The sequence below is a fragment of the Trueperaceae bacterium genome, assembly GCA_036381035.1.
In the GTDB taxonomy this organism is placed as follows: Bacteria; Deinococcota; Deinococci; order Deinococcales; family Trueperaceae; genus DASRWD01.
The window spans coordinates 1-113,713 of record DASVDQ010000024.1 but is presented as its reverse complement, the minus strand read 5'-3'; the positions used below and the strand labels follow the sequence as shown (position 1 = coordinate 113,713).

Annotated in this window: 108 protein-coding genes and 2 tRNA genes (1 of these 110 cut by a window edge); 55 read left to right on the top strand and 55 right to left on the bottom strand. The window is 74.4% G+C overall.

The genetic code is table 11. The features are described 5' to 3' along the window. From VF202_03745 to VF202_03720, 6 genes are all read right to left on the bottom strand, one after another. A protein-coding gene (locus VF202_03745; GenBank protein HEX7039210.1) for a DAK2 domain-containing protein crosses the window boundary here: on the bottom strand, positions 1-864 show its 5' portion. It extends 735 nt beyond the left edge of the window; the window shows 864 of its 1,599 coding nt (coding positions 1-864); its start codon is at positions 862-864; the stop codon falls past the left edge of the window. Between the two features lie 4 nt (positions 865-868). Continuing rightward, positions 869-1,339: an Asp23/Gls24 family envelope stress response protein gene (locus tag VF202_03740; protein ID HEX7039209.1), complete on the bottom strand. Its 471-nt coding sequence runs from the start codon at positions 1,337-1,339 to the stop codon at positions 869-871. A gap of 13 nt (positions 1,340-1,352) precedes the next feature. Further along, complete coding sequence (locus VF202_03735; GenBank protein ID HEX7039208.1) at positions 1,353-1,577, bottom strand: heavy-metal-associated domain-containing protein; 225 nt, start codon at positions 1,575-1,577, stop codon at positions 1,353-1,355. Beyond that, entirely contained in the window at positions 1,577-2,011 is a 435-nt protein-coding gene (locus VF202_03730; GenBank protein HEX7039207.1) for a DUF1999 family protein, read from the bottom strand. The genes VF202_03735 and VF202_03730 overlap by 1 nt, the downstream gene beginning before the upstream one ends. A gap of 109 nt (positions 2,012-2,120) precedes the next feature. After that, positions 2,121-2,921 (bottom strand): tRNA pseudouridine(38-40) synthase TruA, encoded by an 801-nt coding sequence (truA, locus tag VF202_03725; GenBank protein ID HEX7039206.1) that lies wholly within the window; start codon positions 2,919-2,921, stop codon positions 2,121-2,123. Further along, positions 2,918-3,802: a phosphatase PAP2 family protein gene (locus VF202_03720; protein HEX7039205.1), complete on the bottom strand. Its 885-nt coding sequence runs from the start codon at positions 3,800-3,802 to the stop codon at positions 2,918-2,920. The genes truA and VF202_03720 overlap by 4 nt, the downstream gene beginning before the upstream one ends. A gap of 75 nt (positions 3,803-3,877) precedes the next feature. On the opposite strand from VF202_03720, the gene mnmE reads away from it, so the two are divergent. Then, entirely contained in the window at positions 3,878-5,266 is a 1,389-nt protein-coding gene (gene mnmE / locus VF202_03715) for a tRNA uridine-5-carboxymethylaminomethyl(34) synthesis GTPase MnmE (GenBank protein ID HEX7039204.1), read from the top strand. Positions 5,267-5,295: 29 nt separating this feature from the next. Here mnmE and VF202_03710 read toward each other — a convergent pair whose 3' ends face one another. Then, a complete protein-coding gene (locus VF202_03710; GenBank protein ID HEX7039203.1) occupies positions 5,296-5,805 on the bottom strand; it encodes a DUF3809 family protein in 510 nt (169 codons plus the stop codon). Between the two features lie 2 nt (positions 5,806-5,807). Further along, positions 5,808-6,035 carry a DUF3248 domain-containing protein gene (locus VF202_03705; GenBank protein ID HEX7039202.1) on the bottom strand — a complete coding sequence of 76 codons (228 nt, stop codon included), beginning with the start codon at positions 6,033-6,035 and terminating at the stop codon, positions 5,808-5,810. Positions 6,036-6,147: 112 nt separating this feature from the next. Here VF202_03705 and VF202_03700 point away from each other — a divergent pair, with 112 nt between their 5' ends. From VF202_03700 to lepB, 3 genes are read left to right on the top strand one after another with little or no spacing between them, the layout of a single operon-like run. Continuing rightward, a complete protein-coding gene (locus tag VF202_03700; GenBank protein HEX7039201.1) occupies positions 6,148-7,443 on the top strand; it encodes a trypsin-like peptidase domain-containing protein in 1,296 nt (431 codons plus the stop codon). 58 nt (positions 7,444-7,501) lie between these two features. After that, the gene (locus VF202_03695) at positions 7,502-8,398 is read left to right on the top strand and encodes a patatin-like phospholipase family protein (GenBank protein HEX7039200.1); all 897 of its coding nucleotides are present in this window, start codon (positions 7,502-7,504) and stop codon (positions 8,396-8,398) included. Beyond that, the gene (lepB, locus tag VF202_03690; protein HEX7039199.1) at positions 8,395-8,967 is read left to right on the top strand and encodes a signal peptidase I; all 573 of its coding nucleotides are present in this window, start codon (positions 8,395-8,397) and stop codon (positions 8,965-8,967) included. Before VF202_03695 ends, lepB begins: the two co-directional genes overlap by 4 nt. On the opposite strand, the gene VF202_03685 is transcribed toward lepB, so the two are convergent. Beyond that, complete coding sequence (locus tag VF202_03685) at positions 8,964-9,563, bottom strand: HDIG domain-containing protein (protein ID HEX7039198.1); 600 nt, start codon at positions 9,561-9,563, stop codon at positions 8,964-8,966. The genes lepB and VF202_03685 overlap by 4 nt on opposite strands. 8 nt (positions 9,564-9,571) lie before the next feature. Beyond that, the gene (gene glgP, locus VF202_03680; GenBank protein HEX7039197.1) at positions 9,572-12,115 is read right to left on the bottom strand and encodes an alpha-glucan family phosphorylase; all 2,544 of its coding nucleotides are present in this window, start codon (positions 12,113-12,115) and stop codon (positions 9,572-9,574) included. A 38-nt stretch (positions 12,116-12,153) separates the two neighbouring features. On the opposite strand from glgP, the gene VF202_03675 reads away from it, so the two are divergent. Further along, complete coding sequence (locus VF202_03675) at positions 12,154-13,125, top strand: hypothetical protein (GenBank protein HEX7039196.1); 972 nt, start codon at positions 12,154-12,156, stop codon at positions 13,123-13,125. 57 nt (positions 13,126-13,182) lie between these two features. Here the strand turns inward: VF202_03675 and VF202_03670 are convergent, their stop codons facing one another. Next, positions 13,183-14,319: a PEGA domain-containing protein gene (locus VF202_03670; protein HEX7039195.1), complete on the bottom strand. Its 1,137-nt coding sequence runs from the start codon at positions 14,317-14,319 to the stop codon at positions 13,183-13,185. Between the two features lie 73 nt (positions 14,320-14,392). Between VF202_03670 and VF202_03665 the strand changes: the two genes are divergently transcribed. Next, on the top strand, positions 14,393-15,148 hold the full coding sequence (locus tag VF202_03665; protein ID HEX7039194.1) for a metallophosphoesterase family protein: 756 nt from the start codon (positions 14,393-14,395) through the stop codon (positions 15,146-15,148). Continuing rightward, the gene (locus VF202_03660) at positions 15,145-16,134 is read left to right on the top strand and encodes a hypothetical protein (protein HEX7039193.1); all 990 of its coding nucleotides are present in this window, start codon (positions 15,145-15,147) and stop codon (positions 16,132-16,134) included. The genes VF202_03665 and VF202_03660 overlap by 4 nt, the downstream gene beginning before the upstream one ends. A gap of 85 nt (positions 16,135-16,219) precedes the next feature. Here VF202_03660 and ricT read toward each other — a convergent pair whose 3' ends face one another. From ricT to VF202_03645, 3 genes are read right to left on the bottom strand one after another with little or no spacing between them, the layout of a single operon-like run. Then, the gene (gene ricT / locus VF202_03655) at positions 16,220-17,011 is read right to left on the bottom strand and encodes a regulatory iron-sulfur-containing complex subunit RicT (protein ID HEX7039192.1); all 792 of its coding nucleotides are present in this window, start codon (positions 17,009-17,011) and stop codon (positions 16,220-16,222) included. Between the two features lie 22 nt (positions 17,012-17,033). Next, positions 17,034-17,621, bottom strand: a complete 588-nt coding sequence (locus tag VF202_03650; GenBank protein ID HEX7039191.1) for a ribonuclease HII — start codon at positions 17,619-17,621, stop codon at positions 17,034-17,036. Positions 17,622-17,656: 35 nt separating this feature from the next. Beyond that, positions 17,657-18,862, bottom strand: a complete 1,206-nt coding sequence (locus tag VF202_03645; GenBank protein ID HEX7039190.1) for an ATP-binding protein — start codon at positions 18,860-18,862, stop codon at positions 17,657-17,659. Between the two features lie 41 nt (positions 18,863-18,903). Between VF202_03645 and VF202_03640 the strand changes: the two genes are divergently transcribed. Further along, complete coding sequence (locus VF202_03640) at positions 18,904-21,408, top strand: VWA domain-containing protein (protein ID HEX7039189.1); 2,505 nt, start codon at positions 18,904-18,906, stop codon at positions 21,406-21,408. Here the strand turns inward: VF202_03640 and VF202_03635 are convergent. From VF202_03635 to VF202_03615, 5 genes are all read right to left on the bottom strand, one after another. Next, positions 21,353-22,447: a tRNA pseudouridine(13) synthase TruD gene (locus tag VF202_03635; GenBank protein HEX7039188.1), complete on the bottom strand. Its 1,095-nt coding sequence runs from the start codon at positions 22,445-22,447 to the stop codon at positions 21,353-21,355. The genes VF202_03640 and VF202_03635 overlap by 56 nt on opposite strands. Then, positions 22,444-23,133, bottom strand: coding sequence for an LON peptidase substrate-binding domain-containing protein (locus VF202_03630; GenBank protein ID HEX7039187.1), 690 nt, complete (start codon positions 23,131-23,133; stop codon positions 22,444-22,446). The genes VF202_03635 and VF202_03630 overlap by 4 nt, the downstream gene beginning before the upstream one ends. A 183-nt stretch (positions 23,134-23,316) precedes the next feature. Then, positions 23,317-24,246: a UbiA-like polyprenyltransferase gene (locus VF202_03625; GenBank protein ID HEX7039186.1), complete on the bottom strand. Its 930-nt coding sequence runs from the start codon at positions 24,244-24,246 to the stop codon at positions 23,317-23,319. Then, positions 24,246-25,661, bottom strand: coding sequence for a DUF512 domain-containing protein (locus VF202_03620; protein HEX7039185.1), 1,416 nt, complete (start codon positions 25,659-25,661; stop codon positions 24,246-24,248). Before VF202_03620 ends, VF202_03625 begins: the two co-directional genes overlap by 1 nt. Before the next feature lie 100 nt (positions 25,662-25,761). Continuing rightward, positions 25,762-26,295, bottom strand: coding sequence for a hypothetical protein (locus VF202_03615; GenBank protein ID HEX7039184.1), 534 nt, complete (start codon positions 26,293-26,295; stop codon positions 25,762-25,764). Positions 26,296-26,423: 128 nt separating this feature from the next. On the opposite strand from VF202_03615, the gene VF202_03610 reads away from it, so the two are divergent. After that, entirely contained in the window at positions 26,424-27,125 is a 702-nt protein-coding gene (locus VF202_03610) for a C4-type zinc ribbon domain-containing protein (protein HEX7039183.1), read from the top strand. A 22-nt stretch (positions 27,126-27,147) separates the two neighbouring features. Here VF202_03610 and VF202_03605 read toward each other — a convergent pair whose 3' ends face one another. The 6 genes from VF202_03605 to prfB form a co-directional block, all read right to left on the bottom strand. Next, entirely contained in the window at positions 27,148-28,140 is a 993-nt protein-coding gene (locus VF202_03605) for a M23 family metallopeptidase (protein ID HEX7039182.1), read from the bottom strand. A 121-nt stretch (positions 28,141-28,261) separates the two neighbouring features. Next, complete coding sequence (locus VF202_03600) at positions 28,262-28,675, bottom strand: cobalamin B12-binding domain-containing protein (GenBank protein HEX7039181.1); 414 nt, start codon at positions 28,673-28,675, stop codon at positions 28,262-28,264. 48 nt (positions 28,676-28,723) lie between these two features. Then, positions 28,724-30,370: a methylmalonyl-CoA mutase family protein gene (locus VF202_03595; protein ID HEX7039180.1), complete on the bottom strand. Its 1,647-nt coding sequence runs from the start codon at positions 30,368-30,370 to the stop codon at positions 28,724-28,726. After that, positions 30,367-31,431, bottom strand: a complete 1,065-nt coding sequence (locus VF202_03590; protein HEX7039179.1) for a hypothetical protein — start codon at positions 31,429-31,431, stop codon at positions 30,367-30,369. Before VF202_03590 ends, VF202_03595 begins: the two co-directional genes overlap by 4 nt. Positions 31,432-31,447: 16 nt before the next feature. Next, on the bottom strand, positions 31,448-32,113 hold the full coding sequence (locus tag VF202_03585; protein HEX7039178.1) for a hypothetical protein: 666 nt from the start codon (positions 32,111-32,113) through the stop codon (positions 31,448-31,450). Then, a protein-coding gene (gene prfB / locus VF202_03580) for a peptide chain release factor 2 (protein ID HEX7039177.1) occupies positions 32,086-33,175 on the bottom strand; the annotation gives its coding sequence in 2 pieces (ribosomal slippage) (positions 32,086-33,126 and positions 33,128-33,175; 1,089 coding nt in all). The genes VF202_03585 and prfB overlap by 28 nt, the downstream gene beginning before the upstream one ends. Positions 33,176-33,563: 388 nt before the next feature. Between prfB and cdaA the strand changes: the two genes are divergently transcribed. From cdaA to der, 5 genes are all read left to right on the top strand, one after another. Next, positions 33,564-34,295 (top strand): diadenylate cyclase CdaA, encoded by a 732-nt coding sequence (gene cdaA, locus VF202_03575; GenBank protein HEX7039176.1) that lies wholly within the window; start codon positions 33,564-33,566, stop codon positions 34,293-34,295. 73 nt (positions 34,296-34,368) lie between these two features. Then, positions 34,369-35,298 (top strand): CdaR family protein, encoded by a 930-nt coding sequence (locus VF202_03570; protein ID HEX7039175.1) that lies wholly within the window; start codon positions 34,369-34,371, stop codon positions 35,296-35,298. A gap of 19 nt (positions 35,299-35,317) precedes the next feature. Beyond that, positions 35,318-36,061 (top strand): peptide deformylase, encoded by a 744-nt coding sequence (locus VF202_03565; protein HEX7039174.1) that lies wholly within the window; start codon positions 35,318-35,320, stop codon positions 36,059-36,061. A 2-nt stretch (positions 36,062-36,063) separates the two neighbouring features. Beyond that, positions 36,064-37,047 carry a methionyl-tRNA formyltransferase gene (fmt, locus tag VF202_03560; protein ID HEX7039173.1) on the top strand — a complete coding sequence of 328 codons (984 nt, stop codon included), beginning with the start codon at positions 36,064-36,066 and terminating at the stop codon, positions 37,045-37,047. Continuing rightward, positions 37,040-38,356: a ribosome biogenesis GTPase Der gene (der, locus tag VF202_03555; GenBank protein ID HEX7039172.1), complete on the top strand. Its 1,317-nt coding sequence runs from the start codon at positions 37,040-37,042 to the stop codon at positions 38,354-38,356. Before fmt ends, der begins: the two co-directional genes overlap by 8 nt. 72 nt (positions 38,357-38,428) lie before the next feature. Here der and VF202_03550 read toward each other — a convergent pair whose 3' ends face one another. Beyond that, positions 38,429-38,716, bottom strand: coding sequence for a S4 domain-containing protein (locus tag VF202_03550; GenBank protein HEX7039171.1), 288 nt, complete (start codon positions 38,714-38,716; stop codon positions 38,429-38,431). Between the two features lie 3 nt (positions 38,717-38,719). Beyond that, positions 38,720-39,349, bottom strand: coding sequence for a CBS and ACT domain-containing protein (locus tag VF202_03545; protein HEX7039170.1), 630 nt, complete (start codon positions 39,347-39,349; stop codon positions 38,720-38,722). 96 nt (positions 39,350-39,445) lie between these two features. Between VF202_03545 and dxr the strand changes: the two genes are divergently transcribed. The 4 genes from dxr (at position 39,446) to VF202_03525 (ending at position 43,563) form a co-directional block, all read left to right on the top strand. Beyond that, positions 39,446-40,594, top strand: a complete 1,149-nt coding sequence (gene dxr, locus VF202_03540) for a 1-deoxy-D-xylulose-5-phosphate reductoisomerase (protein HEX7039169.1) — start codon at positions 39,446-39,448, stop codon at positions 40,592-40,594. Beyond that, a complete protein-coding gene (locus VF202_03535) occupies positions 40,591-41,760 on the top strand; it encodes a site-2 protease family protein (GenBank protein ID HEX7039168.1) in 1,170 nt (389 codons plus the stop codon). Before dxr ends, VF202_03535 begins: the two co-directional genes overlap by 4 nt. 62 nt (positions 41,761-41,822) lie before the next feature. After that, positions 41,823-42,899, top strand: coding sequence for a M50 family metallopeptidase (locus tag VF202_03530; protein ID HEX7039167.1), 1,077 nt, complete (start codon positions 41,823-41,825; stop codon positions 42,897-42,899). A 7-nt stretch (positions 42,900-42,906) separates the two neighbouring features. Then, positions 42,907-43,563 carry a glycosyltransferase gene (locus tag VF202_03525; GenBank protein HEX7039166.1) on the top strand — a complete coding sequence of 219 codons (657 nt, stop codon included), beginning with the start codon at positions 42,907-42,909 and terminating at the stop codon, positions 43,561-43,563. Position 43,564: 1 nt separating this feature from the next. Here VF202_03525 and hisD read toward each other — a convergent pair whose 3' ends face one another. After that, positions 43,565-44,848 (bottom strand): histidinol dehydrogenase, encoded by a 1,284-nt coding sequence (gene hisD, locus VF202_03520; GenBank protein ID HEX7039165.1) that lies wholly within the window; start codon positions 44,846-44,848, stop codon positions 43,565-43,567. 161 nt (positions 44,849-45,009) lie between these two features. Between hisD and VF202_03515 the strand changes: the two genes are divergently transcribed. Beyond that, positions 45,010-45,987: an NAD(P)-dependent oxidoreductase gene (locus VF202_03515; protein HEX7039164.1), complete on the top strand. Its 978-nt coding sequence runs from the start codon at positions 45,010-45,012 to the stop codon at positions 45,985-45,987. Positions 45,988-46,125: 138 nt separating this feature from the next. On the opposite strand, the gene rplT is transcribed toward VF202_03515, so the two are convergent. The 3 genes from rplT to infC are packed head-to-tail and all read right to left on the bottom strand — an operon-like array spanning position 46,126 to position 47,261. Beyond that, complete coding sequence (rplT, locus tag VF202_03510) at positions 46,126-46,476, bottom strand: 50S ribosomal protein L20 (protein HEX7039163.1); 351 nt, start codon at positions 46,474-46,476, stop codon at positions 46,126-46,128. 11 nt (positions 46,477-46,487) lie between these two features. Beyond that, positions 46,488-46,685 (bottom strand): 50S ribosomal protein L35, encoded by a 198-nt coding sequence (rpmI, locus tag VF202_03505; protein HEX7039162.1) that lies wholly within the window; start codon positions 46,683-46,685, stop codon positions 46,488-46,490. Positions 46,686-46,730: 45 nt separating this feature from the next. Then, positions 46,731-47,261, bottom strand: a complete 531-nt coding sequence (gene infC / locus VF202_03500) for a translation initiation factor IF-3 (GenBank protein HEX7039161.1) — start codon at positions 47,259-47,261, stop codon at positions 46,731-46,733. A 176-nt stretch (positions 47,262-47,437) separates the two neighbouring features. On the opposite strand from infC, the gene VF202_03495 reads away from it, so the two are divergent. Both VF202_03495 and VF202_03490 read left to right on the top strand, forming a co-directional pair. Beyond that, on the top strand, positions 47,438-48,325 hold the full coding sequence (locus VF202_03495) for a 1,4-dihydroxy-6-naphthoate synthase (protein HEX7039160.1): 888 nt from the start codon (positions 47,438-47,440) through the stop codon (positions 48,323-48,325). An 8-nt stretch (positions 48,326-48,333) separates the two neighbouring features. Beyond that, a complete protein-coding gene (locus VF202_03490; protein HEX7039159.1) occupies positions 48,334-48,534 on the top strand; it encodes a hypothetical protein in 201 nt (66 codons plus the stop codon). 83 nt (positions 48,535-48,617) lie between these two features. On the opposite strand, the gene VF202_03485 is transcribed toward VF202_03490, so the two are convergent. From VF202_03485 to ubiE, 3 genes are read right to left on the bottom strand one after another with little or no spacing between them, the layout of a single operon-like run. Beyond that, positions 48,618-49,328, bottom strand: coding sequence for an FAD-dependent oxidoreductase (locus VF202_03485; protein HEX7039158.1), 711 nt, complete (start codon positions 49,326-49,328; stop codon positions 48,618-48,620). A 34-nt stretch (positions 49,329-49,362) separates the two neighbouring features. Further along, the gene (locus VF202_03480) at positions 49,363-49,971 is read right to left on the bottom strand and encodes a hypothetical protein (GenBank protein HEX7039157.1); all 609 of its coding nucleotides are present in this window, start codon (positions 49,969-49,971) and stop codon (positions 49,363-49,365) included. Then, entirely contained in the window at positions 49,968-50,720 is a 753-nt protein-coding gene (ubiE, locus tag VF202_03475; GenBank protein ID HEX7039156.1) for a bifunctional demethylmenaquinone methyltransferase/2-methoxy-6-polyprenyl-1,4-benzoquinol methylase UbiE, read from the bottom strand. Before ubiE ends, VF202_03480 begins: the two co-directional genes overlap by 4 nt. An 86-nt stretch (positions 50,721-50,806) precedes the next feature. Here ubiE and typA point away from each other — a divergent pair, with 86 nt between their 5' ends. After that, positions 50,807-52,609: a translational GTPase TypA gene (gene typA, locus VF202_03470; protein HEX7039155.1), complete on the top strand. Its 1,803-nt coding sequence runs from the start codon at positions 50,807-50,809 to the stop codon at positions 52,607-52,609. After that, on the top strand, positions 52,606-53,511 hold the full coding sequence (locus VF202_03465; GenBank protein HEX7039154.1) for a GNAT family N-acetyltransferase: 906 nt from the start codon (positions 52,606-52,608) through the stop codon (positions 53,509-53,511). Before typA ends, VF202_03465 begins: the two co-directional genes overlap by 4 nt. Here VF202_03465 and VF202_03460 read toward each other — a convergent pair. After that, positions 53,463-54,239: a hypothetical protein gene (locus tag VF202_03460; GenBank protein HEX7039153.1), complete on the bottom strand. Its 777-nt coding sequence runs from the start codon at positions 54,237-54,239 to the stop codon at positions 53,463-53,465. The genes VF202_03465 and VF202_03460 overlap by 49 nt on opposite strands. 85 nt (positions 54,240-54,324) lie before the next feature. On the opposite strand from VF202_03460, the gene VF202_03455 reads away from it, so the two are divergent. Beyond that, on the top strand, positions 54,325-56,151 hold the full coding sequence (locus tag VF202_03455; GenBank protein HEX7039152.1) for a PQQ-dependent sugar dehydrogenase: 1,827 nt from the start codon (positions 54,325-54,327) through the stop codon (positions 56,149-56,151). A gap of 141 nt (positions 56,152-56,292) precedes the next feature. On the opposite strand, the gene VF202_03450 is transcribed toward VF202_03455, so the two are convergent. Continuing rightward, the gene (locus VF202_03450; protein HEX7039151.1) at positions 56,293-56,919 is read right to left on the bottom strand and encodes a histidine phosphatase family protein; all 627 of its coding nucleotides are present in this window, start codon (positions 56,917-56,919) and stop codon (positions 56,293-56,295) included. Positions 56,920-56,955: 36 nt separating this feature from the next. On the opposite strand from VF202_03450, the gene VF202_03445 reads away from it, so the two are divergent. Both VF202_03445 and VF202_03440 read left to right on the top strand, forming a co-directional pair. Then, positions 56,956-57,690 (top strand): SDR family oxidoreductase, encoded by a 735-nt coding sequence (locus VF202_03445; GenBank protein HEX7039150.1) that lies wholly within the window; start codon positions 56,956-56,958, stop codon positions 57,688-57,690. Positions 57,691-57,694: 4 nt separating this feature from the next. Beyond that, positions 57,695-58,735: a quinone-dependent dihydroorotate dehydrogenase gene (locus VF202_03440; GenBank protein ID HEX7039149.1), complete on the top strand. Its 1,041-nt coding sequence runs from the start codon at positions 57,695-57,697 to the stop codon at positions 58,733-58,735. Between the two features lie 82 nt (positions 58,736-58,817). On the opposite strand, the gene VF202_03435 is transcribed toward VF202_03440, so the two are convergent. From VF202_03435 to VF202_03425, 3 genes are read right to left on the bottom strand one after another with little or no spacing between them, the layout of a single operon-like run. Further along, positions 58,818-59,390, bottom strand: a complete 573-nt coding sequence (locus VF202_03435; protein HEX7039148.1) for a cob(I)yrinic acid a,c-diamide adenosyltransferase — start codon at positions 59,388-59,390, stop codon at positions 58,818-58,820. Further along, positions 59,387-60,652: a flavodoxin-dependent (E)-4-hydroxy-3-methylbut-2-enyl-diphosphate synthase gene (ispG, locus tag VF202_03430; GenBank protein HEX7039147.1), complete on the bottom strand. Its 1,266-nt coding sequence runs from the start codon at positions 60,650-60,652 to the stop codon at positions 59,387-59,389. The genes VF202_03435 and ispG overlap by 4 nt, the downstream gene beginning before the upstream one ends. A gap of 5 nt (positions 60,653-60,657) precedes the next feature. Next, on the bottom strand, positions 60,658-61,446 hold the full coding sequence (locus tag VF202_03425; protein ID HEX7039146.1) for an inositol monophosphatase family protein: 789 nt from the start codon (positions 61,444-61,446) through the stop codon (positions 60,658-60,660). 23 nt (positions 61,447-61,469) lie between these two features. On the opposite strand from VF202_03425, the gene VF202_03420 reads away from it, so the two are divergent. Beyond that, complete coding sequence (locus VF202_03420) at positions 61,470-62,618, top strand: deoxyguanosinetriphosphate triphosphohydrolase (GenBank protein HEX7039145.1); 1,149 nt, start codon at positions 61,470-61,472, stop codon at positions 62,616-62,618. Positions 62,619-62,699: 81 nt separating this feature from the next. On the opposite strand, the gene VF202_03415 is transcribed toward VF202_03420, so the two are convergent. Then, positions 62,700-63,779, bottom strand: coding sequence for a protease complex subunit PrcB family protein (locus VF202_03415; protein HEX7039144.1), 1,080 nt, complete (start codon positions 63,777-63,779; stop codon positions 62,700-62,702). Between the two features lie 63 nt (positions 63,780-63,842). Here VF202_03415 and VF202_03410 point away from each other — a divergent pair, with 63 nt between their 5' ends. Then, positions 63,843-65,006, top strand: coding sequence for a glycosyltransferase (locus tag VF202_03410; protein HEX7039143.1), 1,164 nt, complete (start codon positions 63,843-63,845; stop codon positions 65,004-65,006). Next, positions 65,003-66,862, top strand: coding sequence for an FAD-dependent oxidoreductase (locus VF202_03405; protein ID HEX7039142.1), 1,860 nt, complete (start codon positions 65,003-65,005; stop codon positions 66,860-66,862). Before VF202_03410 ends, VF202_03405 begins: the two co-directional genes overlap by 4 nt. Before the next feature lie 67 nt (positions 66,863-66,929). On the opposite strand, the gene VF202_03400 is transcribed toward VF202_03405, so the two are convergent. Next, entirely contained in the window at positions 66,930-67,844 is a 915-nt protein-coding gene (locus tag VF202_03400) for a patatin-like phospholipase family protein (GenBank protein HEX7039141.1), read from the bottom strand. 130 nt (positions 67,845-67,974) lie between these two features. Between VF202_03400 and dnaX the strand changes: the two genes are divergently transcribed. From dnaX to VF202_03370, 6 genes are all read left to right on the top strand, one after another. Further along, positions 67,975-69,939, top strand: coding sequence for a DNA polymerase III subunit gamma/tau (dnaX, locus tag VF202_03395; GenBank protein HEX7039140.1), 1,965 nt, complete (start codon positions 67,975-67,977; stop codon positions 69,937-69,939). A 32-nt stretch (positions 69,940-69,971) separates the two neighbouring features. After that, positions 69,972-70,283: a YbaB/EbfC family nucleoid-associated protein gene (locus VF202_03390; GenBank protein ID HEX7039139.1), complete on the top strand. Its 312-nt coding sequence runs from the start codon at positions 69,972-69,974 to the stop codon at positions 70,281-70,283. A gap of 22 nt (positions 70,284-70,305) precedes the next feature. After that, the gene (gene recR / locus VF202_03385) at positions 70,306-70,902 is read left to right on the top strand and encodes a recombination mediator RecR (GenBank protein ID HEX7039138.1); all 597 of its coding nucleotides are present in this window, start codon (positions 70,306-70,308) and stop codon (positions 70,900-70,902) included. Between the two features lie 263 nt (positions 70,903-71,165). Continuing rightward, positions 71,166-73,919 carry a type I DNA topoisomerase gene (gene topA / locus VF202_03380; GenBank protein ID HEX7039137.1) on the top strand — a complete coding sequence of 918 codons (2,754 nt, stop codon included), beginning with the start codon at positions 71,166-71,168 and terminating at the stop codon, positions 73,917-73,919. A 121-nt stretch (positions 73,920-74,040) separates the two neighbouring features. Next, positions 74,041-74,814, top strand: coding sequence for a DNA repair protein RecO (gene recO / locus VF202_03375; protein HEX7039136.1), 774 nt, complete (start codon positions 74,041-74,043; stop codon positions 74,812-74,814). Further along, positions 74,811-75,434 carry a glycerol-3-phosphate acyltransferase gene (locus VF202_03370; GenBank protein HEX7039135.1) on the top strand — a complete coding sequence of 208 codons (624 nt, stop codon included), beginning with the start codon at positions 74,811-74,813 and terminating at the stop codon, positions 75,432-75,434. Before recO ends, VF202_03370 begins: the two co-directional genes overlap by 4 nt. A gap of 111 nt (positions 75,435-75,545) precedes the next feature. Here the strand turns inward: VF202_03370 and VF202_03365 are convergent, their stop codons facing one another. Both VF202_03365 and VF202_03360 read right to left on the bottom strand, forming a co-directional pair. Continuing rightward, a complete protein-coding gene (locus VF202_03365; protein HEX7039134.1) occupies positions 75,546-76,838 on the bottom strand; it encodes a folylpolyglutamate synthase/dihydrofolate synthase family protein in 1,293 nt (430 codons plus the stop codon). Continuing rightward, a complete protein-coding gene (locus tag VF202_03360) occupies positions 76,835-77,335 on the bottom strand; it encodes an HD domain-containing protein (GenBank protein HEX7039133.1) in 501 nt (166 codons plus the stop codon). Before VF202_03360 ends, VF202_03365 begins: the two co-directional genes overlap by 4 nt. A 95-nt stretch (positions 77,336-77,430) precedes the next feature. Here VF202_03360 and VF202_03355 point away from each other — a divergent pair, with 95 nt between their 5' ends. Continuing rightward, positions 77,431-78,669: a hypothetical protein gene (locus tag VF202_03355; GenBank protein HEX7039132.1), complete on the top strand. Its 1,239-nt coding sequence runs from the start codon at positions 77,431-77,433 to the stop codon at positions 78,667-78,669. A gap of 79 nt (positions 78,670-78,748) precedes the next feature. Here the strand turns inward: VF202_03355 and VF202_03350 are convergent, their stop codons facing one another. From VF202_03350 to VF202_03330, 5 genes are all read right to left on the bottom strand, one after another. Then, positions 78,749-79,555: a hypothetical protein gene (locus VF202_03350; protein HEX7039131.1), complete on the bottom strand. Its 807-nt coding sequence runs from the start codon at positions 79,553-79,555 to the stop codon at positions 78,749-78,751. A 68-nt stretch (positions 79,556-79,623) separates the two neighbouring features. Continuing rightward, the gene (trpS, locus tag VF202_03345) at positions 79,624-80,631 is read right to left on the bottom strand and encodes a tryptophan--tRNA ligase (GenBank protein HEX7039130.1); all 1,008 of its coding nucleotides are present in this window, start codon (positions 80,629-80,631) and stop codon (positions 79,624-79,626) included. A 54-nt stretch (positions 80,632-80,685) separates the two neighbouring features. Then, positions 80,686-81,858 carry a M23 family metallopeptidase gene (locus VF202_03340; GenBank protein ID HEX7039129.1) on the bottom strand — a complete coding sequence of 391 codons (1,173 nt, stop codon included), beginning with the start codon at positions 81,856-81,858 and terminating at the stop codon, positions 80,686-80,688. Further along, positions 81,851-82,393, bottom strand: a complete 543-nt coding sequence (gene hpt, locus VF202_03335) for a hypoxanthine phosphoribosyltransferase (protein HEX7039128.1) — start codon at positions 82,391-82,393, stop codon at positions 81,851-81,853. The genes VF202_03340 and hpt overlap by 8 nt, the downstream gene beginning before the upstream one ends. 50 nt (positions 82,394-82,443) lie before the next feature. Then, complete coding sequence (locus tag VF202_03330) at positions 82,444-83,154, bottom strand: pseudouridine synthase (GenBank protein HEX7039127.1); 711 nt, start codon at positions 83,152-83,154, stop codon at positions 82,444-82,446. Between the two features lie 32 nt (positions 83,155-83,186). On the opposite strand from VF202_03330, the gene VF202_03325 reads away from it, so the two are divergent. Further along, positions 83,187-84,302: an aminopeptidase gene (locus VF202_03325; GenBank protein ID HEX7039126.1), complete on the top strand. Its 1,116-nt coding sequence runs from the start codon at positions 83,187-83,189 to the stop codon at positions 84,300-84,302. Positions 84,303-84,373: 71 nt separating this feature from the next. Here VF202_03325 and VF202_03320 read toward each other — a convergent pair whose 3' ends face one another. Continuing rightward, positions 84,374-85,156 carry an SDR family oxidoreductase gene (locus tag VF202_03320; protein HEX7039125.1) on the bottom strand — a complete coding sequence of 261 codons (783 nt, stop codon included), beginning with the start codon at positions 85,154-85,156 and terminating at the stop codon, positions 84,374-84,376. 126 nt (positions 85,157-85,282) lie between these two features. On the opposite strand from VF202_03320, the gene VF202_03315 reads away from it, so the two are divergent. Then, a tRNA-Leu gene (locus VF202_03315) sits at positions 85,283-85,369 on the top strand. A 59-nt stretch (positions 85,370-85,428) separates the two neighbouring features. Here the strand turns inward: VF202_03315 and glyS are convergent. Then, on the bottom strand, positions 85,429-87,582 hold the full coding sequence (glyS, locus tag VF202_03310; protein ID HEX7039124.1) for a glycine--tRNA ligase subunit beta: 2,154 nt from the start codon (positions 87,580-87,582) through the stop codon (positions 85,429-85,431). 124 nt (positions 87,583-87,706) lie between these two features. After that, complete coding sequence (locus VF202_03305; protein ID HEX7039123.1) at positions 87,707-88,567, bottom strand: glycine--tRNA ligase subunit alpha; 861 nt, start codon at positions 88,565-88,567, stop codon at positions 87,707-87,709. A 184-nt stretch (positions 88,568-88,751) separates the two neighbouring features. On the opposite strand from VF202_03305, the gene VF202_03300 reads away from it, so the two are divergent. The 12 genes from VF202_03300 to VF202_03245 all read left to right on the top strand — a co-directional run bounded on the left by VF202_03300 (position 88,752) and on the right by VF202_03245 (position 103,292). Further along, complete coding sequence (locus VF202_03300) at positions 88,752-90,959, top strand: ATP-dependent Clp protease ATP-binding subunit (protein HEX7039122.1); 2,208 nt, start codon at positions 88,752-88,754, stop codon at positions 90,957-90,959. A gap of 132 nt (positions 90,960-91,091) precedes the next feature. Further along, positions 91,092-92,411 carry a DNA repair protein RadA gene (gene radA, locus VF202_03295; protein HEX7039121.1) on the top strand — a complete coding sequence of 440 codons (1,320 nt, stop codon included), beginning with the start codon at positions 91,092-91,094 and terminating at the stop codon, positions 92,409-92,411. 20 nt (positions 92,412-92,431) lie between these two features. After that, positions 92,432-93,565 carry a PIN domain-containing protein gene (locus VF202_03290; GenBank protein HEX7039120.1) on the top strand — a complete coding sequence of 378 codons (1,134 nt, stop codon included), beginning with the start codon at positions 92,432-92,434 and terminating at the stop codon, positions 93,563-93,565. Positions 93,566-93,735: 170 nt separating this feature from the next. Then, positions 93,736-93,811, top strand: a tRNA-Ala gene (locus VF202_03285). 285 nt (positions 93,812-94,096) lie between these two features. Further along, on the top strand, positions 94,097-94,759 hold the full coding sequence (locus VF202_03280) for a cytochrome c3 family protein (GenBank protein ID HEX7039119.1): 663 nt from the start codon (positions 94,097-94,099) through the stop codon (positions 94,757-94,759). Further along, complete coding sequence (locus tag VF202_03275; protein ID HEX7039118.1) at positions 94,738-97,743, top strand: TAT-variant-translocated molybdopterin oxidoreductase; 3,006 nt, start codon at positions 94,738-94,740, stop codon at positions 97,741-97,743. Before VF202_03280 ends, VF202_03275 begins: the two co-directional genes overlap by 22 nt. Next, positions 97,743-99,173, top strand: coding sequence for an NrfD/PsrC family molybdoenzyme membrane anchor subunit (gene nrfD / locus VF202_03270; GenBank protein ID HEX7039117.1), 1,431 nt, complete (start codon positions 97,743-97,745; stop codon positions 99,171-99,173). Before VF202_03275 ends, nrfD begins: the two co-directional genes overlap by 1 nt. Next, entirely contained in the window at positions 99,170-99,745 is a 576-nt protein-coding gene (locus VF202_03265) for a DUF3341 domain-containing protein (protein HEX7039116.1), read from the top strand. Before nrfD ends, VF202_03265 begins: the two co-directional genes overlap by 4 nt. Beyond that, positions 99,742-100,347 (top strand): cytochrome c, encoded by a 606-nt coding sequence (locus VF202_03260; protein HEX7039115.1) that lies wholly within the window; start codon positions 99,742-99,744, stop codon positions 100,345-100,347. The genes VF202_03265 and VF202_03260 overlap by 4 nt, the downstream gene beginning before the upstream one ends. Continuing rightward, positions 100,344-101,561, top strand: a complete 1,218-nt coding sequence (locus VF202_03255; protein HEX7039114.1) for a hypothetical protein — start codon at positions 100,344-100,346, stop codon at positions 101,559-101,561. Before VF202_03260 ends, VF202_03255 begins: the two co-directional genes overlap by 4 nt. After that, positions 101,554-102,330, top strand: coding sequence for a cytochrome c (locus tag VF202_03250; protein HEX7039113.1), 777 nt, complete (start codon positions 101,554-101,556; stop codon positions 102,328-102,330). The genes VF202_03255 and VF202_03250 overlap by 8 nt, the downstream gene beginning before the upstream one ends. Then, positions 102,327-103,292 carry a D-glycerate dehydrogenase gene (locus VF202_03245; GenBank protein HEX7039112.1) on the top strand — a complete coding sequence of 322 codons (966 nt, stop codon included), beginning with the start codon at positions 102,327-102,329 and terminating at the stop codon, positions 103,290-103,292. Before VF202_03250 ends, VF202_03245 begins: the two co-directional genes overlap by 4 nt. A gap of 77 nt (positions 103,293-103,369) precedes the next feature. Here VF202_03245 and VF202_03240 read toward each other — a convergent pair whose 3' ends face one another. Together VF202_03240 and VF202_03235 are read right to left on the bottom strand one after the other, a co-directional pair. Beyond that, on the bottom strand, positions 103,370-105,322 hold the full coding sequence (locus tag VF202_03240) for a DNA topoisomerase subunit B (protein ID HEX7039111.1): 1,953 nt from the start codon (positions 105,320-105,322) through the stop codon (positions 103,370-103,372). A 167-nt stretch (positions 105,323-105,489) separates the two neighbouring features. Continuing rightward, a complete protein-coding gene (locus VF202_03235; protein HEX7039110.1) occupies positions 105,490-106,737 on the bottom strand; it encodes a glutamate-5-semialdehyde dehydrogenase in 1,248 nt (415 codons plus the stop codon). A gap of 60 nt (positions 106,738-106,797) precedes the next feature. Between VF202_03235 and VF202_03230 the strand changes: the two genes are divergently transcribed. From VF202_03230 to pth, 3 genes are all read left to right on the top strand, one after another. Beyond that, on the top strand, positions 106,798-107,520 hold the full coding sequence (locus VF202_03230; GenBank protein ID HEX7039109.1) for an SDR family NAD(P)-dependent oxidoreductase: 723 nt from the start codon (positions 106,798-106,800) through the stop codon (positions 107,518-107,520). A 113-nt stretch (positions 107,521-107,633) separates the two neighbouring features. Continuing rightward, a complete protein-coding gene (locus VF202_03225; protein ID HEX7039108.1) occupies positions 107,634-108,269 on the top strand; it encodes a 50S ribosomal protein L25 in 636 nt (211 codons plus the stop codon). Between the two features lie 2 nt (positions 108,270-108,271). Continuing rightward, a complete protein-coding gene (gene pth, locus VF202_03220; GenBank protein HEX7039107.1) occupies positions 108,272-108,883 on the top strand; it encodes an aminoacyl-tRNA hydrolase in 612 nt (203 codons plus the stop codon). Between the two features lie 76 nt (positions 108,884-108,959). On the opposite strand, the gene VF202_03215 is transcribed toward pth, so the two are convergent. Both VF202_03215 and VF202_03210 read right to left on the bottom strand, forming a co-directional pair. Then, positions 108,960-110,195 carry a VWA domain-containing protein gene (locus tag VF202_03215; protein ID HEX7039106.1) on the bottom strand — a complete coding sequence of 412 codons (1,236 nt, stop codon included), beginning with the start codon at positions 110,193-110,195 and terminating at the stop codon, positions 108,960-108,962. An 8-nt stretch (positions 110,196-110,203) separates the two neighbouring features. Beyond that, positions 110,204-111,688, bottom strand: coding sequence for a sigma 54-interacting transcriptional regulator (locus tag VF202_03210; protein HEX7039105.1), 1,485 nt, complete (start codon positions 111,686-111,688; stop codon positions 110,204-110,206). Positions 111,689-111,989: 301 nt separating this feature from the next. Here VF202_03210 and VF202_03205 point away from each other — a divergent pair, with 301 nt between their 5' ends. Next, positions 111,990-113,447 (top strand): CinA family nicotinamide mononucleotide deamidase-related protein, encoded by a 1,458-nt coding sequence (locus VF202_03205; protein ID HEX7039104.1) that lies wholly within the window; start codon positions 111,990-111,992, stop codon positions 113,445-113,447. A gap of 92 nt (positions 113,448-113,539) precedes the next feature. Next, a partial coding sequence (locus VF202_03200) for a DNA recombination/repair protein RecA (GenBank protein ID HEX7039103.1) occupies positions 113,540-113,713 on the top strand: 174 nt, incomplete at its 3' end.

Sequence of the window (113,713 nt, the reverse complement as noted above, 5' to 3'; positions counted from 1 at the left end):
GCGCCCGTAGCGCCCGACGGCGGCCAGGAGGCGCTCCGGCTCCTGCGTGTGTATGTGGCCCTTCACGAAGCCCTCGGCCCCGACCACGAGCAGCGAGTCGCCGAAGGGCGCCACGAGCTCCTGTATCTCGGCCGTCGGCACCTTCACGTCGGCCAGCAGGAACTCGGTGCAGAAGCCGAACTCCTCCTCCTCGAACTGCTGCTGGGCGCGCCTCTCGACCTTGGGCGGGGGCGGCAGGTCGCGCTTCTCGAAGTAGGCGATCAGCCCCTCGAGCACCCGCAGCGCCCCGAGCCCGCCGGCGTCGACCACGCCGGCCTGCTTCAGGATCGGCAGCAGGTCCGGGGTGCGCGCCAACGCCTCCCGGCCGGCGTCGTGCGCGGCGCGCAGGACCTCGATCGCCGTGGCGCCGGCGGACGCCTCCGCGGCCGCGGCCGCCTCGCGCACGACCGTGAGGATCGTGCCCTCGACGGGCCGCATCACGGCGGCGTAGGCGCTGTCCGAGCCGGCCCGCAGGGCGCGGGCGACCTCCGCGCCGCCGAGCGTCCTGTGCTCCCTCACGGACTCGGCGAAGCCCTTGAGCACCTGCGAGAGGATCACGCCGGAGTTGCCGCGGGCGCCCAGCAGCGAGCCGTAGGCCAGGGCGTGGGCCACGGCGGGCATCGTCACGCTCCTCAGCTCCGAGAGCTGGCGGCGCACCGACTGCATCGTGAGGTGCATGTTCGTGCCGGTGTCGCCGTCGGGGACCGGGTAGACGTTGAGCGCGTTGACCTCGTCGACGAAGACGCCGAGCCACTGGGTGGCGTAGATGAAGGCGTGCGAGAGCTCGCGAGCGTCGACGCGGCCGCTCGTCGTCCGCTCCAGCACCGCCTCAGGCACGGCTGACCCCGGCGACGTGGACGCGCACCGCGCCCAGCTCCACGCCGGCGTAGGTGCCGGCGGCGTAGCGCACCCGCTCGCGGATCGAGTCGGCGACGGCGGGGATGTTCACGCCGTAGGCCACCACGACGTGGATGTCGACGTCGGCGGAGGACGGGTCCTCGTGCCTGGTGACGACGACGCCCTCGTCGACCTGCCGGGCGCCCAGGATGCGCCTGATGCCCTCGCCGAGGCTGGCCGGCGCCATGCCGACGACGCCGGGGACCTCGTGGGCCGAGAGCCCGACGATCTTCGCCAGCGCCCTGTCGGTGACGCGCACCCTGTCGGCGCCCCCGGCCGGCGTCCGCGGCGACCCGCCGCCCCCGCCCTTGGCCGGCGGCCTGGCCCTCTCCCCCGACCGGGCCGCGCGCCCGGCGGTCTGCCCCCGCCGGCCCGCGTCGTCCACCTCGTCCTCGCCCTCCAAGACGTCCTCCAGGTCACTCCATGCCGGCCAGGAACCCGATGCGCCGCAGCGCCCTTATCAGGTCCATGACCGTCGCCTCCGTGGGGTCGTAGTCGACGACCATCTTCGCGCCGTCGCCCTCCTGCACGTCCTTCACCCCGGGCACCGCGGCGAGCGCCGCCCTCACCCGCTGCCTCGCCTCCGGCGTGTCCATGCCCCTGACGCCGACGACGGCGCGGCTCGTCGGTGCCTCGCTCACTAGGCCCTCCCGGCGCCGGCGGAGCCGAGCCGGCGCGCGTAGCTGACGGTCTCCCGCGGCGTGAAGCCGGCGGCCTCGACCGCGGCGCGGCCCGTGGCGTCGCCGCGCGGCAGCTCCGCCACCAGCCTGTAGACCCCGGCGTCGTAGGCGCTCTTCACCACGGCGGCGGCGAGCGCGCCGGCCGCCGCGGGCGCGCCAACCAGGCGCTCGAGCCTCAGCGCCGCGTCGCCGCCCGCCCAGGTCGAGTGCGCGAGGGCGAAGCCCAGAGCGGCTCCCCCCTCCTCGGCCACGAACGAGTGGCCGCTGCGCCCGAAGTAGTGGAGGCTGCCGAGGTTCACGCAGGGCTCCAGGCCCAGCCGCGCCGCGTACTCGCCGTCGAGGGGCGCCAGCGCCGCGAGGTCGTCCGCCGTGACGGGCCTCACGCGCGGCGACAAGCGCTCTGCCTCCCCGGGACGGCGTCCCGCTCACGACCGGCGGCCATGCCCGAGTATACGTGTGGAACGGCGCCGGCCCGCGCCCCGTCCGAGCCTATGAGCGGACCGCCTACCCGAGCAGGGCGGCCACGCGCGCCTCCGACGCCTCCGGGTCCCAGGGACCGTAGCCGGCCTCGACGAAGTAGAGGCCCTGCGGGCCGACGTTGTGGCCGGCGCGCCGGCGGTCACGGCTCTCGAGCACGTCCCTGACGTCGTCGGGCCCGTACTTGCCCTTCCCCACCCACAGCAGCGTGCCGACGATCGTGCGCACCATGTTGCGCAGGAAGCCGTCGGCGGCGACGTGCAGGTGCAGCTCCGCGCCCGCCTCGCGCAGGTCGCAGAGCAGGAGCTCGCGCGTGGTCGTGCGCGTCTCCTGCGTCGCGAACGCCGCGAAGTCGTGACGGCCCAAGAGGTGGCGCGTCGCCTCCCTCATCGCCTCCACGTCGAGGCGCCGGAACACCGGCAGGACCCTGTGGCGGTCGATCGCCAGGCGGCGCGGGTCGTCGCGCACGACGCGCAGCCGGTAGAGGTAGCGGCGGTAGCGGCAGGAGAACTGCGCCTCGAAGCCCGGTTCCGCGGTCTCGAGCGCCAGCACGACGACGTCGCGCGGCAGGTGCGCGTTCAGCGCCATGCGCAGGCGCTCGTCGGGGAGGCCGGTGGTGGTGTCGACGTGCGCGACCATCGCCAGCGCGTGCACCCCGGCGTCGGTGCGTCCCGCCGCGATCACGGTGCCGTGCTCGCCGGGCAGCCTCGCGAACGCCTGCTCCACCGCGCCCTGCACGGTCCGCTCGCCCGTCGGCTGGCGCTGCCAGCCGGAGAAGCCGGTGCCGTCGTACTCGAGGAGCAGCCTGACGCGCCGGCCCTCGCTCAAGCCGCCGTCCCGCCCCGCGCCGCCGCGGCGAGAGGGGCCGGCGTCAGGCGCAGCGCGCGTCCGAGCCACGGCACCAGCACGGTGCCGACGCCGCCGATGACGAGGTACCTCGCGAACGACCCCAGCGCGCTGCGCTTCACCGCCTCGGGCAGCAGCGCCGAGCTGCCGAGCAGCGCGCCGAACGCCAGGGCGAGCGCCAGCGCGGCCAGCGCCGCCCTGCCGGCGACGGGCCCCGACGTGCGGTGCCTGACGAGCTCGGGGCCGACGGCGAACGCGGCGAACGAGCCGAGCAGCAGGCCGGAGTCCTCCGTGGGGGCGAGTAGGTGCAGCGCCAGCGGCGTTAGCAGGCCGAGGACGACCGTCGCGGCGCGGCCCGGCGCGACGCCCCGCCGCTGCAGGTAGAGGGAGACGCCGACGGTGGCCAGGCCGACGGCGAGCCCGCCGACCACGTCGACGGGCAGGTGCACGCCGAGGTAGAGGCGCGACAGCGAGACGAGGGCCACGACGGTCACGGCCAGCGCCGTGAACCAGCCGCGGCGCGCGTAGGCGGCGGCCAGCGCCCAGAAGGTCGCGGTGCCCTGGGCGTGGCCGGAGGGGAAGCCGCTGCCCGGCGCCGTCGCGACCGCGGCGGCGGAGCGGGCCACGCTCGGGTCGATCTGGAACGGCCGTTGGGTGAAGAAGGCGGCCTTGAGGAGCTGGTTCGCGTAGTAGCCGGCCAGCAGCGTGAGGGCGAGGCTGCGCCCGCGCTCGGCGTCGACGGCGACGAAGGCCACGACGAGCAGGACGACGTAGGCCTGCTCCGACCCGAGCTGGGTGATGCCGAGCATGATCGCGTCGAGCGCCGGCGAGGCCGCGCCCTGCAGCGCGTGGATGAGACCCATGAGGCAGATGATAGCCAGCGGAGCGGTCGCGCCCGGCGCCGGTCGGGGCGCCTCCCCGTGAGAGAATCTGAGGGCGTGGCGCTGCCACCCACCACCGACACGATCGCGGCCATCGCCACCGCGCCCGGCACCGGAGCCGTGGGCATCGTCAGGGTCTCCGGGCCCGACGCCTACGCCGTCGCCGACGCCGTGTTCCGGCCGGCCAGCGGCGCGCGCCCCAGCGGCCTCGGTCCGGGGCGCGTGGTGTTCGGCCGCGTGGCGAGGGACGGCGAGGTCGTCGACGAGGCGCTCCTGCTGACCTTCAGGGCGCCGGCGTCGTACACCGGCCAGGACGTGATCGAGCTGCAGACGCACGGCGGACCGGCGGTGCTGAGGCGCGTGCTCGCGCTCTGCCTCGAGGCCGGCGCTCGCGCCGCCGGGCCGGGCGAGTTCACCCTGCGCGCCTACCTGAACGGACGCCTCGACCTCGCCCAGGCCGAGGCCGTGCTCGACCTCGTCAACGCCTCCACCGAGGCCGCCAGGCGCAACGCCGCCGGCGGCCTCACGGGCGCGCTGAGCCGGCGCATCGGCGAGGTGCAGTCCGACGTCACCGCCGCCTACGCCGAGCTGCAGGCCGGCTTCGACTACCCGGACGAGGGCGTGCCGGAGGCCCGGCTGCAGGGCCCGCTGCGGCGGGCGCTCGAGCGCATCGACGAGCTGCTCGCCACCGCCGACGCGGGGCGCCTCACGCGGGAGGGCGCGCGCCTGGCGCTGCTCGGCCGTCCGAACGCCGGCAAGTCGAGCCTCCTCAACGCGCTGCTCGGCTACCAGCGCTCGCTCGTGAGCGACGTGCCCGGCACGACGCGCGACTACCTCGAGGCGCCGCTGGTGCTGTCCGGCGTCCCCGTCACGCTCGTCGACACGGCCGGCATACGCGCCGCCGCCGACGCGCTCGAGGCCAGCGGCGTGGTGCTGACCACCGAGGTCGCCGAGCGCGCCGACCTGAGGCTGCTCGTGCTCGACCGCTCGCGGGCCCTAGACGGCGAGGACCGGGAGCTCCTGCGCCGCTTCGCGCCCGGCGCCCCGGCCGAGCGCGGCGGCGGCCGCGCGCACACGGTCGTCGTGGCCAGCAAGGCCGACCTCCCGGCGGCCTGGGCTCCCGCCGACCTGGGGCTCCACGAGGGCGTGCCCGTCGTGACGGTCTCGGCGCTCACCGGGCAGGGACTGGAGGAGCTGCGCGCCGCCCTCGCCGACCAGCTCGTGGGCGACGCCGCCGGCGCCGAGCTGTGGGTGGGCAACGACCGCCACGTCGAGGCGCTGCGGCGCGCCAGGTCGTCGGTGGCGAGCGCCCTCGAGCACGACGAGGAGCTGGCGGCCCTCGACCTGCAGGACGCCCTGGCCGCCCTCGCCGCGATCACGGGGCGCGAGGGCGTGGTCGAGGAGACGCTGGCGAGCATCTTCTCCCGCTTCTGCGTCGGCAAGTAGCGCGGCGCCGCAGCCGGCGCCCGGTCCCCCTACGCCACGACGGTCGCGACGCCGGCGGCCCGCGCCACGGCGCGCTTGAGCTCGCCGGCGACCTGCGTCAGCACCGTGCGCGCGGTGTACTCGATCACGCGGGTCAGCGCTCGCTCGCCCCAGCGCTGGGCGCGGGGGAGCCGGAGGTGGACGGTGATGTCGAAGCCGTAGTCGATGCGCGAGCGCCCCGGGCCGGCGGGGCTCACGCGCGCCTCGCCGGAGACGAGCGCCCAGCCGGGCCCGTCCACCGACAGCGGGGTGCCCTCGAGGCGCGCGCCCGTGGGCGTGGGGACGAGCACGCTGCGGAACGGCAGCTCGCGCTGGCCGAACATCGCGGCGGACACCGGTATCGCGGCCGAGACCACGGGCGGGTCGCCCGCCACGACCTGCAGGTCGGCGAGGAAGTCGGCGTGCCTCAGCGTGCGCGCGACGTCGCGCGCGAAGTCCGTCGCCTCGGCGACGCTCATCGCGAGCGCGAGCGCGAAGCTCACCTCGTGCCGTATCTCCACGGCTAGCGCTCGCTCGGTCTGGGTCGGGGTCCCACCCACTCGACGCGCAGCGAGGAGTCGCGCAGCGCGGCCTCCACCTCGGCGTCGGTGGCGCTCCTCAGCCGCGGCAGCTCGTTGAACAGCGGAGCGCTCGTGGCGAGTCCGACCCGCACGGTCACGGGGCCGTCCTCCGACGCCCTGCCGATGCGCCATAGGAGGTGCGACGCGAGCTCGTCGAGCAGGTCAGGCACGCTACGAGCCTACCGCAGGCAGGCTCTCATCCTACTCATGAAAGGTTCCCGGCGGACTAACGCCGCGGGGCGAGACTCGAGAACGCGCGATAGCGAAGGGAAGTGATCGATTTTGTTCCGCATCAGGCCGATCGTCATAGCCATCGTCTTCGCCTCGGCACTAGGCGCCGTGGCCCTCTGGAGCACGGGCGCCGTGACCGCGCAGGGCGCGGTGCGGCCGCCTGACCCGGAGGCCGCCAGGCTCCAGGACGAGCAGAACACCATCGACGTCGTGAGGGCCATCGGTCCCAGCGTCGTCGCGATCACCGTCGAGGTCCGAGGCGAGGTCATCAACCCGTTCCAGAACCTGCCGTTCCTGCCCGAGCCGTTCAGGCAGCTCTTCCCGCCGCAGGGCATCCCCCGCGTGCAGCAGAGCAGCGGCTCCGGGTTCGTGATCGACGACGAGGGGCACATCGTCACGAACTACCACGTGGTGCGCGCCGCGCTGCAGGAGAACTCGATCGAGCCGCGCGACAGGGCCACGATCACGGTCTCCTTCCCCGACGGCGATGAGCCCGTGAGGGCGCGGGTCGTGGGCGCGAACCCCGACTACGACGTCGCCCTCCTCGAGCTCGAGGACCCCTCGGCCGTCCCCGCGGGCGTCGAGCCCATCGAGCTCGCCGACTCGGACGACGTCCAGGTGGGCCAGAAGGTCATCGCCATCGGCAACCCCTTCGGCCTGCAGTCGACGGTCACCCAAGGCATCGTCTCGGCCATCGGCCGCGAGCTCACGTCCATCGGCCAGGTCGACATCCCCATGATCCAGACGGACGCGGCGATCAACCCGGGCAACTCGGGCGGGCCGCTGCTCGACTCGTCGGGCAGGCTCGTCGGCATCAACACGATGATCGTGCCGGGCATGAGCGCCTCGGGGCAGGCGGCGAACATCGGCATCGGCTTCGCCGTGCCCAGCTCGCTGCTGGCCGAGACGCTGCCCGAGCTGCGCGAGGGCGGCCTCGTCGGCTTCTACGCCGCCTCCCAGACGATCCAGGACCGCGCGCGCCTGGGCATCCAGATCGTCCCGCTCTCCGACTACCCCGAGGAGGCCCGCGAGGCGCTGCGCCTGCCCGATGAGGGCGTGGTCGTGGTCGCGGTCGACCCCGGCGGGCCCGCGGACGAGGCCGGCATCGTCGGCGCGCAGTTCATGGCCGTGATCGGCCAGCAGCAGTTCCCCGCCGGCGGCGACGTGATCGTGGCCGCCGAGGGCGAGCCCGTCGACGAGGTCCAGGACCTGCAGGCCCTCGTGCTCGAGCGCGAGGAGGGCGACGTCGTCACGCTCACCGTCTGGCGGGACGGCCGCGAGCGCGAGGTCGAGGTCACGCTGCGGGTGGTGCCCTCGGGCGGCCAGCAGCAGGGCGAGCAGCAGTAGCGAAGGCCGGGCGCGGGCGACCGCGCGGTCGCCCGGGCCCGTGCTAGCTTCTGGCGCTATGGAGCGTCCCGGCCGAGCCTGCCGCCTGGGCCTCGTCCTCTCCGGGGGCGGGGCCCGGGCGTTCGCGCACATCGGCGTGCTGCGCGTCCTCGAGCGGGTGGGTGCCCGCTTCGACGTCGTGGCGGGCACCTCGATGGGCGCGATCATCGGCGCCCTTTACGCCGCCGGGCGCAGCGCCGACGAGATACACGAGATCGCCAAGGGCGTGAGCTGGCGCGACGTCGTCGACATCTCGCTGCAGGCCGGCCTCATCAAGGGCGACAAGCTCGAGTCGTTCCTCGCCGAGCTCCTGCCGCGGTCCTTCGACGACCTGCCGGTCCCGTTCGCGGTCACGACCACCGACATCGAGACGGGCGAGGCCGTCCTGCTCCAGGAGGGCGACCTCGTGCGGGCGATCAGGGCCTCGTCGAGCTTCCCCGGCGCGATCGAGCCGATCCAGTACGGCGGGCGCACGCTGGCCGACGGCGGCATCGTGAACAACCTGCCGGTCGCCGCCGCCACGTTCCTGGGCGCCACCCGCACCGTGGCGTCCGACGTGACGCCGGCCCGGCGCTCCGTCTACCGCACGCCCGACCAGGAGGGGAACTGGTGGGAGCGGATGGTGGCGACGGTGAAGCTCGAGCGGCGCAACCCCATGGTGCAGATGCTGCTGCGCTCGAGCGACATCATGCAGTCGATCCTCGCCGACGTCCACGCGAGCCTGAACCCGCCCGACCTGCGCGTGCGCATGGCCATGCCCCAGTACCGCGTCGAGTCGTTCAAGGACCTAGACCACATCGTGGCGATAGGCGAGGCAGCCGCCGCCGCGGCGATCGAGGAGCGCGGCGGCTGGGAGAGCTTCGTCGCCGCCGCCGGGGGCGCCGACGAGCCCGCCCTCGCGCGCGGCGGCGGTTGAAGGTCGCCGCCCCGACGCCGGCGCAGGAGGCGCCCGCCCCGCGCGACGCGCGCCGGGTCGCCGGGCGCGGCGGGCGCCCCTGGCTGTGGCTGGCCCTGGGCGTGGCCCTGGGGCTGCTGCTCGCCACGCAGGGGGCGACCCTGATGCGCGTCGAGGGGTCAAGCATGGCGCCCAGCTACCCGCCCGGCACCGTCGTGCTCGTGCTGCGCCCGCCCCTCCACGCGCTCACCCGCCCGGGGCGGGGCTACCGGCCGGGCGACGTCGTCGTGGTCGCGCCGCCGGGCGGCGGCCTGTCGCTGAAGCGCGTGGCGGCGGTGGGCCCCGCCACCGTGGCGATGGCGCGGGGCGAGCTGCTCGTCGACGGCGAGAGGTCCTCGGCGCCTGTCCCGGTCCGCGCGGGCGTCTCCGACGTGCCGCCGACCCGTCTGGGGCCGGGGGAGCTGTTCGTCCTCGGCGACGACAGGCGGCCCCTCGCCTCGCGCGACTCGCGCGACTACGGACCGCTGCCGCCCGCCGCGGTGCGCGGGCGGGTGGTCGCCGCGTGGCGCCCCGGCGGGGCGGGTCCCTAGGCGCCCGCCGGCGAGGCGAGGCGCCCGTCGAGGCCGAGCGCGGACGCGTTCGCCTTCATCGCGTCGAGGACGAACTGCACGTGCTCCCACAGGTCGACGCCGAGCTCCTCGGCGCCGCGCCTGACGTCGTCGCGGTTCACGCCCCTGGCGAAGGCCTTGTCCTTGAACTTCTTCCTCACGCTCGCGAGCTCGAGGTTCGCGATGTCCTTGTCGGGCCGCACCAGCACGGCGGCCGTGATCAGGCCCGTGATCTCGTCGCAGGCGTAGAGCACCTTGGCGAGGAAGCTCTCCCGCGGCACGCCGGAGAAGTCGGCGTGGCCGAGGATCGCGTCGAGGACCTCCTGCGGGTAGCCGAGCTCGCGCAGGTGGGCGACGCCCACGAAGGGGTGGCCCTCCTGACCCCCGTCGGCGATCGGGTAGCGCTCGTAGTCGAAGTCGTGGAGGAGCGCCGCGACGGACCACGTCTCCTCGTCGCCGCCGAGCTTGCGCGCGTACGCCGCCACGGCCGCCTCCACCGCCAGCATGTGCTTGCGGAGGCTCTCGCTCTGGGTCCACTCCTCCATGAGCGCGAGGGCCTCCTCCCTGGTAACGGCCATGCCAGACCTTAACCCGCCCACGTCACCGCGTGCGCGTCCTGCGGGTGCGCCAGCAGGTCGTTGACGGGGCGGACGCGCACGCCGTACGCCAGACGGCCCGACAGCTCCGGCACGAACTCGGCGCGGTACGGGATCGCCTCGCCCGCAGCGGGGCCGGCGAGCATCGGCACCGCGCGCAGGCCGTGCCGCAGCCCGTCGGCGGACCGGCTGTAGACGACCTCGACGGCCAGCTCCTCCTGCGACCAGCCCGGCGCCGTCACGGTCGCGGTGACCACCACCGGGTCTCCCGCCCGCGCGACCTCGGGCGACGCGAGCCCGGCCTCGACCGCGACCCCCTGCCAGGCGCGCTCGACGCGGGCGCGCCACTCGGCCAGGCGCCGCGAGGCGTCCCCGGCGGCGAGCCGCCGGCCGCGCGCGCTGGCCGGCAGGTAGAAGCGCCGCACGTACTCCTTGACCATGCGGCCGGCGTTGAACCGCGGCGCCACCGTGGCGATCGCCGCGGCGCTGCGCCGCAGCCACTCGGCGGGCGGGCCGGCGGCGTCGCGCTGGTAGTAGAGGGGGACGACCTCCTGCTCCAGGAGGGTGTAGAGCGAGTCGGCGTCGGCGGCGTCGCCCCGCTCCTCGTCGTGGTAGACCCTGCCGCCGCCCACGGCCCAGCCGTTGTCGCCGCGGTAGCCCTCCGGCCACCAGCCGTCGAGCACGGAGAGGTTCAGCACGCCGTTGACGGCGGCCTTCTGGCCGCTGGTGCCCGACGCCTCGAGGGGCCGGCGCGGGTTGTTCAGCCACACGTCGACGCCGCGGGTCAGGGCGCGGCCGACGGCCATGTCGTAGTCCTCGACGAAGAGGACGCGCCCGGCGAAGCGCGGGTCCTTGGAGAGCCCGTGGATGTGGGCGATCAGGCCCTGGCCCTGCTGGTCGGCCGGGTGGGCCTTGCCGGCGAACACGAGCTGCACCGGCCTGTCGGGGTCCGCGAGGAGCCTGTGCAGCCTGTCGAGGTCGCGGAACACCAGCGTGGCGCGCTTGTAGGCCGCGAAGCGGCGGGCGAAGCCGATCGTGAGACTGTCGGCGTCGAAGAGGGTCTCCGAGCCCCTGAGCGCGGCGGCGCTCGCCTCGTGCCGCACGAGCTGGCGCGCCAGGCGGCGCCTGAGGAAGCGCAGGCTCTGCCGCTTGAGCGCCCGCCTGACCTCCCACAGCCTGGCGGGGTCCACGCCGCGGAAGGGCTCCCACAGCGCCTCGTCGTCGGCGGCGTCGAGCCAGCCCTCGCCGAGCACCTCCGCGACGAGGTCCTGGACGGCCGGCGCCATCCACGTGCGCAGGTGCACGCCGTTCGTCACGTGGCCGATGGGCACCTCGTCCTCTGGCACGCCCGGCCACAGGTCGGCCCAGATGCGCCGGCTCGTCTCGCCGTGCAGCGCGGAGACGCCGTTGCGGCCGGAGGAGAAGCGCAGGGCCAGCGCCGTCATGCTGAACGCCTCGCCCCAGCCGTGGTCGGCCCTGGCGAGGTCCTCGAACTCCCGCGCGGTCAGCCCCAGCTCCTCCCAGTAGCCGTCGAAGCACTCCCGCGCCAGGTCGAAGGGGAACGCGTCGTTGCCGGCGGCCACGGGCGTGTGCACCGTGAACACGGTGCTGGCGGCGACGACCTCGCGCGCCTCGGCGAACGTGCGGCCCTCCTCCACGAGCTCGCGGCAGCGCTCGAGGGCCATGAAGGCGGAGTGGCCCTCGTTCATGTGCCAGCTCGTGGGGCTCAGGCCCAGGGCGCGCAGCAGCCGCACGCCGCCCACGCCCAGCACGACCTCCTGCCCGATGCGCGTGCGCTGGTCGCCGCCGTAGAGGCGGGCGAGGAGCCGCCTGGCCTCCTCGTCGTTGCCCGCGACGTCGGTGTCGAGCAGCAGCGCCTCCACGAGCCCGACGCGGCAGCGCCAGGCCTGCACCCTGACGTCGCGCCCGAACAGCCGCACGGTCACGAGGGCGCGCTCGCCCCCCGGACCTAGCACCGGGGTGAACGGCGTGTCCTCGGGCGGCACCCTGACGTAGACGGCCTCCTGGCTGCCGTCGTCGGCGACGCGCTGGTGGAAGTAGCCCTCCGGGTAGTAGAGCCCGACGGCGGTGAGCGGCACGCCGAGGTCGGAGGCGGCCTTCGTGTGGTCGCCCGCCAGCACGCCCAGCCCCCCGGAGTAGAGCGAGATCGACTCGTGCCAGCCGTACTCGGCGCAGAAGTAGGCGAAGCGCGGCGCCGGCACGCCCCCCTCCGCGGCGACGGTGCGGAACCAGGTGTCGCGCTCGCGGTAGGCGTCCCAGCGCGCGACGACGCGGTCGTAGAGCTCGAGGTAGGCCGGGTCCCGCGCCGCCGCCTCGAGCCGCGCCTGGTCCACCTCGCGGAGCACGACGACGGGGTCGTGGTTCGAGCGCTCCCACGCCTCGGGGTGGAGCTCGCGGAACAGCCTCCTGGCGTCGGGCTTCCACGTCCAGTAGAGGTCGTAGGAGAGGTCGCCGAGCCGGCCGATGCGCTCGGGCAGGCGCGGCTGGACGGTGAGGTGGCCCAGGACCTTCATGGCGAGCCATCCTAACGCGGCGGGTTACGCTCTCCCGGATGAGCCCCCTCCCCCGCGCGCTCCAGGGCCGCGTCGCCAAGCCGCGCCCCGCGCTCGCCGCCTGCCTGTGCCTGGCGCTCGGCGCCGCCTCCGCGCAGACCGTCGCGGCGACGGCGGCCGGCTGCGTCGCCGCGCCGCCCGCCACCTGCGGGGCGTCGCTGGGCGTGACCTGGCGCGGCGTGAGGGTCGGCGGCACCACCGTGGGCCTCGAACTCGCGACGAGCGGCCTGGGCCTGTCCCTGAGCGCGGCCGAGGCGTTCGGCCCCCTGGGGAACGTCGTCTTCGAGCTGGGCGGAGAGCTGCGCCAGGGACCCGTCGCCCGCGCCAGCCTGGGCGCGCGCGGGGTGATCGCCAGCGTCGCGGCCCGCCTGGCCGTGGCGGCGACGGGCGCCGACGCCGAGCGCTTCGACCCCCTGGCCGTGGCCGCCGAGGACCCGCTCCTCGGCGGTCCGCGCCTCTCGCTGGCGGCCGGCGGCACCTTCAGGCTGGACAGGCGCGTGGTCCTCGACGTCTCCCCCAGCCTCCACCTGGCGCCGGGGGGCGCGTCCGCCACCGGGGGCGCGACGCTGCGCGTCGTCAGGGCGCTCGGCGAGAACGAGCTGCAGGCGCGCCTGAGCTTCGCGCTGCTGCCGGGTCCCGGGGACCACGCGGCGCTCGGCGCCGCGCTGGTGCTGCCGCGCGGACGCGCGCCCGACTGGCGCTTCACGGCCTGGCTGGGCTACGGCGAGAACGGCCCCTCGCCCGGCGCGTCCCTGGAGGTCGACGAGTCGCTGGGCGAGCTCGGCGTGACGCTCAGCGCGTCGTTCGAGCCCTACCGGCGCGACGCTCGTCCGCTGCGCGGCGCGGCGTCGGTGGAGCTGCCTCTCGGCGGGCCCACGGCCCTCCTCGAGCTCGCTGCCGGCGCCCTGCACCCGACGGCCCCCGACGCGCTCGCCGGGCGCCTCAGCGTGGTGTGGCCGTTCGGCCGCTGAGGCCTCCCGACCGCGAACCGGAGGCGGGGCGCGCGGCGCCGCCCTCCGGGGGCGCCCTCAGCGCGCCGGCTCGAACGGCACGAGCTCGCCAGTGCCGAGGTCGAGGCGCAGGACGCCGGTCTGCGGCACGGCGCGCAGGTAGCGCCTGACCTCGCCGCCCCTCACGAGCTGGAACTCGCGCAGGCCGGGCGTGATCCCCTCGGCGTGGCCGCCCGGCATGAGGCGTCCGTCCACGTAGACGATGACCTCGCGCTGCTCGTCCCAGAAGACGACGAGCGGCGCGACGGGCGTCAGCGTCACCTCGACGCGGGTGACGCGGTAGTTGCGGACGTTGGCGTAGACGGTCTCGGGCAGGAAGCCGTCGCGCTCCAGCGTCACGGTGTGGATGCCGGGCAGCGCCGGCAGGGTCGCTGGCGTGCGCCCGGCCGCCTCGCCGTCCAGCGAGACGCGGGCCTGCGGCCGGCTCGTCACCTGCACGCTGCCGCCGGAGATCGCCGTCAGGATCACGTGGAGGAAGCTCGTGTCGCCCGCCCGCAGCTCGACCATGCGGACCTCCGGCAGGAACCCCTCCTTGCGGAGCTCCACCTGGTAGCGGCCAGGCCTCAGCATGGCCACGTCGAGCTGGCCGGTGTGCCCGATCGACACGCCGTCGACGAACACCTGGGCGTCGCCCGGCTCGCTGGAGACGAACAGGCCGGCGTCGCCCTGCGGCAGCTCGAGGACCGCCCTGGTGAACTCGGCTACGTCCGCGGCCAGGCCGGCGGCGGCAGGCCCCGGGTCGGCCGGGTCGAGCGGGGCGCTGATCACGTCGGTGGCGCGGTCGACCTGCGAGTCGACGACGATGAGGTTGACCGTGTACTCGGGCCCGAGGGCGTCGGCCACGCGGGCCACCTCGCCGCTGACGGCGTAGCGCGCGCCGTCGAGCTCGGCGATCAGCATCGTGAGCTCCGGGTCGAGGGCGCCGGCGATGCCCGGCGTGATCCGCTCTCCGGTGCGGACCTCGAGGCCGGTCGCGGCGCCCACGGCCGAGCGGAACGCGGCCATGAACGCGGTCAGGACCGTCTCGTCGACGTCGCCGCGCGTGCCGAACGTCGGCACCGAGACCTGCGCCTGCGCGGTGGATACGAGGAGGGCCGCCACCGCCAGCGCCGCGCGTAGCAGCCCGGCGTGGCGACTCTTCGCGGGCGGGCCCATCGGCGTCAGTATATCTACACCCCGGGCGACGCTCCGACCGGCCCCGCGGGGGCTGCTGATATCCTCTGCGCTGATGCGGTACCTCGTCCTGAGCGACGTCCACGCGAACCTGCCCGCTCTCGACGCGGTCCTCCTCCACGCCAAGCAGCGCGGCTACGACGAGGTGGCGTTCCTGGGCGACGCCGTGGGCTACTACCCGCATGCCGAGGAGGTCGTGCAGCGCCTGGCCGAGCTCTCCCCGCGCGTGAGGATCATGGGCAACCACGACGCGGCGCTGCTCGACATCGTCGACGGCGGCCGTGGGCGCGGCGACGCCAGCGTGGTGTTCGAGGTGCTGGAGCGCCACGCCGAGCAGCTCTCCCCCGCCAGCCTCGACTTCCTCAGGACCTTCCAGGCCCGCCACGTCGACCACACCTGGGAGGCCGCCCACGGCGCCCTGACGCGCCAGTGGGAGTACCTGGCCACGCTCTCCAGCGCCCAGGCCAACGTGGGGCTGATGAGCACGCGCCTGCTGTTCGTCGGCCACACGCACCACCCGCGCGTCTACGCGCAGGCGAAGCACGGGGCCCAGGAGCTGTGGCGCACGGTGACGTTCCGCGAGGAGCGCTCGACCTACCGCGTGCCGCCGCTGGCGCGCGTGATCGCGAACCCCGGCGCCGTGGGCCAGCCGCGCGACCAGGTGCCCATGGCCGCCTACGCGCTCTTCGACGTGCCGAGCATGACCATCGACTTCCACCGCGTGGAGTTCGACGTGATGGCGGTGCAGACGGCGGTCAGGGCCGCCGGCTACCCCGAGGTGCTGGCGGCCAGGCTGGCGGTGGGCCGTTGAGCGCGGCCGGGTCCCTTGGCGCCTGGGGCCAGGAGGAGTCGCTGCGCCGGCTCCTCGCGGGCGCGCCGCCGGGAGGAGCCCAGCGCACGCTCCTGTTCTCCGGTCCCGACGGCGTCGGTCGGCGACGCGCCGCGGCGTGGCTGTGCGCCTACCTGAACTGCCTCGCGCCCGAGGGCTCGCGTCCCTGCGGCGAGTGCGCCTCGTGCGTCGCCGTCGCCGCCGGCAGGTCGCTCGACCTCAAGGAGGTGTCGCCGAAGGCCACGGCCCGGTCGGGCCGGGCGAAGCTGCGGCCCGAGATCGCGATCGACCAGCTCGTGCGGAGGGACCTGCCGAACGCCGACCCCGAGCCGCTGGGCGAGTGGCTGGCCGCGCGGCCGCACGGGCGCTTCAGGGTCGGGGTCATAGACGGCGCACACGCGATGAACGCCCACGCCGCCAACGCCTTCCTGAAGACCCTGGAGGAGCCGCCCGGCCACGCCTACGTCGTGCTCGTGGCGCCAGGGCCGGAGGCGCTGCTGCCCACGGTCGCGTCGCGGGCGCTGAACGTCAGGTTCGGCGCCGTGAGGGCCTCGGCCCCCGACCTGCCGGACCACCCCGGCGTGCGGCTGGGTCAGCCGGGCCTCGTGGAGCGCGCGCGGGAGAGCCTCGCCGCCACGGAGGAGGCGAGGGAGGCGGCGGCGGAGTTCCTGGCCAGCGTCGAGGGCGACATGCTCCACGCCCTCGAGGGCGCCGAGGACCTCGCCAAGGCCGTCGCCGCCGCGCACGAGGCCGGCGCCGAGCCCGGCCCGACCGGCTGGCTGCGGGAGCTGCTCAGGGACCTGCCGCCCCGCCTCTACGCCGCCGCCCTCGACCTGGTCGGCGAGTACGAGGCGGCGCTGGAGGCCTACGCGAACGCGGGGCTGGCGAGCGCGTCCCTGGCGCTGCGCCTGCGGGAGCTGCTGCGGGAGAGGTCGAACGGACCGTCGGTGCGCGGCCTGGCCGGCTAGGCGCGTCCGGCACGCGAGGGGACGCCCACGGCGGACCGGCCGGTCACCGCGCGCCGGCGCCCGGGTGACGGCGAGGCGGGACGCCTCAGCCCGGCCTGGAGACCTCCGCCGCCGGGTACTCGTGGACGGTGCCCTCCTCGGTCTTGATCTCGACCGTGCCCTGGAGCGGGTTCAGCTTCACGATGCGCCCGCAGGTGCCGCTGGCGTCGTGGCAGCCGCGGCTGCCCTTGCGCGGCATGCCCTTGAGGAGCTCGCGGTACATCTCGTGCTCGTACTGCAGGCAGCACATCAGCCGGCCGCAGGGGCCAGAGATCTTCTCGGGGTTCAGCGGGAGCTGCTGGTCCCGCGCCATCCTTATGCTCACCGAGCTGAAGCTCTGCAGCCAGGTCGAGCTGCACGAGCCGTCGCCGCACACGCCCAGCGTCCCCAGCATGCGGGCCTGGTCGCGCGGGCCGACGTTGACGAACTCGACGCGGGCCGGCGTGCGGGCGGTGAGCTCCTGGGCGAGGACGCGCAGGGGCGGCTGGCCCTCGCTCGAGTAGCTGACGACGAGGAGGCTCTCGTCGATCGTGAACTCGAGGGCGACGACCTTGATGTTCGCGTCGACCTGCCGCGCGCGGGCCTTGAGGAGCCACTTGAGGTCCTCGGCCTTGGCCTGCAGCTCCCGGTAGCGCTCGACGTCGTCGGGCTGCGCCTCGCGCACGTAGTGGCCGGAGGCGCGCTCTACCTCGCGCACCGCGGTGCGCACCGTGCCGATCTCGAGCCCGCGACGCGTGGAGACGACGCACGTGGCGCCGACAGCCGGCGGCGTGGGCGGGGCTTCGACGTAGTGGATCTTGGGCCCGTTGTCGAAACGGACGCCTATGCACTCGGGCATGAGAGATGGTAACCGAGCCGTCTCAGCCGGCGGCTCCGAAGAGGCACACGGCCGCCACGGGCGCGAAGCTGTGGCGGTGGTGCGGGCAGGGCCCCAGCGCGCGCAGCGCCCTGAGGTGCTCGGGGACGCCGTAGCCGGCGTGGCGCGCGAAACCGTAGCCGGGGTACTCGTCGTCGAGGCGCGTGAGCCTCAGGTCCCGCTCGTGCTTGGCCAGCACGCTGGCGGCGGCGACCTGGTAGCTGGTCGCGTCGGCGCGCGCGGCCGCGACCTCGCGGTGGCCGGTGCCGAGCTCGAGGTAGTCGGTGACGAGGCCGTCGACCTGCTCGCCGAGCAGCGCCACGGCCCGGCGCGCGGCCAGGCGGGTGGCGCCGAGCACGTTGAGGGCGTCGACCTCGGCCGCCGAGGCGAAGGCGACGGCGCAGGCCACGGCCTCGCCGCGCAGCCGCGCCGCCAGCCGCGCGCGCTCGGCGCGCGTCAGCGTCTTCGAGTCGCGGTAGGGGTAGTCGCGCCCCGGCTGGAGCAGCACGGCGGCGGCGGCCACGGGACCGGCCAGCGCCCCGCGTCCCGCCTCGTCGACGCCGGCGACGGCGACGGCGCCGCGCGCCCACAGCCTGCGCTCGAGCTCCCAGCCGATGACGCCCGCGCTCAGGGGTTCCCCACCACCTCGCCCGGCTCGGCGTCCTCCGGCACCAGGTCGGGCAGCGTGAAGTAGAACGTGCTGCCGCGGCCGACCTTCGACTCGACCCAGATCTTGCCGCCGTGCTTCTCCACGGCCAGCTTGCAGAACGTCAGGCCCATGCCGGAGTCGTACCTGTCGTGCACGGTGTGACGCGACTGCTCGAAGGCGTTGAAGATGCGCTTCTGGTCGGCCTCGGGGATGCCCTCGCCGTCGTCGCGGACGCTGAGCACGAAGCCGTCGTCCTGGCGCCAGGCCCTGAAGTCGATGTAGCCGCCGCGCCTGGTGTGCTTGATCGCGTTCGCCATCAGGTTGGCGAGTACGCGCCGCAGGAGCTTGGGGTCGCCGTAGATGCGCTCCGCCTCGGGGCGGACGAGGAAGCCGAAGTTGCGGTCCTTCGGGCCGCCGACGACGTCGCCCAGGGCCTCCTTGGCCAGGTCGGTGAGGCTGGGGATCACCGTCGGCGCGTACGGCATCTGCCCCTCCTTCATGCGCCTGACGTCGAGGATGTTCGCCGCCAGGTTCAGGAGGTGCTGCGACTCGCTGCGCGCCAGGCTGAGGAGCTCGGCAACGCCGCTCTCGTCGCCGCCGCGCATCATCTCGATGCTGTGGTCGAGCAGGCCCATCACGCTCGAGATGGGGCTCTTCAGGTCGTGGACGAGCATGTGGATGAGGTCGTCCTTCATCCGCTCGCTCTCCTTGAGCGCCTGCTCGAAGCGCCGGGCGCGGTCGAGGGCCTCGCGCAGGTCGCGCTCGGCGCGTCGGCGGGTGAGGAGCTGCGCCACGTACGCCCTGACGACGGCGGGCTGCGTGGGGAGCGTCACGTAGGCGTCGGCCCCCGAGCCGATCACCTTGGCCTCGACCTCGGCGTCGAGCGGGCCCAGGTAGACGAGTGGCGCGTGGGCGAGGTGCTGGCGGCCGCGGAGGATGTGGACGATGTCGAGGCCCTCGGGCACCCGCGAGGCCAGCGAGTGCTCGAGGACGACGGCCTCGGGGACGCCGACCGGCGCGCCGTCGGCCGCCTGGGCCGCCGGGGCGCGGGTGACGTAGAGGAGCCTCTCGACGTCGTCGATGACCTGCCCCTGGACCCTCAGCCCCTCCAGAGCCCGTCCCAGGGCCTGGCCCCGCTCCTGGCTCCCGGAGGCGATGAGCACGAATGAGGCTGAGGCGGCCATCCGAGGGCATAGTACCAACCGCCGGCTGTTAGCATCCGAGCGTGACGGAAGCCGTCAGCGCCGCCCTCGGCGTCTCCCTCGCGCAGCCCTGGTGGCTGCTGGCCCTCGCTCTCTGCGCCGTGCCGCTGGCGCGGGGGCCGCGCGACGCCGGTTCCTGGCTGCGCGCGCTGGGCATCGCGCTGGCCGCGCTGGCCCTGGCCGGTCCCGTCGTGCCGGGGGGCCGCGAGTCCCTCGCCGTGGTCGTCGACGTCTCCGACAGCGTGGGCGGCGCGGGGCTGGCGCGGGCGGCCGAGCTGGTGGCCGGCCTGCCGGAGCCGGCCGCCGTGGTCCTGGCGGCCGCCGACGCCGTCCACGTGCCGACCCTGCCGGGCGAGGTGCCGGGCTTCGTGACGACCGACGGCACCGACCTGGCGCGCGCCCTGCAGGTCGCCGCCGCCGGCGGGGCCGGCCGCGTGCTGCTCGTCTCCGACGGCGTGGCGCCGGAGGGCCCGCTGCTCACGTCGCTGCCGCCCGTGCCCGTCGACGTCGCCCACGTGCCCAGCCGTCCCGGCACCGGTCTCGCCGAGCTGATCCTGCCCTCGCAGGCGGCGCCCGGCCAGGCAGTCGAGGCCGTCGCCGTCGTGCGCTCCGACGTCGCCACGACCGTCCGCCTCTCGGCGGAGGCGGGCGGCACGGCGCTGCCGGCGCGGGAGGTCGCGGTCGAGCCGGGCGACACGGCGGTGCCGTTCACGTTCACGGCCGGCGACGGGTCGGCCATGGAGGTCACCGTCTACCTCGAGGCCGACGAGCCGGCCGGCGCCACGACGCTGACGCGCGAGCTGGCCGTGCGCGCCAGGCCGCCCGTGCTCGTCGTCGGCGACCCGGCCATGGCCGAGGTGCTGCGCGCGCAAGGGCTCGAGGTCGTCGAGGGCACGCCCGCCGACGTCACCTCCCCCCTGGCCTACAGCGCCGTGGTGCTGCGCGGCGGCGCGCTCGAGTTCACGCCGGGGCAGCTCGACCTCCTCGCCAGCTTCGTGCAGACCGGCGGCGGCCTGCTGATGACGGGCGGTCCCGAGAGCTTCGGCTTCGGCGGCTGGTACAGGACGCCCGTCGAGGAGGTCCTGCCCGTCACCACCGACCTGCGCACCGAGGTGACGCTGCCCCTGGTCGCCCTGGTCATGGTGATCGACCGCTCGCAGTCGATGGCCACGGGCAACCCCTCGAAGATCGACCTGGCCAAGGAGGGGGCGATCCAGGTCGTCGAGCTCGCCTACCAGGAGGACCTCCTGGGCCTCGTCGCCTTCTCCGACGAGGCCAGCACGCGCTGGGTGTTCGAGCTGAGGCCCGCCACGGAGCGCGGCAAGCGCGAGATGCTCCAGGGCATCCTGGGCCTGGGCACTGGCGGCGGCACGGTCCTGGGCCCGGCGTACGAGATGGCCATAGAGGCCCTGCGCGACACGGACGCGGCCGTGAAGCACGTGATCGTGCTGTCCGACGGACGCCTCTACGACGGCAGCGGGCCCTTCGGGGCGCAGCAGGAGGCGCCTGACTTCCCGGCCATCGCCGCGGCGGCGCTCGAGGAGGGCATCACGACCTCGGCGATCGCGATCGGCGCCGAGGCCGACTTCGAGCGGCTCGAGGCCATCGCCGAGGCCGGGGGCGGTCGGTACTACGCCGCCCTCGACGTCGCCACGCTGCCGCGGATCTTCAGCAACGAGGCCCTCACGGCCACGCGGGCCCTGCTCGTCGACGAGCCGACGGTCCCGCGGGGCCGGCCGAACCAGCTCTACGACTTCCCCGAGGCGCTGCCGCCCGTCGACGCCTACGTCGCCACCAGCCTGCGGTCGGACGCGCAGGAGCTGCTGGGCGGACGCGAGGGCGAGCCGATCCTCGCCGTGCGACGCGCCGGGCTGGGGCGCACGGCCGCCCTGACCACGGACCTCAACGCCTGGGCCGGCGGGCTCGCCGACTGGCCGGGCCTGTCCGGCGCGCTGGGGACGCTCGGCCGCTGGCTGCAGGCGGTGCCGCCCGGCTACGACGCGACGGCGCGGCGGGACGGCAACGAGCTCGAGGTCGTGGTCGACGCCGTGCGCGGCGGCGAGTACGTGAACGGGGAGAGGCTCGTGGCCCGCTACGGCGGTCGCTCGGTCGTCCTCGAGCAGGTGGGTCCCGGACGCTACCTGGGCCGGCTGCCCTGGACGCCGGGCGGCGGCCAGGACGTGGTCGTCTCGCGCGGCTCCGAGCTGGTCGCCCGCGCCCCGGTGGCGGGGCCCGACCCCGAGTTCGCGCCGATCGACGGCGCCGAGGTGCTCGCCGCCGTGGCGCGGCGCACCGGCGGCAGCGTGGTCGTGGGCGACGACTACGCGCCCGACCTGGGCGGAGCGGGCCGCTCGCTGTGGCAGCCGCTGCTCGCGGCCGCCGTGGCCGCGTTCCTCGTCGAGCTGGCCTGGCGGCGTCTCTCGCCCGCGCGGGAGGCGGGCCGCGCCCCGGCGCGCGGGTTCGGCGGTCTCCTCAGGAGCCCTCTGGGTCTGCTGGCGTCGACGGCTCGTCGACGTCGACCTTCATGACCTCCCGCAGCACCGACGTCGCGTAGGAGCCCTTCGGCAGCGTGAACCGCAGCGTGACGGCGTCGCCGTCGGCGCTCACGGACGGGTCCTCGACCAGGATGCGCGTCAGGCGCCTGTCGCCGCGGCGCGACGTGAAGTCGGTCCACGCGAGCCCGAGCCGCGAGAGCGCAGCGGCCTCGATCTCGCCCGCGCGGGCGGGAGACGGCTTGACCTTGCGCCCGTAGAGCGGGACCGTGGCGCTGATCTCGAGCCCGGCCGCGCGCGGCGCCTCGGCGGCCGGGTCCTCGACCAGGAACGTGCCGCCGGTGTCGTGCTTCCTGGCCCAGTCGCCGGCGACGACCGTCTCGTAGAGCCCCAGAGCGATGCGAGCGGCGAGCACCTCGTTGAACAGCAGCGACTGCAGCGCGGAGACGAAGAAGCGGCGCAGCCTGTGCCCGCCCGGCACGTTCTCGCCGCGCAGCACGCGCCAGCCGTCGTAGGCGTTCGTGCCGAACCGGCCGAAGCGCTGCGGGCCGAACCAGTTGGGCGCGCCGCGCCTGGCGAGGGCCCCCAGGGCGTCCTCGGCGCGCGCCCGCGCCCCGTCCGCGACGCCCCTGACCGTGACGATGAACCTGTTGCCGCGCAGGTGCCCCAGGCCCAGCTTGTTGCGGTGGTAGGAGCGCTCGAGCACGCGCACGCCGGGCAGGTCCTCGAGCGCCGCGACGGCGCCCTCGTGGCGCTTGGGCAGGCTCAGCCACTGGGTCGTGAGCGCGTGCTTGTCCTTCAGGCCGGCCACGCCCACCGACGCCTCGTCGACCCCGGCGCCGACCAGGGCCATGACGAGGTCGCGCGTCGTGAGCCCGCGCTTCTCGACCCTGAGGTAGAGGTGTGAGCCGTCTCCCTGCGGCAGGTAGAGGGGCAGCTCCTCGACCACGAAGTCCTCGGGCGCGGACCTGATGCTGCCGCCGGTGCCGGGCACGTCGGCGGTGACGAAGGGGAGCCGCTCCCAGCTGAAGGTCAGGAGCTCGCGCCGGGCGGCGCTGCCCGCGTCCGCGGTCAAGCGCGCTGGCGACGGCCTCGCTGCTCGCGCTTGCGCAGGCGCTCGAGCATGAGGTGGCGGGCGAGGTCGAAGCGCTCGGTGAGCGTGGGGGCGTCGAGCAGGGGCTGCTTGTTCACCGCCGGGACCCTGATGTTGGCGCACACGAACGAGGCCTGGTAGAGCGGGTCCTCCGGCAGGTGGGTGTCGATGTCGGTGTCGCCCTTGTACATCGCCCCGGCGTAGGCCCTGAACGTGTCGATCGCGTCCCAGGCCGCCACGGCCTCGGCGTTCGGGTCGCCGCGCACGACCGGGGCGGGGCGGTACTCGGCGAAGTGCAGCGGCCTCGTCTCCCCCGCGCCGTCGGGCACGTCCTCGGTGCGCGAGACCTTCACCTCGCAGCGCTCCTGCCCGTGGAGCACGAGGTCGTAGCCCTCGTCGGTCTCCTCCACGCTGAGCAGGTGGGCGAGCGTCCCGTACCTCTCCAGGTGCTCGGGCATGTCGCGTATGGGGGCCGAGGGCGGAGCCAGGACCGTGATGACGCGCTTGGGCTCGCTCTCCTGGGCCAGCGCCAGACGCACCAGGCGCTTGTACCGCTCCTCCGTGGCCGTCACCGGCACGGTCATGCCGGGGAACACGACGACGTCGAGCGGGAGCACCGGGAGGACCTCCCCGCCGGCGCGTTCGTGGCTCTGGTCGAGGGGCGCCATGCACACACGGTACCAGGGACGCGTGGCGGCGGCGGGCGCCCCGAACACCCTGGCCTTCAGCGTCGCTTCAGGGTCGCGGCCAGCGCGGGGAGCGCCGCGTGGGGCGCGTTCCCCGGCCGCCGCGGACGTCCCCCGGGCGGCTCGGCGCCCGGCGCCCCCGACCCGCCGCCCGCGGCGCCGACCTCAGCGCCAGACGAGGCCGAGGACGGTGCCGAGGAGCACCAGCGGGCCGAGCGCGAGGTTGACGTTGAAGGCGTCGATCGCGCGGGCGTCGCGGTAGCGCAGCAGCGACCTCACCTGCTGGGCGAGGTAGGCGCCGACCAGGCCGGAGGTGACCGTGAAGGCCGGGCCGAGCGGCGCGTGCGGCCAGGCGGGGTCGACGGTCGTCGCGAGGCCGACGCCGAGCAGCGACAGCCAGGCCACGGCGTAGAGAGCGGCGACGAACCCGATCGCCCTGTCCACGCCGAAGCGGGCGGGGACGCTGTGCACGCCGTGGGCACGGTCGAACGCCACGTCGAGCAGGGCGTAGATGACGTCGAAGCCCGCCACCCAGGCGGCCACCGCCAGCCACAGCAGCACGGCGACCCACGAGAACGACCCCGTGACGGCGACGTGGCCGCCGGCCGCCGCGGCGCCGATCGTGACGCCGAGCCAGAGGTGGCAGGCCCAGGTGAAGCGCTTCGTGTAGGGGTAGGCGACGAGGAAGGCGAGGGCCACGGGCAGGAGCGCGAGCGTGAGGCGGTTCAGCGACGCGCCCGCGTAGACGAGCGCGGCGGTCCCGGCCGCGGCCACGGCGACCCCGTCCCAGCGCGTGAGCCTCCCGCTGGGTATCTCGCGCCCGGCGGTGCGGGGGTTCAGGGCGTCGAGGCGAGCGTCGACGACGCGGTTCACGGCCATCGCCGCCGTGCGCGCGCCGACCATCGCCAGCGTGACGAGCAGGAAGGTCCGCCAGCCGGGCCAGCCGTCGGCGGCGAGCAGCATGCCCACGTAGGCGTAGGGCAGCGCGAAGAGCGAGTGCTCGATCTTCACGAGCGAGAGGTACGTCGCCAGGTCGCGCCGCGGCCGGCCGCTCGCCGCCGCGCGCGCTGCCGCTCCGGCCTGCCTGCCCTCCATCAGTGCTGCTTCGCCGCCTCCTTGATCGCGTGCGTGGAGAAGCCGAACGACGGCAGGTAGGTGCCGGCGGGCCCCCGCAGCACGCTGCCGTAGAGCTCGCCCAGGTCGGTGCCGCCCACCGCGACGGGCATGCGCAGCTCGCGCTCGAGGTCGGCGAGCGTGCGGTCGTCGAGCATCGTCTGCGTGCCGTACTTGAGCATGTTCGGCGACAGCAGCAGCAGGTCGGCCTCGCCCGGCTCGACCCCCATGAGCACGTCGCGTCCGGCGAGCAGCCCGGCTACGGTCGTGACCTCGCCGAACGTGTGGTTGCGCAGCGCCCGCACCTCGACCTCGAGCCCGTCCACGGCGCGGAGCGGCGCGACGGCTTCCTCGAGCACCGGCGCGAACAGCCTGCCCGTGGCCAGGAGCACGCGGCGCGGCGACGGCAGGCGGCCTGGCAGCGCCGGGGTCTCCGCGCCGAGGAAGTCCCTCACCATGCCGACGCCGTTCTCGAGCATCGGGAAGCCCTCGTACTCCTCGGCGGCGGGCAGCTCGCGACCGGCGACGAGGTAGAGCTCGTCCGAGGCGAAGACGAAGCGCGTGCCGCGCTCGGCGAGCATGCGCCCCTGCCAGCGCTCGACGCGGCGCAGCACGTCGGCGGCGCCCTCCCTGTCGTACGGCTCGATCTTCGCGAGGTGCCCGCGGTGCGCGGTGAGGCCCACGGGCACGGCCGCGACGGAGAGGACGTTGGGCCGCGAGGCGAGGTACTCGAGGGTGGCGTCGAGCTCGTCGCCGTCGTTGCGGCCGGGCACGAGCACGAGCTGCGTGTAGAGGTCGATGTCGCGCAGGCGCTCGAACATCGCGCGGATGCTCGTCGCCTCGGGGTTCGGCGTCTTCGTGGGCCACCACTTCATCAGCTCGGCCCGCTTGCGCTCGTCGGCGGTGTGGACGGAGACGTAGAGGGGCGAGAGGCGCTCGTCCAGGATGCGCTCGACGTCGGACTCCGTGAGGTTCGTGAGCGTCACGAACGAACCGTAGAGGAAGCTCGTCCTGAAGTCGTCGTCCATGATGTAGAGGCTCTTGCGCATGCCCTTGGGCATCTGGTGGACGTAGCAGAAGTCGCAGTGGTTGGCGCACAGCCTGATGCCGTCGAAGATCACCTCGTCGAACTCGAGGCCGGGCTCCTCCCACTCGACGCCGAAGCTGACCTCGGCGCCGCTCTCGGGGTCGCGCACCGCTAGGGTGGCCACGCCCTTCGCGAGCTCCCGCCGGTAGGCGAGCACGTCGGGTATGGGCTCGCCGTTGACGGTCAGCAGCTCCCAGCCGGCCCTCACGCCCGCCGCGTCCGCGGGCGAGCCCGGCTCGACGGCGCTGACCCGCGCCGGCGTGACGCGGGGCGGCGGCGGCTCTGCGCGGCTGAGGACGACCTTCGGCACAGCGGGCCAGTCTAGCAGACGGGGTCGGGCGCGCGGCAGGCGGCAGGGCGCGGCCCGACGTCCCCGTCCCCGCAGGTCTAAGGATAGAACGGTCTATCCATCACCAGGCGGCGTCGTCCGACCCCTCGCGCCGGTGCACCGCGTAGCGCGCGCCGGACACGACGAAGCCGTGCACGGGCGCCTCGGACTCGAAGGCGACCAGGGAGCCGGGGCCCACGCCCGCGGGCAGCGCACCCTCCACCGCCACGACGAGCGGGACGCCGGCGTCCACGACGACGACCCGGCCCTCCCGCCGCACGGCGGTGCCGACGGCGGCGAGGCGGCTGAGGCCCCTGGTCTCCACCCGCGGGAGCTCGGCCGGGCCGGCGGGCACGAGGGCGGCGGTCGTGGGGTTCACGATCAGCTTCGCCGGCCCCGGGCGCGAGAGGTAGGGGCCGGTGCGCTCGAAGACCTGTATCACGGTCCCCCCGACCTCGCACTCGAGGAGCGGCACGCCCTCCGGACGCGGGAACAGCACGGCGTCGACGGCGTGCTCGCGCCAGCGCTCCACGAACGCCTCGGGCGACTCCTCGACCCCCTCGTCGAGCGGGGCTTCCGCCGACGACTCCCGGAGCTCTGCCGGCTCGAACGCCACGGGGCGAGTCTACCGCGTCACGGACCCCGTGCTAGACTTGCGTTCGTGACTCGACCGCCACTCGTAGGCGACGCTGAGACCCCCGCCCGCCCCGCGCCGGCCGGGGGTTTCTCGTCGATGGAGGCTTGATGCTGAAGAGACTGAGCGACGTGCAGGCGCTGGACCTGCAGATCGACGCCCTGGAGGGCGAGCGCGGGCAGGTGCCTCAGGAGCTCACCGACCTCGTCGCTCGCGTCGCCGACCTGGAGTCGCGGCTGGAGCGCAAGGCGCAGGAGGTCGCCGACCTGAGGCGGCGGGTGAACGCCAGCGAGCTGGAGCTCAAGACGCTGTCCGAGCGCCGCAAGGGCGCCGCCGACTCGGCGATGCGGGCCGCCAGCGCCAAGGAGGCGGCCCAGTTCCAGAACCAGGAGCTGCAGTTCGCCACGCGCGTGCAGGAGCTCGAGGAGGACACGCTGCCCCTCCTGGAGCAGCTCGAGCGCGTCACCGGCGAGCACGACGCGCTGAGGGCCGAGCTCGACGGCCTGCAGCCCACGCTGGCCGAGATGCGCGCCCGCGAGGACGAGCGCGTCGCGCAGGTCGACGCGCGCATCGCCGAGACGAGGGCGCAGCGCGACGAGCTGGCCGCCGGGGTCGACAGGCCGCTGCTGAGGCAGTACGAGCAGGTGCGCGCGGCCCGCCGCGGACTGGCGCTGGTGGAGATCGTCAACGGTCAGAGCTGCGGCGGCTGCAGCGTGCGGCTGCCCATCCACGTCGTCCAGAAGGTCAGGCGGGGCGAGGGCGTGACGCGCTGCCCGAGCTGCGGGCGCATCCTCTGGAGCGGCGAACGCTGAGCGCCCCCGGGCGCGGCTTCCCTCAGCGCAGCATCGACAGCGGGTCCACCGCGCGCCCGGCCTCGTAGAGCTCGAAGTGCACGTGCGGGCCGGTGGAGATGCCGGTCGAGCCGACGTAGCCGATCACCTGGCCCTGCTTCACGTACTGGCCCACCGACACCGCGAGCGAGCTGAAGTGCCCGTACCACGTCTCGTCGTGGCCGGCGTGCCTGAGCTTGATGAGGTTGCCGTAGCCCTGGTTCGACCAGCCCGCGAACGTGACGGTGCCGGAGCGGGCGGCGACGACGGGCGTGCCCCACGGCGCCGCGACGTCGATGCCGCGGTGGAAGCTCGAGGTGCCCATGCCGAGGTTGCGCGGGCCGAAGTAGGAGGTGAGGCGCCCGTGCACAGGCCACACGTAGCGGTTCTCCTCCTCGCGCACCTTCTCGAGGCGCGCCATCGCCTCCGTGGGGTGCACGTCGGGCAGGAACAGCATCATGCCGGGCACGACGTCGAAGGGGGAGCGCAGCTCGTTCGCCCTCACCAGGTCCTCCGGGGCCACGCCGTGGCGGTGGACGACGTCGAGCAGCGTCTCGCCGGGACGGAGCGTGACGACGAGGCCGAGCGCGGGCGGCACGAGCAGCTCGATGCCGGCCGGCAGCCTGTCGAGCGAGGAGATGTCCGGGTTCGCCCCCACCATCGCCTCGAGGCTGACCCCGTACGCGCTGGCTACGGTGCTCAGCGTCTCGCCCTCTCCCAGCACGTGCCAGCGGAAGCCTGGTGGCGGGGACGCGGTGGCCTCGGCTGGTCCGCCGACGGCGTCGACGTAGGGGACCTTCAGCACCTGGCCGGGGTGGATCGTGACGCTGGACAGGCCGTTGAAGACCATGAGGTCGTCGACGGAGAGCCCGTAGCGGTCGGCGATCAGGCCGAGAGACTCGCCCGGCGCGACCGTGCGCAGGGCGTAGGCCTCGGCGGCGGCGTAGGGTCCCACGGCACACAAGACGAACAGGACGACGATACGCTTCAGGTTCAAGGCGCTGTGCTCCGTAGGCCGCAGGGTGCGACGAGCAACCCTAACGCGCCCCGGATGAGCGCGTCATGAGGTTCCTCACCTTCGCCAGAGAACGGCTCGGCGTCCCCGAGCCGCCGCGCTCTCACGGTCCGCGGGCGACCTTGTCGGCCACGGCCTCGCGCAGGTAGGCGACGACCTCGTCGGTGCTGGCGCCCGGGCCGAACACGCGGCCGACGCCGAGGCGCTCGAGCTCGGGCAGGTCCTGGTCGGGGACGATGCCGCCCCCGAAGACGAGCACGTCCCCGGCGCCCCTCTCCTTCAGGCCCTCCACGACCTGCCTGAAGTAGTGCATGTGGGCGCCGGAGAGCACGGACAGCCCCACGGCGTCGACGTCCTCCTGCACCGCGGCCGAGACGATCATCTCCGCCGTCTGCCGGAGCCCCGTGTACACGACCTCCATGCCGGCGTCGCGCAACGCCCGCGCGATCACCTTCGCCCCGCGGTCGTGGCCGTCCAGGCCAGGCTTCGCGATGAGCACACGTATCCTGCGGTCCACTCGCCCTCCCGGATCGGCGCGCCGGCGGCGGGCCGGCGCGCCAGGCCGTCAGATCAGCACCGGCTCCTGGTAGACGCCGAACACCTTGCGCAGCACGTCCATCTGCTCGCCCAGCGTGCAGTAGGCGTGGGCGCAGGCCATGAACGCGGGCATCGTGTTCCGGCCCTCCTTGGCCGCCGCCTCCAGCTCGGCGAGCGCGGCCCGCGCCTCGGCCTGGTCGCGCTCGCGCCTGACGCGCGCCAGGCGCTCCTTCTGCACCTCGGCCACGGACGGGTCGACGAGCTGGATCGGCACCTCGGGGTGGTCCTGCACGTACTCGTTCACGCCCACGACGATGCGCCGCTTGTCGTCGACCTCGCGCTGGTAGTGCCAGCTCGCGTCGCCGATCTCGCGGGCGAAGAAGCCCTCCTCGATGGCCGCCTCGACGCCGCCCAGCTCGTCGATGCGCCGGAAGTACTCGAGGGCCCGGCGCTCCATCTCGTTCGTGAGGCTCTCGACGTAGTAGGAGCCGGCCAGCGGGTCGACGGTGTTCGTGACGCCGGTCTCGTGCGCGATCACCTGCTGCGTGCGCAGGGCCAGCGTGGCGGCCTCCTCCGTCGGCAGGGCCAGGGCCTCGTCGAAGGAGTCGGTGTGCAGGCTGTTCGTGCCGCCGAGGACCCCGGCCAGCGCCTGGATCGCGACGCGGGCCACGTTCACCAGCGGCTGCTGGGCCGTCAGCGAGACGCCGGCGGTCTGCGCGTGAGTCCTCAGCATCCACGAGCGCGGGTCCTTGGCGCCGAAGACGTCGCGCATCTGGCGCGCCCAGATCCGCCGGGCCGCCCTGAGCTTCGCGATCTCCTCGAAGAAGTCGTTGTGGACGTTGAAGAAGAAGCTGATGCGCGGCGCGAACTCGTCGATGTCGAGGCCCCGCTCCAGCGCCTTGCGCACGTAGTGCATGCCGTCGGCCAGCGTGAACGCCAGCTCCTGCACGGCCGTCGACCCGGCCTCGCGGATGTGGTAGCCGGAGACCGAGATGAAGTTGAACCTGGGCGCGTGCTTGGGGCCCCACTCGAACGTGTCGATGACCAGGTCCACGCTCGGCCGCGGCGGGAAGATGTACTCCTTCTGGGCGATGAACTCCTTGAGGATGTCGTTCTGGATCGTGCCGCCCACGTTCCGCAGGTCGGCGCCGCGCCTCTCGGCCATCGCCAGGTACATCGCCCAGATCGCGTTCGCCGGGCTGTTGATCGTCATCGAGGTCGTGACCCTCTCGGGGTCGATCCCGTCGAAGAGGACCTCCATGTCGGCCAGGCTCGACACCGCCACCCCGCACTTGCCGACCTCGCCCAGGGCCATCGGGTGGTCGCTGTCGTAGCCCATGAGGGTCGGCAGGTCGAAGGCGGTAGACAGACCCGTCTGTCCGGCGGCGAGCAGCTTCTTGAAGCGCTCGTTCGTCTGCTCGGCCGTGCCGAAGCCCGCGAACATGCGCATCGTCCACAGGCGTCCGCGGTACATGCTGGCGCGCACGCCGCGCGTGTAGGGGAAGGTGCCGGGGTAGCCGAGGTCGCGCTCCGGGTCGAAGCCCTCCAGGTCCTCAGGCGTGTACAGGGGCTCCACGGGGATGCCGGAGAGCGTCTCGAACGGGACGTCGCGCTCGGGCAGCGAGCGCGTCGCCTCGGCGTACTCCTCCGCCAGCCACCTGTCCTTGGGCTTCATGACGGCATTCTACGCACCGGCCCGACGACGACGACCGCGCCGGCGCCGCCGGCGGAAACGGCCGTGCCCTCCGTCAGGTCGTGGCGCAGCACCGCCAGCGCGCGCAGGCTCCCGTCGGGGAGGCGCGCGACCGTGCCGAGGCGGCCCACGACGCGTCCGCCGGCCTCCACGTCGCGCCCCGCCGGCTCGCCGGCGAGCTCGAGGGTGGCCAGGCCGCGCCGCACCGCGCCCCGCGCCGCCACGCGCGCCATGATCTCCTGGCCCAGGTAGCAGCCCTTGCGGAACGAGACGAAGCGCTCGAGGCCCGCCTCCTGCGGCAGGACGCCCTCGCCGCCCTCGCGGCCCGCGGACGAGACGCCCGCCGCCACGCGCGCCGCGTCCAGCCCCCCAGGACCGACCGGCACGGCGCCGGCCGACACCAGGGCGGCCTCGAGCGCGCTCGCGTCGCCCGGCCCCAGGGCGAGGGCGTCGAAGCCGCCCGCCGACGAGCGCCGCACGGCGTAGACGAGAGCCGCGGCGCCGGCCAGCTTCACAGACGCGAAGGCGCCTTCGCCCGGCGCGCCCGCGGCGCCGCGCGCGCCGGCGGCCGCCGCCAGGATGTCCGCGGCGGCGCTGCCCTGCAGGGTCACCGCGGCCGCCGGCACGCGGCGCAGCTCCACCTCGTCGAAGACCACGTGCCGCTCGAGGCTCTCGGCGACCTGCTCGACCCGATCGTCGTCGACGACCAGGACCAGCCTCCGCTCCTCGAGGCGCAGCACCTGCGCCTCGGCCAGGGCGTGGCCCTTGTGGTTGAGCAGCAGCGACCGGTTCGTGCCACCCGGGCGCAGGCCGGTGACGTCGTTGGCGAGCTGGCCGTGGAGGAACGCGGCGGCGTCGGGTCCGCTCACCTCCAGGGCCGCGCTGCCCCGCAGCCGGGCGAGGAACGGCGGACCGCCGGACGAGGCGGCGATGGCCTCCTGCTCCGCCGGCGGCCGGGCCGCGCCGGCCCGCCCCTGCCCGGCGATGTCGGTCGCGCCCCGCTCGGGAGCGGCGCGCGCTGGCTTCCCCTCGGCCCCACTCACGCCAGGATCATCCCCCTCACAGGTCGATGAGCGTGTAGCCGAAGGCGTTGACGACCCGCACCCCGTCCTCGGTGACGTGCTCCCGCGGCCCGCCGCCCTCCAGGTGCAGGTGGCCGTGCACGTGCACGAGGGGACGCCAGCGGCGGTGGAACGCGTTGAAGGCCGGCACGCCGCGGTGGGCGTGGTCGGGTCCCGCCGACGGGCCCACCGGCGGGGCGTGGGTGAGCAGCACGTCGACGGCGCGTCCCCTGCGCCGGCGCTCGTAGAGCAGGCGCGGCGTGAGGCGCGCGACCATGCAGGCGAACTCCCGCTCGCTGTACTGGAACGGCCCGTCGCGGTAGCGGGCGCTGCCCTCGAAGCCGAGCACGGTCACGCCGCCGACCTCCACGTACCTCAGGTGGACGTCGACGCAGCCGCCCGGGCGTCGGTGCGGGGCGGCGCCGCTCCTCTCGCGGAGCAGCTCCACCCCGTGGTTGCCGACGACGTAGAGGGGCGGGACCCTCGTCTTCGTGGCGATGAACTCGAGCACCTCGCCGGGCATGTCGCCGGCCGAGAGGACGAGGTCGAAGGGAGAGAGGTTGTCGGGGAAGCCGGGCGAGTGGATCACCGGCGACACCTCGTCGGCGACGGCCAGCAGCCTGACGCCCTTGGCGGCTACGCCGCTCCCTCCTTGGCGGACCACTCGAGGCCGGCCCAGATGAGGTCCTCGATGTCGCCGTCGAGGACGGCGTCGGGGTCGTGGCGCATCGCGCCGGTGCGGTGGTCCTTGACGTAGCGCTTGTCGAGCACGTAGCTGCGGATCTGCGACCCCCACTCGATGGCCTTCTGCTGGCCGCGGGCCCTCATCTGCTCCTCGCGCCGCCTCCTCTCCTCGCGCTCGTAGAGGCGGGAGCGCAGCACGGTCATCGCCTTCTCGCGGTTCTTGATCTGCGACTTGCCGTCCTGGCACGTCACGACGATCTCCTCCGGCGTGCCGGGCTTGTAGGTCACGCGCACGGCCGAGTCCGTCGTGTTCACCGACTGACCGCCGGGGCCGCTCGACCTGTAGACGTCGACGCGGACGTCCTTGGGGTCGATCTCGATCGCGATGGTGTCGTCGATCTCCGGCATGACCTCGACCGAGGCGAACGACGTGTGCCGGCGGCCCTGGGAGTCGAAGGGGCTGACGCGCACGAGGCGGTGCACGCCCCCCTCGACGCGGAGCCGGCCGAAGGCGCGGTCGCCGCGCACGATCATCTGCGCGTAGTCGACGCCGTGCGGCGCCTCGCTGTTCGGCACGACGTCGAGCAGCTCGACGTCGTAGCCCTCGCGCTCGGCGTAGCGCCGGTACATGCGCAGCAGCATGCCCGCCCAGTCCGACGACTCCGTGCCGCCGGCGCCGGGCTTGATCGTGATGATCGCCGCGCGGTCGTCGTGCGGCCCGTTGAACAGCGTCTCGCGGAACAGGCCCTCGAGCTCGCGCTCCACGCGCTCCCGCTCGGGCTCGAGCTCGGCCACGTCGTCGTCGGAGGCCAGCTCGTAGAGCTCGCCGAGGCCCGTGACGTCGTCCTCGATCGCGTCGAACTGCTGGATCACGCGGCGGAGGCGCGTGGCCTCCTGCGTCACCCGCTTGGCCCTGTCAGGGTCGTTCCACAGGCCCGGGTCGCTCAGCTGCGGCTCGAGCTCCTGCAGCCTGGCGCGCTTGGCGGCCAGGTCAAAGATACCCCCGTAGGCTGTCGATCCTCTGCTTCAGGTCGGAGACCATGCTCACACCTCTCTGCGGCGAGTGTATCGCGTCCGCACGCACCGACCCGGCCCGCGCCACACGGGCGCGGGGGCCCGGTCGCTGGGCCGGGGACTCGCCGCGCCGGTGCGCGGTGCGGGGGCCCGCGGGCGGCGCGGGGTGGTGCCGGGCGACCACCATGTTACGGACGGCCGTCCGGCCAGCCCGCGCGCGGTGCGGGGGCCCGCGCCGGAGGGCCGTCACGGCCGCGTGGCTGCGGCGGGGCCGATGTTATCCTCTTGGCGGACGTGGTCCACCCCACGATGGTGCGCGTGCGCCACGGGGCCGGCCGTCGGCGGCGGCCCCCGGGCTCGGCCTGAGCACCGCTACCGCTCCCGGGTAACCACCGCCGGAGGCGCTCGAGTTGTCTGTGTTCCAAGGGTTCCGGCTGCAGGACGCGCTGGACATCCTCATCATCTCGGTGATCCTCTACCAGGCGTACGCGCTCCTGGTGGGCTCGCGCGCGTGGAACGTCGTGAGGGGCTTCGCCGGCCTGGCCGTGCTGTGGGTGGTGGCCGAGCAGCTGAACATGGAGGCCACCGAGTGGCTCTTCGACGCCGTGGCGCCCGTGGGCTTCATCGCGCTCGTCGTCGTCTTCCAGCCCGAGCTGCGCGCCGTCCTCGAGCGCTTCGGCAGGGGACGCTTCCGCACCGCGGCGAAGGGCGACCCCGTCCAGGAGATCATGTCGGCGGTGAGGGAGCTGGCCACGCAGCGCAAGGGGGCGCTGATCGCGATCGAGCAGCGCACGCCCCTGAAGGAGTACAGCGAGACGGGCACGCCCATCGGCGCGCCGGTGACGGCCGCGCTGCTGCAGACGCTGTTCGCGTCGACGGGCCCCCTCCACGACGGCGGCGTCGTCATCAAGGAGGACCTCGTCACGCACGCCGGGGCGATCTTCCCCCTCTCCGACAAGCACGAGGGCTGGTCGGTGAAGCACGGCACCAGGCACAGGGCCGCGCTCGGCCTCTCCGAGCTCACCGACGCGATCGTGATCGTCGTCAGCGAGGAGCGCGGCACCGTCTCCGTCGCCCGCGGCGGCGAGCTGCGCTCCGACATCGCCCCGGCCGAGGTCCTGACGACGCTCCAGGAGGCGTACACGTGAGCGGGCGGACGGGCGCCGACGCAGGAGCGCGCACGGCCGGTCCCGCGTCCGCCCGCGCGGGCGGGTGGCGGCCTTGACGGGCTTCGCGGCCACCGTGCGCGCGCTGCTCCAGCGGCTCGCCCGCAACTGGCCGCCGAAGCTGGCCTCCGTCGTCATCGCCTTCCTGATCTGGCTGTTCGTGACCAGCTCGAGCGCGTCCCTCACCGAGCGCAGCCTCTTCCTGCCCCTGCAGGTCGACGGCGTCGCGGAGGGCTTCGTGCCCGTGGGGCTGCCGCAGACCGTGGCCGTGTCCGTGAGCGGGCCCAGCCTGCGCGTCGACCGGCTGACGCCCGAGATGCTCAGGGCCTCGCTCGACCTCACCGCCGTCAGCGGCGAGTTCACGCAGGAGGTCACGGTGCAGGCGCCGCAGGACATCAGGGTGCTGCGGGTCGAGCCGGCCGAGGTCATCGGGTTCCTCGAGACGATCACTTCGTCGACCGTGGCCGTCACCGTGGCGCTGACGGGCGACCCGCCCGCCGGGATGCTGGTGGAGGCCGAGGCCGAGCCGGCCGCCGTCACGCTCACGGGCCGCAGCCAGGTGCTCGACCGCGTCGCCCGCGTCCTGGCCCTCGCGCCGGCGGTGGGCGGCGGCGTCGCCAGGCTCGTCGCCGTGGACGCCGCCGGCGAGCCGGTGCCCGACGTGGAGTTCTCGCCCCCGACCGTGACCGTCAGCGTGGGCACGCGCCCGGCCCTCGTCACCCGCGAGGTCGAGGTCGACCTGCGTGCGCCGAGCGACCCCCAGATCGGCGCCGTCACCCTGAACGACCCCACGGTCACCGTCGCCGGACCGCCGGCGGCCCTCGCGGAGCTGACCAGCGTGGCCGGCACGGTAGACGCCCCTACCGGCCCCGTCGACCCCGGCCGGTATACTCTGCCCGTTCGCCTGGCGCTCCCGGAAGGCGTGGTCGCCATGCAGACCCCGACCGCCACACTGCAGTACGTGAGACAGCCGCTAGCGCCATAGGCGTCCGTACGGAGGAGCCTTGATCCACCCCATCGTGCTCTACGGCGACCCCATCCTGAGGCGCCGCGCCGGGCCCGTCACGCGCTTCGACGAGGAGCTCTCCCGCCTCGCCGCCGACATGGTCGAGACCATGTACGCGGCCGACGGCGTCGGCCTGGCGGCGCCGCAGATCGGCCGCCCGCTGCGCCTGTTCGTCGCGCTCGAGGTCGGCGAGGCCGAGGACGGCGACGAGGCGCGCGAGGGACAGGTGATGGGCGAGGCGCCCGCCGGCGCCGATGTCGGCGGCGCGCCCGCGGTCGACGCGGGCGGGTCGACCGCGGGCGCCGAGGTCGCGGACGACGAGGGCGAGGAGCTCACGCCGGAGCAGAAGCGCCGCGCCTGGGGCGTGGTGCGCGAGCACGTGCTGGTGAACCCCGAGGTCGTGGCGCTGGAGGGCAGGCAGTTCGGGCGCGACGGCTGCCTGTCGCTGCCCGGCCTCTCCGTCGAGGACGTCCCCCGCGCCCAGCGCGTCGTCATCGACTACCAGGACCTGCGGGGCGAGCGGCACCGGCTCGAGGCCGAGGGCTACTTCGCCCACGTGCTGCAGCACGAGTACGACCACCTCGAGGGCGTCCTCTTCTTCGACCACCTGCCCGCCGACAGGCGCGAGCGCTTCCTCGAGGAGAACCGCCAGCTGCTGGCCGAGTGGCAGCGCGAGGCCCGCGCCCGCGCCAAGGAGCGCGAGCGCGCGGAGCGGGGACGCCCTTCCGCGTCGCGGACGTAGGCGTGCGGCCCCTCCGCGTCGCGTTCTTCGGTTCGCCCGCGTTCGCGCTGCCCAGCCTGGAGGCGCTGCTGCGGCGCCACGACGTCGTCATCGTGGTCTCCCAGCCCGACAGGCCCTCGGGCCGCGGCCTGCGCCTGAGGGCGCCGCCCGTCGCCGCGCTGGCCCGCGAGCTGGGCCTCGAGCTGTGGCAGCCCACGAGGCTGCGCCGCGACGAGGCGTTCCTCTCGCGCCTGCGCGAGCTCGACCTCGACGTCGGCGTCACGGCCGCCTACGGGCGCATCCTCCCGCCGGCCGTCCTCGAGGCGCCGCGCCACGGCGTCCTCAACGTCCACGCCAGCCTCCTGCCCAGGCACAGGGGCGCCGCCCCGGTGCAGTGGGCCCTCATCGCCGGCGACGCGGAGACGGGCGTCACGATCATGCAGACGGAGGAGGGCCTCGACACGGGGCCCGTGAGGCTGCAGCGCCGCACGCCCGTGGGGCCGGACGAGGACGCCGCCGAGCTCACCGACAGGCTGGCGCGCCTGGGCGCCGAGGCGCTGACGGAGGCCCTCGACCTCCTGGCCGAGGGGACGCTGCCCAGCACCCCCCAGGACGACGCGCAGGCCACCTACGCGCCGCTCTTGAAGCCGGAGGACGGCCACGTGCGCTGGGGCGACCCGGCGCGCGCGGTGCGCGACCGCTTCCGGGGCGTGAGCGTCTGGCCGGGCACGTCGTTCGAGCACGCCGGCGAGCGCGTGAAGGTGACCGGACTGGGCGTCGCCGCCACCACCGACGACGAGCTGGACCGCCTCGCGGGCGGCGCGCGCGGGGTCTGGCGGGCGGCCGCCCCGGGCACCGTGCTCGCGGCGGGCGCCGAGGGCCTCGTCGTGCGCGCCGGCGAGGGCGCCGTGCGGCTGACGCGCGTGAAGCCGGCCGGCGGACGCGAGATGGGCGCGCGCGACTGGGCGCACGGGCGCGGCGTCGGGGAGGGCGCGCGCCTTGGCTAGGGTCGCGATCGTCGGGCGCCCCAACGTGGGCAAGTCGGCGCTGTTCAACAGGCTCGTCGGTTCCAAGGACGCGATCGTCGCCGACCAGCCCGGCGTGACACGCGACGTCAAGGAGGGCGTCGTCGCCACCGACTCGGGGCGCACCTTCACGGTGCTCGACACGGGCGGCCTCTGGTCGGGCGACAGGTGGGAGCGGCCCATCCAGCAGCGCGTCGCGTCCGCCGTGGAGGGCGCCGACCTGATCCTCTTCGCCGTCGACGGACGCGAGGGCGTGACCGCCGGCGACCAACAGGTCGCGCGGTGGCTCAGGCAGCTCGGGAAGCCCGTGCTGCTCGTCGCGACGAAGCTCGACGACCCGCGCCACGAGGAGCGCGCCGAGTTCTTCGAGCTATACTCCCTCGGCTTCGGCGACCCCTTCCCCACCGCCGCCGAGCACGCCCGCGGCACCCACGAGCTCGTGGACCGCATCGAGGAGCTCCTGCCCGCCGCGGAGGACGAGCCCGAGGAGCAGCCGGTGCGCGTGGCCGTGATCGGCCGCCCGAACGTGGGCAAGTCGAGCCTGGTCAACGCGCTGGTGGGCGACGAGCGCGTGATCGTGGCCGACGAGCCGGGCACGACGCGCGACGCCGTCGACGTGAGCTTCGCGTTCGCGGGGCGTCCGTTCGTGCTCGTCGACACCGCCGGGATGCGGCGCAAGGACGCGAGCGACCTCGAGTACTACGCGCGCATACGCTCGGAGGCCGCGCTGCGTCGCTCCGACGTGGGGGTGCTCGTCGTCGACCCCTTCGAGGTCGGCGACCACGAGCTGCGGCTCGCGAACCTCGCCCTCGACTGGGGCAAGCCGGTCGTCGTGGCCGTGAACAAGTGGGACCTCGTCACGGACGAGCAGCTGGAGCCGTTCACGCGGATGCTCGACGAGAAGCTGGCCCCCATCGCGTTCGCGCCGCGCGTCTACACCTCGGCGGTCACCGACTTCGGCCTCCACGAGCTGCTGGCCACGGCCATACGCCTCTACGACACCTCGCACAGGCGGGTCCCCACGGGCGAGCTGAACGCCTGGCTCGAGGCGTGGACGCTCAGGCAGGCCCCGCCGAACTTCAAGGGCCGGCCGCTGAAGCTCCTCTACGCCGCGCAGGTCGACGTCGCCCCGCCCACGTTCGTGTTCTCGATCAACCACGAGGAGTTCCTGACGCGGCCCTACGAGCAGTACCTGCGCAACAGGGTCCGCGAGGACCTCGGGTTCGCCGAGGTGCCGTTCCGCCTCGTGTTCAAGGAGCGGAGCGGCGGCGGCAAGCGGGTCAGGACCTAGCGACCGACCCGAAGCGCCCCGGACCGCCAGCCGAACGGCGGCGGGAGCGCGCCAGGCGAGACCAGCGAGGACCTAGCGTCCGCCCGGACGCACCGCCAAGGTGACCTTGAGGTTGTCGCTGCGCGTCGCGCCGTCGACGGTCACGAGCACGAAGCTGCCGAGGCCTATGGCCTCGACCTCCTGGCCGGGCTCGACGCTGGCGGACTTCCCCGCCGGCTCGCCGCCGACGAGCACGTTGCCGGCGGCCACGCCCCGGGCGAAGTAGGAGCGGGAGACCTTGAACGCCCTGGCGCCGAGCACGTCGACGCGCAGCGAGGGCACGACGGCGCTCACCACGCGCTCGGCGCCCGCGGGTGTCATGGCTCAGCGCTCGTCGACGACGTCGACGCCCGCGGACCGCAGGCGCTCCGCGAAGCCGTCGGCGCCCTCGCCCGTGGCGCGGAGCACGAGCCGGCGCCGGTGGCCGGGCTGGATGCCGGTCGTGACGGCCGCCACGATGTTCGACGGCGGGCCGGCCTGGGCGACGCGCGCCAGGACGCCCGGCTCGTCTGGCAGGTCGACGGTGACGCGGCGGCCGCCCTCGCGCAGGGCCAGGAAGGTCACGAGGGCGCGCATCAGGTCGGTGATCGTGAGGATGCCCACGAGGTCGCCCCCGTCGAGCACCGGCAGGCCAGACACCCTGTGCTCCTCCATGAGGAGGGCGGCCTGCTCGATCGTGTCCGAGCTGCGCACCGTGATCACGGGCGTGCGCATCACGTCCTTGACCTTGAGCTTCGAGAGCAGGTAGTTCAGCTCGTAGATGGAGAGCGTCGTGGCGCGCGAGGGGGTCGCCTCCTTGAGGTCGCGGTCCGTGACGATGCCCACGAGCACGCCGTCGCGCGTGACGGGCAGCCTGCGGTAGCCGCCCTCGCGGAGGTACTGCATGGCCTCCATGACGGGCGTGTCGGGCGAGACGGTCCTGGGGTCAGGCGTCATCCACTCGCTTACGAGCATCTTCCCCTCCTGATCGTGGCCCGATGCTACCACCGGCGCGACGGGCCTCCCGGGACCGGCGTCCTTCCCACGGCGGCCCGTGCCATGATTCCAGCGATGGGCACGATCGCCGTCCTGGGCTCGACGGGCTCGATCGGCACGCAGACCCTCGACGTCGCGCGCCACCTCGGCCTGCGCGTGCGCGGCCTGGCGGCCTGGCGCGACGTCGACGGGCTCCTGGCCCAGGCCTCCGAGCTGAGGCCCGAGCTCGTGAGCTGCGCCCCCGAGGTCGCCGACCTCGTGCGCCCCCACCTGCCGCCGGGCACGCGCCTGGCCGCGGGCGTGGAGGGCGCCGAGGAGGTCGCCGCCCTCGAGGTGGACACGGTCGTCGCCGCGATCACCGGCATGGCCGGCCTGCGGCCGACGGCCGCGGCCCTCGCGGCGGGGCGCCACGTCGCCCTGGCGAACAAGGAGGCGATGGTCGTCGCCGGACCGCTGATGCGGGAGCTGGCGGGCGCTCACGGCGGGCGGATCACCCCGGTCGACTCCGAGCACTCGGCGCTGTTCCAGTGCCTCGTCGGCGAGCCCCGCGACGCCGTCGCCGGCCTCGTGCTCACGGCCTCCGGGGGGCCGTTCCGGACGGGCCCGGCCGACCTCTCCACGGTCACGCCGCAGCAGGCGCTGAGCCACCCGAACTGGTCGATGGGCCCGAAGGTGACCGTCGACTCCGCCACCCTCCTCAACAAGGGCCTCGAGGTGCTGGAGGCCCACTTCCTGTTCGACGTGCCGCTCGGCGCGATCGAGGTCGTCGTGCACCCCGAGTCCCTCGTCCACGGCCTGGTCAGGTTCAGGGACGGCAGCCTCAAGGCCCAGGTCGGCCCGCACGACATGCGCCTGCCGATCATGTACGCCCTCGCCCCCGAGCGTCCGCCGTCGCTGCTCGAGCCCCTCCGCCTCGTCGGCACCTGGCGCTTCGAGCCGCCAGACGAGCGGCGCTTCCCCTGCCTGCGGCTGGCCTACGAGGCGGGGCGCCGCGGCGGCCTGGCGCCCGCCTACCTGAGCGCCGCCGACGAGGTCGCGGTCGACGCCTTCCTGGCGGGACGCCTGCCGTTCACGGGCGTGCCCGAGGTGATCGCCGGTACCCTCGCCGCCGCGCCGGAGGACCGGCTCTCCTGGGACGCCCTGCCGCAGGCCGACGCCCACGCCAGGGAGGTGGCGTCGGGGCTCGTCGCCCGCCTGACCGGCGCGCCCGCCGGGAGGGCGTGAGCGTGGACGCCGAGCCCGGACCCCGCCAGACGCGGCGCGGCGGGATCCTGCTGCCGTTCCGGCTCCTCGGCGTGCCGGTGCGCCTCGACGTCACGTTCCTGCTGGCACTGCCGCTGTTCGCCTACGTGATCGGTTCCCAGCTCCCCGAGTTCACGGCCCAGCTCAGGCAGGTCGCGCTGCTCCGCGACCCCGACCTGGCGCGTCGCCTCGTGCCGGGACAGTCCGAGTCGGTCGCCTGGCTGGTGGGCCTCGTCGCCGCCCTCGGCCTGTTCGCCAGCGTCCTCGTGCACGAGCTCGGACACGCCGTGGTCGCGCGCCTCTACGGCGTGCGGACGCTCGAGATACGCCTGTGGTTCCTCGGCGGCGTGGCCCAGTTCAAGGACCTGCCGCGCCGCCGCGGCGCCGAGGCGATCGTCGCGCTGGCCGGACCGGCGACGAGCCTGGCCCTCGGCGCGCTGCTGTGGCTGGCCCTCCCCTCCGTCCCGCTGGGCTCGACGGCCACCACGGTCGTCGCCTACCTGGGCATCACGAACGTCGGGCTCGCCCTCTTCAACCTCCTCCCGGCGATACCCCTCGACGGCGGGCGCGTGCTCCGCAGCCTCCTGGCGCTGGCGATGCCGAGGCTGCGCGCGACCAACGTCGCGGTCGCGATAAGCGCCGCGCTGGCCGCCCTCATGGGCTTCTACGGCGTGGTCAGCGGCCAGCTCTTCCTCGTGCTGCTGGCGTTCTTCGTCTACGAGGCCGGGCGCTCGGAGGCGCAGGCAGCCTACCTGGAGCACGCGCTGGCCGGCCTCACCGCCGAGGACCTCATGACCCCTCGCCCCCAGGCCGTCGACCCCGACATGGCGCTGGGCCAGTTCGTGCGCCTGCGCCACTTCGGCCGCCACGCCGGCTACCCCGTCGTGGACGCGGGCGGCAGGCTCCTCGGCTACGCCTTCCTGTCCGAGGCGATCGCCGCGCTGGAGGACGGTGAGGAGGGTCAGGGCGCCACGGTCGAGGACGTGATGCGCCCCGCCGACGTCGTGAGGCCGGGCCTCTCCGCCGTGGAGGTCCTGGCGGCGCTGGCGAGCAGCGAGCTCGGCCGCCTGTGCGTCGTGGACCCGACGGGGAGGCTCGTGGGCATCGTCGGCAAGACCGACGTGATCGCCGCCCTGCGGCGCGGCTGACGGGCCCCGCGCGGAGCGTCTGCCATACTGGCGCGGGGCCTCATGACGCCCCGAGAGGACTCATGCTCACAGCGGTCACCTTCGCACTGATCCTCACCAGCGCCGTGGTCGTCCACGAGCTGGCCCACTACCTGAACGCGCGCTCCGTGGGCGTGCCGGTCAGGGCGTTCAGCGTCGGCGTGGGTCCCGTGCTGCTCAGGCGCCGCTGGCGCGGCACCGAGTGGCGCCTGTCGCTGCTGCCCCTGGGCGGCTACGTCGACCTGCCGGGCATGGCGCCCAAGGTCGCGGAGGACGGTCGGCTCGAGCACCCCGACGAGGGCATGGCCGCGAAGGGCCTCGGCGCCAAGCTGTGGGTCCTGGTGGGCGGCGTGATCGCGAACTACCTGCTGGGCGCCGTGCTGCTGGCGTGGGCCATCGGCCTCGAGCCCACCTACCGCGAGGTCGTCACGGGCGCGCCAGTGGCGGCGCACGGCTCGGTGATCGAGGCGGTGACGGAGGGCTCGCCGGCCGAGTCCCTCGGCCTGCGGCGCGGGGACACGATCGTGGCCCTCAACGGCGTCGAGGGGCCGGGGCCCGACGTGGTCGTCGAGCAGGTGCGGACCGCCGACGAGCTGAGGCTCACCGTGCGCCGCGGCGATGAGACCCTCGAGCTCGCGACGCCCTGGCCCGTGGAGGGCGCCGGCGAGCCGCCCCTACTCGGCATCCAGATCACCGCGCTCGTCGAGCCTGTGGCGTTCCTCGACGCGCTGCCGCAGACGCTGGCGTTCGGCGTGCGCGTGATCCCGCGCATGGTCGGCGGCTTCCTGAGCGGCTTCGCGGCGGCCCTGACCGGCGCGGAGAACTCCGACGTCGCCGGACCCGTGGGCATGGTCGGCATGGTGAACCAGGCCACGAAGGTGGGCCTCGCCCCCGTCGTGCTCCTGGCCGCGGTCATCAACTTCTCCCTCGCCGTCTTCAACCTCCTGCCGATACCCGGCCTCGACGGCGGGCGGATGCTCCTCGCCACCGTGGTCGCGGCGCGCGGACGCCCGTTCCGCCCCGGCCAGGAGGAGGCGATCCACTTCATCGGCGTCATGGCCGTCCTGGCGCTGATCGTGCTGATCACCTTCCGTGAGATCGGGGCGCTCCTCGCCGGCTGAGGCCGCGGTGCCCGCGGCCGCCATGGCCGCGGCGTGCGTGGTGGTCCCCGCCTACAACGAGGCCGCCACCGTGGGCCGCGTCGCGCGCACGGCGCTGTCCGCCGGCGTGGGTGCGGTCGTCGTCGTCGACGACGGCTCCGTCGACGGCACCGCCGAGGCCGCTATGGCCGCCGGGGCCGACGTCGTGCGCCTCGGCCATAACCGCGGCAAGGGCGGTGCCCTGCAGGCCGGAGCGATGGCCGTCCGCGAGGAGGTGCTGGTGCTCCTGGACGCCGACCTCGTGGGCCTGCGCGCCGAGCACGTGCGCGCGCTGGCCGCTCCGGTGCTCTCCGGCGAGGTCGACATGACGCGCGGCATCTTCACGGGCGGGCGCTTCAGGACCAGCCTCGCCCAGCGCGTCACCCCGCAGCTCTCGGGCCAGCGGGCGCTGCGGCGCGAGGCGCTGCTCGCGGTGCCCGGCCTGGGCGACAGCCGCTACGGCGTCGAGGTCGCGATCACCAGGCACGCGATCCGCTGCGGCTGGCGCTTCGTCGACGTGCCGCTGCCCGGGGTCTCGCAGGTCATGAAGGAGGAGAAGCGCGGCCTGCTCAAGGGCCTCGGCTCGCGGGCGCGCATGTACGGCGACATCGTCGCCGCCCTGCTCAGGCCCCGCTGGCGGCGCTGACCTACTCCTCCTCGAGGCGGCTCTCGACGGCGCGCGCGTGGCCCTCGAGCCCCTCGGCGCGCGCCAGCGACGCGGCGTGACGGCCCACGCGCGCCAGCAGCTCGGGGCCGGCCTGCACGTACGGCAGGACCCGCTGGAAGTCGCGCACAGACACGAAGCTGAGGAACCGCGCCGTCGCGCCGGTGGGCATCACGTGGCTGGGGCCCGCGAGGTAGTCGCCGAGCGCCTCCATGCTGCGGTGGCCGACGAAGAGCCCTCCGGCGTGCCTCACCTCCCTGGCGACGGGCCAGGGGTCGTCGAGCAGCAGGCAGGCGTGCTCGGGCGCGAAGGCGTTCAGCACCGCGACCCCGCCCGCGAGGTCCTCGACGAGCACGCTCACGCCCCGCTCGCGCAGCGACTCGAGGGCCGCGGGCGCCGTCGGCAGCGCGGCCGCCAGCTCCTCGGCCAGCCGCGGCGCCTCGCGCCACAGGCGCTCGCTCGTCGTCACCAGCACCGGTTCGGCGCCGGCGTGCTCGGCCTGGGCCACGAGGTCCGCGGCCGCGTGCCGGGGGTCGGCGCTCCCGTCGGCCAGCACCAGCGTCTCCGTGGGGCCCGCCAGCGACTCGACGCCGACGAACCCGAAGAGCTGGCGCTTCGCCTCGGTCACGTAGGCGTTGCCCGGCCCCACGACCTTGTCCACGCGCGGCACACCGGCCCCGAACGACAGCGCGGCCACGGCCTGCGCGCCGCCGACGGCGGCCACCGCCGTCATCCCCAGCGCCAGCGCCACGTAGGCGACCTCGTCGGGGACCGACCCGTCGGGGCGCGGCGGCGTGGCCGCCACCAGCGTCCTCACGCCGGCGACCCTGGCGGGCACGGCGGTCATGTAGAGGCTCGAGAACAGGGGCGCCGTGCCGCCCGGCACGTAGCAGCCCACCGCGTCGAGCGGGACCGTCAGGGCGCCGAGGCGCGAGTCGCCGTCGACGACCTCGAACCCGCCCGTCGGCTGGGCGCGGTAGTACGCCTCGACCCTGGCCATCGCCTCGTCGATCGCCCGCCTCAGCCCGGCCGGCACGCGCGCGGCGCCGGCCTCGAGCTCGGCGGCGTCCACCAGGACCCTCTCGCGGGCCACGCCGTCGAACCGCTCCGTGAGCTCGAGCACCGCCGCCTCGCCGCCCGCGCGCACGCGCTCCAAGACGTCCGCCACCGCCGCGGCCACGGCGCCGCGGCTCGCCGCGCCCCACCGGCCCCGCAGCCTGCCCTCGCACCACTCCAGCGCCGCGCGCGTGCCCTCGACCAGCCTCATGGCGGCCAACGATACCGGGCGGGCGGCTAGCCGGGGCGACGCCCAGGCCGCCGGACCGCCGTGTGCGCGCGGGGCGCGGGGAGCGTCCGCCCCGCTCCCGGCCGCCCGGCGCGCCGTGAGGCGTGCGGCACGCGCGGCCGGGCGCGCGGTAGCATCCTCGGATGGCGCTGAAGGTGCTGTGGACGCACAGGCTGTCCGGCGAGGCGGCGCGCGACCTCGCGCCGCCGCCCGGCGTGGAGCTGAGGATCGAGACCGACCACGAGCGGGCGCTGGCGCTGCGCGACTGGCCGCAGGTGCTCGTCGACGGCGGGCCGCCCGAGGAGCTGCTCGACGGCGAGCGCCTCGAGCGGGTCGTCGTGCCCTACGCCGGCCTGGGCGCCAGGCTGCGCGGCTACCTGCTCTCCCGCCCGCACCTGCGGGCCCACAACTCCCACTTCAACGACGCCATGGTCGCCCAGCACGTCGTGGCGCTCCTGCTCGCCGTGGCGAACCGCGTGGTGTGGAACGACGCGGCGCTGCGCCGCGGCGACTGGGGGCCGCCCGAGCGCACGACCCCCGGCCGCGGCGTCTTCCTGCGCGGCAAGCGCGCGCTGCTCCTCGGCTACGGGTCCATCGCCAGGGCCGCGGCACCGGCCCTGAGGGCGCTGGGCCTCGAGCTCGTCGCGTTCCGGCGGCGGCCCGCACCAGGCGGCGAAGTCCCCCAGGTCGGCCGCGACGGCCTGCTCGAGGCGCTGGCGGGGGCCGACGTCGTGCTCTGCACGCTGCCCCTCACCGACGAGACGCGCGGGCTGATCGGGGAGCGGGAGCTGGCGGCGCTGAAGGAGACGGCGATCCTCGTGAACGTGGGCCGCGGCGCCGTCATCGACGAGGAGGCGCTGTACCGGACGCTGGCCGAGGGGCGGGTCTTCGGCGCGGGGCTGGACGTCTGGTGGGTCTACCCGCGCGGCGAGGAGGAGCGGTCGGCGACGCCGCCCTCGCGCTTCCCGTTCGCCGACCTGCCCAACGTGGTCATGACGCCCCACAGCGCCAACGACCTGATGGGCTGGCGCACGGCGGCCGCCCGCGACGTGCTCGACACGCTGGCGGCGCTGACGCGGGGCGAGGAGCGCAACCTCGTCGACGTGGCGGCGGGGTACTGACGGACGACCGGGGCCCGCGCCCGGGGCGCGCGGCCGACGGGCGCGAGGCGTCCCCCGGCGACGCGCGCCGGACGCCGGCGCGGCCACGGCGAAGCGCCCGGGTCGCCCCGGGCGCCGAGGTCTACGCGTGCGTGAGGCTCAGGCCGACTTGGCCTTCTCGACGAGCGCCTTGAAGGCCGCCGGTTCGCGCACGGCGAGGTCGGCTAAGACCTTGCGGTCGAGAGCGATGCCCGCCTTGCGCAGGCCGGCGACGAGGCGCGAGTACGTCACGCCCTCCTGCCTGGCCGCGGCGTTGATGCGCGCGATCCACAGGCGGCGGAACTCGGCCTTCCTGTCGCGGCGGTCGCGGTAGGCGTAGTCGGCGGCGTTGAGGAGCGTCTGGGTGGCGACGCGGACGGACTTCGACCGCAGCCCCCAGTAGCCCTTGGCGCGCTTGAGGACCTTCGCGTGGCGGCGGCGGCGGACGGTGCCGGTCTTGGCGCGTGGCATGGGCCGCTACCTCAGTCGTACGGAAGCAGCGCCTTGATGCGCTTGACTTCCGACTCGTCCACGACCAGGTCCGTGCGCCCCTGGCGGATGCGGGTACCCGACTTCTTGTAGTTCAGGTGCCGCTTGCCGGAGCGCATGGCCTTGACCTTACCTCGCCCAGTGATCTTGACACGGGCTTTGGTGCCCTTGTGGGTCTTCAGCTTAGGCATGCGTCTTCCTTCTCCTGTCGTCTTCCTACCGTCTCGAGGTGGTCTTCACGACTCGACCAAGGCTTCTGAACGGACCTTCTCCGGCGTCACCGTCGGGCGCAGGATCATGTTCATGTCCATGCCGGCGATCATCGGCGCCGAGTCGACGGCGGCGAGCTCGCTGACGTCGGCCGCGACGCGGTTCAGGATGCCCTGACCCAGCTCGGGGTGCGTGCGCTCGCGTCCGCGGAACATGATCGTGACCTTCACCTTGTGCCCGGCCTTGAGGAACCGGCGAATGTGGTTGACCTTCGTCTCGTAGTCGTGGTCGTCGATCTTCACGCGGAACTTGATCGACTTCATCTCCTGTTGGCGGGAGCGCTTGCGCGCCTCCTTGACCTGCTGCTGCTGCTCGAAGCGGTAGCGGCCGTAGTCGAGGAGCTTGGCGACGGGCGGCTGCGCCGTCTCGCCCACGAGCACGAGGTCGAGGTCCTCCTCCCGGGCACGCTTCAGCGCGTCCCTCGTGTCGACGATGCCGATCTGCTCACCGTCGGCGCCGATGAGACGCACCTGCCTGACCCGGATCTGTTCGTTCACCTTCAGTTCTCTCGCTATGAATCCACCTCCACGGGGACGTCCGCGCGGCGCCCCCGGCCCCTTCGGCCTGGTCGGCGCCAGCGCGAGCGCTCCACTCTAGCAGACGCGGGCGGGCCGGAGGAAGCGTGCCGCACGGCGCCCGCGGCCCCCGCCCCGCTGGTAGCTTGGGAGGCACGATGCGCCTGCGCCTCGGCTACTCGCCCTGCCCCAACGACACGTTCGTCTTCCACGCCCTGCAGGCCGGCCTGCTGGCGAACAGCGCCGCCCAGGCCGGCGAGCCGGGCGAGGAGCCCCTCGAGTTCGAGGTCGCGCTCATGGACATCGACGCGCTGAACCGAGCCGCGCTCGCCGGCGAGCTAGACGTGGCCAAGGTGAGCTACCACGCCTACGGACACCTCGCCGACGACTGGGTGCTGCTCCGCTCCGGCGGGGCGCTGGGGCGCGGCGTCGGACCGCTCGTCGTCGCCAGGGAGCCGGACCTGGACCTGGCCGGGAGCACCGTGGCGGTCCCGGGCGGCACCACCACGGCGCGGCTCCTCCTCGCCCTGTGGCGCGACGACCTGAGGACCGAGGTCGTGCGCTACGACGCGATCATGCCCGGCGTCGCCGCGGGCCGCTACGACGCCGGCCTGATCATCCACGAGAGCCGCTTCACCTACCCGCGCTACGGCCTGCACGCGCTGCGCGACCTCGGGGAGTGGTGGGAGCAGGAGGTGGGGCACCTCGTGCCGCTCGGTGGCATCGCCGTGAAGCGCTCGCTGGGCCCCCGGGTGATCGCCCGCCTCGGCGCGCTCGTCCGCGCCAGCCTCGAGCACGCGCTGGCCCGCCCGGGCGACTCCGCCGCCTACGTCGCCGCGCACGCGCAGGAGATGGACGATGACGTGCGCCGCCGCCACATCGAGCTGTACGTGAACGCCTACTCGCTGGACGTGGGGCCCGAGGGCGAGGCCGCCGCGCGGGAGCTGCTCGCGCGCGGCGCCGCCCGCGGGCTCTTCCCCGCCCCGCGGGGCGCCGTGCACGCCGCCGGCGGAACGTCCCTCGCCGCGCCGGCGGACCGGGGGTAACGTCGGGCATGGCGAGCTTCACCGTCGGCGAGGAGGTCCTGTTCGAGGGCGAGCGCTACGTGATCACGCTGCGGCAGCCGCAGCCCCCGTACCGCTACCGCCTGGTGAGGACCACGCCGCGCGGGCCGGAGGTCGCCTGGGCGCTCGGCGACGACCTCGAGAAGATCACGGCCTACACCGAGCCCCGCGCCGACACGCCGACGGCGTAGCGCCGCGCGCCGGTGCCGGCGGGCCGGAGCGGCCCCGGACGGACCGGCGACCAGTGGGCGGCCCCGGACGGCCCGCAGACCGCCTAGGTCCGCGCCAGAGCGACCCCCAGTCGCATGCCCTCGGCCACGCAGGCGCCGGCGTCGGGAGGACCGCCGCGCCGCGCGACGCAGGCGCCGGCGGCGTAGAGGTCGTCCACGCGCGTCAGGCGCAGCTCCGCCGCGGACCACTCCGCCGGGGCGAACGCCACGGTGCGCACGGCGTGCGGCAGCGACCCGGCGACGCCGGCGACCTCCAGCGCGAGCTCCTCGAACGCGAACCCGCGGGCCGCGAGGTCCTCGTAGAGGTCGTCGTAGGCCATCTCCGAGAGGCGGCCCTGCTGCTCGACGACCTCGCCCACGCTGAGGCGCGCGCGCAGGAACGTGCCGACGCACAGCGCCACCCTGTCGCCGCGGCGCGGCACCCCCTCCCAGGTCGCCACGCCGCGCGCCGCGCCCCCCTCGACGAGGAGAGCCGAGGCCGTCGACTGCAGCAGGTGGACGCCGGGCTGGGCCTCGAGGGCGTACTTGGCGCGCCGGTGGACGTCCCAGCGCGAGCGCGCGCCCGCTCCGAGCGCCGACGCGAGCAGGCTGCCCGGCGGCGCCTCCACCGCGGCGGGGTCCTCGTCGAGGGAGTAGACGGTGTCGAGGCTCGTGGTGACGAGCGTGACGTCGGCGCCGGCGCGCGAAGCGGCGTAGGCGGCCTCGCTGCCCGTGACGCCTGCGCCCACGACGACGACGCGTGGAGAGGGGCTCATAGGCGGTCGCGCCGCCCCACCGACGCGGGCGGGCTCAGCCCAGGACGTCGCCGCGGAGCAGCGGCGTGCGGCGTCCGCGGGCCCGCAGCAGCACGTGCTCGCCGCTCCTCGTGCGCTGGTAGACGAGCACGCCGCTGCGCGCCCCGAGCACCGGCACGACCTCGTCGGCGGCGAACGTCGCCCTCAGGTGCACCGGCACGTCGGCCTTGAGCACCCCGTACTCGTACTCGATGCCGCCCCTGGCCTTGTAGCCGAGGAAGACGTCCGTCTCGTCGTCTGTCGAGTAGACGCACACGAGGGACTGTGCCTCGTCGGCGCGGTAGTGCGCCACGGCCTCCCACACGACCGAGCGCGCCTCGGCCGCGTCGATGACCGCGACGTCCGGGCGGGCCGAGTCGCCGAAGAACGCCAGCGGGAAGCGCTTCGACTGGGCGTAGTAGCCGGAGCGGCCGACGCGCAGCGCGACCGACTCGTTGTCGTAGGCGCGCCCGCGCACCGCGTTCTTGAAGTGGCTTATCGCCAGCCCGAAGCGCTTGTCGTGCGCGTCGAAGAGGTCGCCCCCGCCGCCGAGGCCCAGCAGCTCGCCGTCGGTGTTGATCTCGATGCCGCCTGCCCCCATGAAGATGTCGTGCCTCTCTGTCATGCTCGTCCCACGCCTCCGTGCGGGCCTGAGGGTACCTCGCCGACGTGCACGGCCGACACCCCGAAGGTCTGCAGCCTGTATGACACTCCGGTGAAGCCCGCGGCCGCCATGCGATCTTTCAGTCCCTCGGGGTCGAGGAACGCCTTCACGGTCCGCGGCAGGTAGGCGTAGGCCGACCTGCTGCCCGAGACGACGCCGCCCACGAGAGGCAGCACGCGCTCGAAGTAGACCCTGAACGCGCGGCCCAGGGCACCAGCGGGCGGCGGCGGGAACTCGAGGACGACGAGCCGTCCGCCCGGCCCGAGCACGCGCCTGAACTCGCGCAGCCCCGCGTCGACGTCGGCGAAGTTCCGCAGCCCGTAGCCGATCGTGACGGCGTCGAACGACCCGCTCGGGAACGGCAGCGCCGTCCCGTCGGCCTCCCGGAAGCTCACCTCGAGGCCGCGCCGCGCGGCCGCCTCGCGCGCCAGCCGCAGCATCGGCGCGGCCAAGTCGACCCCCGTCACCGCGCACGCCGGGCAGGCCCTCTTGACCGCGAACGCCAGCTTGCCCGTGCCCGTCGCGACGTCCAGGACCCTCCTCGCGCCGCCGGCCACGGCCGCCGCGGCGGCCTCGCGCCGCCAGCGCTCGTCGAGCCCCAGGCTGAGCAGCGAGTTGAGGAGGTCGTAGGTGGGAGCGATGCGGGCGAACATGTCCCGCACGCTCTCGGCCCCGTCGCCTTCGACCGGACCGGCGGCCGCGCGCGGCATCGCGCCGACGTTACCACGGGCATGGCGGCCTTGCCGCTATACTCCTCCGTCGCGCCGGCGGCCTCAGCGCCGGCCACTGGGAGCCCATGGAACATCGCAACGTCGCCATCATCGCGCACGTCGACCACGGCAAGACCACGCTCGTCGACGGCATGCTGCGCCAGTCGAACGTCTTCCGCGCCAACCAGCAGGTGCCCGAGCGCGTGATGGACAACGTCGACATCGAGCGCGAGCGCGGCATCACGATCCTCGCCAAGAACACCGCCGTGCTATGGCACGGCTCGAAGATCAACATCGTCGACACGCCCGGCCACGCCGACTTCGGCGGCGAGGTCGAGCGGGCCCTGACGATGGTGGACGGCGCGCTGCTGCTCGTCGACGCCGCCGAGGGGCCCATGCCGCAGACCCGCTTCGTGCTCAAGAAGGCGCTGGCGCGCGGCCTGAGGCCCATCGTGGTCGTGAACAAGGTCGACCGTCAGGACGCCAGACCGGACGCGGTCGTGAACATGACCTTCGACCTCATGGTCGAGCTCGGCGCCGACGACGACCAGCTCGACTTCCCCATCCTCCACGCCGTCGCGCGCGAGGGCCGGGCGTGGCGCGACGGCGAGGAGCCCGCCGGCGACCTCGTGGCGCTCTTCGAGACGATCGTCGAGCGCGTGCCGCCCGCCTCGGGGGACGGGAACGCGCCGTTCCTCCTGCAGGTGGCGAACCTCGACTACTCCGACTACCTGGGGCGCCTGGCGCTCGGCCGCGTGCTGCGCGGCGGCGTGAGCGCCGGCGACCCCGTGGCGCTGACCGGCCGCGGCAAGGAGCTCACGCGCGCCCGCGTCACCAAGGTCTACACGCACCTGGGGCTCGACCGCGTCGAGACCGAGCGCGCGGAGCCCGGCGACATCGTCGTGATCTCCGGCCTCGAGGCCGTGAACATCGGCGACACCGTGTCGTCTCCCGACGCCGTCGAGACCCTGCCCACGCCGACCGTCGACGAGCCCACGGTGGCCGTGACGTTCAGCCCCAACACCAGCCCCTTCGCCGGCCGCGAGGGCGCCTACGTCACGAGCCGCCACCTCGCCGACCGCCTCGAGCGCGAGCTGCTGACCAACGTGGCCCTGCGCGTCGAGCCGCTGGGCGGGGAGCGCTACCGCGTCTCGGGCCGCGGGGAGCTGCACCTCTCGATCCTCATCGAGACCATGAGGCGCGAGGGCTACGAGTTCAGCGTCAGCCGGCCCGAGGTGATCATGCGGGAGGAGGGCGGCCGCCGCCTCGAGCCCTACGAGCGCGTCGTGGCCGACGTGCCCGTGTCGGCCATGGGGTCGGTGGTCCAGGCGCTGTCGGAGCGCAAGGGCGCCCTCACGGTCATGGACCCGGGCGAGACCCGTGCCCGCCTGGAGTTCCGCGTGCCCAGCCGCGGCCTGTTCGGCTTCCGCACGCTCTTCCTCTCGCTGACGCAGGGCGAGGGCCTGCTCTCGCACGTCTTCGACGGCTACGAGCCCTACGCCGGCGAGCTGCGCACGCGCAGCCACGGCTCGCTCGTGGCCATGGAGCCAGGCGAGGCCTTCGCCTACTCGCTCTACAAGCTCGAGGACCGCGGCACCTTCTTCATCACGCCGGGCACGGAGGTGTACGTGGGCATGATCGTGGGCGCCCACTCGCGGCAGGGCGACCTGAACGTGAACGTCACGAAGAACAAGAAGCTCACGAACGTGCGCGCCGCCGGCTCCGACGAGAACCTGATCCTCACCCCGGCGCGCCGGCTCACGCTGGAGGAGGCGCTCGAGTACCTCGCCGACGACGAGCTCCTCGAGGTCACGCCCCGGTCGCTGCGCCTGCGCAAGCGCGTCCTGGACCCGACGATGCGCAAGAAGGAGGCCAAGGCCGCGGCGTGACCACCGCGTGGTCACGACCCGCGCCGGCGGACGACGCCCTCGTGCGCCGGCTCGAGCGCGCCGCGCTCCGCGCCGTCCCGGCCGAGAGCGAGTGGGAGGTGCGCGGCTGGCTCTGCCGCTGGGGCGCGGGCGGGCTGGTGGGCCGCGTGGCGTCGGCCGCCGTGTCGCCGTACGCCGACCCCGCGGACCTGGCGCCCGCGTCGGAGGTCGCCGCCTCCTACGGCGCCCGCGGCCTGCCGCCGCTGCTGCGCGTCACGCCCCTGACGCCGCCGGACCTGCTCGGCGAGCCGGGGCTGCGGGAGACGCGGAGCCCCGTGCTCGTCATGGCCCGCGGCCTGGAGGGGCCGCACGGCGACGGGCCGCAGCGTCGGGCGGACGGTCTCGGGGCGTCCGTGGCGGAGAGCGCCACGGTCGCGGGCTCCGGCGCCGCTGACGCGGAGCCGTCGGGGAGCGCGTCCCAGCTCGAGGGGGGCGCCGCGGTGGCGCTGTCCGAGGACGTCCCCGACGCCTGGCGGGCCGCGTTCCTCGAGCACCACACCTCCGCCGAGGGACCGCCGCGCCTCGCCCTGGCGGCGGCGGCCCCGCTCCCGCGGCGCTTCGCCGTCGCCGCGCTGGACGGAGCGGTAGCGGGGCTGGGCCTCGGGGTCGTCGCCGACGGGACCCTGGGGGTCTTCGACGTGCTCACCGTGCCGCAGCGCCGCCGGCGCGGCGTCGCCACGGCCGTCGTGCGGGCGCTGCTCGCGTGGGGGCGAGTGGCGGGGGCCGACCTCGCCTACCTGCAGGTGGCCGCGGCGAACGCCTCCGCCGTGGCCCTCTACGAGCGCCTCGGCTTCCGGCGCGCCTACGCCTACTCCTACGCCACGGTCTCGTCGGCCGCCTCGCCGTCCCCGTCCCCGGCGTAGGCGACCTCGATGGGTCCGTACGGCTCGGCCTGCGTGGCCCTCACCCTGCCCTGCCTGACGAGCTCGAGCATCGCCGCGAAGGCCAGCGTGCGCGACCGCCAGTCCTCGGCGCCCAGCAGGGCGAAGAGCAGGCCACGCGCCGCGCGCTTCAGCCGCCTGGCCAGCTCGGCGGCGACGCTGGCTACGGTGGCGCCCGGCAGCGCGATCTCGAAGTAGCCGCCGAGGCGGTAGCGTCCGGCCAGCCGGGCCAGGTCGTCCTTCGAGGCCCGCAGGGGACGCGGCGGGCGGGCGTAGGGCGGACGCGGCGCGCGCGCCGGCAGCACGAGGCGCCGCTCCTCGCGGCGCCGCCTGAGGAAGTCGATCGCGTGCTCCAGCTCCTCGAGGAGCGCGACGGCCTCGAGCGCCTCCTCGAGCGCCAGCTCCTCCCCCTCCTCCGCGCCGGTCCCGGCCTGTCGCGGCAGCAGTAGTCGCAGCTTCAGCTCCACGACCTGCGCCACGCGGGGCAGCGCCTCGGTCGCCAGCTCGAGGTCGCGCGCCGCCGCCCGCTCGAAGAAGTCGAGGTAGCCGCGCACGAGACGGTAGAGGTCGACGTCGCCCGGGGCGAGGGCCCGCGAGCGCAGCGCGTGCGCCAGCTCGCCCACGGTGCCCGTGAAGCCCGGCAGGACCACCACGAACGGCCCCTCCAGCGCTCCGGGCGCCAGCTCCTCCCCCCTGGCCGCGACGACCACGGCGCGAGCGTACCACCGGCCCCCGAGCGCCAGCGTCGAGAGGCGCGCCCCGCGACCGGCCGCGGGGCCGTGCTACGGTCCGGGCGTGGCAGCAAGCCGACGCTCCCGGCGTCCCGCGCCGGCAGCCGCCATCTGGTTCGCGGCGTTGGCCCTGGCCGCCGCGACGTCCCCGAGCGCCGCTCGCGCGGCGGCAGGGAGCGACCCGCTGGCCCAGCTCGGCGTCGCGCGCGGCTACGCGCTGGAGGTGCACGCCAGCGGCCTGACGCTGCCCACCGCGATCGAGTTCATCCCCGACGCCGAGGACGACCCCGACGCGCCCTTCTACTTCGTGGCCGAGCTGAGGGGCGACATCAGGGTCGTCACGCGCTCCGGCGCGACGCAGCTCTTCGCCACCGTGCCCACCTACGGCGCCCAGGACGAGAGGCTCGACGGCGCCAGCCAGCAGGGCCTGGCGGGCCTCTGCCTCGCCCCCGAGCGCGGCTACCTGTTCGCGACCTTCACCGACCCGGACGAGGGCGGCATCGTCCGCAACCGCGTCGTCAGGTTCACGTTCGAGCGCCGCGGCCACGGGCTCGAGGCCACCGGCTCCGCCGAGCTCCTGCCGCTGCTGGCCGAGTTCCAGTCGGCGCCGGCGCACCAGGTCGGCGACTGCGTCGTCGTCGACGGACGCCTCTACGTCGGCGTCGGCGACGGCGGGGACCCCGACACGGCCTCGCGGCCGGACGTGCTGCTGGGCAAGGTCCTGTGCATGGACCTGGATGGCGGGCCCTGCCCCGAGCCGCCGTTCGGCTCTTCCGGACCTGAGGCGTACGTCTTCGCCAAGGGCTTCCGCAACCCCTTCGCGCTGGGCCACGACGGCGGGCGGCTAGTGGTGGCCGAGAGCGGCGTCGACCTCGACAGGTTCGTGCCCGTCACGCGCGGCCTCGACCACCTGTGGTCCGGGACCGACGACGGTCTGGCGGCCCACGCCGAGGTCGTGTTCTCCGAGCCGTTCTCGCCCGTGCAGCTCGCCTGGGTGCCGCCGCGGGCGCCCTTCATGCAGCCCGACTGGGGCGGACACTACGTCGCCGCGGGCTTCGGCTCCGCGGACGTGCCCGCGGGCGTCGCGTACTTCGGCGGCGCCACCGAGGCGGGCCTGGCGGCGACGCCGCCCCGTTACCTCGTGCAGCACCTCGGCGCGGCCAACACGCAGCACTTCGCGGGCGTGGCGGTCGGTCCGGACGGCCTCTACCTCACGCCGATGCTCCGGCTGGGCGACCTGGGCGGCGTCGTGCTGCGCCTCTACTACGACGAGGAGCGCGCGCACCCCGTGCCCGCGAAGCCCACGTGGGGCCTGACCGTCCGCGCCAGGCTCACCGTCCTCGACGACCTGGGCTGCACGGGCTGCCACGAGATCGCCGGCGTGGGCGGCGGCGTGGGGCCGACCCTCGACCAGTTCGGCTTCAACTACCGCATCACCGAGTACCTGAACTCGCGTCCGTACGAGGAGCGCCTGCGGGCCCTGATGGCGGACCCGCGCGACCCCTACGCCCGCACGAACGAGGCGCGGGCGCAGGTCCTGGCGGCGCACGGACGCCAGCGGACCTACGTGTGGCTGAAGAACATGCTGCTCGAGCCCCGTTTCGACGACCCGGGACGCCAGATGCCGGACCTCGGCCTCACGCCGGACCAGGCCGAGGCCGCCCGCGCCGAGCTGTTCGCCGTGCTGAGGGTGAACGTCGGCGGCGGGCCGCTCCTGGAGCGGGCCTGGGAGCTGCTGCTGGCGAACTGGCTGGAGCTGACGGTGGGCGCCCTGGTCGGCGCCAGCGGCGTCCTGGCGCTGCTCGGCGCTCTGGCGGCCGGGCGCGCGCCGCGGACCGGGCCGGCGGCCGCGCGCGCGGCCCGCGGCGAGGCCACCGCGCGGCGCGAGTAGCCCGCTCGGGGCCGGGGTCCCGCTCGCGCGCCGGTCGCTCCGCCGCGCGGGCCGGGTCCGCCGCGTCGCAGGAGAGGCGGTCCGTCGGTGGCCGGGGCGCCGCGCGACCCGCGTCTACGAGGGGCTGGGTCGCGCCAGGGGTCAGTCGAGGAAGGGGTCGCCGCCCTCGCGCGACAGGTGCCGCGTGTCGTTCACCCGCTCGACCAGGACCTCGTCGCCGCGGAAGAGGACCCGGCTCACGCTGGCGTGCCTGAGGTAGATGCGCTTGCGCCAGCGCACCCGCTCGACGCCGAGGACGTGCGCCAGGAGCATCTGGATCGTGCCTGAGTGCGTCACGGCCACGACGTGGGGCGCGCTCGAGGCCACGACCTCGTCCATCCAGGCGACGGCGCGCTCCCTCAAGAGCGCGTACGACTCGCCGCCCGGCGCCCTGCGGGAGTAGGGGTCGAGGCTCCACTCCGCCCAGCCGGGGTGGCGCTCGTTCTCGGCCTGCGTCTTGCCCTCGAACTCGCCGAAGTCGATCTCCTTGAGCCGCTCATCCAGGCGCAGCTCGCGTCCCGGGAAGGCGATCGTCGCGGTCTCCACCGCGCGCCTCAGTGGGCTCGCGTACACCACGGCGTCGGGCTCGAGGCGGGCGACGTAGGCGGCCAGGCGCCTCGCCTGCTCCCTGCCCTCGCGGTTCAGCTCCACGTCGGCGACGCCCTGGAAGCGCCCTGACGCGTTCCAGTCCGTGAGAGCGTGCCGGATCAGCGTCAGGCGCAGCAGCACGTGAGCGAGTGTAACAGGGCCGTGTTAGCCTTCGGCATGGCCCGCTCGAGCCAGGGGAACGACGTCCAGGAGGTCGCCCTCGTCACCGGCGCGAGCCGCGGCATCGGGCTCGCGATCGCCGAGGCGCTGCTGGCCGAGGGCATGGCCGTGGCCGTCAACGGGCGCGACGCCGGCCGCCTAGAGGGCGTCGCGGAGCGCCTGGGCCGCGAGCACCCCGGACGCGTGCTGGCCGTGCCGTTCGACGTCAGGGACCTCCCCGCCCAGCAGGCGGCGGTGGCGCGGGTCGAGCGCGAGCTCGGGCGGCTCGACCTGTTCGTGGCCAACGCCGGCATCGGCGTGTTCGCGCCGGTCGACGAGCTCGAGCCCGAGCAGTGGTCGCGGGTCATCGACACGAACCTCACGGGCGTCTTCTACGGGTTCAAGGCCGCCGTGCCCGCGCTGCTGCGCACGCGCGGCATGATCGTCACGATCGCCAGCCTCGCCGGCATCAACTTCTTCGCCGGCGGCGCCGCCTACAACGCCAGCAAGTTCGGCCTCGTGGGCTTCACGCAGGCGGCGATGCTCGACCTGCGCGAGCGCGGCGTGCGCGTCAGCACGGTCCTGCCCGGGTCGGTGGCCACGGGCTTCAACGACCGCCGGGTCACCGAGGCCGACGCCTGGAAGATCCAGCCGGAGGACATCGCCGCCACCGTGCTCTACCTCTACCACATGCCGCACAGGACGCTGCCCAGCAAGGTCGAGATCAGGCCCACGCAGCCGCGCCGCGGCTGAGGGCGTGGACCTCTACCGCCTGGCGCGTCCCGCGCTGTTCCGCCTGGGAGCGGAGCGCGCCCACGAGCTGACGATGCGGGGACTGGCCCTGGCCTCGCGCTCGCGCCTGGCCCTGCGCGCGCTGGGCTCGTTCGCCCGCGGCGCGGACGACCCGGCCCTGCAGACCCGCGCCTTCGGCCTCACCTTCCCCAACCCCGTGGGCCTGGCCGCCGGCCTCGACAAGGACGGCGTCGCGGTGCCGGCGCTGGCGGCGCTGGGCTTCGGCTCCGTCGAGGTCGGCACGGTCACGGCCCTCCCCCAGCCGGGCAACCCGCGCCCGCGCCTGTTCCGGCTCGTCGAGGACGAGGCGCTCATCAACCGCATGGGCTTCAACAACGGCGGCGCCGCCGCGCTGGCCCGGCACGTCCTGCGCGCGAAGGAGGCCCACGGCGACCGGCTGCCGCCCGTGGGCGTGAACGTCGGGAGGTCGCGTGCGGTGCCTGACGAGGAGGCGCCGGAGGACTACGCCAGGGCGCTACGCGCCGTGTGGGACGCCGCGGACTACCTGGTGCTCAACGTCTCGTCGCCGAACACGCCGGGCCTGCGGGACCTGCAGGCCGCTGGGCCACTCCGGTCCGTGCTGCGCGCGGCGCGCGCGGTCGCGAGCCAGCGCGGCGAGAAGCCGGTACTGGTGAAGCTGGCGCCCGACCTCCCGGACGAGGGGCTGGCCGCCGCCGCTCGCGCCGCCGAGGAGGAGGGCGCCGCCGGCATCGTGGCGACGAACACGACGACGTCGCGTCCGCCGCTGCGCTCGCCTCACGCCCCCGAGCAGGGCGGCCTCTCCGGCCGGCCGCTGGCGCCGCGGGCCCTGGCGGCGCTGCGGACGCTGGCCTCGGCGACGCGTCTGCCGCTCGTGTCGGTGGGCGGGGTGTGGGACGCGTCCGACGTGGCGGAGCGCCTGGCGGCCGGCGCGACGCTGGTGCAGGTCTACACGGCGTTCGTCTACGAGGGCCCCGCGCTCCCGGGGCGCCTGTGCCGCGGCCTCGCCGCGCGGCGCGGGGCCTAGGGCGTCGACGGACCGGCACGGTCCCCGGCGAACCCGCCGGAGCCGGCCCCACCGTCCCCGGGTCGCCCCCTGGCCCGGTCGCTCACCGACGCGGCGTCCACCTGACCTCCTCCACGCCGGCGCGCACGTTCGCGACCCTGGCCAGCGTGAAGAGCAGGTCGGAGAGGCGGTTCAGCACCACGAGGGCCCGCGGGTTCACCTCGTCGCGGCGGGACAGCGCCAGCGTGTCGCGCTCGGCCCGCCTCACCACCGACCGCGCCAGGTGCAGCGCGGCGGCGGCGGGCGTGCCGGCCGGCAGCACGAAGCTCCTCAGCGGCGGCAGCTCCTCGCTGTAGGTGTCGATGAGCCCCTCGAGGCGCTCGACGTCCGCCGCGTCGACCGGCGTGACGTGGGAGCGCGCCTTGGTGCCCAAGGGCGTGGCCAGGTCGGCGCCGAGGTCGAAGAGGAGCGCCTGCAGGGCCTGCAGGTCGTCGTCGAGGGCGCGCAGCGGGGAGCCCTCCGGCTCGGAGGCGAGCGACGCGCGCGCCAGCCCGAGAGCCGAGTTCGCCTCGTCGACGGACCCGTAGGCCGCGACCCGGAGGTCGTCCTTCGGCACGCGCCCCCCGCCGAACAGGGCCGTCGTGCCGTCGTCGCCGGTGCGCGTGTAGACCTTCACCGCGGCGCCTCGGCGGGCCGGGTCGCCGGCTCGACCCCCTGTCCGCGCGGCCCGAAGCGGCGCCTGACGTACTCCTCGAGCATCGCCGTGAAGCGCGGCACGATCTCCTCGCCCTGGAGCGTGGCCACGAGCCTGCCGTCCTGGTAGACCGGCGCGCGCGGCGACTCGCCCGTGCCCGGCAGGCTGATGCCGATGTCGGCGTGCTTCGACTCGCCCGGGCCGTTCACGACGCAGCCCATCACCGCGACGCGCAGGTCCTCGACGCCCGGGTAGCGCTCGCGCCACACGGGCATCTGCTCCTTGATGTACGCCTGGACGTCGCGCGCCAGCTCCTGGAACAGCGTGCTGGTGGTGCGGCCGCAGCCGGGGCAGGCCGTGACGCTGGGCGCGTAACGCCTCAGGTCGAGGGCCTGCAGCACCTCGCGCGCCACCTCGACCTCGCGCTCGCGCGGCGCGCCCGGGTCGGGCGTGAGCGACACGCGGATCGTGTCGCCGATGCCGTCGGCGAGGAGCGGCGTGAGGGCCGCGGCGCTGGCCACCGCGCCGCGCACGCCCATGCCGGCCTCGGTGAGGCCCAGGTGCAGCGGGTAGTCGCAGCGGGCTGCCAGCCGGCGGTAGACGTCCCACAGGTCGCGGACCCCCGAGACCTTGGCGGAGAGCACGATGCGGTCGTGCGGCAGGCCCCGCGCCTCGGCCAGCTCGGCGCTCGTGAGCGCGCTCCTGATCATCGCCTCGATGAGGACCTCGCGGGCCTCCCAGGGCTCCTCCCGGCGCGCGTTCTCGTCCATCATCGCCGTGAGGAGCTCCTGGTCGAGCGAGCCCCAGTTCACGCCGATGCGCAGCGGCTTGCCGTGCTGCATGGCGACGTCGACGATCGTCGCGAAGTTCTCGTCGTGGCGGCGCTTGGGGCCGACGTTGCCGGGGTTGACGCGGTACTTGTCGAGCGCCGCGGCCATGTCGGGGTGGTCGACGAGCAGCCTGTGGCCGTTGAAGTGGAAGTCGCCCACCAGGGGCACGTCGGCGCCCATGTCGTCGAGCCGCCGCCTGATCTCCGGCACGGCCCGCGCCGCGGCGTCGTTGTTCACCGTGACGCGCACGAGCTCGCTGCCGGCGCGCCACAGGTCGAAGACCTGGAGCGCCGTCGCCTCAGCGTCGGCCGTGTCGGTGTTCGTCATGCTCTGCACCACGACGGGGTGACCGCTGCCGATGGGCACGCGGCCCACCCAGGTCGTCGGCGTGCTGCGCCTGAGGGTCAGCTCCACGCGGCTCAGGATACCGCCGGGCTCCCCCCGCCGACGTCCAGCAGCGCGAGGACCTGCGGCAGCAGGCCGAGCGTGCACGACAGGCCGGCGCCGCCGTGGATGCCCTCGTTGCCCCGCAGGTCCCCGAAGTAGCCTCCGGCCTCGCGCAGGATCACGCCGAAGGGACCAGCGTCGTGCGGCGCCAGCACCGGGTCGATCATCACCTCGGCGCGGCCGGTGGCCACGCAGGCGTGCCCGTAGGCGTCGCCCCAGCCGGGCCGGTGGTAGGCGGCGGCCATCAGCCGGCGCCAGGCGTCGCCCAGGCCGGCGCGCTCGAACGCGTAGGCGTCGGTGAACGACACGAGCGCCTCCGCCAGGCTCGCCGTCTCCCTCACCCGCACCGGGCGCCCGTCGAGGTAGGCGCCGCCGCCCTTGACGGCGTAGACGGTCTCCCCCAGCGCGGGGAAGCCCGCCGCGCCGACGACGACCTCGCCCTCGACCTCCAGGGCGAGCAGCACGCCGTAGAGCGGCACGCCGCGCACGAAGGCCTTGGTGCCGTCGATGGGGTCCACGTACCAGCGCGCCGCGGCGCCCTCGTTCGTGACGCCGTGCTCCTCGCCCACGATCCCGTGGTCGGGGAAGGCCGCCTCGAGCCGCGCGCGGATCAGCTCCTCGGCCCTGACGTCGGCCTCGGTCACCGGCGAGCGGTCGTCCTTGAGGCGCGCCTCGAGAGCCCGGCCGAAGTACCCCAAGGTCAGACGACCCGCGTCGTGGACGGCCTCGAGGCACACGCCGAGGGCCCGGGAGAGGTCCATGCGGTGGTACCATACCAGCCGCCATGCTCGTGACCAGGGAGCAGCTCGAGCGGAACGAGAGGGCGACGCTGGCGCCCTACGCCACCCTCGCCGCCGAGTCCCGCGGTCGCATCCACCCCGAGGCGGAGAGCGCGTACCGCACGGCGTTCCAGAAGGACAGGGACCGGGTGCTGCACACCAGCGCGTTCCGGCGCCTCGAGTACAAGACCCAGGTCTTCGTCAACTACGAGGGCGACTACTACCGCACGCGCCTGACGCACACGCTCGAGGTCGCGCAGGTCGCGACGAGCATCGCCCGCGCCCTGGGTCTCAACGAGGACCTCGCCGAGACGATCGCGCTGGCGCACGACCTGGGGCACCCGCCGTTCGGCCACTCGGGCGAGAAGGCCCTGGACGACCTGATGAGGGACAGCGGCGGCTTCGACCACAACCGCCAGAGCCTGCGCATCGTCACGCAGCTCGAGCGGCGCTACCCCGGCTTCCCCGGCCTGAACCTGACCTGGGAGACGCTCGAGGGGATCATGAAGCACGAGACCGAGTACGACGTGCCCGACCCCGACTGGGAGCCGGACGCCCAGCCGTCGCTCGAGGCGCAGGTCGTCAACGTCGCCGACGAGGTCGCCTACAACGCCCACGACCTCGACGACGGCCTGCGCTCCGGCCACCTCACGCCGCAGCAGATCTACGAGGTGCCCCTGGTGGGCGAGCTCATGGCGCGCCTGGGCATGGACCCGGCGGGCTTCACCAAGTACGACAGGTACACGCTGCAGCGGGAGCTGCTCGGCGACGTGATAACGGACGTCGTCACCGCCACGCACGCGCGCCTGGAGGACGCGGGGGTGAGGACGCTGCAGGACGTCCGCTCCCACCCCGAGAAGCTGCTCGGGCCCTCCGAGGGCATGGCCGCCAGGCTCAGGGAGCTCAAGGGCTTCCTCTACCAGAACTTCTACTTCCACTACCGGCTGATACGCATGTCGCGCAAGGCGCGCCTGATCCTCGAGCGCCTCTTCGGCGCCTACCGCGAGACGTCGGCGATGCTGCCGCCGGAGGTGCAGCGCCAGGCCGAGCAGCACGGCATCGACCGCGCCCTGGCCGACTACCTCTCTGGCATGACGGACCGCTACGCGAACGACGAGTACCGCCGGCTGTTCATGCCGGCCGAGCTGACCTGAGGGGGCCGCGAGCGGCGCAGGTCGGGCGAGCGGCGGGCCGCCCTTCGGCGGCGCCGCGCTCCGGCCGTGGGCCCAGGGCGCTCACTCCGTACGCCGCGCCACCCCCACGAGCGTGCCGTCGGAGACGTCCCTGATCCACGCCACCGGGTAGCCGCTGCGCAGCACGCGCACCAGCGTCCACGGGCTCGTCACGGCCTGCGTGGTGGCGGCCCCGGGGGCCGGCTCGACGAACTCGACGTCGACGTAGAGCTCCCCCTGCTCCTCGGAGACGCGGCGCGCCTGCACGGAGTAGCCGCCGGTGGGCTGCCGGCCCTGGAAGATCGCCACGAGGGTCTCGCGCGAGAGGTCGGCGTCGGGGAGGGGCGGCGGCTGCAGCTGGCTGGCGTGCACGCGCGACCAGAACGAGACGAGCTGCTGCCGCGTCGCGATCAGCTCGAAGCGCGGCGCCTCCACGCCGGTCGCCTGCGTGCCGCTGGCGACGACCTCCCACGCGAGCTGCCGGGGCGAGGGGCGGAACGCCTCCTCGTCGGTGGCGATGCTCGACTGCACGTAGAGCCCGGTGCGGCGCTGCTCGGCCAGGCCGTCGATCGGGTGGGGGGGCAGCGTGGACTCGTCGAGCTCGACGAGCACGAACGGCCCGCGCTCCTCGAGCGCGGCGGCCAGCGCGTCGGCCTCCTCGTTCGTGAGCTGGCCCAGCCCGCGCAGCTCGTTGAGGCGCGGTCGCGGCACCACGCGCTGCGTCACGCCGGGCGAGCCGTCCTCCACCAGCGTCAGGTAGCTGCTGCCGTCGTAGTAGACGACCTCGCCCACGTCATGGTTCACGGTGAGCTGCATGTCGGTCGTGAGCGGGATGCGCACGGCGGCGGCAGGCGGCTCGTCGAGCGGCTCGAGCGGGGCGCTGAGGTAGGGCTCGCCGTCGACGAGCAGGGCGCTCCGCACGCTGACGTCGGCGGCGCGGCGCTCGTCGTCGGCCGGGGCGTCCTCGAGCTCCAGCGTGCCGCCCTCGTACCCCAGCTCGCCGGGCCCGCCGTAGAAGAACGTCAGGCGACGGGGCTCGTCGCCGTAGAGGAACACGTCGGAGGCGCTGCGCTCCGCCTCCGGCTCGCACGCGACCAGCACCGTGGCCAGTATCGAGAGGCAGAGCAGTGTCCTAGAGCGCATGTGACCTCCGCGCAGCATGCTAACACCGGCCGTCTGAGAGCCTCTTGCGGCTATGCTGGCCTGGTGCCTGCGTCGGGCGAGCGCGTGCTGGTGCTGTCTGCTTCGATCGGCGGAGGGCACGTCGCCTGCGCCAGGGCCCTCGAGTCGGCGCTGCTGGAGCGGGGGGCGCAGGCGCGCCACGTCGACCTCCTCGAGCACACGGCGGCGCCGTTCAGGCGCCTCTACCGGCAGGCCTACTTCGAGCTCGTCCGCAGCGTCCCCGACCTCGTCGAGTGGCTCGGCCGCCGCATGGACCGGCGCCCGACAGAGGCCCTCTCGCAGCAGCGGCGTCTGCGGGCGCGGGTGGTCCGCATGCTGTCCTACGAGCTGCCGCGCATCATCGACCGCTTCGCCCCCCGCGCGCTCGTGCACACGCACTTCCTCGGCCCCGAGGTGATGGCGGGACGCATGCGCCGCCGCGCGCCCCTGCCGCAGGCCGAGGTCATCACCGACTTCTTCGCCCACAGCCTCTGGCTGCAGCCGGGCATCGCCAGGTACTTCGTCGCGATCGAGGAGGTGAAGGTGCACCTGGTCTCCGCCGGCGTCGACGAGCATCGCGTGCGCGTCACCGGCATCCCCGTCGACCCGTCCTTCTCCCGCCTGCCCGGCAAGGCGGAGGCCCGGGCGCGGCTCGGGCTGCACGAGGACCGCGACGTCCTCCTCGTCATGGCCGGCGGCCTCGAGGAGGAGGACCTGTCCGGCGTGCTGGAGCGGCTCAGGCGCCTGCGCTGGCCCCTCGACGTGGAGGTCGTCACCGGCCGCAGCCAGCGGCTCGCGCGGCTGGGCCGGCGCTACGTCGAGCCCGACGGGCCCGTGCGCGTGCGCGTGCACGGCCACGTCGACGACGTGCCCGCGCGCATGGCGGCCGCCGACCTGGTCCTGACGAAGCCGGGCGGGCTGACCTCCAGCGAGGCGCTCGCCGCCGGGCTGCCCCTGATCCTCGTCAGCCCCTACCCGCTGCAGGAGGAGGCGAACGCCGCCGTCCTGCTCGAGAACGGCGCGGCCCTCAGCGCGGAGCCGCTGTCGACGCTCACGTTCAAGCTCGGGCGCCTACTGGCCGAGCGCGAGCGGCTCGAGGCGATGCGCGCCGCGGCGCGCCGACTCGGGCGCGCCGACGCCGCCTACCGCGTCGCCGACACGGTGCTGGCCGAGCTGGTGCGCAAGGAGCCCGCGGGAGGCAGGGCTTGAGGCCCCGGGCATGGGTCGCGCGCTTCGCCTGCGCGTGCCTAGCCGCGCTCGCCGCCTGGTCGCTCGCGGCGCCCCCAGTCCACGACGGTCCGGCGGCGGCCGGCGCGCGGGAGGCGACCCGCATCGCCGTCGACGTCGTCGTCTACGGCAGCGAGCCGGAGGCGATCGCCGCCGCCGTGGCGGCCGCGGAGGAGGGCGCAGAGACGATGCTCGTCACGCCCGACGACAGGGTCGGCGGCCTGTTCGTACTGGGCGAGCTCAACGTCCTCGACCTCAAGACCCAGCCCCACGACTACCAGCTGGGCCTCTTCGACCGCTGGTGGCGCCTGGTGGGGCGCGGCGAGTCGTTCGACGTGCCCGACGCCGAGAAGGCGTTCGAGCGCCTGCTGGAGGGCGCCGGCGTGCGGGTCGTGAGGTCGGCGCGCGCGGTCGAGCCCGTCGTCGCGGCGCCGGGCGTCGTCACGGGCCTCGCGTTCGTGGCGGGCGACGAGCGCGCGTTCGAGGTCGGCGCCGGCCAGGTGATCGACGGCAGCGGCGACGCCGACCTGGCGGCCGCCGCCGGCGCGCCCTTCGACGTGGGCTGGTCGGCGTACGGGGTCGGACAGCGCATGGCCGACACCCTCGTCCTGCGCGTCGCCGGCGTCGACTGGCGGGAGCTGGTCGCCGGCGTGCGCGCCCGCGGGCGCGACTACGCCGTCGCCAAGGACCGCGTCGTGTGGGGGCCCTTCGGCGGCGTGCCGGCGGCCTACCAGCCGAGCCGGGCCGACCTGCGCCTGCGCGGGCTGAACGTCGGCCTCCAGGAGGACGGCACGGTCCTCATCAACGCCCTGCTGCTCTACGGCATCGACCCCCTCGACCCGGCGTCGCGCGAGGAGGGCAGGAGGCGCGGGCTGGACGAGGGCCCCCGCATCGTCGCGTACCTGGCGGACCACGTGCCCGGCTTCGAGGGTGCCGTGTTCGCCGGCGGCGCCGAGCGGCTCTACGTGCGCGAGAGCCGGCACCTGAGGGCGCGCTGCACCCTCACGGCCGACGACGTCCTCGACAACCGCGTGACCGCGCAGGACGTCGCCGCCGGGGGATACCCGCTCGACGCGCAGTCGATGACCCCGCACGACACCGGGTTCGTGTGGGGCGTGCCCGAGATGTACGGCGGGCGCCTGTGCATGATGGTGCCCTCGGGAGGACCTTCGGGCCTGTGGGTGGTGGGGCGCAGCGCCGGCTACGACCCCGTGGCGTTCGCCAGCGCCCGCGTCGTCCCGTTCGGGATGGCGATGGCCGAGGCCGCCGGCGTGGCGGCGGCGCTGGCCGCGCGCGAGGGGCTGAGCCCGCAGACCGCGTCCCGCGACCCCGCCACCGTGGCGGCGGTGCGCGAGAGGCTCGCCGCGCGCGGAGCCTACCTGCCCGACGTGCGCCCGCGGCGCGCCGCCGGACCCGTCGACCACCCCCACTACGAGGCGTTCCGCACGCTCGTCGCGCGGGGCCTGGCGACGGGCGGCTACGCCAACGACCCGGGCCTCGCCACGCCCGTCACGACGCTCTCGTTCGCCTACCTGCTCGCGAACGTGGCCACCCGCTTCCACCTGCGCCCCGACCTCGGCCAGGCGATCGTCGACGCCGCGCTGGCGCGGGCGGCGCCCGACGCGCCGCTCACGCCCGAGGTCGCCGCCGCGGTCACCAAGGCGGCGGCCTGCCTGCTCGAGTTCTGCCCGCCGGACGACGGCTGGGAGGCGCTCCACGGCAGCGGCCTCGCCTGGCGCGCCGACCCGCCGCCGGGCCCCCTCGACCGCGGCCAGGCCTACGCGCTGGCCGCCGCCCTGGCGCGGGTCACGCCACTGGCGGAGGCGCCGCCGCGTTGAGGGGCGGACCGGCAGGCGCCTCGTCCCGCCGCGCCGGCCGGGCGCGGTCCGCCGGTCGCGTGCCGCCTCACACGGCCCGCAGCGCGGCGCGCTCGTCGCCGCTCCGCGCGGCCAACCGACCCTCCTCGCGCAGGCGGCGCAGGAGCGCCGCCATCGCCGCCTCGCCCGCCGCGATCGACTGCGGCGAGCGGTGGAAGTCCCACCAGGCGACGCCAGGGTCGACCGACACCACGTAGGCGCCGCGCGGCGCGCGCACGGGCCGGCTGTAGGAGCGCGCGGAGATCGCCAGGCCGCGCGCGAGCTGCCTCGCGGCGCCGCGCGCGCCGAGCGCCCCCGTGCGGCGGTAGTAGGCGCGTCCGCGCCGCGAGGCGGCGAGGCGCCTGACCGCCCTGACGAAGCGCGAGCGGCTGACGTCGACGCCGGCGTGGACGCCGATCATCAGCGGGACCCCCAGGGTCTCCAACGCCCGGAACGGGACCGTCTCGACCAGGCCGCCGTCGATGAGCACCTCGTCGCCCAGGCGCACCGGGGCGAAGACGCCGGGCAGGGCGCACGAGGCCCGCACGGCGTCGGCGATCGCGCCGGACCGCAGGACGCGCAGGCGGCCGGTGGCGAGGTCGGTGCAGGCGATGGCCAGGGGCACGCGGACGTCGGCGAACGTGGCGCCCATGAAGAACTTCCGGTCGAGCCAGCTCGACAGGCGCCGTCCGCGCACCAGGCCGCCCTCGTGCAGGCCGAAGTCGAGGGCCTGCCGCCACAGCTCGGCGACGTCCTGGGCGCGCACCGTGCGCTCGATCTCGAGCGCGGGGCTGCCCAGCGCGTAGAGCGCCGCTATCACGGCTCCGTAGCTCGTGCCGGCCACGCCGGCGACTCGCACCCCGGCGGCGTCGAGCGCCTTGAGGGCCCCCACGTGCGCCACCCCGCGGGCCGCGCCGCCGCCGAGGGCGACCCCGACGGCCGCGCCGCTGCCCGCCTCGGACATGCGGGACATGGTAGCACCCGGGGCGCGCCCCGCCCGGGAGTCGACGCGGACGAGCCCCGACCAGGACGCGGATCCTCGCGCCGCCCCGCACCGGGAAGCGGCGACGGGCGGTGCTACACTGCCGGCGGGGATGACGGCCCTCTACCAGCGCGCCAGGCCCTACACCTTCGACCAGGTCGTGGGGCAGGAGCACGTCAAGGACGTGCTGGCCTCGGCCGTGGCGCGGGGCCTCACCGGTCACGCCTACCTGTTCTCGGGGCCTCGCGGCGTCGGCAAGACGACGACGGCGCGCCTCATGGCGATGGCCGTGAACTGCGAGCGGGAGGACCCCGCCGACAGACCCTGCGGCGAGTGCGAGTCGTGCCGCCTGGTGCGCGACGGCGCCCATCCCGACGTGATCGAGCTCGACGCCGCCTCGAACAACTCGGTCGACGACGTGCGGGCCCTGCGCGAGCGCGTGGGGCTGGCCAGCCTGCGCGGCGGCACGCGCGTGTGGATCCTCGACGAGGCCCACATGCTCAGCCGGCCGGCCGCGAACGCGCTGCTGAAGACGCTCGAGGAGCCGCCGCCCGGGCTGATGTTCGTGCTCGCCACCACCGAGCCGGAGAAGCTGCCGCCCACGATCCTCTCCCGCTGCCAGCACTTCAGGTTCAGGCGCCTCACCGACGCCGAGATCCTCGGCAAGCTCGCGCGCCTCTGCTCCGAGGCCGGCGTGGAGGCCGAGGAGGCGGCGCTGGCCCTCGTCGCCAGGGCGGCCGACGGCGCGATGCGCGACGCGGAGTCGCTGCTCGAGCGGCTGCTCGTCGGCGGCGGTCCCATCACGGCGTCCGCGGCGGAGGACGCGCTGGGCCTGCCGCCCCGCGAGCGGCTCGTCGCCCTCGCCGAGGCCCTCATCGGCGGCGACCTGGCCGCGCTACTCCCGCAGGCGGGCGACCTCTACCGCGCTGGCTTCGCGCCGCGCACGGTCGCCGAGCAGCTCGGCCGCACCCTGCGCGACCTCCTCCACGAGGCCCTGGGGCGCGGAGACGACGCGTCGCGGCTCGTGGCGCTGATCCACGCGCTCGACGAGGAGCAGGACAGGTTCACCCGCCGCGACGACCTCTACGGCCTGGAGGTCGCGTTGATCAAGGCCGCCGGCGCCGGCGCGTCCGCCCAGGGCGCGCGCGGGGCCGCGTCGGAGGAGCCCGTGGTCGCGGACGCCCCGCCCTCGCGCCCGAGCGCCGCGGAAGCGCCGCCGCCGGGCCCCGCCGGGGACGCTCCGGGGGCCCCTGACGCGGAGGCCGCGCCCGACCGGGCCCCCGCGGGCGCGGAGGGCGCCGGCGGCGCGGGCCGGCGACAGTTCTCCTGGCACGCCGTGCGCTCGGCCGCCGCGCCGCAGCTCAAGGCCCTCCTGCAGCCCGCGCAGGCCGCCGAGGAGGGCGGCCGCGTCACGGTCACCTTCGGCGAGAACTGGCGCTTCCACTACGAGCAGGTGCTCGCCCGCCGCGCGGAGCTCGAGGAGCTGATCGCGCGGGTCGCCGGGCCGGGCCTCACCGTCGAGCTCAAGGGCCCGCGCGGCAGCGGCTCGGGCGGGCGGCGCAGGCTCGCCGCGGGCGCCGACGACGCGCCCGCCACCGGTCCGCGGAGCGCCGGAGGGGCGAGGACGGGAGGAGCGCCCGGCCCGGCAGCGCGCGGCGGCGACGCCGCGTCGGGCCGGGAGGCCGCAGCGCCGACCCCGGACCTCCCCGACGCGGCGCCAGGCGAGGAGCCAGACGACGAGGCGGGCACCGACGACGCGGCGCCAGCCGAGGCCGAGGCGCCGTCGGCGGTGGACGAGGCGTACGAGGAGCTGCCGGCCGGCTTCTGGGACGAGTCGCCCGCCGAGCCGCTGGGCGAAGCGGCCGAGGAGACGCCCGCCGGGTCCGCGCCCGGCTCCTCGCTGGCCCAGCTCCAGCAGCTCTTCCCCGGACGCGTGATCGAGTTCAGGCCGCGCGCGCCGCGGGGCGAGAGCGCCCTGGGCGACGCAGCGCCGGATGCGTCCGAGGACGAACCCCAGGGATACGATGACGAAGGACAGGACCGCCTCGAGTTCGGCGCCGCGCCGGACGACCGCTGAGGCAGCGGCCCCCAGCGGGCCCGAGGAGACGCATGAACATCCAGAAGCTGATGAAGGAGGCGCAGAGGGCCCAGCAGAAGATGGCCGAGGCCCAGGAGCGCCTGGCGGAGATGACGGTGGAGGGGTCGGCCGGCGCCGGCATGGTCACGGCCGTGGCCAAGGGCGACGGCACGATCGCGTCGGTGCGCATCGACAGGAGCGTCGTCGACCCCGAGGACGTGGAGATGCTCGAGGACCTCGTGACGGCCGCGGTGTCGGAGGCGCAGCGGCGGGCGAAGGAGCTGCAGGAGCGGGAGCTCGGCTCGGTCATGGGCGGCATGGCCGGCCTGGGAGGGCTCTTCTGACCGCGACGAGAAGCGGGCCGGAGTGAGGTACCCCACCCCCCTCACCACGCTGATACGCGAGCTGGGGCGGCTGCCCGGCATCGGGCCGAAGAGCGCCCAGCGCCTCGCCTTCCACCTCTTCAACAGGCCGGAGGAGGACGTCAGGGCGCTGGCCGAGGCGCTGTTGGGCGCCAAGAGCGGCCTGGCGCGCTGCCCCGTCTGCTTCAACGTCATGAGCGCCGGCGAGGAGGCCTGCGCCGTCTGCACCGACGAGACGCGCGACCGCGCGACGATCTGCGTCGTCGAGCAGCCCGCCGACGTGCTGGCGATCGAGAGGAGCGGCGAGTTCCGCGGCCTCTACCACGTGCTGCACGGCGCCCTCAGCCCCATGAACGGCGTGGGCCCCGAGGAGCTCACGGTCGCGGCCCTCCTGGACCGCCTCGCCGGCGTCTCCGAGGTCGTGCTGGCCACGTCCACGACGGTCGAGGGCGAGGCCACGGCGCTCTACCTCGCCAGGCAGCTGCAGGACCTGCCCATCACCGTGAGCCGCATCGCCTACGGCCTGCCGGTGGGCGGCGACCTCGAGTACGCCGACGAGGTCACGCTCGGCAGGGCCATCAGCAACCGGCGCGCCGTCTGACCGCTCGACCGGGGAACCGGCGCGCCGCCCGAGCGCCCGGCCACCGGTCCGCCGCGCCGCTGGGCCGACCGTCCGCCGTGGCGGGCGCCGCCGCGCTGCCCCGCCGCCGCGGACGTGCCGTCCGGACGCCCTCCCGCCGGGCGGGCCCCCTCGCCGTTTAGGAGCGTCCCGATGGGCGTTATCTCACGTTCGGGACCGCATCTTGACCGCTCGGAAGGCGCCCGTATAATGTGCCGGCTTCCCGGGAGGGGGAACTCCTGAGCTTGTCAGAGCCACGACCCCGCAACCGCCTGGTCATCGTCGAGTCGCCCACCAAGGCGAGGACCATCAGCCGCTTCCTGCCGCCGGGCTACCAGGTAGAGGCCAGCATGGGCCACGTGCGCGACCTGCCCTCCTCCGCGGCCGAGATCCCCGAGGAGATCCGCAAGGAGAGCTGGTCGCGGCTCGGCGTGAACGTCGAGGCCGGCTTCAAGCCCGTCTACGTCGTGGCGCCGGGCAAGCGCGAGGTCGTGCGCCGCCTCAAGGCCGCCCTCAAGCAGGCCGACGAGGTCTACATCGCGACGGACGAGGACCGCGAGGGCGAGTCGATAGGCTGGCACCTCGTCGAGGTGCTCGAGCCCCGGGTGCCCGTGAAGCGGATGGTGTTCCACGAGATCACCGAGCAGGCCATCCGCGACGCCCTGGAGAACACCAGGCAGATCGACCTCGACCTCGTCGACGCCCAGGAGACCAGGCGCGTGCTCGACAGGCTCGTCGGCTACGAGCTGAGCCCCCTGCTGTGGCGCAAGATCGCGCCCCGTCTCTCGGCGGGGCGCGTGCAGAGCGTGGCCGTGCGCCTGCTCGTCATGCGCGAGCGCGAGCGCCTCGACTTCGTCGCCGGCAGCTACTGGGACCTGACCGCCCGGCTCGCCGCCGCGGGCGGCGCCTTCACCGCCGAGCTCACGAGCGTGGCCGAGCGGCGCGTCGCCCAGGGGCGCGACTTCGACCCCGACACGGGCGGCCTGAAGCGCGGCCTCGAGGGCGTCGTCCTGCTGGGCGAGGCGTCCGCGAGGCGCCTGGCCGACGCCGCCGCGGACGCGTCCTGGCGCGTGCTGGACGTCGAGGAGAAGGAGCAGTCGCGCTCCCCCGCCCCGCCGTTCACGACGTCGACGCTGCAGCAGGAGGCCAGCAGGAAGCTCGGCCTCGCGGCCCGCGAGACGATGCGCATCGCGCAGTCGCTGTACGAGAACGGCTACATCACCTACATGCGCACCGACTCGGTGCACCTCTCGAACGAGGCCCTCACGGCGGCGCGCGACGCCATCAGGCGGCGCTACGGCGAGGCGTACCTCACCGCGAGCCCGCGACGCTACCGCCAGCGCGCCAAGGCCGCGCAGGAGGCGCACGAGGCGATACGTCCCGCCGGCACGCAGATGCGCACGGCCGAGGAGCACGGCCTGCGCGGCGTCGAGGCACGCCTCTACGACCTGATCTGGAAGCGCACGGTGGCCACGCAGATGAAGGAGGCGCGCCTGAAGACCGTCACGGCGCGCATCGCGGCGCGCCTGTCCGACGCGTCGGCCCTCGCCGACGCGCTGGGGGACGCGTCCGCCGGCGCCGAGCCCGTGCTCGGCTTCCGCGCCTCGGGCCGCACCGTCGTCTTCCCCGGCTACTTCAGGGCCTACGTCGAGGGCTCCGACGACCCCGAGGCCGCCCTCGACGACCGCGACCAGCCGCTGCCGCCCCTGGCGCGCGGCGCGGAGCTGGCGTGCGAGGGCGTGCAGGCGCTCGGGCACGAGACCAAGCCGCCCGCGCGCTACACCGACGCCAGCCTCGTGAAGGTCCTCGAGGCCGAGGGCATCGGCAGGCCGAGCACCTACGCCTCGATCATCGACACGATCCTCACGCGCGGCTACGCCCGCAAGGTCGGGCAGCAGCTCGTGCCCACGTTCACCGCGTTCGCGACCACGGCGCTCCTCGAGCGGCAGTTCAGGCGCCTCGTCGACACCGAGTTCACCGCCGGCATGGAGGCGATCCTCGACGCCATCGCCGCCGGCGAGCGACCGAGCGACACCTACCTGCACGACTTCTACCTGGGCGAGGACGGCATCGTCAGGCGCGTCGAGCAGGCGATGGAGGGCATCGACGCCCGCGCGATCTCCACGGTCACGGCCGCCAAGTGGGACCCGTACGTCGTGCGCGTGGGGCGCTACGGCCCGTACGTGGAGGGCGAGCTGGACGGGGAGGTGAAGACCGCGTCGCTGCCCGGCGACGTGGCCCCCGCCGACCTCACGCGCGAGGACCTGGAGCGCTACCTGCGCGAGGGCAACCTCGGCGACGTGACCCTCGCCACAGAGCCGGAGACGGGCGAGCCCGTGCTCCTCAAGCGCGGACCGTTCGGCCCCTACCTGCAGCTCGGCACCGGCGAGGGCGCGGAGAAGCCCAAGCGCGTCTCCCTCCCGCCCGGCGTGGCCCCGCACGACGTGACCCCGGAGATGGCCCTGGCGCTCATCGCCCTGCCGAAGACCCTGGGCGAGCACCCCGAGGGCGGCGCCGTCGACGTCGGCATCGGCCGCTACGGGCCCTACGTGCGTCACGGGCGCACCTACGCCTCGCTGCCGAAGGACAGGTTCGTCCTCGACGTGACGCTCGACGAGGCGCTCGAGCTGCTGCGCAGGAAGGCGCAGCGCGGCGGGGCGGCCCTGCGCGAGCTCGGGGTGGACGAGCGCACGGGCGAGGTCGTCGACGTGCGCGAGGGACGCTACGGGCCCTACGTGAAGCGCGGCAAGCTCAACGCCTCCCTGCCCAAGGACGTGTCGCCGGAGGAGGTGACGCTGGAGCAGGCGCTGGCCCTGCTCGACGCGCGCGCCCAGGCCGCCGCGGCCAAGGGCGGCGCCAAGCGGGGGCGGAAGGCCGCCGCCAAGGGGTCGAGGACGGCGCGGAAGGCGAAGTCGTCGACGGCGCAGAAGCCCGCGCGCACGCGGACCGTCAAGGGCCGGACGACGAGGAGCGGCGCCCGCAAGACGAAGACCGCCTGAGGGCCGGCGCGACGCGGGCGGCCGGCAGCGCGGGGACGTCCGCGGCGGACGGCCGCCGGCGCGGAGCATGGCGCGCCGCGGGCGGCACCAGGCTCCCCGTCCTCCCGCCGTACACTGTGTCGTGCGGCGCTACACCGTCACCGACGGCATCGTCATAAGGCGGAAGCCGCTGCCCAGCGGCGACCTCGTGGTCACGCTGCTGTCGCACGAGGGCAAGTGGCGCGGCGTGGCGCGCAAGGGCAAGCTGCCCGGCGGCAACCTCGGGAAGCTCAGCCTCTTCCACGACGTCACGCTGCAGTACTACCGCAAGCGCGACGAGGACCTGGCCCTCATCACGCAGGTGCAGCTCGGCGGCGCGCTGACCGGGCTGAGCCGACCGGACGTCTACCCGTACGCGAACCTCCTCGCCGAGCTCGTCGACGCCCTCACGGTCGACGTCCACCTCGGCGAGCGGGTGCACGAGTACCTGGCGAGCGGCCTGCGCGGGCTCGTCAAGCACCACGACCCCGAGCACGTGGCCCTGATCTACTCGTGGCGCCTCCTCGGCCTCGCCGGCCTGGCGCCCACCGTGAGCCGCTGCGCGCGCTGCGGGTCCGCCGGCCCGCTCGTCGCCTACGACCCCGAGGCCGGCGGCCTCGAGTGCGACGGCTGCGCGATGCGGGACGGGCCGAGCGGCGGCCTGCCCCCCGGCGCGAGCGCCAGCTACGTCGGCGAGGAGGGGTCCGCCGAGCTCGCCGACCTCGTCGAGGCGCCGATGCGCGAGGCGCTGTCGCGCCCCCCGCGCGCGCGCGAGCTGCACTGGCGCGTGCTCTCCCGCCACGTCGGCTACCACGTGCGCGAGCTGAACAGCCTCGCGAACCTGCCTCCGGCCGGGTCCGCGGCGCCGGTCACGTGAGCGCGCCGCTCGTGGCGCTGGCGCTCGGCTACCTGCTGGGCGGCTTCCCCACCGCCTACCTGCTGGCCAGGGCGCGCGGCAAGGACGTCTTCGCGGTCGGCTCCGGCTCGATGGGGGCGATGAACACCGCGCGCAACGTGGCGCCGGCCCTGGGCGTGGCCGTCCTGCTCGTCGACGCCGGCAAGGGGGCGCTGGCGGCGTTCCTCGGGGGCCTCCTCGCCGGCCTCGAGCCCGGCCAGGACCCGCTCCTCGCCTCGCTCCTCGGCGCGCTCGGGTCCGTGGCGGGGCACTGCTTCTCCCCCTACGTGGGCTTCCGCGGCGGCAAGGGCCTGGCGACGGCGTTCGGCGCCCTGCTCGTCGTGCACCCGGCGCCGCCGCTCTACGGCCTGGTCCTCCTCGTCGCCCTGCTGCTGCTCGTGCGCGACGGCGACGCGGCCATGCTCGTCACGATCGTCCTCTTCCCCGTCGTGGTGCTGCTCGCGCTCGACAGGCAGGGCTGGCCCCGCGAGGCCACGTTCACCGCGACGACGGTGGTGGCGGCGATGTCCGTCGTCGGCCTCGTCAGGCTGGCGGTCGGCCGGTGGCGGGCGCGGCGCGGCTACCGGCAGGAACCGGGCTAGACCCCGCGCCGCCCGCGCGCGCCGGCCGGCCGGCGACGGTGCGCGGCCGCGCGGCGCCGCCCGCGGACCCGCGGGGACGACCCCGGCGGACGCGTGCGGCATCGCCCGCCCTCACTGCCAGCGCTCCCTGCCCTCCGGCGCCTCGCCCCGCAGCAGCGACCTGACCTCCCCCACCAGGAACAGCGACCCCGCGACGAGCACGAGGTCGCCCTCGCGCGTGAGGTCCCTGGCGAGGCCCAGGGCGGCCGCCGCGTCCGGCGCCTCGCGCACCGCGCCCGCGGCGCCGGCCCGCCTCGCGGACGCGGCCAGCTCGGAGGGCAGCGCGGCGCGCGGCGACGAGGACGCCCGCGTCGCCACCACGAGCCGCGCGCGCCTCACGAGCGGCCCCAGCACGCCCGCGAGGTCCTTGTCGCGCGAGACGCCCACGACGAGGGCGGCCGGCTCGGCGCAGAGCTCGTCGAGCGCCGCGGCGAGGGCCGCGGCGGCCTCAGGGTTGTGGGCGCCGTCGAGCACCCAGGCTCGGTCCGCGTCGATCCTCTCGAGCCGACCCGGCCAGGCGGTGTGCGCGAAGGCGTCGCGCACCGCCTCGCCCTCGACCCCGAGGACCAGCGACGCCACGGACGCGACCGCGAGGTTGCGCGCCTGGTGCGCGCCGACGAGGGGCGAGCGCAGCGCGAGGGGGAGCCCGGCCACGCTCCCGGCGACGGTCGCCTCGACGCCGTCCCAGCCGGCACGCCCCACGGCCACGCGGAAGTCGCGGCCCAGCGCGAGGAGCGGCGCGCCCAGCGCCGCGGCCTCCGACGCGATGGCCGCCAGGGCCTCACCCCGCGCGCCCGTGACCGCCGGCACGCCGGGCCGCAGCACGCCGGCCTTGTCGCGGGCGATGGCCTCGACCGTGTCGCCCAGGACGGCCTGGTGGTCGAGCGCGACGCCGGTGATCACCGCGAGCACCGGGTCGAGCGCGTTCGTGGCGTCGTAGCGGCCGCCCATGCCAGCCTCCATGACCGCCCAGCCCACGCCCTCCTCGCGGAAACGGTGCAGGGCCGCGGCGGTCACGACCTCGAAGAACGTGCAGCCCAGGCGCTCTGCCGCCGGCCTCACGGCGGCGACGGCGTCCTCCAGCGACGCGGTCGTCGACTCCTCGCCGTCGACGCGCACCCGCTCGCCTACGCGCTCGAGGTGCGGGCTGAAGAACGAGCCGGTGCGCCTCCCCGACGCCGTGAGAGCCGCGGCGACGAGCCGCGCGACCGAGCCCTTGCCGTTCGTGCCCGCGACCAGCACGACGCGCGTGCCCGGCGCCGGCAGGCCCTCCGCGGCCAGCAGCGCCCCGACCCTCTCCAGGCCCGGGCGCATGCCGAAGCGCTGGAGGCCGAAGAGCCAGTCGAGCGCCGGCGTGCTCTTCACGTGTCCTCGTCGCAGGCCTTGATCAGCTCCGCCTCGGCGTCGCCGCGCGGGTCGTGGTGGTGCCTGACGAGCCACGCGACCCTGGCGTCGGCGGAGGCGTCGAGGACCATCAGCGCGCCGTAGGCGGCGTGGTGGCGACGCGCCTGCCTGGCGCCGGCCAGCCCGCTCAGGCGCGGCTCCGGCGGCACGTCGGGCTCGGGGAGCAGGTGGGCGAGGACGCGGTGCGCGACGTGGCCGCTGCTGCCCGCCTTGCCCACGTCGTGGAGCAGCGCCGCCCGCAGCGCCTCTCGCGGCGCGTCGGGGCGTCGCGAGGCCAGGCAGCGCGCGACCTTCACCGCGTGCGCCCGCTCCGCCGGCGGCATCGCGGCGTAGAGGCGCCGCTCGGCGGGCTCGAGGACCGCGAGCGCCCACTCGTCGTCGGGGTCGGCGAGCGCGGGGAACGCCGCCTGCAGGGTCCTGAGGGCGGCGTTGAGGGCCCACCTGGCGCTCCACCTCACGGACGCCGAGTCTAGCGCGGGCCCGCCGGAGGACCCACGCCGCCCCTGTATGCTGGCGCCCAGCGGCTCCCCGTCGCAGGAAGGCGCACCGGAGCATGTCCCGAAGCACGTCACGCTCGCTCGTCACGCACCTCGCCGCGCTGCTGCTGGCCGCCGCGCTGTCGTGGACGGCGGCGCAGGCCGCGCCGGGCGTGGCCGACGGACAGGCGGCCGGCGAGGGCCCCGCTGTCGCCGCGGCGCCCCCCGCGCGGTCGGCGCCCGCGGTGCCGGACGCGCCCGCGGACCCGGCCGGCGAGGCGGCCTCCCCTACCCCGGCGTCCTCGGCCGAGGCGGCCGCCGACGAGGCCGTGCGCGAGTGGCTGGCGCGGCAGCCCATCAACCTCGAGAGGCTCGCCGGGCTCGACGCCGAGCAGCTCTGCCGCGAGCTGCCCGGCATCGTCTCCGAGCCGCCGCCCCCTCCCGGCACCGAGGTGAACCTGGACGACCGGGTGGAGCGCACGACGCCAGAGGACGGGGACGTCAGGGTGTTCACGTACCCGGCGTCGCGGCCGGACGGCCAGCTCGACCTCGTCGAGGTGCGGCTGGCGCCGGCCGACGGCGGCTGGGAGGCCGTGCGCGTGGGCTTCCTCTCGAGCACCGAGCCCGGAGGCGTGAGGGCGTGGCTGCAGACGCCATCGGCGGCCTTCGGGTTCATCGCCCTCAGCGTGATCGTCGCGTTCATGCTGGCGCAGCCGGGCTCGCCGCTGCGCCGCTGGCTCGCGTCCACGCGCGCGGCCGTCAGCGAGCACCGTCGCCTCGTCGTGATCACGGTCCTCGCCCTCTACGCCGTGTTCGGGCTGGGCGTGCTGGCGGGCACGACGCTGCCGGACTCCTGCGACGTCGCCATCGTGGAGATCGTCGAGGGCGCGATCACCTCGCTGGGCGCCACGGCCGCCTACGGCAGCGGCGACGTGCCCCGCGCCGCGGTCGTGACCTTCTACCAGAACTTCGTCGTCGTCACGCTGTCGGTGACGTTCACGCTCGCCGCCGTGCTGGGCGTGCCGGCGTACCTCTACGCCGCGTTCTCGTTCTTCGTCCAGGGCGTGCCGTTCGGGATGATCGGCGGCGGCGCCGGGGCGCAGCTCCTCGTCCTGCTGGTCGTGCTCGTGCTCGAGCTGACCTCCTACTTCCTCGTCGTCGCGGGCGGCGGCATGCTGCTCGCCACCGTGTGGCGGGGCGGCTTCGGCGGCCTCGCGGCGGGCTTCCGCAAGCTCCTCTCGACGCTGCCCGCGGCGCTCGTCCTGCTGGTCGCCGCCGCCTGGTTCGAGGCCGCGGCGCTGATCCTCGGGTTCTGAGCCGTCCCCCGGCCGCCGGGCGGTCCGCGGCGGGCAGCGGGACGGGTCCGCGCCCGGGCGGCACCGCGGTCAGGGCCCGCTAGCCCGCCAGCAGCTCCCTGAGCGCCGGCGCGACGTCGAGCAGGCTGCTCGCGCCGGCGAACGCCTCCGCCCCCGGGCCGACGGCGTAGAGCGGCACGGGGTTGCGCGTGTGGGTCGGCACGCTCAGGTCCTCGACGTTGCCGTGGTCGGAGGTGATCAGCAGCGTGACGCCGCGCGCCACGGCCCCGAGCGGGTCGGCGACCAGGAAGCGCAGGGCGGTGTCCAGGCGCTCCAGGAGGCCCTTGGCGCCGGCGTAGTCCCGGGCGTGGCCGTAAGCGTCCGTGAGCCAGACGTCGAGCAGGGTGAGCGCGTGACGCGCCGCGAGCTCGCTGAGCACGCGCGCCGAGCCCTCGGGGCCCAGCGGGCCCCCCTCGCGCCCCAGGTGGGCGCCATGCAGGTCGGAGGGGACCGCCTCGCCGGCGGCGTACTCGGCCTCGCCGCGCTGCCTGAGCCCCGCGGCCAGCGCGGCGTAGGCGACGGCGTTCGGCCTGACCCTCCCGGCCTCGCGGGCGGCGAAGTAGCCGGGCGGGTAGGCGTTGGCCAGGCTCGCCCCGCCCGCGCGGGCGGCGTCGGCGAAGACGCTGCCGGCGTCGAGGAGCCGCCGCAGCGTCGGTCCCGGCCAGGGTCCGTAGTGGCCGCTCATCGCGTCGGCGGCGTTGACGCCGGTGAGCAGCGTCGACTGCCCCGTCGCCGACTGGGGCAGGCCAGGGTGGCCGAGGGTCGCGTCGAGCTCCCGGTACACGGCGGGCGCGTCCACCGCCCCGGCGCGCATGGCGGCGAGGGTCGGCGTGGCGGCCTCGAGCACCGGGCTCCCGGCCGCGCCGGGAGGCGGCACGCCCACCCCGTCGAGGAAGAGGAAGAGGACTCGGCCCGTCAGCCGACCCCCAGGGCGTCCTGGGCGCGGCGCAGGGTGCGGGCCGCGACCTCCCGCGCGCGGTCGGCGCCCCGCCGCAGCACGGCGTCGAGGCTGGCGGGGTCGTCCATGTACTCGCGGTAGCGGCGCTGCAGCGGCGCGAGCATGTCGTTCACGGCCTGCACGACGAGCTTCTTGAGGGTCCCGTAGCCGCCGCCCTCGAGCTCCGCCTCGATGTCGGCGATCGGCCTGCCGCTCGCGACGTGGGCGATCGTGAGCAGGTTCCTCACGCCAGGCGAGGCGTGCTCGTACCTGAGCTCGCGCCCCGAGTCGGTGACGGCTGACATGACCACGCGCCTGACGGTGTCGGGGTCGTCGAGCAGGCTTATGGCGTGGCCCGGCCGCTCCACCGCGATGCTCTTCGACATCTTCACGGTGGGGTCGTCGAAGCCCATGATCCGCGCGCCGACCTGCGGCACCTCGGCCCTCGGCAGGACGAAGGTGTCGCCGAAGAGGCGGTTGAAGCGCGTGGCGACGTCGCGCGTCAGCTCGATGTGCTGCACCTGGTCCTCGCCTACGGGCACGACGTCGGTGTCGTAGAGCAGGATGTCGGCCGCCTGCAGGACCGGGTAGACGAGCAGCCCCGTCCCCACGCTCTCGCGTCCCTCCGACTTGGCCTTGAACTGGGTCATGCGGTAGAGCCAGCCGAGGGGCGTGACGCACGAGAGCAGCCACGACAGCTCGGAGTGCTCGCGGACGTGCGACTGCACGAAGATCACGCTCTTCTCGGGGTCGATGCCGGCCGCCAGGAACTGCGCGGCCGTGGAGCGCACCCGCTCCCTGAGCTGGCGCGGGTCGACGGCCTCGGGGATCGTCAGCGCGTGGAGGTCGACGACGCAGAAGACGTTGTCGCGCTCGTCCTGGCGAGCGACCCACTGGCGCAGCGCCCCGACGTAGCTGCCCAGGTGGAGGACCCCGGTGGGCTGGACGCCGGAGAAGACGCGCGGGCGACGGGGAGGAGCTTCCATGAGGGGCAAGTATACGCAGGGCCGGCGCAGCGTCCGCGGCCGCCTAGACGACGCTCACGGCCAGGCCCTGTCGACCCACTCGAGCGGGTTCGTGGGCGCGAGGCCCACGCGCACCTCCCAGTGCAGGTGGGGGCCGGTGGCGAGCCCGGTGCTGCCGACCGCGCCGATCACCTCGCCGCGCGACACCTCCTGCCCGACCTGCACGTCTATGCGGCTCATGTGGAAGTAGTGGCTGAACACCCCGAAGCCGTGGTCGACCATCACCCAGCCCCCCTTCACCGGGTACTGGCCGGCGACGACGACGACGCCGTCGTTCGCGACCGCCACGGGCGTGCCCTGCGGGGCGGCGATGTCGAGCCCGTTGTGGTAGGAGACGCGTCCGCCGGCGACGTAGCGGCGCGCGTCGGCGAAGCCGCTCGTCTCCCGACCCGTGATCGGCATCAGGAACGGCTCGCTCCACAGGGGCCGCGGTGCGCCGGCGGCCACGCCCGCCTCCATCAGCTCCCGCTCCATGGCTTGGGCCTCCGGCGTCACGGCCGCCAGGACGCTCGGCGCGATCCGGAGCTGCTCGACCGTCACGGCCAGCGGCTCGAGCGTCACGGGCACGGTGGCGGTGACGACGCGGCCGAACTCGTCGGTGACGGAGACCTCCAGCTCGCTCTCGGCCGGCTCGACCCCGAACGGGGTGGCGGCGACGGCGCGCAGCACTGCGCCGTCGGGCCAGAGCGGCAACGCCACGCCCGCGAAGGCGGCGAACACGTCGGTCACGCGGGCGCCGTGTTCGTCGATGGCCACGGTCACGCCCAGAGGGTCGCCGGCGCGCAGCTCGCCGGCCGCCGTCACCTTCACGTCGACGGGCTCCACCCCCTCGACGCTCAGCCTCACGACCGTCTCGTTGCCGGCGGCGTCGGTGGCGCTCACCCACACCTCGTTCACGCCGGGCGCGGCGGTGAGCACGAAGACGTGGTCCTGCGCGACCTCGCGCAGCTCCTCGCCGGCGTAGTCGACGACGTAGGTGACGGGCTCGTCGGCGCTGACGAAGAGCTCGACGCTGGCGCCCTCCGGCACGCGGCCCGGGGCCTCGTAGTAGAGCCGCGGCGGGTCGACGTCGCGCAGCGCCGCCGAGACCGACAGCGTGGCCAGGGCGAGGGCCAGGAGGGCCAGGGCGTTGAGGGCCAGCCGGCGCAGGCGGGACCTCATGCCGGCCCCCTCGCCGGCCTCAGCCATCCTGGCTCGTCACGAACGGGAGGTTCCTGTACTTGTGGTCGACGTCGAGCCCGTAGCCGTAGACGAAGGCGTCGTCGATCGTGAAGCCGAGGTAGTGGACGGGCACCTCCACCCGGCGGCGCGCCGGCTTCGACAGCAGCGCGGCGACCCTCACGCTGGCCGGCCGATGGTTCTGCAGGTACCGCAGCAGGTAGTCCATCGTCACGCCCGTGTCGACGATGTCCTCGACGAGGATCACGTGCTTGTCCTTGATGGGCAGGTCGAGGTCCTTGATGAGCTTCACGCGGCCCGACGTCTTCGTGCCGGAGCCGTAGCTCGACACGGAGAGGAAGTCGACCGACAGCGGCATGTCTATGGCCCTGACCAGGTCGGCCATGAAGATGAACGCGCCGTTGAGCACGGCGATGAGGTGGAGGGGCTTGCCCTGGTAGTCGCGCCTGATCTCGGCGCCGAGCTCCGCGACGCGCCTGGCGATGTCCGCCTGCGAGATCTGGACGACGCCGGGGCCGGGCTTGAAGTGGCTTTCCTCTGACATGTTCGAGACCGCGGCTCCTGACGGGCCCGGCCGCGGCCGGGCCGCGCCGATCATACCAGCGGCTCGCCGGCCACCAGGGCCGCGGCCTCCTCCGGGGTCAGCTCCCTGTAGCCGCCGGGCGGGACGTCGCCGAGCTCGAGGTGGGCGACGCGCGTGCGCACCAGCCTGACGACCTCGTGGCCCACGGACGCGAACATCCGCCTCACCTGGCGCTTGCGGCCCTCGCGGAGCACGACGACCGCGCCCGCGGGAGCGCGCTCGGCCCGCACGGCCACGGCCGGGCCGTCCTCCAGCGCGACGCCGGCGCGCAGCCGCGCCAGCGCGTCCTCGGAGACGTGCGGCGGGTCGGTCCACACCCGGTACTCCTTCTCGTGCCGGAACCGCGGGTGCGTCAGGCGCAGGGTCAGCTCGCCCACCGTGGTGAGCAGCAGCAGCCCCTCGGAGTCGAGGTCGAGCCGGCCGACGGGGTGCAGGCCCGGCACGGCCGGCACCAGCTCCATGACCGTGGGGCGCCCGTGCTCGTCGCTCGCGGTCGTGACGTAGCCCCGCGGCTTGTTGAGCAGGTAGGTCACCGCGCGCGCCGGCGGCGGCAGCGGACGGCCGTCGACCCTGACGTCGTCGCCCTCCGTCGCCACGTCCCCGAGCGACGCCACGCGGCCGTTGACGGTCACGCGCCCGGCGGCGATGAGCTCCTCCGCCTTGCGGCGGCTGGCCACGCCGGCGCGGGCCATGAGCCTCTGCAGCCTCTGCGGCCCTCCCACGCGAGCATGTTAGGCCGGTACCATCGGGGACCGTGAGCGAGGCACCGAGACCTGCGATCGACATGCTGACCGAGCGCTACGCGGCGCTCCTCACCGGCTACTGCGTCCGCGTCCAGCCGGGCGACAGGGTCCTCTTGAACGTCGACCTGGCGGCGGCCGGCCTGGCGCGCGCGCTGTGCCGCTCGGTCCTCGCCGCCGGGGGCGAGCCCTTCCTCAGGCTGCAGTACCCCGAGGCCGTGGCCGACGTCGTCGAGCTGGCCAGCGACGCGCTGCTCGCCTCGGAGGCCGCGGTGCAGCAGCGCGAGATCGAGCTGATGCAGGCCTACGTCCGCGTCGCGGCGCCCGAGAACTCGCGCGTGGCCGCCGGCGCGGACCAGTCGCGCCTCGCCCGCCTCGACAAGCGCCTGGCCGCCGCCAACAGGCACCGCGTCGAGCGTACCCGCTGGGTCACGACCCTCTACCCCACCCCGGCGGCGGCGCAGGAGGCCGGCATGTCCACCGACGCCTACCGCCGCTTCGTCTTCGACGCGATGTTCCTCTACGACGAGGACCCCGCGGCGCGTTGGCGGGAGCTGGGCGAGCGCCAGCAGCGGCTCGTCGAGAGGCTAGCGTCGGCCGACGCGGTCAGGCTCGAGGGTCCGGGGACGGACCTGCGCCTGCGGGTGAGGGGGCGCACCTGGGCGAACTCCGACGGCCGGCGCAACATGCCGTCCGGCGAGGTGTTCACGAGCCCGCTCGAGGACAGCGCCGAGGGCGTGGTGCGCTTCACGGTGCCCAGCGCCGTGCGCGGGTCAGTGGTGGAGGACGTGAGCCTGCGCTTCGAGGACGGGCGCGTCGTGGAGGCGACGGCGCGCCGCGGACAGGACCTCCTCGACGGCATGCTCGCCACCGACGAGGGCGCCCGCTACCTGGGGGAGATCGGCATAGGCACGAACCCGCACATCCGCGTGCCGACGCTGAAGACCCTGTTCGACGAGAAGATCCTCGGCACGGTCCACCTGGCCCTCGGGCGCTCCTACGAGTCCTCGGGCGGACGCAACGACAGCGCGATCCACTGGGACCTCGTGTGCGACCTGCGGGAGGGCGGCCGCGTCACCGTGGACGGCGAGCCGTTCCTCGAGGACGGCCGCCTGCTGTGGCTGGAGTAGGCGCCTCAGGCGGGCGCCGGCGGCGGGCGCCGGCGGACGCCCCCGACCGGGACGCCCGGTCCGCCGACAGCTCACCTGGCCGTCCAGCCGAGGTCGAGCGGGTAGACGGACCCCGTGGCTCCCCACGCCTCCTCGCTGGCCAGCCACGCCACCAGGGACGCGACGTCCTCCGGCTCGAGCAGCCGTTTGACCGCCACGTCCTTGAGGAACACCTGCTCCTCCACCTCGTGCTCGGCGATCCCGCGCGTGCGCGCCTGGTCGGCGACCTGCGCCGCCACCAGCGGCGTGCGGGTGTAGGCCGGGGCGACGACGTTGCACGTCACGCCGTGCGGCCCGCCCTCGAGCGCCGTGGTGCGCGCCAGTCCGACGAGCCCGTGCTTGGCGCTGACGTACGCGGCCTTGAACGGGCTGGCGACGAGGCTGTGGGCGCTGCCGACGTGGACGATCCTCCCGCGACCGCTCGCGGTGAGGTGGGGCCAGGCGTGCTTCGTGAGCAGGAACGGGGCCGTGAGCATCAGCTCGAGCATGTGCCGCCAGCGCTCCTCGGGGAACGCCTCGAGGGGGTCGATGTGCTGGTAGCCGGCGCAGCAGACGAGCACGTCGAGGGCTCCGCGGAGGCGCACGGCCTGCGCGACGACGCGGGCGCACGCCCCCGCCTCGGTGAGGTCGGCGCCCACGAAGGCGGCCCCGGCGCGCTCCACCTCGCCACGGCCCGCCGCGCCCGGCAGGTCCGTGGCGACGACGGCGTAGCCGTCCGCCGCCAGACGCCTGACGATCGCCAGGCCGATGCCGCTGGCGCCGCCGGTCACCAGGGCGACGGGCGCCCTGGCCTCCCCTTCTCTCCCGGTGCTCAAGCCGGTCCCTCCGGGCGGAGGATAACCGGGTCGCGGCGGCTTGAAGCCCGCTCGCGGGGCCGTGATAGACTGCGTACTTGCCGGCGAGTGGAGCCGGCCCCCGGCAGCGAGCCGGGGACCGCCCGCGCCGAAGTGGCGGAACTGGTAGACGCGTACGATTCAGGGTCGTATGTCCGCGAGGACGTGTGGGTTCAAGTCCCACCTTCGGCACCAGGCACAGGCGCCCCGAGCGTGGCTCGGGGCGCCGCCGTACTAGGGCCGCGCTGGGCGCCCTACGCCAGGTGCTCCAGCGCCCCCAGGCGCCTCAGCGGCGCCACGACCGCGGCCAAGAGCGCCAGGCGGTTGCGCCTCACGCGCTCGTCCTCGGCCATCACCAGCACGTTGTCGAGGTAGGCGTCGAGCGGCGCCTTCAGTCCGAGCAGGCGCGCCAGCGGCGCCTCGACGTCGGCGGGGAACGGCGCGCCGGAGCCGGCGTCGCGGGCCGGGTCGTGCGGCGGCACCGCCGTGGCGGCGGCGGCCAGCAGCTCGGCCGCGCCGGACGCGCCCTCGTCGAGGGCCTCGTAGAGCGGCCCCTCCTCGTCGGTGACGAACATGCCGGGGTCGACGGACGCGCGCGGCTCGGCCTCGGGGTCCTCGGGCTCGTAGCGCTCGGCCAGGTTCGCGGCGCGCTTGTAGAGCGCCATCAGGTCGGCGAACTCCGGCCGGGTCATCAGGTGGGCGAGGAGCCGCGCCCGGCGCAGCGCCCCCAGCACGGTCGCGCTGCCCAGCGTCGCCGCCCTCACGACGGTCGTGGGGTACCCCTGCTCCTCCAGCAGGGCCGCGACGCGGTCCCAGACGAAGCCCGCCACCGCCTCGATCGTGCCCATGTCGACGGTGACCGGTCCGTCCCGGTAGGCCCCGGCGGCGGCCTCGACGAGCGTCTCGACGGACGCGCGCCAGCCGCGGTCGGCCAGCACGCGCACGACCCCGTGGGCGTCGCGGCGCAGGCCGAACGGGTCCGCCGAGCCCGAGGGCCTCTTGCCCAGCGCGAAGAAGCCGACGAGCTTGTCGAGGCGGTCGGCGACGGCCAGGACCGCGCCGGGCTCGGTGAGCGGCAGCGGCGCCTCGGGTCCCTTGGGCCTGACGCCGTCTCGCAGCACGTCGGCGACGGCCGGCGGCTGGCCCTCGGCCAGCGCGTAGGCCCGCGCCATGTCGCCCTCGAGCTCGGGGAACTCGTAGACCATCTGGCTGGCCAGGTCGGCGCGGAACAGCGGCAGCGCGCCGGCCAGCGCGCGGCGGTCCTCCTCGCCCAGGGCGACGGCGTCGGCGACGGCCTCCGCCCCGCTGGAGACCCGCGCCGTCTTGTCGGCCATCGAGCCGAGGTCGCGCTGGAACGCGATGCCGGAGAGCGCCCAGGCGAGCTGGGAGAGCGAGCGCTCCCTGTCGGCCCGCCAGAAGAAGCGCGCGTCGTAGAGGCGTCCGGCGAGGACGTCCTCGTAGCCGCGCCTGACCACGCCCTCGTCGGGCACGCGGTTGTTCGCGACGCCGACGAACCGCGCCGCCAGCCTCCCGTCCGGCGCCCGCAGCGGGAAGAACCGCTGGTGCTTGACCATCACGGTCGTCAGCACCTCGTCGGGGAGCTCCAGGTACTCGTCGTCGAAGCGCCCGACGATGGGGAACGGCCACTCGACGAGGTTCGCCACCTCGGCCAGCAGCGACGCGTCGACGACGGGCCCGAGGCCCTCCGCGGCGGCCGCCTCCCCGACGGCGCGCAGCGTCTCCTCGCGCCTCTCATCCTCGGCGGCGATCACCCAGGCCCCCCTGAGCGACGCGGCGTAGTCGCCGGGCGCCGCCAGCTCCACCGCTCCCGGCGCGAGGAACCTGTGCCCGCGGCTCGCGCCCCCGGCCGTGTGTCCGGCGGCGGCGACGGGCACGACCTCGTCGCCGAGGCGAGCCGTGAGCCAGGCCACGGGGCGCACGAACGGGGTGTCGACCTCGCCCCAGCGCATCTTGCGCGGCGCCGGCAGGTCCGCGACCACGCCGGCGAGCAGCGCGGGCAGGACCGCGGCGGCGGGCTCGCCGCCGCGCACGACGCGGGCGTAGACGTACTCGCCCCTCTCGGTCTGCCGCCGCTCCAGCGACGCGACGGGCACGCCGGCGGAGCGGGCGAACGCCTCCGCCGCCCGCGTCGGGGCGCCGGCGTCGTCGAACGCCACCGCCGCGCTCGGCCCGCGGCGCTCCTCGACCCGCTCCTCGCTGCGCTCCGGCAGGCCCGTGGCCAGCGCGGCCAGGCGCCGGGGCGTGCCGTAGACGGTGACGCGGACCGGCGCCAGGCCGGCGGCGCGCAGGCGCTCCTCCAGGAGCGGCCCCAGGGCGCGCGAGCCCTCGGTGACGTACCAGGCCGGCAGCTCCTCAGTGCCGATCTCGAACAGCAGGTCGCGGCTCACGGCCACACCGCCTCGCCGGCGCGGCTCTCCTCGCCCCCGGCCCCGAACGGCAGGTCACGGCTCGAAGGGACCGCCTGGCCCGCGCCGGCTCCCGCGGAGCGCTCCGTCTTCGGCGGCTCGCGCCTCACGCCGTCGCCCCCGCCGGCTCGCGCTGCTTCAGGTACGCCCTGGCGGCGGTCTCGGCCAGGCGCCGCACGCGCTGCACGTACGCCTGCCGCTCGGCGTGCGAGAGCACGCCGCGGGCGTCGAGCAGGTTGAACGCGTGCGAGCACCTCATGACGAACTCGTAGCCCGGGTAGACGAGGCCGTCCTCCATGAGCCGCTCGGCCTCGCCCTCGAAGCGGTCGAAGAGCGTGCGCAGCAGGTCGGGGTCGGAGGCCTCGAAGTTGTAGCGGCTGTGCTGGACCTCGAAGTCGCGGCGGAGCTCGCCGAGCGTCACGTCGCGGGAGAAGGCGAGGTCGAAGGCGTGCTTGGCGCCCTGCAGGTACATGGCGATGCGCTCCAGGCCGTAGGTGAGCTCGACGGGCACCGGACGGCAGTCGATGCCGCCGACCTGCTGGAAGTAGGTGAACTGGGTGATCTCCATCCCGTCCATCCACACCTCCCAGCCCAGGCCCCAGGCGCCCAGCGTCGGCGACTCCCAGTCGTCCTCGACGAAGCGCATGTCGTGGGCGGCGAAGTCGATGCCCAGGGCGGCCAGCGACTCGAGGTAGAGCTGCTGGACGTCGGCCGGCGACGGCTTGAGGATCACCTGGTACTGGTAGAAGTACTGGAACCTGTAGGGGTTGTCGCCGTAGCGGCCGTCCACGGGTCGGCGGCTGGGCGCGATGCCGGCCACGCGCCACGGCTCGGGACCCAGCGAGCGCAGGAACGTCGTGGGGTAGAAGGTGCCGGCGCCCACCTCCGTGTCGTGGGGCGGCGCGATGAGGCAGCCGCGGTCCGACCAGAACCGGTCGAGGGTGAAGACGATCTCCTGGAGCAGCACCTGGTTCCCTCGGGCGCGCCCGCTCGACGATGAGCCCTCGCTGAAGCCGGGCGCGCGGAATCGTAATGAATGTCGTGCCCGGCTCGCGGGCAGGCGGGTACTATAGCACCATGCCCGGTAGGCGCATCATGCGCCGTCAGCATCGTCCTCTTTCGACCAGCGCGGGTGGCGCGCGGAGGAGACCGTGAACCGCTACGACGACAGAGCCCGGCTCGTCTTCCATTTCGCGCGCGAGGAGGGAAGCAAGCTCGGGCACGCGATGATCGGACCGGAGCACCTGCTCCTGGGCCTCATGCGCGAGGGCGGCACCGCCAGCAAGGTCCTGGCCGAGTTCGGGGCCACGCTGGAGGGCTTCAGGGCGCAGGTCGAGAGCATGGTCGGCCGCGGCGACGGGCTGCCCCGCAACGAGGCCGCGTCGATAACCCCGCGGGCGCGGCGCGTCATGGAGCTGGCGGGCAGCGAGGCCCGCAGCCTCGGCTCGAACGTCATCGCCACGGAGCACATCCTCCTGGGGATCATCCGCGAGGGCGACGGCGTCGCCTACCGCATCCTGCAGGAGCTCACGCGCGACGTCGACACCGTGCGCTGGCGCATCCTCGCCGCCGCCGACCCGAAGAACCACGCCGAGACCGTCAACACGCCGTTCCTCGACGAGTACGCCCGCGACCTCACGAAGGCCGCCTCCGAGGGCAAGCTTGACCCCGTCATCGGCCGCACCGAGGAGATCAGGCGGGTCATCCAGATCCTCAGCCGGCGCACGAAGAACAACCCCGTGCTCATCGGCGAGCCCGGCGTCGGCAAGACGGCCATCGTCGAGGGCCTGGCGCAGGCGATCGTCGAGGGCCGCGTGCCGCCCAACCTGAACGGCGTGCGCGTGCTCTCGATCGACCTCTCGAACATCGTCGCCGGCACGAAGTACCGGGGCGAGTTCGAGGAGCGCCTCAAGCAGATCATCGAGGAGCTCAGGAGCGCCCGCGTGGTGGCCTTCATCGACGAGCTGCACACGCTCGTCGGGGCCGGCGGGGCCGAGGGCACCCTCGACGCCGCGAACATCCTCAAGCCGCCCCTCTCGAGGGGCGAGATCCAGGTCATCGGCGCCACGACTACGGGCGAGTACCACCGCTACATCGAGAAGGACGCGGCCCTCGAGCGCCGCTTCCAGCCCGTGATCGTCCTCGAGCCCACGCCGGAGGAGTCGCTGCAGATCCTCGTGGGCCTGCGCGAGAAGTACGAGGCCCATCACGGCGTCGTCATCCCCCACGAGATGCTGCAGATGGCGGTCCGCTACGGCGAGCGCAGCCTGCCGGGCCGCAACTTCCCCGACAAGGCCATCGACCTCATCGACGAGGCCGCCTCGCGCACGCGCCTGAACAAGTCGCTCGGCTTCCCCGTGCTCGAGGAGGAGGACGGCACGCCCATCGTCGGCCGCGCCGACATCGAGGCCGTCGTCGACTCGTGGGGCGGCATCTACGTCGACGACCAGGACGACGCCAAGCTCGCCACGATCGAGGAGAACCTCAAGCGCACGGTCGTCGGCCAGGACCGCGCCATCAGGTCGCTGGCCGCGGCGCTGAGGCGCGCCCGCGTCGGCCTCGGCGGGCGCACGCGCGTGGCGGCGTCGTTCCTCTTCGTCGGGCCCTCCGGCATCGGCAAGACGTTCCTCGCCAAGCAGCTCGCCACCGAGCTGTTCGGCAGCGAGCGGGCGCTCATAAGGCTCGACATGAGCGAGTTCCAGGAGGCCCACTCGATAAGCAAGCTCATCGGCGCCCCGCCGGGGTACGTGGGCCACGAGCAGGGCGGCAGGCTCACCGAGGCCGTCCGCCGCCAGCCCTTCAGCGTCGTGCTGCTCGATGAGATCGAGAAGGCGCACCCCGACATCTACAACACGTTCCTGCAGGTGCTCGACGACGGGCGCCTCACCGACGGCCTGGGACGCACCGTCGACTTCCGCCGCGTGATCCTCATCATGACGAGCAACACCGGCTTCAACAGGGGCGGCGGCGTGGGCTTCCAGGACGACGCCGGCCAGGGGCACGACGTGCCGCTGAGGAACCTGTTCTCGCCCGAGTTCCTCGACCGCCTCGACGAGGTCATCGTCTTCGAGACCTTCGGGCGCGACGACATCGTCGTCATCGCCAGGCAGGCGCTCGAGGAGATCAGGCGCGAGCTCGCCAGCCGGGGCATCGACGTCACGTTCGCGCAGGAGGTGGCGGAGTTCCTCGTCGACAAGCTCCCGCCCGGCGAGAGCGTGCGCCCGCTCAGGGGCGTGATCCGCGAGTACATCGAGGACCCGCTGTCGCTCGAGATCCTCGCGCACGGCTCGCAGGAGCCGCTGCTCGTCACCATCGAGGACGGCAGGCCCGTCTTCGCGCGCCCGGTGCCGCTGGTCTGAGGCCGCGGCAGACCGCCCGCCCCGCCGCGGCGGGACCCCCTCTGGGCGCATGCCGGCCCCGCCACGCGTCCGGGCGGCCGCTCACGGTACGCTGGGGGCGATGCTGCCCCTGCGCCCGCGGGCCGGAGAGCCGTGCCCCGCGTAACCACCGCGTACGTCTGCACCGAGTGCGGGGCGAAGAGCCCCATGCCCCTCGGCAGGTGCCCGCGCTGCGGCACCTGGGGCAGCGTCGTCGAGGAGTCCCCGCCCGCCGTCCGGAACAGCGCGCGCGCACGCGCGGCCGAGAGCGTCGACCTCCTGGGCGTCGACGGCGCCGCGCCCACGCGCTTCCCCTCCGGCGACGACGAGGTCGACAGGGTGCTGGGGGGCGGGATCGTGTCAGGGTCCGCGGTGCTCCTCACGGGCGAGCCGGGCATAGGCAAGTCGACGCTGCTCCTGCAGCTCGCCGCCTCCGCGGCGGCGCGGGGCGACGACGTGCTCTACGTGGCCGGCGAGGAGTCGCCGCTGCAGGTGCGCCTGCGCGCCGACCGCATCGGCGTCGGGGCGGGCCTCAGGCTCACGCGGCAGACGTTCGCGCCCGCCGTCGCCGCGTACCTGGCGGAGAGGCGCCCCCGCCTGGCCATCGTCGACTCGATCCAGACCCTCACCCACGAGGAGGGCGCGGTGCCGGGCAGCGTGTCGCAGGTCCGGGACGCCACGGCGCTGCTCGTCTCGGCGGCCAAGGAGGCCGGCACGGCGTTGGTCCTCATCGGCCACGTCACCAAGCAGGGCACCGTCGCCGGGCCGAAGGTCGTCGAGCACATGGTCGACGCGACCCTCACGCTCGAGTCGGCGGGCGACATGCGCGTGCTGCGCTCCTCCAAGAACCGCTTCGGCGCCACGGGCGAGGTCGGCGTGTTCGAGATGACGCAGGGCGGCCTGGTGGCGGTGCCGAACCCCTCTGCCGCGTTCCTCGCCGAGCGGCCCGTGGGCGCGCCCGGCTCCGTCGTCGCGGCGGTGCTGGAGGGCCAGCGTCCCCTGCTCCTGGAGGTCCAGGCCCTGGCCTCGAAGAGCCCCTACCCGGCGCCGCGCCGCGTGGTGCAGGGCCTCGACCAGCGCCGCGTCGACGTCGTGCTGGCCGTGCTGGAGCGCCGGCTCGGCCTGCCGCTCGAGGGGCTCGACGTCTACGTGAACGTCGCCGGCGGCCTGCGCGTGACCGACCCCGGCACGGACCTCGCCGTGGCCGTCGCCACTTACTCCGCCGTGACGAACAGGCCGGTCGACGAGGGCACCGCCCTGGTGGGCGAGGTCGGGCTCGCCGGCGAGCTGCGCAGCGTCTCCCAGCTCGGCCGGCGCGTGCAGGAGGCGTCGCGCTCCGGCTTCGGCCGCGTGATCGGCCCGCGCTCGTCCGAGGCCGTCGTCGGCGTCGGCACGCTGCGGGAGGCGCTGACGGCCGTGTGGGGCGAGGGGTGAGGCTCCGTGCGGGGTGAGGGGTGAACCGCACCGCGATGGGCGGCGAGGGGACGGCCCCCGAGGCCGCCGATGGGCGCGCCGAGCGTCCGGCGCCCGAGGAGCGCTTCGGCGCCGGCCTCGCCAGCGGCCTCTTCACGCTCGCCGGCGGCGTCGCCGGCTACCTCCTCAGCGTCTGGCTCCTCGAGCCGCGCGGCCTCCTGGCCGGTCCCAACAACCTCTTCTACGTGACCGTCGTCGGCGCCCTCAGCGCCTACCTCCTGACCCGCGGGCTGGCCAAGCGCGCCGGCAGGCTGTGGTCGCGCGCGATGCATAGGGTCTCCTCCGTCGGCCCCGACGCCGTGGTCGCGGGCCTGGTGGGCGCCACGGTGGGCCTGGTGCTGACGATCCTCGTGAACAGCGTCCTGGCCGAGGTGCCCGGCTTCACCTGGTACTGGTCGATCCTGATCGCGCTGCTGGCGGTGACGAGCTGCGGCGGCTTCTTCGTCGCCAACCGCCGCGTCCTGCCCGGCCTGCGCACCGCCGCGGCCGCCGCCGGGCGGTCGGAGCTGCCCTGGCACGACAAGGTGCTCGACTCCTCGGCCCTCATCGACGGGCGCGTGGTGGAGGTGGCCGAGGCGAACTTCCTCGACGGGCGCCTGCTCGTGCCGCAGTTCGTGCTGGCCGAGCTGCAGCGCCTCGCCGACGCCGACGACCCGCTCAGGCGCCAGCGCGGTCGGCGGGGGCTCGAGGTCGTCGACAGGCTCGTGGGCCACGGACGCGTGTCGGCGGAGGTCGTGACCGTGGAGGGCGACGACCCGAAGGACCCCGTCGACGCCCGCCTCGTGCGGTTCTGCCTGCAGGAGGGCAAGGACCTCGTCACCACCGACCACAACCTGAGCCGCGTCGCGGCGCTGCAGGGCGTCAGGGTCCTCAACGTCAACCAGCTCGCGAACGGCGTCAAGGTCACCTACATGCCGGGCGAGCGCCTGTCGCTGAACGTCGTCAAGCAGGGGCGCGAGGCGGGTCAGGGGCTCGCCTACCTCGAGGACGGCACGATGGTCGTCGTCGAGGACGCCGCCGAGCTCGTCGGCCGCAGCGTCGACGCCGTCGTGACCTCGAGCCTGCAGACGAACATGGGGCGGATGATCTTCGCCCGCCTCGCCGCGGACGAGTAGCGCGGTGGCGCCCGCCGTCCGCCCGGTCGGGGCCGGGCCCGGCGACCCCCCCGGGGTGGTCCCGCGGGTATGCTGAGGCCCTCGGCAGCGCGTTGACAGCCCCTGGCGCCGGCACTAAGCTCGGCTCTGCGGCTGCGGCGGCGCGAGGTCGCCGCCGCGCGCCGACGTTCGGGGCCTTAGCTCAGTTGGGAGAGCGTTCGCTTTGCAAGCGAAAAGTCGCCGGTTCGAGTCCGGCAGGCTCCACCACCAGGGCCAGTGGCGCGACCGTTGTCCGCTCAGGGGCGAAAGTCCTGAGCGGCGGCGGTCGCGCCCCATGCTAGATTGGGCATCGCTTTGTCGACGGGCGCGCCACTTCGGCCGCTCCGGACGCGACGACATCTCAGCGCCAACCGCTGTCTGCGACCGATCCGAGGAGGTAGTCCCCCGAGCATGATGTCGACCACGCCGTGCCCGCACGTGTACGCCGGCGACGCCTCTCACCGACGCGCGAGCCTGGCCCGGCCAGGCGCGTGCACGCCGGGGGGCTGAGCCATGCCGCAGCTCTACCCGCCTTCGGCCAACGCGCTGGTGCGTTGGTCGGTCATCGGCGGCGGCGTCTTCGTCGTCCTGCTGGTGTCGGCGCTGGTGTTCTTCGCGCGGACGACCAACAACCGCGTCGGCGTGCCCGTAGCGCAGCCCGTCGACTTCCCGCACAACACGCACGTCGTGACGGTCGGCCTCGACTGCCGCTACTGCCACTCGACGGTCGAGACCTCCAACACGGCCTCGATCCCCTCGACGGAGACGTGCATGACCTGCCACTCGCAGATCCGCACCAACACCCCGCAGCTCCGGGCCGTGTTCGAGAGCTGGGAGTCCGGCCAGCCGATCGAGTGGAACAGGGTGCACGACCTGGCCGACTTCGTCTACTTCGACCACAGCGTGCACGTGAACAACGGCGTCGGCTGCTCCAGCTGCCACGGACGGGTCGACCAGATGCGGACCGCCGTCAAGGCCGAGGCCATGACCATGGGCTGGTGCCTCGAGTGCCACCGCGACCCGGCGACGCAGCTCAGGCCGCGCAGCGAGGTCTTCAACATGGACTACAGGTTCCCGTCAGAGCCCGAGGTGCAGAGGGCCATAGGCAACGAGCTCATCGAGGCCTACCACATCGACACCGACAGGCTCATCCAATGCTCGACGTGCCACCGATGAACGCCGGCGGCGAGGGCGACCGCCGCGACTTCGCCCAGCTGAGGGAGCGCCTCGCCTCGCAGCAAGGCCCCGCCTACTGGCGCTCCTTGGGCGAGCTGGCCGAGACCGACGAGTTCAGGGAGTTCCTGAACAAGGAGTTCCCGCGCCAGGCGGCGCCGCTGGAGCAGGGGCTCGACCGCCGCGACTTCCTCAAGCTGCTGGGCGCCAGCATGGCGCTGGCGGGCCTCTCCGCCTGCGCCAGGCCGCCGCTGCCCGAGGAGAAGATCGTCCCCTACGTCAGGGGACCGGCCGAGGTCACGCCGGGCAAGCCGCTCTTCTACGCCACGGCCGTCACCTACGGCGGCTACGCCGAGGGGGTGCTGGCCGAGAGCCACCAGGGCCGGCCGACGAAGCTCGAGGGCAACCCCGACCACCCGGCCAGCCGCGGCGCCACCGGCGCCACGACGCAGGCCGAGGTGCTCTCGCTCTACGACCCCGACCGCTCGGCCGTCGTGCGCGAGCGCGGCGAGGAGCGCACCTGGGACGACTTCGTGGCCGCGCTCGGCGCGGCCACGCGGGGCCTCTCCGGCGGCCAGCGGCTGGCGGTGCTCACCGAGCACGTCACGTCGCCCACGCTCGCGGCGCAGCTCGAGCAGGTGCTGGCCGCGTTCCCCGGCGCGACCTGGCACCAGTGGGACCCGCTGCACCCCGACAACGAGGTCGCCGGCGCGCGGCTGGCGTTCGGCGCCGACGTCAGGCCCGTCTACGACCTGACCAGGGCGGACGTCATCGTCTCGCTCGGCGCCGACTTCCTCGACCGCGGGCCGGGCCGCCTCGCCTACGCCCGTGACTTCGCCCAGCGCCGGCGCGCGCTCGCCGCCGACGCGGCGATGAACCGCCTCTACCAGCTCGAGAGCTCCCCGTCGCCGACCGGCGTCGTCGCCGACCACCGCGTGGCCCTCAAGCCCTCGGAGATCGCCGCGGCGGCCGCCGTGCTGGCCTCCCGGCTCGGCGTCGCGTCCCCCGCGGCCGAGGCCCCCGCGGCGCTGCCGGCGGCGGTCCTCGACGCGATGGTCTCCGACCTGCAGGCGGCGCAGGGGGCGTCCGTCGTCATCGCCGGAGCCGAGCAGCCCCCCGTCGTGCACGCGCTGGCCGCCGCCATCAACGCGGCGCTGGGCGCCGTGGGCACGACGGTCACGTACGTGGAGAGCCCCTCGGCGCGGCCCGCCGTGCACGCCGAGGAGATCGCGTCCCTCACCGAGTCGATGCGCGCCGGCGAGGTCGGCGCGCTGCTGGTGCTCGGCGCCAACCCCGTCTACACGGCGCCGGCCGACCTGGGCTTCGCCGAGGCGCTCGGGTCGGTGCCGTTCAGCGCCCACGTGGGCCTCTACCACGACGAGACCGGCCGCGCCTGCACCTGGCACGTGCCGCAGGCCCACTTCCTCGAGACGTGGGGCGACGCCCGCGCCTACGACGGCACCGTCACGATCCAGCAGCCGCTGATCCTGCCCTTCTACGGCGGCAAGAGCCACCACGAGGTGCTCGCCGCGCTGCTCGGCCAGCCCGGCGCCACGGCCTACGACGTCGTGCGCGGGTACTGGGAGGGCCGCGTGAGCGGCGACTTCGAGACCTTCTGGCGCGAGAGCGTCTTCCGCGGCGTCGTGGCCGGCACGGCGGCGCCGCCGGTGCAGGTCACGCCGGCCGACGTGACCGAGCCGCTGCCGGCGGGCGGCGAGCTGGAGCTGGCCCTGTGCCACGACAGCGGCGTCCTCGACGGGCGCCTGGCGAACAACGGCTGGCTGCAGGAGCTGCCGCGGCCGATCTCGAAGCTCACCTGGGACAACGCCGCGCTCATGGCCCCGCGCACGGCCGAGCGCCTGGGCGTCGACACCGGGCACGTCGTGAGGCTCACCGTCGACGGGCGCACGCTCGACGCGCCCGTGCTGGTGCAGCCGGGCCAGGCCGACGGCGCGGTGACCCTCGCCCTCGGCTACGGGCGCACGGCGGCCGGCAGCGTCGCCGCCGGCGTGGGCGTGAACGCCTACGTCCTGCGCACGACGTCGGCCCCTTACGCGGCGCCGGTGGAGGTCTCGCCCACCGGCGGGCGCCACCGCCTCGTCACGACGCAGGACCACCAGGCCCTCGAGGGCACTGGCGAGCGGCGCCACATCGTGCGCGCCGGCACGCTGGCGCAGTTCCGCGAGGAGCCCGAGCACCCGTCGTTCGCGCACCCCGTCGAGCATCACGAGGCCGACCTCTACCCCGACTACGCCTACGAGGGCTACAAGTGGGGGATGGTCATCGACCAGACGGTGTGCACCGGCTGCAACGCCTGCGTCGTGGCCTGCCAGGCCGAGAACAACGTGCCTATCGTCGGCAAGGACCAGGTGGCCGTGGGGCGCGAGATGCACTGGCTGCGCGTGGACTCCTACTACGCCGGCTCGCTCGACGACCCCCGGTTCTTCGCCCAGCCGATGCCGTGCCAGCAGTGCGAGAAGGCCCCGTGCGAGCCGGTCTGCCCCGTGGGCGCCACGGTCCACGACTCCGAGGGCCTCAACGTGATGGTCTACAACCGCTGCGTGGGCACGCGCTACTGCTCGAACAACTGCCCCTACAAGGTCAGGCGCTTCAACTTCCTGCAGTACGCCGAGCTCGACGCGACGGCGACGCCGCTGTCGCTGGCCAACAACCCCGACGTGACGGTGCGCAGCCGCGGCGTTATGGAGAAGTGCACCTACTGCGTCCAGCGCATCGCCAAGGCCCGGATCGAGGCCGCCAACGAGGACAGGCGCATCGCCGACCTCGAGGTCGTCACGGCCTGCCAGGCGGCGTGCCCGACGCAGGCGATCGTCTTCGGCGACCTCAACCTCGCGGGCAGTGCCGTCAACGAGCTGAAGGCCTCGCCGCTGAACTACACGCTGCTCGAGGAGCTGCAGACGCACCCGCGCACCAGCTACCTCGCCAAGCTCACGAACCCGAACCCCGCCCTCGAAGGGAGCGCGTGATGGCCGTAGCTACGGGCAAGCGGCCGTTCGTCGAGACGAACCGCGTCATCGGCCCCGGCCAGAGCTTCGGGACGATCGACGACACCGTCCTCACACCGGTGCTCTTGGACGTCCAGCGGACGCCGCGCTGGTGGTGGATCGGCTTCGGCATCTCGGCCGCGTTCCTGGCGATGTACCTGGTGTCGGTGGTCGTGCTCATCACGACCGGCGTGGGCATCTTCGGGAACAACATCCCCGTCGCCTGGGCGATGCCGATCATCAACTTCGTGTGGTGGATCGGCATCGGTCACGCCGGGACGCTGATCTCGGCGGCCCTGCTGCTGTTCAGGCAGCCGTGGCGGACGACCATCAACAGGTTCGCCGAGGCCATGACGATCTTCGCGGTCGTCTGCGCCGGCCTCTACCCGATCCTCCACCTCGGCCGTCCGTGGGTCTTCTACTGGCTGCTGCCCTACCCGAACACCTTCGGGCTGTTCCCGCAGTTCCGCAGCCCGCTCGACTGGGACCTCTTCGCGATCGGCACCTACGCCAGCGTCTCGGTGCTGTTCTGGTACATCGGACTGATCCCCGACCTGGCCAGCCTGCGCGACCGCGCCCCCACGCCGTTCCAGCGCGTCCTCTACTCGGTCCTCTGCCTCGGCTGGACCGGCTCGGCGAAGGAGTGGCAGCGCTACCAGCGCGCCTACCTCCTGATCGCGGCGCTCTCGTTCCCCCTGGTGCTGTCCGTGCACAGCACGATCGCCATGGACTTCGCCGTGGCGCAGCTCCCCGGGTGGAACAACACGATCATGCCGCCCTACTTCGTCGCAGGCGCCGTGTTCGCCGGCTTCGCGATGGTGCTGATCCTCGCCGTGCCGCTGAGGCGCGCGTTCGGACTCGAGAACCTCATCACGCTGCGCCACCTCGACAACTCGGCGAAGCTGATGCTCGCCACGGGCATGATCGTCGTGTACGGGTACCTGATCGAGATCTTCACGGCCTGGTACTCGGGAGTCGAGTTCGAGCGCTACATGATCTTCAACCGCCTCTTCGGCGACCACGCCCAGTTCTTCTGGGCGCTGATCCTGTGCAACTTCGTGGCGATCCAGCCGCTGTGGTTCCGGCGCGTGAGGCAGAGTCCCCTGGCGCTGTTCGTGATCTCGATCATCGTCTCGGTCGGCATGTGGCTCGAGCGCTTCGTGATCATCGTCGTGTCCCTGACCAAGGACTTCCTGCCGTCCTCGTGGGCCGACTACATCAGCACCTTCTGGGACTGGTCGCTCTACCTGGGCAGCCTGGGCCTCTTCTCCACGCTGTTCTTCCTGTTCATCAGGCTGCTGCCCTCGATCGCCACGGCCGAGACCAAGGAGACCGCTCACCACTACGAGCATGAGAAGGTCGACCCCTTCGAGGACGTCAGGGAGCGGTACTACGCGGAGGTGAACGCGTGAGCACGCACCCCGTGGAGGAGGCGCGCCGCGCCGGCACCGTCGCCGGCGGCCTGCACGGTGTCGCCGCGCAGTTCGGCACCGTCGACGACGTCATGCGCGCCGCCGAGCGCGTGCGGGCGGCCGGCTACACCAAGGCCGACGCCTACACGCCCTTCCCCATAGAGGGCCTCGACGAGGCGCTGGGCATGAAGCAGACGCGCCTCGGCTGGATCGTGCTGGCCGTCGGCGTCCTCGGCGGCCTGGGCGGCTTCTTCATGCAGTGGTGGGCCAACGTCGAGTACTACCCGCTGGTGATCGGCGGGAAGCCGTTCAACAGCTGGCCGAACTGGATCGTCATCATGTACGAGCTCACGATCCTGACCTCGGCGTTCACCGCGGGGCTGTTCATGATCTTCCGCAACGGGCTACCGCGTGCCTACCACCCGATGTTCAACGCGCCCGGCTTCGAGAAGGCCAGCCGCGACAAGTTCTTCATCTGCATCGAGAGCTCCGACCCGCGCTTCGACCTGCGCCGCACGACGGCGTTCCTCGAGAGCCTCGGTCCCGAGCGCGTCGTGGAGGTGGAGGCGTGAGCCGGACGGCGAGCCGGCGCGCCCTGCGCCACGCCGCGGCGCTCCTCGCCGCGGCCCTCCTCCTCTCCGCCTGCGGGCGCAACATGTACGACCAGCCCAAGGTCGAGCCGTTCGAGGCCTCGCGGTTCTTCGCGGACGGCTCCGGCATGCGCGAGCCCGTGCCGAACACCGTCTCGCGCCAGTTCGGCGCCCTCGACCCCTCGTACCTCACGGGCCAGGGCGCGGACGGCCTCCTCACCGAGCTGCCCGTCCCCCTGACCGTCGAGCTCCTGGAGCGCGGGCACGTGCGCTACGACGTCTACTGCTCGCCGTGCCACGACTACGACGGACGCGGCACCGGCGCTGTCGTCCGGCGCGGGTTCCCGCAGCCGCCCTCGTTCGTCGACGAGCCGCGGCTCCTCGCCGCCCCGGTCGGCTACTTCTACAACGCCATCACCAACGGCTTCGGACGGATGTTCCCCTACGCCTCGCGCGTGTCGGTCGAGGACCGCTGGGCGATCGCCGCCTACGTGAAGGCGCTGCAGCTATCGCAGAACGCCGACCCCGCCGACATCCCCGAGGGCGCCGAGGTCCTCCTGCCGACAGCGGAGGCAGCCAGATGAGCTTGAGCGCACACGAAGGCCAGGTACGTCCCACGCTCCACCTCGCGCCGCCGGCCACCGACAGGCTGCAGGTGACGGCGCTGGGCGTCGGCGTCATAGCGATCGTCGGCGCGGCGGTGCTCGCGCTCTTCGGCGACGCGCAGTTCTTCCAGTCGTACCTGATGTCGTACCTGTTCTGGCTCGGCCTGTCGCTCGGCTGCCTCGTCCTGCTCTTCACCCAGCACCTGGCCGGCGGGCCCTGGGGCTCGCTCGTCGCCAGGCCGCTGGAGTCGGCCGCCACGCTGGTGCCGCTCATGGCGCTGCTGTTCGTGCCGGTGCTCCTCGGCATGAACGAGCTCTTCCCCTGGACCCACGCCGAGTACCTCGCCGAGCAGCCCACGGTCGCGGCGAAGACCGAGTACCTCAACGTGCCGTGGTTCGTCGTCAGGGCGGTCGTCTACTTCGCCGTGTGGACGGGCGCGGCGCTGCTCTACCGGCGCGCCTCGCTGCGTCAGGACGAGGACCCCGAGCGCGGCGGCACCCTCGGCTACCGGCTGCGCAGCGTGTCTGGCATGTGGTTCGTCTTCTACGTGCTGACGATGACGTTCGCCGGCGTCGACTGGGCGATGTCGCTGACGCCCACCTGGTTCTCCGGCATCTACCCGGTGATCCTCATGGCCAGCCAGGCGATCACCGCGATCTCGTTCGTGATCCTCGTCGTCTCGTGGCTCGCCGACCGCAACCCGACCGTCGACGCCCTGCTCACGCCCCGGCGGCTGCAGGACCTCGGGAACTTCCTGCTGGCGTTCACGATGTTCTGGGCCTACACGCAGGTCTCGCAGCTCATCATCCAGTGGTCGAACAACGTCGTCGAGACCGCGAGCTGGTACGTGGTGCGCTTCGGCCCCGGCTGGATCGGCCTGGCCGCGTGGCTGCTCTTCTTCGGCTTCTTCGCGCCGTTCTTCGTGCTGTTCTCGCGCTGGGTGAAGCGCAAGCGGCGAGCGCTCTCGGTCGTGGCCGTGTGGGCGATCCTGTCGCAGGCGCTGAACTACTTCTGGTTCATCGCCCCCGCGTTCGGCCGCGAGGGCTTCGCCCTGACGCTCTCCGACGTCCTCGTCTTCATCGGGATCGGCGGCATCTGGCTGGCGGCCTTCGCGCGCCAGCTCGCGAGCCGCCAGGTCCTGCCGGCGAACGACCCGCGCCTGGTCGCCGCCGTCTCGGAGCATCATGGCTGACGACAACGTCCCCGAGTTCCAGCCCGTGAGGCAGTACCTGGTCTCGGAGGGCCAGGTGCGCGCCGCCTTCGTCCTCTCGTTCGTCGGGATGGTGGGTCTCCTCCTGCTCCTGCTCGTCCTGGCCACGGCGCGCCCGCGTGCCCGCCCCCAGGCGCTCGACGGCCAGGAGTTCCGCGCCGGCCTGCAGGCGGCGACCTCACGCCTCGAGGGCTACGAGGTCTACGATGACGGACGCGCCAGGCTCGACATCGACCGCGCGATCGAGCTCGTCGCCCAGCGCGGCGTGCAGGACCCTGGCATCGTCCCGCCCGGCCAGGCGCCGGCGGGCGCGCAGGGCGGCCAGGCCGGCGGCGAGGCCGGCGCGGCGGGCGCCGCCGAGCAGGTCGACGGCGCGGCCGCGTTCGCGACCTGCGCCGGCTGCCACCAGGCGAACGCGCAGGGCCTCCCCGGCCTGTTCCCGCCGCTGGCGGGCCACGCCGGCGAGCTCTACCAGGCCAGCCGCGACTACCCCGTCCACGTGGTGCTGTTCGGCCTCATGGGCCAGATCGAGGTGGACGGCACCGCCTACAACGGCGTCATGCCGTCGCACACCCACCTGCCCGACGCCGAGATCGCGGCGATCCTCAACCACGTGATGACCTCGTTCGGGAACGAGGACGTCGTGGAGTCGTTCGAGCCCTACACGGCCGAGGAGGTCGCGGAGCAGCGCGGCCTGGCACTGAGCTCGGCCGACGTCTACGCGGAGCGCCAGGAGCTCGGGCTGGAGTGACGGCCCGGGTCTTCGTCACGAGGAGGCTCCCCGCCGCCGGCCTCGCGCCCCTGCGCGAGGCCGGTCTCGTCGTCGAGGTGCACGACTCCGACGAGGCGATCCCGCGCGAGGAGCTGCTGCGCCGCGCCGCGGGCGCCTCGGCTCTGATCACGCTGGTGTCGGAGCGGGTCGACGACGAGCTGCTCGACGCCGCCGGGCCTGCCCTGCGCGTCGTCGCCAACTACGCCGTGGGGTACGACAACGTGGACGTGGCGGCCTGCGCCCGTCGCGGCGTGGCGGTCGCGAACACGCCAGACGTCCTGACCGAGGCCACCGCCGACCTCGCCTTCGCCCTGCTCCTCGCCGCCGCGCGCCGCCTCGTCGAGGGCGACGCGCTGGTGCGCGGGGGCCGGTGGACGGGCTGGCAGCCTGGCCAGCTCCTCGGCGTGCCCGTGGCCGGCGCGACGCTGGGCCTCGTGGGCATGGGGCGCATCGGCTCGGCGGTCGCCCGGCGCGCCCGCGGCTTCGGCATGCGGGTCCTCTACCACAACCGCCGGCGCGACGCGGCCGCCGAGGACGAGCTGGGGGTCACCTACGCCGCGCTCGACGACCTGCTGCGGGAGAGCGACCTCGTCAGCCTGCACGTGCCCCTCACGGCGGAGACGAGGCACCTGATCGGCGCCCGCGAGCTGGCGCTGATGAAGGAGACCGCGGTCCTGGTGAACACCTCGCGCGGACCCGTCGTCGACGAGGCCGCCCTGGCCGAGGCGCTGAGAGCGGGACGGCCGTTCGCCGCCGGCCTCGACGTGTTCGAGCGCGAGCCGGCCGTCGAACCAGCCCTGCTGGAGCTGCCGAACGTCGTCCTCGCGCCGCACATCGGGTCCGCCACCGTGGCGGCCCGCACGGAGATGGCGCTGCTCTGCGCGCGGGCCGTGGTCGACGTCCTGGCCGGACGTACGCCGCCGAACCTCGTGCGCCCGTGAGGGCGACGCCGGCGCCGTCCCCGGCCTGAGCCGAGGACCCCCTGCGGGCCGGACCTCCGGCGCCGCCTGCCGGCGGCTCAGACGTCGAGCTGCGCCAGGTGGGCGTTCTCCTCGATGAACCGGCGACGCGGCGGGACGTCGGTGCCCATCAGCGTCTCGAACACCTCGGAGGCCTCGAGCGCGTCGTCGTTCGTGACGCGCTTGAGCACGCGCGTCTCGGGGTTCATCGTCGTCTCCCAGAGCTGCTCGGGGTTCATCTCGCCCAGGCCCTTGAAGCGCTGGATCTCGTAGCTCTTGCCCTTGTGCTGCTTCAGGAGCTGCTGCAGGGCGGACTCGTCGTAGACGTAGGTCATGTCCTTCTGCCTGCCGAAGCGCACGCCGTAGAGGGGCGGCTGGGCGATGTAGAGGTAGCCGGCGTCGATCAGCGGCCGCATGTAGCGGTAGAAGAACGTCAGCAGCAGGGTCCTGATGTGGGAGCCGTCGTGGTCGGCGTCCGTCATGATGATGATGCGGTGGTAGCGCACCTCGTCGAGGTTGAAGTGCGCGTCGTCCCCCGTGCCCTCCATGCCGGCGCCGATGGCGGCGACCATCGCCCTGATCTCGGCGTTCTTGAGGATCTTCCCGAGGTTCGCCTTCTCGACGTTGAGGATCTTGCCGCGCAGCGGCAGGATCGCCTGGAAGCGGCGCTCGCGCCCCTGCTTCGCCGAGCCGCCCGCCGAGTCGCCCTCGACGATGTAGAGCTCCGAGACGGCCGGGTCCTGCGACTGGCAGTCGGCCAGCTTGCCCGGCAGGTCGTCGTTCTCGAGCGGGTTCGCGCGGCGCACGAGGTCGCGGGCCTTGCGGGCGGCCTCGCGGGCGCGCGCCGCCTGCGCGGCCTTCTCGACGATGGACTTGCCGGCGCGCGGGTGCTCCTCGAGGAACTCGGTGAGCTTCTCGTAGACGACCGAGTTGACCGCCGACTGCGCCTCGGGGTTCAGCAGCTTCACCTTGGCCTGCGACTCGAACTGCGGGTCGGGGAGCTTCACCGAGATCACGGCGGCGATGCCCTCGAGGAAGTCGTCGCCCGTGGGGGCCGGGTCGCCCTTCTTGAGCAGGCTCTTGGCCTTGGCGTAGCTGTTCAGCGCCCGCGTGTAAGCGGCCTTGAAGCCGGTGAGGTGCGTGCCGCCGTCGCGGTTCGTGATCATGTTCGCGTAGGTGAGGACCGTCTGCCCGTAGCCGGACGTGTGCACCATGCCGACCTGCACGTCGATCGTCTGCGGGCCGCGGTCGGTGTCGACCGTGGCGGTGCCCGCCAGCGCGATGGCCTTGTCGTAGAGCGGCTTGGCGTCCTTCGCCAGCGCCTCGGCGAACGCCGCGACGCCGCCCTTCTCGTGGAAGACCTCGCGCTTGACCTCGGCGCCGCGCCGGTCCTCGAGCACGATCTTCACGCCGCCGGTGAGGAACGACAGCTCCCGCAGGCGGCGGCGCACCCTGGCGTACTCGAAGCCGTCGATGCCCTTGAAGATGTCGTGGTTCGGGAGGAACGTGACGGTGGACCCGCGGGCGCCCCTCGGCACCTTGCCCACCACGCTGAGCGGCTCGACGACCTCGCCGTTCGCGAAGGCGATGCGGTAGAGCTGGCCCTTGAGCCTGACCTCGGCCTCGAAGCGCTTGGAGAGGGCGTTGACGACCGAGGAGCCGACGCCGTGCAGGCCGCCCGAGACCTTGTAGGCCCCGTTGTCGAACTTGCCGCCGGCGTGCAGCTCGGTGAAGATCACCTCGATGGCCGGCCTCTTCTCGGCCTCCATGATGTCGACGGGGATGCCGCGGCCGTTGTCGACGACCGTGGCCGAGCCGTCGGCGTTGAGGTAGACCTCGACGGTGTCGGCCTCGCCGGCGAGGGCCTCGTCGATGGCGTTGTCGATGATCTCGGTGAGGAGCTGGTGGTAGCCGTCGACGCCCGTGCCGCCCTGCACGTACATCGCGGGCCGCTTGCGGACGCCTTCGAGGCCCCGCAGGACCTTGATGTCTTGCGCCGTGTAAGAGCTCAACCTGACCTCCGGGGACGCCCGCCCTGCCGGCCGCCCCAAACAGCTGATTCTACCCCTTCAGGGGCCCCCGGGTCAAACGGTTTTCTCCGTCCTGGACGGCGCAAAAGCCCGGAACGAAGGGCCTTGCGCCCGGCGCTGGGCCCCCGCCCACGGGTCCGCCGGGACGCTCAGGCCCTGACCTCGCCGCTGCCGTCCACCACGTACTTGTAGGTGACCAGCTCGGCCAGGCCCATCGGCCCCCTGGCGTGGAGCTTCTGCGTGCTGATGCCGATCTCGGCGCCGAAGCCGAACTCGAAGCCGTCGTTGAAGCGCGTCGAGGCGTTCACGAACACGGCGGCGGCGTCGACCTCCCGCCTGAAGCGCTCGGCGCTCGCCAGCGAGCGCGTCACGATGGCCTCGCTGTGCCTGGTGCCGTAGGTCGCGATGTGCTCCAGCGCCTCGTCGAGCGAGCGCACGACCCTCACGGCGAGCACGAGGTCCAGGTACTCGGTCTCCCAGTCGGCCTCCGTGGCCGGCGCGGCGTAGGGCACCAGCGCGCGCGTGCGCTCGCAGCCGCGCAGCTCGACGCCGGCTTCCGCGAGCGCGGCGGCCAGGCCGGGCAGCAGAGCGGCGGCCTCGGCCTCGTGCACGAGCAGCGTCTCGGCGGCGTTGCACACGCCCGGCCGCTGCGTCTTCGCGTTCAGCACGATGCGGCTGGCCATCGCGAGGTCGGCGCCCGCGTCGACGTAGACGTGGCAGTTGCCCACGCCCGTCTCGATGACCGGCACCGTGGCGTTCTCGACGACGTGCCTGATCAGGCCCGCTCCGCCGCGGGGGATCACGAGGTCGACGAGGCCGTTCGCGCGCAAGAGCTCGGTCACCAGCTCCCTGTCCGGGGAGTCGACGAGCTGCACGGCGTCCTCGGGCAGCCCGGCGCCGGCGAGCGACCGCCGCAGGCTCGCCGCCAGCGCCCTGTTGCTCCTGAGGGCGCTCGACGAGCCGCGCAGCACGGCGGCGCTCCCGGCCTTGAGGGCCAGGGCCGCGGCGTCGACGGTGACGTTGGGCCGCGACTCGTAGACCATGGCGATCACCCCGAACGGCACCGTCACCTTCGTGACGCGCGGTCCGGCCGCCAGGCTCCAGCCGTCCAGGACGCGCCCGAGCGGGTCGGGCAGGTCGGCGACCTGTTCGCAGGCCCGCGCCATCGCCGCCAGGCGGGCGGGCGTCAGGGCCAGCCTGTCGACCTGGGGCTCCGGCATGCCGGACGCGCGGGCGGCGCGCACGTCCTCCTCGTTCGCCGCCAGGATCGACGCGGCGTCGCGGGAGAGGCCCTCCGCCATGGCGCGGAGCCCGGCGTCGCGGTCGGCGGCGGGCAGCGCGCGCGACGCGGCGCGTGCGGCCAGGAGCTGGGGTCGGAGCGCCAGCGTGAGGCTCATCGGTGGAGTATACGGGCGGTCCGCGCGGCACGCGGGCGGCGCCGCACTTAGACTGCCCTCATGCCAGTCGACGTCTCCTCACCCCGTGAAGGCACCTACGCCGCCGTCACCGGCGCCGCCGGCGCCGTCGGCCCGCACCTCGCCGCGGCGCTGGCCCGCCGCGGCTGGCCCGTCGCCCTCGTGGCCGGTCAGGACAGCGCCGAGGCCGCCAGGGAGGCCGTGCTCGCCCTCGAGCCCGCGGCCAGGCTCGGCTACGCGGGCGTCGACCTGCGCGACGAGGCGGCCACGCGGCGCCAGTTCGAGGCCTTCGACCGCGCCGTGGGCTCGTGCGCGGTGCTGCTCAACGCCGTCGGCGGCTTCGCGGCCGCCCCGGCCCACGAGGCCGACCTGGCGGCCGTGAGGGCGCTGCTCGACGAGAACCTCACGACCGTGGTGAACGCCACCCGCGCCGTCCTCCCCGGCATGATCGCGCGGGGCGAGGGCTTCGTGCTCGCCTTCGGCGCGGGGTCCGCGCTCCAGCCGGCCCCCGGGCGGACCGCGTACGCGGCCGCCAAGTCGGCGCTCGCGGGCTACTTCAGGTCGCTGGCCGCCGAGCTCGTCGGCACCGGCGTCCACGCCGCCGTCCTCCACCCCATGGGCACCATCGACACGCCGGCGAACCGCGCGGCGATGCCCGGCGCCGACACCTCGCGCTGGATCCCCGTGCAGCGCCTGGTGGACGCCGCCCTCTACCTCGCGGCGAACCCGGGGGTGCGCGAGCTCGAGGTGCACGGCGGCGCGTGACGGGCTTCGAGCGGCGCGTCGCGTCGGCGCCGCGGTGGACATGGGCGCCGCCTTGCGGGTAAGCTGACTGCTTGGTCAGCGCGCGGCCCGACGCGCCGCGCCTCGGAGGACAGATGAAGCTTGCAGCCGAGAAGCGCGGCGAGGGCGGCCTGGGCGAGCTCAGGCGCAGCGGCCGACTGCCCGCCGTCGTCTACAACAAGGACCTCAACGTGCCGGTGAGCGTCGACGAGCGCTCGTTCGACAAGGCGTTCCGCGCCGTCGGCAGCTCCAGCCTCATCGACCTCGAGGTCGACGGCGAGGTGCACAGCGTCCTCGTCAAGCAGGTGCAGATGGACAAGCGGCGCCGGAAGCCGATGCACGTCGACTTCTACGCCGTCAGCGCCGACGAGCCCGTCGTGGTGCACGTGCCCATCGAGTTCGTCGGCAGCGCGGTCGGCGTCCGCGCGGGCGGGCAGCTCGACGTGCAGCGACGCGAGGTCACGATCTCGGTGCTGCCGCGGTACATCCCGAACCACGTCGAGGTCGACGTGAGCGCCCTCGAGGTCGGCGACTCGCTCCACGTCGGCGACCTGGTCGCGAACCTGCCTTCCGAGGCGCACGTCCTCGACGACCTCGAGCTCGCGATCGTCGCGGTGGTGCCGCCGCGCGTGACGGCCGAGGAGGTCGAGGCCGAGGCCGAGGCCGCCGAGCCCGAGGTCGTGGGCCGCGAGGAAGAAGAAGGCGAGGAGCCCTCCGGCGACGAGGAGTGACGGTGGAGGTGGTCGTCGGGCTCGGGAACCCCGGGCCCCGGTACGAGGGAACCCGGCACAACGCCGGGTTCCTCGTCGTTGACGAGCTCGCGCGCCGCTGGGGCGGGAGGTTCCGCCGGGAGGGCCGCGGCGAAGCGGCGCGCGACGAGGCCCGCGTGGCCCTGCCCGGCGAGCCCGCTCGCTCCACGCAGGTCCTCCTCGTCAAGCCGCAGAGCTACATGAACCTCTCCGGGACGCCGGTGCAGGCCGTGCTGGCGCGCGCCCGCACCTCGCCCGAGCACCTGCTCGTCGTGCACGACGATGTCGACCTGCCGCTCGGCCGGCTGCGCTTCAAGCGCGGGGGCGGCGCGGGCGGCCAGAAGGGCGTCGCCGACGTGATCGCCAAGCTGGGCCCCGCCTTCCTGCGGCTGAAGGTGGGCGTCTCCCGTCCGCCGACCGGCTGGGCGACGGAGTCCTGGGTCCTGTCGCGGTTCCAGGAGGGCGAGCGCGCGGTCCTCGAGCGCGTGGTGGACGCGGCGGCCGACGCCGTCGAGGCGCTCTACCGCGACGGGCTCGAGGCGGCGATGAACCGCACCAACGGCCTCGACCTGACGGCGCCGGTCGCCGAGGGCTGAGCCGGCGCCGGACTAGCAGGTCCCTGCTCGCTCCGCGCGGACGCCCGAGCCTCACGGCGCGGGCGCCGGGAGCGTCTCAGTTGACCATCTTGGTGCGCCGCGACTGGAAGTCCTGCAGGACGTAGCGGCCGATCGTGTGCGGCGTCGTGAAGTAGGCCTTGCCGCGGGTCATGGCGCTGACGCGCCTCACGAAGGCGATGAGCTCCGGGTCGCGCGCGAGCATGAACGTGTTGACCTGGATGCCGTGACGTCGGCAGTTGCCCACCTCCCGCAGCGTCTCCCCCAGCACCAGGGGGTCGAGCCCGTAGGCGTTCCGGTAGACGCGTCCGTCGGGGAGCGTGATCGCCGAGGGCTTGCCGTCTGTGATCATGATGATCTGCTTCATGTCCTTGCTCTCGCGCTTGAGGATCTTCTGCGCGAGCCTCAGGCCCTCGGCCGTGTTCGTGTGGTACGGCCCCACCTGCGCGGCCGCGAGCTCGGAGAGGGGGATCTCCTCGGCCGAGTTGTGGAACAGGACGTAGTGGATCGAGTCGCCGCTGTACTGCGTGCGGATCAGGTGGGCGAGGGCCAGCGCGACGCGCTTGGCCGGCGTGAAGCGGTCCTCGCCGTAGAGGATCATCGAGTGGCTGCAGTCGAGCATCACGACCGTCGCCGCCGACGAGCGGTACTCGGCCTGCATGACGAAGAGGTCTTCCTCCTCGAGCCTCAGGCGGCCCAGCCCGTGCCTGGCCGCGTGCTTGAGGGTCTCGGAGACGTCGAGGTTGAGGCTGTCGCCGAACTCGTACCGCTTCGACTCGCCCACGGCCTCGACGCCGGCGGCCGTGAAGCGGGTGTCGTGGCTGCCGACGGACGACCTCCCGGCCGCGCCGAGCAGGTCGCGCAGGGTGCGGTAGCCGAGGAAGTCGATGGCCTTGTCGGTGAGCTGGAACTGGGACCGCCCCGGCACCTCGCCGCCGTGGCCCGGTCCCGGCGCCTCGCGCTCGCCGGGCTCGGTGCCCTCGGGGCGGATGAAGCCCTCGTCGGCCAGCCGCTTGGCGAGCTGCTTGACCACGCGGCCCATCTCCGAGTCGAGCCAGTCCTCGGCCTCCATGGCCTGGCGGATCATCTCCTCCGAGACGAGGTCTTCCTGGATCAGCGCCTCGGCGATGGCCTCGTAGAGGTCCTCCATGGTGGGGCGCCAGTCCGGGTCGGGGTCGAACGGGTCGCGGTCGAAGCCCGACTGCAGCAGCCTGTCCGCGAGCATCCGCATGAGGTCGGAGGGCTCGAGGTCCTCGAGCGTCGCCTCGTACTTCGAGTACCTGACGGTGGGCACGCCTGGCCTCAGTTCCAGCGGGCCCGCGGCGCGGCCGACGCGGCGGTGTCGAGGTCGGCCGCGGTGTAGCCGCGCTCCTCGCTGCGGGAGATCAGCTTCCTGGCGTAGAGCCCCTCGAGCACGAACTCGGCGGCGACAGCCACCTCGTCGGCCGCGCCGCCGGGGGCGAGCGCCCTGGCGGCGTCGAGCAGGCCGGGCACCGCCGCGAACACCTCGAGGAGGTCCGCGGTCCTCACCTGGTCGGGCACGCGGAGCTGGTTGTCGGCCTCGAAGTGGGCGACGACGTCGTCGGTGTCGAGCGACGTGGCGTGACGGCCGAACGCCTGCCCGATGGCGCGGCGCACGATGTCGCGGGCCACGGCCTCGGCGCCCTTGAGCTCGCCCTCGTACTCGAGCTCGAGCTTGCCCGTGACGGCCGGCAAGGCGGCGTAGAGGTCGCTGACGCGCGCGATGGGGCGGTCCTCGCCCAGCGTGAGCGCACGCCGCTCCGCGTTCGAGACGACGTTCTCGAGCAGGCTGATGGGCAGGCGCTGGGAGACGCCTGAGTGCTTGTCGACGCGGGAGTCGTCGCGCGCCTGGAACGCCACCTCCTCGACGGCCTGGGCCACGAAGGCGGGCACGTGCACGGGGCTCTCGCCGTCGCGCGCGAGCCAGGCCTCCTGCCGGGTGATCGCCATGCCCTCCTCGAGCGTGCGCGGGTAGTGGGTCCTGATCTCGCTGCCGATGCGGTCCTTGAGCGGCGTGATGATCTTGCCCCTGGCCGTGTAGTCCTCGGGGTTGGCGCTGAAGACGAGCAGGACGTCGAGCGGCAGGCGCACGGGGTAGCCCTTGATCTGGACGTCGCCCTCCTGCATGACGTTGAACAGCGCGACCTGCACCTTGCCGGCGAGGTCGGGCAGCTCGTTCATCGCGAAGATCCCGCGGTTGGCGCGCGGCAGCAGGCCGTAGTGCACGGCGCGCTCGTCGCCGAGGGAGGTGCCGAGCCGGGCGGCCTTGATGGGGTCGATGTCGCCGATGATGTCGGCGACCGTGGCGTCGGGCGTGGCGAGCTTCTCGAGGTAGCGGTGGTCGCGCGGCAGCCAGGCGACGGGCGTGGCCTCGCCGCACTCCTCGACGATGGCGCGCCCCTGCGCGCTGATGGGGGCGAACGGGTCGTCGTGCAGCTCCGTGCCGGCGACGTAGGGGATCTCCTCGTCGAGCAGCTCGACGAGCTGCCTCAGGATGCGGGTCTTGGCCTGCCCGCGCAGGCCGAGGAGGATGAAGTTGTGGCGCGAGAGGATCGCGTTGACGACCGCGGGCGTGACCGTCTCGTCGTAGCCGAGCACGCCGGGGAACAGGTCCTCGCCGGCGCGCAGCTTGCGGATCAGGTTGGCCCTGAGCTCGTCCTTGACGCTGCGGCCGGCCAGCCGCTCCCAACGCGTGCCGCGCAGCTCGGCGAGCACCGTGGGACGCCCGCTCTCCGGGCGCTTCGTGTGGGCGGCGAAGTCTTCCATTGCCGGATGCTAGCACCGGCTTCTGGCACCGCAGTTAGAGGCATGGACGCGGGCCGAGCGGTCCTCGGCCGCTCCCCAGGAGCCAGGGTCGGCGCGCGGGGCGATGCGACGCCGCCCGTCGGCGCCCCGAGCGCGCGGGCGAGGCGGCCGAAGAAAAGGACCCTGCGTGGGGGGCGCAGGGTCAAAGAGGAGATGGTGGAGGGTTCATCCCTCCGTAGGCGCTGGGGTGAGCGCCCATCTCGGTCCCGGGGGTGGGGACCGAACGGATTCTACTACACCCGCGGGGGTACCATCGTCTCTCGTGGCTACCCACGGAGCCGAGGGCGAGACCCCCGTCGAGCGCGCGGAGCTGATCAGCGTCGGGACCGAGCTCCTGCTCGGCGAGATCGTCGACACGAACAGCGCCTACCTGGCCAGCGACCTCGCGCGCCGCGGCGTCGACGTCCTCTGGTCGGCCCGCGTCGGCGACAACAGGGGGCGGATCGAGCACCTCGTCGCGCAGGGCCTCTCCCGCAGCGACCTCGTCGTCCTCTGCGGCGGCCTCGGGCCCACCGACGACGACCTCACCCGGGACGCCGTCGCCGCCGTGGTGGGCGAGGAGCAGTACCTGGACGACGGCCTCGTCGCCTGGCTGCGCGAGCACTTCGCCGCCACCGGCCGGACGATGCCGGAGCGGAACCTGCAGCAGGCGCGCGTGATCCCGTCGGCCGAGGTGCTGCCGAACGCGATCGGCACGGCCCCGGGCTGGCTCGTGCGCACGCACGGGGGCGGCAGGACCCGCTACGTCGTGACGCTGCCCGGCCCGCCGCGCGAGCTCACGCGCATGTGGGAGGAGCAGGCGGTGCCGCGGCTGCCCTTCCCCGCGGCCAGCATCTTCACCCGCACCTACAAGACGAACGGCCTCGGGGAGTCGCTGGTGGCCGAGCGCCTCGGCGACCTGACGCAGGGCGCGAACCCCAGCGTCGCGACCTACGCCAAGCGCGACGGCGTGCACGTGCGCGTCGCGGCGAAGGCGGCCAGCGCCGACGCGGCGGAGGAGCTCGCGCGGCCCGCGATGGCGGCGGTCGAGCGCGCGCTTCAGGGCAGCGTCTGGGGCGTCGACGGCGACGAGATGGCGTCGGTGGTGCTGCGCCGCCTCGCCGAGCGGGGTCTCACGCTGGCGGTCGCCGAGGGCGCCAGCGGCGGCCTGCTCACCGAGCTCCTCGAGGAGGCCCTCGACGCCCAGCACCGCGGCGGCCGCCTCGAGTCCGGCGCCCCGGGCGGAGGCGAGGCCGTGGCCGCCGGGGACGAGGAGCGCGCGGGCCCCGGACATGGGGCGCTGGCGGGCTCCGTGGTAGCATGGCGACCGGAAACCATGCGAACGCTGCTCCCCCACCTCACGGCGCTGCAGCGCCTCCCGGCCGGCCTCCACGCCGGTGCCGCCGAGGTCGTCGCTGCCGTGGCCGCGGCGGTGAGGGCGCTGTTCGCCGCGGACGTCGGGATCGCCATCGGCTACCCCTACCTGGCGCACGCCACGGCTGGCCAGGGCGGCGCGTCGGCCGGCGCTGCCGACGTCCATGCACCACCCAGCGAGGACGAGATCGAACCGGGCACGGTCGGCGGGAGGCGCCGACCCCAGTTGCGCCTAGAGATCGCACTTTCCGACGGCGACAGAACGACCTCCCAGACCTTGAGCCTGCCGCCCTTGGGACGCGGCTGGGCTCGGGAGCGGTCGGCCTTCACCGGTCTGAACCTCCTCCTGCGGTCGGTGCTGCGCTGACCTAGGCCCGCGCCCCGCGGCGCGGCGGGCCCAGGAAGGCGCGTCCGGACCGCCATCACGGCGGCCCCGGCCGGACGGAGGGCTGTGCCGCCATGAACCAGGACCGGAGGAAGGCTCTCGAGACAGCCGTCTCTCAGATCGAGAGGCAGTTCGGTAAGGGCGCGATCATGCGTCTGGGGGCGGAGCCCGCGCAGGTGCTGGGCGCGGGGGTGATCAGCACCGGCAGCCTGTCGGTGGACCTGGCGTTGGGCGTGGGCGGCCTGCCC

What these genes read in the sequence shown, in the direction of transcription:
- VF202_03275 (HEX7039118.1), top strand. Translation starts at nt 94,738, where the DNA reads ATGCTCGACGTGCCACCGATGAACGCCGGCGGCGAGGGCGACCGCCGC.
- VF202_03210 (HEX7039105.1), bottom strand. Translation starts at nt 111,688, where the DNA reads ATGGAAGACTTCGCCGCCCACACGAAGCGCCCGGAGAGCGGGCGTCCC.
- VF202_03235 (HEX7039110.1), bottom strand. Translation starts at nt 106,737, where the DNA reads ATGAGCCTCACGCTGGCGCTCCGACCCCAGCTCCTGGCCGCACGCGCC.
- VF202_03480 (HEX7039157.1), bottom strand. Translation starts at nt 49,971, where the DNA reads ATGACAGAGAGGCACGACATCTTCATGGGGGCAGGCGGCATCGAGATC.
- VF202_03545 (HEX7039170.1), bottom strand. Translation starts at nt 39,349, where the DNA reads ATGCTCGTAAGCGAGTGGATGACGCCTGACCCCAGGACCGTCTCGCCC.
- VF202_03695 (HEX7039200.1), top strand. Translation starts at nt 7,502, where the DNA reads ATGGAGCGTCCCGGCCGAGCCTGCCGCCTGGGCCTCGTCCTCTCCGGG.
- VF202_03230 (HEX7039109.1), top strand. Translation starts at nt 106,798, where the DNA reads ATGCCAGTCGACGTCTCCTCACCCCGTGAAGGCACCTACGCCGCCGTC.
- VF202_03425 (HEX7039146.1), bottom strand. Translation starts at nt 61,446, where the DNA reads ATGGACCTCTCCCGGGCCCTCGGCGTGTGCCTCGAGGCCGTCCACGAC.
- hisD (HEX7039165.1), bottom strand. Translation starts at nt 44,848, where the DNA reads ATGAGGCTGGTCGAGGGCACGCGCGCGGCGCTGGAGTGGTGCGAGGGC.
- dxr (HEX7039169.1), top strand. Translation starts at nt 39,446, where the DNA reads ATGGGCACGATCGCCGTCCTGGGCTCGACGGGCTCGATCGGCACGCAG.
- VF202_03630 (HEX7039187.1), bottom strand. Translation starts at nt 23,133, where the DNA reads ATGGCGCCCCTCGACCAGAGCCACGAACGCGCCGGCGGGGAGGTCCTC.
- VF202_03645 (HEX7039190.1), bottom strand. Translation starts at nt 18,862, where the DNA reads ATGGCCGCCTCAGCCTCATTCGTGCTCATCGCCTCCGGGAGCCAGGAG.
- VF202_03280 (HEX7039119.1), top strand. Translation starts at nt 94,097, where the DNA reads ATGCCGCAGCTCTACCCGCCTTCGGCCAACGCGCTGGTGCGTTGGTCG.
- hpt (HEX7039128.1), bottom strand. Translation starts at nt 82,393, where the DNA reads ATGTCAGAGGAAAGCCACTTCAAGCCCGGCCCCGGCGTCGTCCAGATC.
- VF202_03415 (HEX7039144.1), bottom strand. Translation starts at nt 63,779, where the DNA reads ATGCGCTCTAGGACACTGCTCTGCCTCTCGATACTGGCCACGGTGCTG.
- VF202_03225 (HEX7039108.1), top strand. Translation starts at nt 107,634, where the DNA reads ATGAAGCTTGCAGCCGAGAAGCGCGGCGAGGGCGGCCTGGGCGAGCTC.
- VF202_03485 (HEX7039158.1), bottom strand. Translation starts at nt 49,328, where the DNA reads ATGAGCCCCTCTCCACGCGTCGTCGTCGTGGGCGCAGGCGTCACGGGC.
- VF202_03255 (HEX7039114.1), top strand. Translation starts at nt 100,344, where the DNA reads ATGAGCTTGAGCGCACACGAAGGCCAGGTACGTCCCACGCTCCACCTC.
- VF202_03610 (HEX7039183.1), top strand. Translation starts at nt 26,424, where the DNA reads ATGCTGAAGAGACTGAGCGACGTGCAGGCGCTGGACCTGCAGATCGAC.
- nrfD (HEX7039117.1), top strand. Translation starts at nt 97,743, where the DNA reads ATGGCCGTAGCTACGGGCAAGCGGCCGTTCGTCGAGACGAACCGCGTC.
- VF202_03340 (HEX7039129.1), bottom strand. Translation starts at nt 81,858, where the DNA reads ATGGCTGAGGCCGGCGAGGGGGCCGGCATGAGGTCCCGCCTGCGCCGG.
- VF202_03420 (HEX7039145.1), top strand. Translation starts at nt 61,470, where the DNA reads ATGCTCGTGACCAGGGAGCAGCTCGAGCGGAACGAGAGGGCGACGCTG.
- VF202_03495 (HEX7039160.1), top strand. Translation starts at nt 47,438, where the DNA reads ATGCGCCTGCGCCTCGGCTACTCGCCCTGCCCCAACGACACGTTCGTC.
- VF202_03550 (HEX7039171.1), bottom strand. Translation starts at nt 38,716, where the DNA reads ATGACACCCGCGGGCGCCGAGCGCGTGGTGAGCGCCGTCGTGCCCTCG.
- VF202_03685 (HEX7039198.1), bottom strand. Translation starts at nt 9,563, where the DNA reads ATGGCCGTTACCAGGGAGGAGGCCCTCGCGCTCATGGAGGAGTGGACC.
- VF202_03670 (HEX7039195.1), bottom strand. Translation starts at nt 14,319, where the DNA reads ATGGGCCCGCCCGCGAAGAGTCGCCACGCCGGGCTGCTACGCGCGGCG.
- typA (HEX7039155.1), top strand. Translation starts at nt 50,807, where the DNA reads ATGGAACATCGCAACGTCGCCATCATCGCGCACGTCGACCACGGCAAG.
- VF202_03665 (HEX7039194.1), top strand. Translation starts at nt 14,393, where the DNA reads ATGCGGTACCTCGTCCTGAGCGACGTCCACGCGAACCTGCCCGCTCTC.
- VF202_03445 (HEX7039150.1), top strand. Translation starts at nt 56,956, where the DNA reads ATGGCCCGCTCGAGCCAGGGGAACGACGTCCAGGAGGTCGCCCTCGTC.
- VF202_03390 (HEX7039139.1), top strand. Translation starts at nt 69,972, where the DNA reads ATGAACATCCAGAAGCTGATGAAGGAGGCGCAGAGGGCCCAGCAGAAG.
- VF202_03625 (HEX7039186.1), bottom strand. Translation starts at nt 24,246, where the DNA reads ATGGAGGGCAGGCAGGCCGGAGCGGCAGCGCGCGCGGCGGCGAGCGGC.
- VF202_03400 (HEX7039141.1), bottom strand. Translation starts at nt 67,844, where the DNA reads ATGTCCGAGGCGGGCAGCGGCGCGGCCGTCGGGGTCGCCCTCGGCGGC.
- VF202_03720 (HEX7039205.1), bottom strand. Translation starts at nt 3,802, where the DNA reads ATGGGTCTCATCCACGCGCTGCAGGGCGCGGCCTCGCCGGCGCTCGAC.
- ricT (HEX7039192.1), bottom strand. Translation starts at nt 17,011, where the DNA reads ATGCCCGAGTGCATAGGCGTCCGTTTCGACAACGGGCCCAAGATCCAC.
- glgP (HEX7039197.1), bottom strand. Translation starts at nt 12,115, where the DNA reads ATGAAGGTCCTGGGCCACCTCACCGTCCAGCCGCGCCTGCCCGAGCGC.
- VF202_03675 (HEX7039196.1), top strand. Translation starts at nt 12,154, where the DNA reads ATGAGCCCCCTCCCCCGCGCGCTCCAGGGCCGCGTCGCCAAGCCGCGC.
- dnaX (HEX7039140.1), top strand. Translation starts at nt 67,975, where the DNA reads ATGACGGCCCTCTACCAGCGCGCCAGGCCCTACACCTTCGACCAGGTC.
- VF202_03595 (HEX7039180.1), bottom strand. Translation starts at nt 30,370, where the DNA reads ATGAAGCCCAAGGACAGGTGGCTGGCGGAGGAGTACGCCGAGGCGACG.
- VF202_03530 (HEX7039167.1), top strand. Translation starts at nt 41,823, where the DNA reads ATGCTCACAGCGGTCACCTTCGCACTGATCCTCACCAGCGCCGTGGTC.
- ubiE (HEX7039156.1), bottom strand. Translation starts at nt 50,720, where the DNA reads ATGCCGCGCGCGGCCGCCGGTCCGGTCGAAGGCGACGGGGCCGAGAGC.
- VF202_03515 (HEX7039164.1), top strand. Translation starts at nt 45,010, where the DNA reads ATGGCGCTGAAGGTGCTGTGGACGCACAGGCTGTCCGGCGAGGCGGCG.
- VF202_03490 (HEX7039159.1), top strand. Translation starts at nt 48,334, where the DNA reads ATGGCGAGCTTCACCGTCGGCGAGGAGGTCCTGTTCGAGGGCGAGCGC.
- trpS (HEX7039130.1), bottom strand. Translation starts at nt 80,631, where the DNA reads ATGGAAGCTCCTCCCCGTCGCCCGCGCGTCTTCTCCGGCGTCCAGCCC.
- rplT (HEX7039163.1), bottom strand. Translation starts at nt 46,476, where the DNA reads ATGCCACGCGCCAAGACCGGCACCGTCCGCCGCCGCCGCCACGCGAAG.
- VF202_03355 (HEX7039132.1), top strand. Translation starts at nt 77,431, where the DNA reads ATGTCCCGAAGCACGTCACGCTCGCTCGTCACGCACCTCGCCGCGCTG.
- rpmI (HEX7039162.1), bottom strand. Translation starts at nt 46,685, where the DNA reads ATGCCTAAGCTGAAGACCCACAAGGGCACCAAAGCCCGTGTCAAGATC.
- VF202_03250 (HEX7039113.1), top strand. Translation starts at nt 101,554, where the DNA reads ATGGCTGACGACAACGTCCCCGAGTTCCAGCCCGTGAGGCAGTACCTG.